We start from the raw sequence: 110,702 nt of genomic DNA, 5'->3' as shown, positions 1-110,702 counted from the left end.
TGGTCACTCCGGCGACGGTCGCCGACGCGTACTCACTGCTGCGCGAGGCGGTCGCCGACCCCGACCCGGTCGTGTTCATGGAGGCCAAGAAGCTCTACTGGGCCAAGGACGAGGTGTCGCTGCCGGTGACGACGGAGCCGTTCGGGACGGCGGTGGTGCGCCGGCCCGGGTCGGACGCCACGCTGGTGGCCTACGGGCCGGCCGTGCCGGTGGCGCTCGAGGCGGCGGCCGCCGCGGAGGCCGACGGGCGCTCGCTCGAGGTCGTGGACCTGCGGACGCTGGTGCCGTTCGACGACGCGACGGTGGCGTCGTCCGTCCGGAAGACAGGCCGCTGTGTCGTGGTCGCCGAGGCCACCGGGTTCGCCAGTGTGTCCGCCGAGATCGCCGCGCGCGTGCAGGAGCGCTGCTTCCACTCGCTGTGGGCGCCCGTGCTGCGGGTCACCGGCTGGGACGTCCCGTACCCGCCGCCGGTACTGGAGAAGTACCACCTGCCCGGCGTCGACCGCGTCCTCGACACCGTCGACCGGCTGCAGTTCGACGACGCGCCGGACCCGCGGTTCCTGACCGGGGCGGCAGGATGACGGACTACCCCATCCCCGGCGAGGAGCGCACGTTCCGGCTGCCCGACCTCGGTGAGGGGCTGACGGAGGCCGAGATCGTCGCGTGGCGGGTCGCCGAGGGCGACGAGGTCGGCGTCGACGACGTGGTCGTGGACGTCGAGACGGCCAAGGCGACGGTCGAGGTCCCCTGCCCGCACGCCGGCCGGGTGACGCGGCTGCACGGCGAGCCGGGCACCATGGTCGCCGTCGGCGCACCCCTCATCACGGTCGAGGGCGCGGAAGCGGCCTCATCGACGACGGCGTCCGGTGCGGTTCTCGTGGGCTATGGCACCGGCAACGCGACGATGACCCGGCGCCGGTCGCGCAATCGGACGGTCGCGGCCAGTGCGGCGAACGGGGCGCCGCGCGTGCTCTCGCCGGTCGTTCGCAAACTGGCCCGCGACCGCGGCGTCGACGTGCGGGTGCTCACCGGCTCGGGCCCCGACGGCGTCATCCTGCGGCGCGACGTCGAAGCGGCCCCGGCGGCGGCGGCCGAGCGCTCCCCAGCTGGTCCCCCAGCGCAGGCACCGCGGGAGCCGCAGCCGACGCCGTCGATGCAAAGAGAACCACTGCGCGGCATGCGGCGCGCCATCGCAGAGAAGCTGTCCCGGAGCCGGCGCGAGATCCCCGATGCCACCACGTGGGTCGACGTCGACGCGACCGGGCTGATGGAGGCGCGCGAGACCCTCGGCGTCGGGCTGCTGGCGCTGCTCGGCCGCATCAGCGTCGCCGCGCTGACCCGGTTCCCCGAGCTCAACGCGTCGGTCGAGCGCGACGGCGACGACCTCGTCCTCGTCCGGCACGGCCATATCGGCCTCGGCTTCGCCGCGCAGACCGAGCGCGGGCTCGTCGTCCCCGTCGTCCACGAGGCGGACCGGCTCAGCACCAAGGAGCTCGGCGCCGAGCTGGCCCGGCTCACCGAGGCGGCCCGGGCCGGCACGCTGACCCCGGAGCAGCTGACCGGCGGCACCTTCACGCTGAACAACTACGGCGTGTTCGGGGTCGACGGCTCGACACCCATCGTCAACCATCCCGAGGCGGCGCTGCTGGGCGTCGGGCGCATCGTCGACAAGCCGTGGGTCGTCGACGGGCAGCTCGCCGTGCGCAAGGTCACCCAGCTGTCGCTGACGTTCGACCACCGGGTCTGCGACGGCGGCGTGGCCGGCGGGTTCCTGCGCTACGTGGCCGACTGCGTCGAACGGCCGCTGGGGCTACTGCTCGACCTCTGACGGGTTCTCGAGCGAGTGCTCGGCGCGGTGCTTGCGCCAGCGCTCGATCATGAGCGGCAGCTCGGCGCGCATGAACTCCATGTAGTCGAGCGTCTCGACCAGCCGGTGCGCGCCGCGCCCGGGCGGCAGCTTGGCGATGCCGTCGCTGAGCACGGCGCTGTAGCGGCGCAGCAGCGGCTCGCGCTGCATGATGATGTGCGCCCAGACGTCGTCGTCGTAGATGCGGTAGTGGTCGGCGCGCGACCCCGGCTCGCGCTCGCGCGCCAGCAGGCCGGCCTGCACCAGCGTGCGCACGGCGCCGGAGATGGCCGCCGGGCTGACTCGCAGGCCATCGGCGAGCTCCGCGGCGGTATACCCCTCGGCGTCCTCGGCCAGCACGTAGGCGAACACCCGGGCGGGCATGCGGGGCAGCCCGGACTCGGTGAGGACGAGGGCGAACTGCTCCACGAACCGCAGCAACGCGTCGTCGTCCTGGCCGTCGGCCGGACCGGTCATGTGGACGTCCCCCCTTCGCTGTGAGCACCATCATACGTTTTATCCAGTTCACAATTTTGTGAACAACGGCTAGGTTGGCACCTAGGCGGGGGTGCCTGAGGCCGGGCGCCCCGGCGAGCCACTAGATTCGTAGTGGAGCCGTGGGCGCTGCGGTCGCACCGCGCCCGGCATCGGATCGGAGGACGCGCGGTGAGCAGCACGGGCCTGGCGGTCGCGTTCGCCGCCGGCGCCGCCAGCCTGCACGCCCTGGCCGCCCTCGGCATGGTGGCGCGGCTGCGCTGGTGGTACCCGACCGCGTTGACGGTCGCCGCGTCGGGGCTGCACGTGTGCGCCCTGCACTTCGGGCCGCTGACGCTGGTGCAGCCGCTCGGCGTGCTGAGCCTGGCGTTCGCGCTGGTGCTCTCGTGGGCGGTGACGCGCCGGCGGGTCACGCCGCGCGAGTGGGCCGGCATGGGCCTGAGCATGGCCGGGCTGGCCGCGCTGTTGCTGCTGGCCTCACCCACCCGGCCGCGCAGCGAGCTGACTTCCACGCAGATCCTCCTCCTCACCGTCGCCGTCGTCTCCCTCATCGCCGTGGCCGTCGTGGCCGCGTCGCGGCTGCGGCTGCGCCCGGTCCGGCGCAGCCTGCTGTTCGCGCTCGCCGCCGGGACGACGTTCGGGGTGTCCTCCGCGCTGACCCAGACGGTGACCATCCGTGTCGCCGACGCCGGCACCGCCGCCGCCCTGCAGCCGGCCAGTGCCGTCGTGCTCGTGCTGGCGGCCACCGGGCTGCTGCTCTCGCGCCGCGCCTACCGCGGCGGACTGGGCGCCCCGCTGGCCACCGCCACCATCGTCAACCCCGTGACGGCGTCGGCCATCGGCATCGGGCTGCTCGGCGAGCGGTTCTCCGGCGGCCCGGCCGAGGTGACGTTGTCCGTCGCCGCCGCCCTGACGGCCGCGGCCGGCGTGGTGCTGCTGGCGCGCGGCAGCCGGGCCGCGGTCACTCGCCCGACACGGCGCGAGCGGGTTCCGGTCCCGACCTGAGCTCCCGCAAGGCCGCCCGGTGCTCGCGCCACCGGGCCGCGGCGACCTCGAGCTGGGCGTACACGAACCGGTAGAACTCGCGCGTCTCGTGGACCCTTCGGTACCCGGCGCGGTCCTTCGGCAGCAGCGTCAGGCCCTCGGCGAAGAGGACGTCGACGTGGCGGAACATCGGCTGCTGCCGCCCGATGATCGTCGCCCAGACGTCGTCGCTGTAGAGCCGGTAGTGGTCGACCCGCTCGCCGGGCCTGCGGTCCTTGACCAGCATGCCGATGTCCATCAGCAGCCGCACCGCGCCGGAGATGGCGGCCGGGCTGACCCGCAGACCCTCGGCGAGCTCGGCCGCCGTGTGCGTCTCGGCGTCCGAGGCCAGCACGTAGGCGAACACCCGGGCCGGCATGCGCTGCAGGCCGGCGTCGTTCAGGAGCAGGGCGAACTGCTCGACGAACCGGCTGCGCGCGCGCTCGGAGTCGTCGTCACTCATCGTCGTCAACCCCCTTGGCTCAACCATAACGGACTTTTAGCAATTCACAAATCTGTGAAGAGTGTGTAGTGTCGCCAGTATGACAACTGCGATCGACGTCGCCGGCGTCGTCAAGACCTTCGGGCCGGTCCGCGCCCTCGACGGCCTGGACCTGAGCGTCACCACCGGCGAGGTCCACGGGTTCCTCGGTCCCAACGGGGCCGGCAAGTCGACGACGATCCGGGTCCTGCTGGGCCTGCTGCGGGCCGACTCCGGCACCGTGCGGCTCCTCGGCGGCGACCCCTGGAACGACGCCGTCGCCCTGCACCGGCGGCTCGCCTACGTCCCCGGTGATGTCAACCTGTGGCCGAACCTCTCCGGCGGCGAGGCCATCGACCTGCTGGGCCGGCTGCGCGGCGGGCTGGACGAGAAGCGCCGCCAGGAGCTGCTCGAGCGGTTCGACCTCGACCCGACGAAGAAGGGCCGCACCTACTCCAAGGGCAACCGGCAGAAGGCGGCGCTCGTCGCGGCGCTGGCGTCCGACGTCGAGCTGCTCATCCTCGACGAGCCGACCTCGGGCCTCGACCCGCTGATGGAGGCCGTCTTCAACGAGGTCATCGACGAGTGGAAGGACGACGGCAAGACGGTGCTGCTGTCCAGCCACATCCTCACCGAGGTCGAGAAGCTCTGCGACCGCGTCAGCATCATCCGCGCGGGCACCATCGTCGAGTCCGGCACGCTGGCCGAGCTGCGGCACCTCACCCGCACGGCCATCGCGGCCGAGACCGCGCAGCCGGCCACCGGGCTGGACCGGCTGCCCGGCATCCACGACCTCGACGCCGAGGGCACCCGGGTGCGGTTCAGCGTCGACACCGCGCAGCTCGACGGCGCGATCAAGCACCTCACGCAGTTCGGCATCCAGACGCTCACCAGCCAGCCGCCCACGCTCGAGGAGCTGTTCCTGCGCCACTACGGCGACGAGCTGGCAGCCGAAGAGGCCCTGGCGTCGTCGTCGGAGGTCTCGTCATGAGCGTCGCCACCGCCGACCCGCGACCTCGTCAGCACGCGGCCGCACGGTCCGGCGGGAGCACCCTGACCGGCACCGGCACCATGATCCGCTTCATCCTGCGCCGCGACCGCGTCAGGCTGCCCATCTGGATCGGCGCCATCGTGCTGTCCGTCGTCGGCAGCCTGCCGGCCTTCCCCGAGACGTACCCGACGGCGGCCGACCGGCAGGCCCGCGCCGAGCTGCTGAACAACCCCGCCACCGTCGCCCTGACCGGCCCCGGCTACGGCACCGACGACTACACGTTCGGCGCCATGACGGCCAACGAGCTGCTCGGCTTCGTCGCCATCGCCATGGCGCTGATGAGCGTGCTGCTCATGGTCCGGCACACCCGCGCCGAGGAGGAGACCGGCCGCACCGAGCTGCTGCGCGCCGGCGTCCTCGGCCGGCACGCCACCACGACCGCCGCGTTCACCGTCGTCGCCGGCGCGAACCTGCTGATCGGCCTGCTGCTCGCGGTGCTCATGCCTCCCACGCTGGCCGAGCTGTCGCCGTCGAGCTCGCTGCTGTTCGGGGCCGCCGTGGCCTCGGTCGGCCTCGTCTTCACCGGGGTGGGCGCGCTGGCCGCCCAGGTGACCGAGCACGCCCGGGCGGCGACGGGGCTCGGGGCGGCCGCCGTGGGCGTGGCGTTCGCGCTGCGCGCCATCGGCGACGTCGGCAACGCGGCGCTGTCCTGGATCTCGCCGATCGGCTGGGCCCAGCGCACCCAGGTGTACGTCGACGACCGGTGGTGGCCGTTGCTGCTGTCCGTGGCGCTGACGGCGGTGCTGGTCGCGCTGGCGTTCGCCACCACCAGCCGCCGCGACGTCGGGGCCGGCCTGGTCCCGCCGCGGGCCGGCCACCCGCGGGCCGGCGCCGGGCTGTCGTCGCCGTTCGGCCTGGCGATGCGGCTGCAGCGCGGCGGGCTCATCGGCTGGGGGGTCGGGCTGCTGGTGTTCGGCCTCGCCTACGGCAGCCTGGCGTCGTCGATCGAGGAGTTCGTCTCGGACAACTCGGCGCTGCAGGACATGCTGGGCGACGCCGACACCCTGATCGACGGCTTCATGGCCATCGTCGTGCTCATGCTGGCGCTGCTCGCGGCCGCCTACGGGCTGACGGCGGTGCTGCGGCTGCGCAGCGAGGAGACCGCCGGGCGGGCCGAGCCGGTGCTGGCGACGGCGGTGTCGCGGGTCCGGTTCGCGGGCAGCCACATCGCCGTCGCGCTGGGCGGCAGCCTGCTGCTCATGCTGGCCGGCGGGCTGGGGCTGGCCGTCACGGCGTCCCTGGCGCTGGACGACGCGAGCGTGTTCGGCACGCTGTTCGGCGCCTCGATGGCGCACCTGCCGGGCATCTGGCTGGTCATCGCCATCGCCGTCGCGCTGGTGGGGCTGGCCCCGCAGCTGGTGCACCTGTCCTGGGTGGTCCTGACCTACGGCGTGGTGGTGGGCGTGCTGGGTGGTTTCTTCCAGTTCCCCGACTGGGTGACGAAGATCTCGCCCTTCGAGGCCGCTTCTCATCTTCCAGGAGGAGACCCGGGGAAGGTAGCGCTTGTCATAATGGTTGTGCTAGCGGTCGCCCTTCTCGGGATCGGTCTGCTCGGCTTCCGCCGGCGTGACCTGACGACGACCTGAACCGGTAGCTGGGGGAACCAGGTGGCACATCCGTCAGTCGTGGACGAACCGGCGCAGGTTCCTGCGCCGGTCGGTCCGCATACCCCGTCCGACTACGTCCGGTGGCTCTTGCGGCGCATTCGCACGCCGCGGCGTCCCATCCTCATCGTCGAGATGGTCATCCTCGCCGCCGTCTACGGCATCTACTCGCTGATCCGCAACAACGTGCCCGACGACCAGGCCCGCGCCATGGCCAACAGCGTGCACGTCTGGAGCGCCGAGCAGAGCCTCAACATCGACTTCGAGCTGTGGCTCAACCACACCGTGCACGCCGTCGAGTGGCTGACGGTCTCCGTCAACTACTTCTACGTGTTCCTGCACTTCGTGGTCACCGGCGCGGTGCTGGTGTGGCTGTTCCTCAAGCACCCCGGCCGGTACAGAGCCGCGCGGACCGTGCTGGCGTTCACCACCGCGCTGGCGCTGTTCGGCTACTACCTGTTCCCGCTGGCGCCGCCGCGGCTGCTGCCGTCCGGGCTGTTCTACGACACCGTCGCGTTGCACGAGACCGTGGGCGCGCTGACGTCGGGCGACCTGCAGAACCTGTCGAACCAGTACGCCGCCATGCCGTCCATGCACGCCGGCTGGTCCATGTGGTGCGGCATCGCCATCGTGATGTTCGCCCGCCGACGGTGGGTGCGCACGCTGGGCGTGCTGTATCCGCTGGCCACGGTGCTGGTCATCACGGCCACCGCCAACCACTACGTGCTCGACGCCGTCGGCGGGTGGGCCACGCTGGCCGCCGGGTTCGCGCTGCAGCGGCTGCTGCACGGCCGCTCGGTCCATGCCTTCACCCAGCACGTGCCGGCGGTTCCGTAGGCTTCATTCCCATGGGCGACTGGGAGGGCGTGCGGCTGCACGTCGTCACGGGCAAGGGCGGCACCGGCAAGACGACGGTGGCCGGGGCGCTCGCCATGGCGCTGGCCGCCGGGGGCCGTCGCGTCCTCGTCGCCGAGGTCGAGGAGCGGCAGGGCCTGGCCCAGCTGTTCGACGTGCCGCCGCTGGGCTACGAGGAGCAACGGGTGGCGTCGGCGCCGGGTGGCGGCGAGGTATACGCGCTGGCCATCGACGCGCGTGAGGCCATGCACGAGTACCTCGCCATGTTCTACCGGCTCGGCCGGGCCGGGCGGGCGCTCGACAAGCTCGGCTTCGTCGACTTCGCCACCACCATCGCGCCGGGCCTGCGCGACGTCCTGCTGACCGGCAAGGCCTACGAGGCCACCCGGCGGCGCACCGGCGACCGGTACGCCTACGACGCCGTCGTGCTCGACGCGCCGCCCACCGGCCGGGTGGTCCGGTTCCTCGACGTCACCACGTCGGTGTCGTCGCTGGCCCGGGTCGGCCCCATCAACCGGCAGGCCAACTCCATCACCGACCTCATCCACAGCCCGCGCACGGCCGTGCACGTGGTCACGCTCCTCGAGGACATGCCCGTGCAAGAGACCGCCGACGCCGTCGCCGCCCTGCAGGCCGCGCAGATCCCGGTGGGCGCCGTCGTCGTCAACCAGGCCCGGCCGCCGCACCTCGCGGCGCGCTCGCTGCCCGCCGCCCGGCGCGGCCGGCTCGACCACCACGCGGTGCTGGCCGGGCTGCGCGCCGCCGGGCTCCCCGCCACCGACGACGTGGTCGACCTGCTCACCCGCGAGGCCGCCGACCACGCCGAGCGGACCGCGCTCGAGAAGACCCAGCGGGCGCTGGTCGACGACCTCGGCCGGCCCGTGTACGAGCTGCCGCGGATCGCCGGAGGCATCGACCCCACCGCCCTCTACGAGCTGGCCGACACCCTGGCCGAGCAGGGTGCCGTGTGAACCCAGGACCACGGGCGGCCAAGCCGCCACACTTCGACGTCGACCGTCTCATCGACGACCGTCGCATCCACATCGTCGTCACCTGCGGCTCCGGCGGCGTCGGCAAGACGACGACGGCGGCCGCCATCGCGCTGCGGGCGGCCGAGCGGGGTCGCAAGGCCGTCGTGCTGACCATCGACCCGGCCCGGCGGCTGGCGCAGTCCATGGGGCTGTCCGAGCTGGACAACACCCCGCGCGCCGTCAAGGGCGTCGACGGCGAGGCCGGCGGCAGCCTCGACGCGATGATGCTGGACATGAAGCGGACCTTCGACGAGGTCGTCGAGGACCACACCACGCCGGACCGCGCCCGGCAAATCCTGGCCAACCCCTTCTACCAGGCGCTCTCCTCGTCCTTCGCCGGGACGCAGGAGTACATGGCCATGGAGAAGCTGGGGCAGCTGCGGGCCCGCCCCGACTGGGACCTCATCGTCGTCGACACCCCGCCCGCGCGGTCGGCGCTGGACTTCCTCGATGCCCCCGAACGACTCGGCTCGTTCCTCGACGGGCGGCTGATCCGGCTGCTCGGCGGGACGGCGCGCGCCGGCGGGCGTACCTATCTCAAGCTGCTGCACGCCGGCTTCAACGTCGTCACGTCGACCCTCACCAAGATCCTCGGCGGCGAGCTGCTGAAGGACGTCTCGACCTTCGTCAACGCGCTCGACACCATGTTCGGCGGCTTCCGCGAGCGGGCCGAACAGACCTACGCGCTGCTCAAGCGGCCCGAGACCGCGTTCATCGTGGTGGCGGCGCCCGAGCACGACGCCCTGCGCGAGGCCTCCTACTTCGTCGACCGGCTCTCGCGCGACGCCATGCCGCTGGCCGGGCTGGTGCTCAACCGGGTGCACGCATCCGGGGCTGCCGGCATCGGCGAGGAACAGGCGGTGGCGGCGGCCGAGCGGCTCGAGGCGTCCGGCGGGGAGCACACGCTGACGGCGGCCCTGCTCCGCCTGCACGCCGACCGGCTGAAGGTGGCCGCCCGCGACGAGCGCATCGGCGAGCGGTTCAGCGCCGCGCACCCCGAGGTCCCGGTGACCCGTATCCCGGCGCTGGCCGGCGACGTCCACGACCTCGACGGCCTGCGCCAGATCGGCTCCCTCTTCGACGCCGGCTGAGGGGCGTGCTCTCACCGCGTCTCAGGCATCACTTCTGTGTGGCCGTGACCTGACGGCGCCAGTGATCGCACCGGCGGTGGCCAGCGAGAACGACGCGACGTACGCCCCCACCACCGGGTTCACCCAGCCGGGAACGATGTCCAACGTGTAGCCGTCGTCCCACCGGCACACCTCACTCAGTGGGACGAGTGTGGATCTGGCTTCCACGAGGTCGTCGGAGCCGTCCCACTCCTCGGCCTCGTGACGGTTGTCCCTGCACGTCGCGTTGGCGTCACCCCCCGCCAGGAGGCCAAGAAGCACGAAGATCGTCGGCCATACCGCAGCGGCCCCCAGGATGACCAAGACTGTCAGGCTCCAGTCCCGGAGTGCCTTCATGCGCGCTACGCGCCGCTGCGTGTCCGGCATCAGTGGAATGGCGCGGGGGCCGCGCCTCGTGAGGCGCGGCCCCCGCACGGCCGTCGGCGCTAACGCGCCGGCAGCAGCTCTCCTGGCAACACCTCGCCCGGCGAGAAGACCGCGCCCGGCGGGAAGGTGAAGGTGTCACGCCAGTCTTCGCCGTCCTCGTCACCCTCTTCGTCGCCGTCCTCGCCGCCGAAGGTCGGCGGCTGCGTGGCGGGACCGCCGGAGACGTCGTCGTCGGCGGGAGCCTCACCGTTGCTCACGACGAGGCCGATGTTGCTGCCCGAGGCGACCTCGGCGCCGGCGCCGGGGTCGGTGCTGACCACGACGCCCTCCTGTAAGTCCGAGTTCACCTCACCGGAGATGCCGGCGCTGAAGCCCTCGGCCTCGAGGGTCTCGATGGCCGCGTCGGTGTCCATGCCGCGGACGTCGGGCACCCGTACGGTGACGCCACGGATGGTCTCGGGGTCGGGTGCGGTGAACTTGATCTCCTCGGCGCCGTCGAGGGCACCGTCCATCATCTGCTTCCAGATGGGACCGGGGATGCAGCCACCGCACGCCTCGCGGATGCGCTCGCCGTTGTAGGTGCGGCCGTCCAGCGTCTCCAGCCGGCCGTCGACATCGGCGACAGCGACGGCGGTGGCCAACTGCGGGGTGTAGCCGACGAACCAGACGGCGATGGCGTCGTTGGTGGTACCGGTCTTGCCGGCCGCCGCACGACTGTCGTCGAGGCGCATGCGGTTGCCGGTGGCGCCGGGGTTGTCGATGACGCCCTGCAGGACCGAGTTGACGGCGTCGGCGACCTCCGGCTCGATGACCTTCTCGCAGGTCGGCTGGGTGTGGTCGACCAGCACGTTGCCCGCGCTGTCGGTGACCCGGACGACGGAGGTGGTCGGGCAGTGCACGCCGCGGTTGGCGAACATCGCGTAGCCCGCGGCCATGGACAGCGGCGAGACCTCGTTGGCACCCAGGGTGAACGAGGGCACCTGGTTGAGCGGCTGCACCGCACCGTCGTCGTCGAGGTCGGCGCGCATGACACCGGCGCCCTGGGCGATGGTGGCCGGGAGGCACAGCCCGGTGCGCTGCTCGAGCTGGGCGAAGAACGTGTTGACCGAGCGCTCGGTGCCGGTGCGGAGGTTGAAGGTCCCGCTGCCGGTGGAGTTCTTCGGCTTCCAGGTCTCGGTGCTGCGGATGCGGCCGTCGCACGTGCTGAACGAGTTCACCCGGAGGCTGACCTGCTGTGGGGCGTTGATCGAGGTGTTGAGCGGGATGCCCTGGTCGATGGCGGCGGCCAGGACGAAGGCCTTGAACGTCGACCCGGACTGGATGCCGTTGCCGCCGCCCATGTTCTCGTCGGCGGCATAGTTGATGCTGCTGACGCCGTTGCCCTCGACCCCGTAGGTGCGGGAGTTGGCCATGGCGCGGATGTATCCGTTGTTCGGCTGGACCGTGGCCAGCGAGCCGATCGCACTGTCCGTGGGAGCGACCCGGTCGGACACCGCCGCCTGAGCGGCGTCCTGCGCGCTGCGGCTGATGGTGGTCTCGACGCGCAGGCCGCCGCGCTCGAGGAGGTTCTGCCGCTCCTCGGGCGTCTCGCCGAGCTCGGGCATGGTGAGCAGCTCGTGGACGACGTAGTCGCAGAAGTAGCCCGCGTAGGAGGGCACGCAGCCGTTGGGCGTGGAGCTGAGGACCAGCCCGAGGTCGGTGGCGCGCGCCTCGGCGGCCTCCTGCTCGCTGATGCGGCCGGTGGCGGCCATGCGGTTGAGCACGACGTTGCGGCGGCCGAGGGCGGCCTCGGGGTCGCGGGTGGGGTCGTAGGCGACCGGCTGCTGCACGATGCCCGCGAGCAGCGCGGCCTGCGTGAGCGTGAGCTCGGCCGCGGTGGTGGAGAAGTACGTCCGCGCCGCCGCCTCGATGCCGTAGGAGCGGGAGCCGAAGAAGGCGATGTTGAGGTAGCGCTGGAGGATCTCGTCCTTGGTGAGCTCCTGCTCGACCTGGACGGCCATGCGCAGTTCCTCGAGCTTGCGGCGGTAGCCCTCGACGCCGGTGCTGGCCTGGACCTCCTGGACCTCTTCGGCACTGGTGGCCTGCGACACGCGCACCTGCTTGACGTACTGCTGGGTGAGCGTGGAGCCGCCGCCCTGGGTCTCGCCCGCCTCGACGTTGCGCAGGAACGCGCGCAACGTGCCCTGGATGTCGATGGGGCCACGCTCGTAGAAGCGGTCGTCCTCGACGGCGAGGATGGCGTCCTTCATGACCGGCGAGATCGCGTCGAGGCCGACCTCGACGCGGTTCTCCTCGAAGAACGTCGCCAGCGGCTGGCCCTCGGAGTCGACCATGTAGGAGGTCTGGGCCATGGGGCCGGGTTCGAGGTCGGCCGGCATGGCGGCGAAGGTGTCGGCGCTCTCGCGCGCGGTCAGGCCGAGTCCGGCGACCACGGGCAGCGCGAGGCCGGCCAGGAGGACACCGCACAGCGCGGCAACCCCGGCAACGAGCAGAACACGGCGTACCGTGGCAACGACGGCGGAGGGACGTATCGCCATGGACGGCAAGCTTACGTCGTTATGCCACACTGTCTCTAACTGACAGCCGGGCGTGCCTGTAGCTATCAGATCGGCCGCGGGGCGGCCATCGTCCAACCGGCTGATCTATTTTCGGTCGATCAGGGTCTGTTCATGACCCGCGTGTTTGCATAGCGTCACGTCATCGGGGTGAACTAGAGAGGGTTTGGTGTGTTCACCAAGTTGACGGGGGTGACTGCCGGATGACATGGATCGATGACTGGACCAGCTTGGCGGCGTGCCGCAGCAGCGAGCCGGACGAGCTGTTCGTCCAGGGCGCTGCGCAGAACCGGGCCAAGGCCGTGTGCCTGGGCTGCCCGGTGCGCACGGAGTGCCTGGCCGACGCGCTGGACAACCGGACCGAGTTCGGTATCTGGGGTGGCATGACGGAGCGCGAGCGCCGTGCGCTGCTCCGCCGGCGTCCTGAAGTCGACTCCTGGCGGGGCCTGCTCGAGGCCGCGCGCGACGAGTACGCCATCAAGGCCGGCTGAGACCCCACCACTGAGAACGCCGAGGCCCCGGGCGTCACGCCCGGGGCCGGCGTATGTCCGCAGGCGTCATCCCGGGCTCCAGTAGTCGTCCACCAGCGTCCGGTGCCACCACGCACCGGTCTCGCGGCGCTCCTCCCGGCTGGTGAACCGGTACCGGTAGAGCCGGGCGCGGACGTGCGCTGGCGGCAGGTGCGGGAACGGGTTGTGCCGCAGCAGCCGCGCGGTCGCCGGGTCGTCGTCACGCAGCTTCAGCAGCAGCGCCGGGAACCAGGACCGCGCGTAGCCCGGCGAGATCGCGGCGAACCACATCAGCCAGTCCAGCCGCAGGTGGTACGGCGCGAACTGGCGCGGCAGCCGGCGCGGGTCGCCGGGTTTGCCCTTGAACTCGTACTCGTGCCAGACGGTGCTGGGCCGGACCACCGGGTCGGCCGTCCCCTCGAGGACGACCTCGTACCGGGTCCGGGTGACGCTGCCGAACGCCCCGTACGTGTTGACCAGCAGCAACGGGTTGAAGCTGGTGTTCATGACCTGCCCGCTCGAGACCAGGTTCCGCACCGGCCACCAGCTGAGCACCGCCAGGACGGCCGCGAGTGCGACCACGACCGCGACGTACCAGGCCGGCGGATCGTCGAGGCCCGACGCCGGCGGAGCCACCGGCAGCAGCCACGCCCACGCAGAGCCGCCCACCGCCGTCGTCGCCACCACCATCGTGAGCACGTTCAGCCAGGCGAAGTTGCCGCTCAGCACCAGCCAGCCCTGCGTCACGATGACGACGACGGCGGCGCCGGTCCGCACCGGCTGCGGCGCGAACAGCAGGAACGGCACGACCAGCTGGGTCACGTGGTTCGCCGCCGCTTCGGCCCGGTGCGCCCAGCGGGGCAGATGGTGGAACCACCAGCTCAGCGGGTTCGGCATCGGCTGCGTCTCGTGGTGGTAGTACAGACAGGTCAGGTCGCGCCAGCACCGGTCGCCGCGCAGTTTGATCAGCCCGGCGCCGAACTCCAGCCGGAACAGCACCCACCACAGCGCCACCAGCACGATCAGCGGCGGCGGCATCGCCGACGGGCCGAGGAAGATCGCCAGGAAGCCGGCCTCGCAGAGCAGCGTCTCCCAGCCGAAGCCGTACCAGACCTGCCCGACGTGCACGATCGACAGGTACAGCGCCCACGGCACGGCCCACGCGGTCAGGTGCGCCCACAGCGGCAGCCCGTCGGCCAGGCCCACCAGCAGCGCCGCCGACCACAGCACGCCCAGCCATCCCACGGCCGCGAAGAACCGGTCGGAGTAGTGCAGCTGGAACAGGCTCGGCGCCCGGCGGAACGGCACACGGTCGACGAACCGGGGCACCGGCGTGAGGCCGCGCTCGCCGATGAGCGCGCGGAACTGGTTCACGGCGCTGAGGAACGCGACCAGGTAGATCACGGCCAGCGCCCGCTGGAAGACCAGCCGGCTCAGCCAGTAACCCTCCGCCGAGAACCAATTCATGACAATGCGCCTCGCGGGTAGGGTGCCCTGCCACGACGCACACAAACCCCTGACAGCATGGACCGGTGGCTGACGTCGACTTCGCGGGCGCGGTGGTCTACGCGATCCCCATGCGCACCCGGTTCCGAGGCATCACCCTCCGTGAGGGGATGGTGTTCCAGGGGCCGGTCGGCTGGGGCGAGTTCTGCCCGTTCGCTGACTACGACGACGCCGAGTGCGTGCCCTGGCTGGCGGCCGCCGTCGAGCAGGCCACACTCGCCCCGCCGTCGGCCGTCCGCGACCGCGTCCCGGTGAACTGCACGGTTCCCGCCGTCGAGCCGGCGCGGGCGCACGAGATCGTCGAGGCGTCCGGCTGCACGACGGCGAAGGTGAAGGTCGCCGACCACCCCGACTCGCTGGCCGAGGACCTGGCCCGGGTCGAGGCGGTGCGCTCAGCGCTCGGACCGGGCGGGCAGGTCCGGGTCGACGCCAACGCGGTCTGGGACGTCGACACCGCTATCCGGTCGCTGCGGCTGCTGGACCGGGCGGCGGACGGACTGGAATACGCGGAGCAGCCGTGCCGGACGCTGGACGAGCTGGCCGCCGTCCGCCGGGCGCTGGACGTGCCGATCGCGGCCGACGAGTCCATCCGCCGCGCCGACGACCCGCTGCGCGTCGCCGTCGCGGGCGCCGCCGATGTCGCCGTCATCAAGGGGACGCCGCTGGGCGGGGTCCGGCGCGCACTTCAGGTGGCCGAGGCCGCGCGGCTGCCGTGCGTGGTGTCGTCGGCACTCGAGACCAGCGTCGGGCTGGCGGGTCAGCTGGCGCTGGCCGGCGCGCTGCCATCGCTGCCGTACGCCTGCGGCCTCGGGACCCTCTCGCTGCTCACCGGCGACCTGGTCGACGACGGCGTCAGCCTGCGGCCGGTCGGTGGGTCGCTCCCCGTCCCGCAGCTGCCGCCGTCGCCGGACCCCGCGCGTCTCGAGGAACACCGCCTGACCGACCCCGCACGCGAGCGCTGGTGGCGCGAGCGCCTGGCCCGCGTCCGCGCCCTCGCCGCACTCTGATCCCCGCACCCATCGTCGGAATGATCACGTTCACCACTCGATCAGGTGCGACACGAGGCCTGCGGTCCTCGTGATGCGCGGAGCATCCTCGTGATACCCCGGTCACCGCCGCGGGTTCGCGGGAAAACGATTGCCGGGTGGTGGCCGTGTCACGTCACGAGGCGATTCCCTGCTTCGCGAGGGCCGCAGACCTCGTGAAGCAGGGAATCGGGTGGTGAACGTGATCATTCCGAAGGCGGCGGAACTCGTGCGGTGGGAATCAGCGGCCGAGGGCGGCGTGGCCCTGAGCGAAGAAGCGGTCCGGGTCGTAGGCCGTCTTCACCGAGCAGAGCCGCGCGTAGTCGGCAGGGGTGTAGGCCGCCGCCGTGCGCGAGGTGTCGGCGAGGAAGTTGAGGAACGCGCCGCCGATGCCGTGCGGCCGCAGCGGGTCCACGAACTCCGGCTTCGGCTGGTCGAGGATGATGCTGAACGGCACGCCGCGGTGGCCGGCCGGGCCGGCGTCGGGGCCGGGCCGTCCGGTGGCGCCGTCCCAGTGCCGGATCTCCACCGTCGAGCCGGCCTCGGCGGCGGCCACGACGGTGTCGAGGACCTCGTCGCCGAGGGCGGGGAAGAAGTCGAAGAACCGCGCCGGGGTGCCACCCATGGCGGCGTCGGCGTAGTCCATGCTCCGGTAGCCGTCGACCAGCGCCGGGCCCGCGGCCAGGCGCAGCGGGCGGAGCAGCCGCTCGGCGTCGTCGGCGCGGCCGGTGTAGAGGGCCTTGATGCCGACCGCCCGGCGGCCGCGCAGCTCAGCCGGCATCGCCTCGACGTCGGGGATGCGCGACAGCATGACCGCGCTGCTCATCTCGTCGGGCGCGGCGGCGGCCCAGTCGCGGTAGACCCGCAGCGCCTCGCCGGCGCGGTCGATGTCGAACCAGGAGATGCCGCCGTAGACCTGTGCGACCGGGTGGACGCGGAACTCCAGCGACGTCACGACGCCGAAGCCGCCGCCCCCGCCGCGGATCGCCCAGAACAGCTCCGGGTGCCGGTCCGCGGTCACCGTCAGCAGCCGGCCGTCGGCGGTCACGATGTCGGCGCTGACGACGCTGTCGGCGGCGAACCCGTGCTTGCGGGCCAGCCAGCCCATGCCGCCGCCGAGCGTGTAGCCGGTGACACCGACGGCAGGAGACGACCCGGACAGCGGCGCCAGCCCGTACGGCCGCGTCGCCTCGAGCACGTCGCCCCAGACGGTGCCGGGACGGACCCGGACCACCCGGCGCCGCGGGTCGACGAAGACCGAGGACATCGCCGTCGTCTTCAGCAGCAGGCCGCCGTCGTTCGGGACGTAGGTGCCGTGGCCGGTCGCCTGGACCGAGAACGGCAGGTCGTGCTCGCGGGCCGTGCGCACCGCGGCCTGCACGTCCGCCGTCGACCGCGCCTCGACCACGACGGCCGGCCGCGGGTCCAGCGTGGGCAGCAGCGGCTTGCGGTGCTCGTCGTAGCCGGCGTCGCCGGGCTGGTGGACGGTGCCCGCGATCGCGCCGCTCAACGCGACGGCGGCGGTAGACTGCTGGTGCTGGATCGTGATCGTCATCGTGTGCTCCCTCGGTGCGGTCTACCGGTACGTCGTCCGGCGGGACCGGATTTCGACATCGCCGGCGAAATTTCTTCCGACGACTTCACGATCGCCGCGAGGAGGGTTCCCTGACATCCGTGCTGAGCACGGATCGACCACGGAATGCGGTCAGTAGGAGGTGGGGGCGCCCAGCTCGGCCAGGGCGGACAGGCCGCGGGTCCGATGCGCGCCGCCGGCCAGCAGCAGGCTGCGCGCCCACTGGTAGCGGCTGGCGGCCGCGTCGAGGTTCTCCGCCGCCGCGAGCACGCCGTCGGTGTCGCCGTCGGCCAAGGCGGCAGCCCGGTCGACGAGCGCGCCGGCCACGACGTTGTCGGTGGTGAACAGCCTCGCGCGGTCGATCCGCTCGGCCGCGTCGGGAAGCCCGGCCAGCGTCGCGGCCTCGGCCCAGGCCGCGGCGTACCAGGGCCGCCAGATCAGCTCGAACCAGCCCCGGAACTCCTCGGGCTCGCGGTGCAGAACGGCCACGGCGTCGTCCGGGTGGCCGAGGTGCAGCGCCTCGAGGGCGGCGAAGACGCTCTCGACGGCGCGCTGGTCGTGCGGGCGATGGACGGCCGACGCCACGCCGGCCTCGACGTCGCGCCAGACCGCCTGCTGGGCGGTGTCGCCGCGCGCGCCGTGCACGGACCCGAGGGCGGCCGCGACACGGCGCAGTGAGGGGATCCGTGGCCGCCCGGCCCGCTCCCAGCTCTCGCGGAACAGTTCGCCGACGGCGACCGCTTCGGCCCAGTCGCCGCTCAGCACCATGACGACGGCGAGCCGGGCCGTCCCGACGTGGGCGACCTCGCGCTGCGCCGGCAGGTCGCGCAGCGTCTCGGCGGTCTGCCGGGCCAGACGCAGGTCGCCGGCCGCGATCGCGGACTCCGTCGCCATGCCGTAGGCGTCGGACAGCTCGAAGCCCTGCTCGGGGTCGAGCGGCCCGGACAGCAGCTCGGTCCGCTCCAGCGCGCTCGCCAGCGCCGCCCGGGCCTCGCCGCGGGCCAGCCGCAGCCCGGTGAGCTGGTCCAGCGCCGCGCTCTCGACCACGGCGTCGCCGCTCGCGCTGGCCAGCTCGAGGGCCCGTTCGGTGCGGACGACGGCGTCGGGCTCGTCGGCCGCGGCGGCGAACGCCTCGACGACGGCGATGCGAGCCAGCACGCCGGGGTCGTCGCCACCCAGCCGCCGCGCGTCGGCGAGCCAGCCGGCCGCCGTCTCCTCGGACGGCACCTCGGCCAGGATGCCGGCGGAGCGGTGCACCAGCTCGGCCGCGTGGGCGAGCTGGCCGGCCGCGGTGACCGGAGCCCCGGAGCGTTCCGCGGCGGCCGCGGCGGCGAGGTGCAGCCGCAGGGCGTCGGCGCCGGCCAGCCGCGAGCGGGCCGAGCCGGCGGCCAGCCGCAGCGCCGCCGCCTCGCTAGCGTCGTCGGGCGCGAGGGCGGCGGCCTGCTCGAACCGGCGCTGCGCCTCGCCCGGCAGCCCGCGCCGATGACACAGCCGCCCGACGAGCAGCGCCACCTCCATGGCCGACGGGGTCGGCGGCAGTTCGCCGTCCCCAGCCGTGACCCAGCCGAGCGCGGCGTGCAGGTCGTCGGCGAGCCGGTCGACCCGGCCGCGCCAGTCCGGCGTCGCGGGATCGGCGGCCAGAAGCGCGGTCCCCTCGTCCGCGCACCAGCGCAGGTGCGCGTTCCGGACGTCCCCCTCCTCACCGGCCGCCGTCAGCAGCTCGGCGCCGTACTGCCGGATCGTCTCCAGCGCGAGGTAACGGGTCCCGTCGCGCCCGGCCACCGGGACCAGCAGGCTGTGGTCGGCCAGCGCCGCGAGCTCGGCCACGACCGAACCCCCGGTGACGCCGTCCGCCACCACCGCGTCCGCGGCCGCCACCGAGAACGGCGCCGCGAACACCGAGACCCGGCGCAGCACCGCCCTGCCGGGCTCGTCGAGCAGGTCGTGGCTCCAGTCCAGCGCCGAGCGCAGCGATCCGTGCCGCCCGCCGCCGCGGCGAGCGCCGTCGAGCAGCCGGAGCCGGTCGCCGAGCCCGCTCTCCAGACCGTCCAGTCCGACCGACGGCAGCCGGGCGGCGGCCAGCTCGATCGCCAGCGGGCTGCCGTCGAGCGCGGCGCAGATCGCCGCCACCCGCCCTTCCACGTCGGCGCCGTCCGGCATCACGGCACCGGCGGCGCGTGACCGCTGCTCGAACAGCGCCACCGCGTCGTCGCCGAGACCGCCGATGGGCACCACCCACTCGAACGGCAGCAGCAGCCGCGACCGGCTGGTGGCCAGCACCGTCAGCCCGGGCGACGCGGCCAGCAGCGGCTCCACGAGGTCGGCCACGCCGTCGACGACGTGCTCGCAGTTGTCCAGCACGAGCAGTGCCCGCCGGCCCGCCGCCCACGCGGTCACCGTCTCGGCCACGCTCCGGCCCGGCTGCTCGCCCAGGCCCAGGGCCGCCGCCACCGCGGCCGGCAGCGCCTCGCCGTCGGGCACGGGCACCAGGTCGGCGTACCAGGCGCCGCCCGGGAACAGGTCCGCGACATCGGCGGCGACGGCCAGCGCCAGCCGGGTCTTACCCACGCCGCCGGGCCCCACCGCCGTCACCAGCCGCTGCTCGGCCAGCGCCGACGCGACCGCGGCCCGCTCGGCCACTCGGCCGACCAGCGAGGTCAGCGGCGCGGGCAGCGCCGGAGCCGTCGACGCACCGCCGTCGGCGCCGCCCGAGGACTCCGCCACCGACGGCGCCAGCGCGGCCAGCGCCCGCCGGTCGCCGGCGCCGAACTTGCGCAGCAGCGCGGAGACGTGGCTCTCGACGGTGCGGACGGAGATGACGAACCGGCCCGCGATCTCGGCGTTGGTCAGGTGCTCGCCGAGCGCGGCGAGGACCTCGGCCTCGCGCGCGGAGATCTCCGGCCGCTCCACGCCGCCATTCTCACCCATACCGAACTCACGCAGGAGGAGGCGCCGTACTCTCGCGCGTGACCAGGCTGGTGGCGAGCTCGAGCCGCAGCGGCCGGTCCGACGTGGCCGGGTCGAGCACCGAGCGGATCGCCATGCGGGCCATCTCGAGCAGCGGCTGGCGCACGGTGGTGAGCGTCGGCGACACCCACTCGCACAGCGCGACGTCGTCGAAGCCGACCACGCTGAGCTCGTCGGGGATGCGCAGCCCGCGCCGGTGCGCCTCGGCGTACACGCCGGTGGCCTGCAGGTCCGACCCGGCGAAGAGGGCGGTCGGCGGGTCGGGCAGGTCCAGCAGCGCGCGGGCCTCGCGGGCGCCGCCGTCGGCGCGGAAGTCGCCGTAGCGGACCAGCTCGTCGTCGAACGGCAGCCCGGCCCGGCCGAGCGCGGCGCGGTACCCCTCGAGCCGCTGCTGGCTGCAGACCAGGTCCGCGGGCCCGGTGACGATGCCGATGCGCCGGTGCCCGAGGCCGATGAGGTGTTCGGTCGCGGCCAGCCCGCCGGCCCAGTTGGTGACGCCGACGGTGGGGATGGCCGGGTCGAACCCGCCGACCGGATCGACCAGCACGAACGGGATGCCGGCCGCGGTGAGCCGCCGGGTCGCGCCGGACGGCAGCGGCGACAGCACCAGCAGCACGCCGTCGGAGCGCCGCTCGGTGACGCGGTCGAGCCAGCTCTCGTCGCTGCGGCCCTCGGTGGAGGTGACGACGACGGCGGCACCGGCCCGGCGGGCCTCCTGCTCCGCACCCCGCAGGACGTCCATGGACCAGGGCGTGTTGAGCTCGGAGATGACGAGGTCGATGAGGCCGGTCCGCTCGTCCTCGGTCCGGACGCCGCGGCGCTCGTAGCCGCGCGCGTCGAGCAGCGCCTGCACCCGGGCGCGCGTGGCCGGCGCGACCTCCGTCCGGCCGTTGAGCACCTTGCTGACCGTCGCCTCGGAGACCCCGGCCTCGCGCGCGATCTCGGCGATGGTGACCCGCGTGTTGGTCACGGCGCCGGCCTGCCCGCGGCCCGCAGCCGGACGTCGTCGCGCGCGTCGACCAGCCAGGACATCGCCTCGAGGCCCTCGACGACGGGATTCGCAAGCGCGCCGACGCCGTCGACGGAGATGCGTACGACGTCGCCCGGGCGCAGCGTCCACGGGGCGGCCGGGACCAGGCACGTGCCCGTCGTCAGGACGGCGCCGTCGGGGAACACGTCGGCGCGCAGCAGGAAGGACACCAGCTCGTCGAAGCGACGGCGCAGCTGCACGGTGCTCGCCGTCCCCGTCCAGTCCACGGCGCCGGAACGCTTGATCGACATCGAGACCGGCAGCGCGTACGGGTCGGCGACCTCCCAGGCCGGCCGGATGCCGGGGCCGACGGCGCACGCGCCGAGGTAGGACTTGGCCTGCGGCAGGTAGAGCGGGTTCTCGCCCTCGATGGTGCGCGACGAGACGTCGTTGCAGACGGTGTAGCCGGCGATCTCGCCGTGGGCGGTGACGACGACGGCGACCTCCGGCTCCGGGACGTCGATGCGGGAGTCGGCCCGGACGGCGATCGGCTCGCCGTGGCCCACCACGCGCCAGGCCACGGACTTGAAGAAGATCTCCGGGCGCTCGGCGTCGTAGACCAGCTCGTAGACCGACGCCGCCCGCTCGCTCTCCTCGACCCGCGCCTCCTCGGAGACCTTGTAGGTGACGCCGCAGGCCCAGACCTCGGTGGCGGCGTCGACCGGCGGCAGGAGCGTGACGTCGTCCACCCCGAAGGCCGCCCCGGCCGCGCCTTCCACCGTCGCCCGCACCTCCGGCAGCGGCAGCCGCCACAGCTCCCCGAGCGAGCCGACCCCGTCGAGCGTCGTGACGGTGTCGCCGTCGAGCACGCCGACGCTCGCTCCGGCTGACGACGGGGTGGCGAAGCGGACCAGCAGCACAGCGGTCTCCGATCAGTGGGATTCGCGGGGCACGCCGTCGCCGCGCGAGCCGACCAGGAAGTCGAAGTCGGCGCCGCGGTCGGCCTGCAGGACGTGCTGGGTGTAGAGCCAGCCGTAGCCCGAGTCGTGCGCCGGCGAGGGCGGCTTCCACGCCTCGCGCCGCCGCGACAGCTCGTCGTCGTCGACCTCGAGCGTCAGGGTGCGGGCGGCGACGTCGAGCGTGACGGTGTCGCCGGTGCGGACGAACGCCAGCGGCCCGCCGACCGCGGACTCCGGCGCGACGTGCAGCACGACGGTGCCGTAGCCGGTGCCGCTCATGCGGCCGTCGCAGATGCGCACCATGTCGGTGACGCCGGCACGCAGCAACTTCGTCGGGATCGGCACGTTGGCCACCTCGGGCATGCCGGGATAGCCGCGCGGCCCGGCGCCCCGGATGACGATGACGTCGTCGGCCGCGACGTCGAGGTCGGGGTCGTCGCAGACCTCGTGGTACGCCTCGGGGGTGTCGAAGACGACGGCGCGCCCGGTGTGGCGCAGCAGGCCCGGCGAGGCCGCCGACTGCTTGACCACCGCGCCGCCCGGCGCGAGGTTGCCGCGCAGCACCGCCGTGCCGGACCCGGCCGGCTGCAGCGGCTCGCTCATGGGCCTGATGACCTCGCGGTTCCAGCACTGCGCGGCGGCGACGTTCGCCCCGATCGACCGCCCCGTGACCGTCAGCGCGTCGCCGTCGAGCAGCCCGGCCTCGGCGAGGTCGCGGAGCACCACCGGCAGCCCGCCGGCGTAGCAGAAGTCCTCCATGAGGAACCGGCCCGACGGCATGAGGTCGACGACGGTGGGCACCGGCCGGGCCAGCTCGTCGAAGTCGTCCAGCGACAGCTCCACGCCGAGGCGCCCGGCGATGGCCATGAGGTGGATGATCGCGTTGGTCGACCCGCCGATGGCCGCGTTGGCCCGGATCGCGTTCTCGAACGCCGCGCGGGTCATGACCGCACTGGGCCGCAGGTCCTCGTCGACCATGGCGACGATGCGCCTGCCGGCCTCCTGTGCCACCTCGAACCGGCGCATGTCGACGGCCGGCCACGTGGCGGACCCCGGCAGCTGCATGCCCAGCGCCTCGGCGACGCAGGCCATGGTCGACGCCGTCCCCATGGTCATGCAGTGGCCGTTGGACCGGGCCATGCACCCCTCGGCCTCGAAGACCTCCTCCTGGGTCATCCGCCCGGCCTTGAGGTCCTCTTCGAACTTCCACACGTGTGTGCCCGACCCGACGTCCTGCCCGCGGAACTTGCCGTTGAGCATCGGCCCGCCGGTGACCATGACGGCGGGCAGGTCGACGCTCGCCGCTCCCATCAGCAGCCCCGGCGTGGTCTTGTCGCAGCCGGACAGCAGCACGACGCCGTCGAGCGGGTTGGCCCGGATCAGCTCCTCGGCCTGCAGGGCCAGCAGGTTCCGGTAGAACATCGCCGTCGGGCGGATCAGCGTCTCGCCCGTCGCCATGACCGGGAACTCGAGCGGGAAGCCACCGGCCTGCCACACACCGCGCTTGACCGCCTCGGCCACGCGGTTCAGGTGCGCGTTGCACGGCGCCAGCTCCGACCACGTCGACGCGATGCCGATGACCGGCCGCCCGTCGAACACCTCGGAGCCGAACCCCTGGTTGCGCATCCAGGACCGGTAGATCATGCCGGAACGGCCGGCCGCCCCGAACCAGGCCTGACTGCGGCGAACGTGGTCGTGCGTCACGACATCACTCCAACGGCCGAAAGTTTCGGAATCCTCACCGTAACGAGCGTCACAGTCTCACGTCAATGGCGCGACATCAACCCACGTCCAACCCTTGCGGTCCCACTCGACGCAGGCCTAGGGTGGCCACGTCTCTGAAGAAACTTTCGGCTGGAGGCCGCGCGCATGAACGACTACACCCCCACCCGCGAGGACAGGTTCTCCTTCGGCCTCTGGACGGTCGGCTGGGAGGGGGTGGACGTCTTCGGCGGTGCCGTCCGGCCGCGGCTCGACCCCGCCACCGCCGTGCGCAAGCTCTCCGAGCTGGGCGCCTACGGCATCACGTTCCACGACAACGACGTCATCCCGTTCGGCGCCTCGGCGTCCGAGCGCGACGCCGCCCTCAAGCCGTTTCGCGCGGCGCTAGAAGAGACCGGGCTGCAGGTGCCCATGGTCACCACGAACCTCTTCTCGCACCCGGTCTTCCGCGACGGCGGGTTCACCAACAACGACCGCGACGTGCGCCGCTTCGCCATCCGCAAGGCCGCCGACCAGATCGACCTGGGTGCCGAACTGGGCGCCAAGGTGTTCGTCGCCTGGGGCGGCCGCGAGGGCGCGGAGTCCGGCGCCGCCAAGGACATCAGGGCCGCGCTCGACCGCTACAAGGAGGCGTTCGACCTCCTCGGCCAGTACATCCTCGACCGCGGCTACGACCTGCGGGTCGCCATCGAGCCGAAGCCGAACGAGCCGCGCGGCGACATCCTGCTGCCGACCATCGGCCACGCCATCGCGTTCATCAACGAGCTCGAGCACCCGGAGCTGGTCGGCCTCAACCCCGAGGTGGGGCACGAGGAGATGGCCTCGATGAACTACGCGCACGGCATCGCCCAGGCGCTGTGGCACGGCAAGCTCTTCCACATCGACCTCAACGGCCAGACCGGCCCGCGCTACGACCAGGACTTCCGGTTCGGCGCCGGCAACGCGCGCGGCGCGTTCTGGACCGTCGACGTCATCGAGTCCGGCGGCTACGACGGCCCGCGGCACTTCGACTTCAAGCCGCCGCGCACTGAGGACATGGACGGCGTGTGGGCGTCGGCCGAGGGCTGCATGCGCAACTACCTGATCCTGCGCGAGAAGACCGCGGCGTTCCGGGCCGACCCCGAGGTCCAGGAGGCGCTGGCCGCGGCCCGGCTCGACCAGCTCGCCACGCCCACCGCGGCGCCCGGCGAGACCGTCGACACGATCCGGGGCGACGAGTTCGACCCCGACGAGGCGGCGCAGCGCGGCATGGCGTTCGAGCGGCTGGACCAGCTGGCCCTGGACTACCTGTACGGCGTTCGATGACGTCCGGCTTCGTCGCCGTCGACGGGCCGCGGCTCGTCGACGGCGACGGTTCCACCCTCGTGCTCCGCGGGTTCGGCCTCGGCGGCTGGCTGAACATGGAGAACTTCATCACCGGCTACCCGTCGACGGAGTCGCTGCAGCGCAAGGCGCTGCGCCGGGTCCTCGGCGACGAGGGCTACGAGCGGTTCTTCGACGCCTTCCTCACGTCGTTCTTCACCGACGACGACGCCGCCTACCTGGCCTCGCTGGGGCTGAACTCGCTGCGCATCCCGTTCAACTACCGGCACTTCGAGGACGACGACCGGCCGTTCGAGCTGAAGGAGTCCGGCTTCCGCAGGCTGGACGCCGTCGTCGACTCGTGCGCGCGACACGGCATCTACACGATCCTCGACCTGCACGCGCTGCCCGGTGCGCAGAACCAGCACTGGCACAGCGACAACCCCACCCACTACGCGCAGTTCTGGAACCACAAGCACTTCCAGGACCGCGTGGTGCACCTGTGGGAGGCGCTGGCCGACCGCTACAAGGACCAGCCGTGGGTGGCCGGCTACAACCCGATCAACGAGCCCGGCGACGCGACCGGCGAGGTGATCGGGCCGTTCTACGACCGGCTGTCGGCCGCCATCCGCGCCGTCGACCCGCACCACGTGCTGTTCCTCGACGGCAACCGGTACTCGACGGAGTTCACCATGTTCGGCGACCCGCTGCCGAACACCGTCTACACCGCCCACGACTACGCCCTGCCCGGCTTCGTCGACGGCGGGCCGTACCCCGGCGAGAGCCGCGGCCAGTACGTCGACCGTGGCGTCGTCGAGAAGACGTTCCTGGCCCGTACGGAGTTCATGCGCAGCACCGGCACCCCGATCTGGATCGGCGAGTTCGGCCCCGTCTACACGGGCGACCCCGCGCGCGACGAGCAGCGCTACCGGCTGCTCGAGGACCAGCTCGCGCTGTACCGCGAGCACGGGGCCAGCTGGGCGCTGTGGACGTACAAGGACATCGGGCTGCAGGGATTGGTGCACGCCCGGTCCGACTCGCCGTACCTGCGGCGGATCGCGCCGGTGCTGGAGAAGAAGGCCCGCCTCGGCGTCGACGCCTGGGGCTCGGTCGACGACGGCGTGCGCTCGGTGCTAGACCCGATCGACGAGCTGTTCGAGAAGGAGTTCCCCGACTACGCGCCGTTCCCGTGGGGCCGCAAGCGCTGGGTCGACGTCCTGGTCCGGCACATCCTGCTGGCCGAGCCCATGGTCGGCGACTTCGCGCGCTGCTTCGAGGGCGTCACGCCGGACGAGGCGGCGGAGCTGGGTGCGTCGTTCGCCTTCGGCGCCTGCGACCGGCGCGAGCCGCTGGCCGAGTTGCTCTCGCGGTACGCACGCTGACATCGCGCAACTCATCACCTCGTCACCGCTGAACATACTGAGGACGTCATCATAATGTTGACGGCAGGGCACGTCAACATTATGATGACAACGTGGAGATTCTCCCCAGTGCAAAGAAGCACGATATTCCAGACGAGGACATCCTCCACGCCATCCGAAACCCGTTCAGCTATGTGGAGCAGGAGTACGACGGAGAACTCCGCCTGCTGCTCATCGGGCCGGCCCGGGACGCGACGCTCCTCGAGGTCGTAGTCGTACCGATCGATGAGCCCCAACGCGTGATCCACGCCGAATACTTGCGACCGAAGTTCTACGGATACCTCTGAGAGGAGGGGTGATCACCATGGCGAAGACCCGGCATCGAAACAGCGTCGACGAGTGGCTGGACAGTCTCGACCCCAAGAGCACACCGGCTCGCGACGGCAAGAACCTACGCGCCATCGGGCGGGCCCTCGATCACGTCGAAGAGTCCCAGAGCGAACTGGTCCGAGCAATCGCCGACGCGCGCGCGGAGGGCGATTCGTGGGCCGCGATCGCGGCCGTCCTCGGCACCTCGAAGCAGGCTGCTCATCGAAAGTTCGCTCCGATGATCAATGAGCGCTCCCGTCGCTGACCTGTCGTAGTCGCGAGCCAACCGAAGGCAAACTGCTGCACGCCGCAGCTGTCCATCAGGGCACAGTCTCGGGGTACTTGAGCCCGGCGCCGGTGTTCAGGACCACCACCTGCTCGTCGCCGGTGAGCCAGCCGGTGCCGCGCAGCTGCTGGACGGCGGCCAGGGCGGCCGCGCCCTCGGGGCAGACGAACAGGCCCTCGGCGCGGGCGAACTCGGCCTGGACGCGCAGCAGCTCGGCGTCGTCGACCGCCACGGCCGTGCCGCCGGTCGAGCGGACGGCGTCGAGCACGAGGAAGTCGCCGAGCGCCTTGGGCACCGTGATGCCGAACGCGACGGTCTTCGCGTCGGCCCACGCGGTGCTCTCGGCGGCGCCCTCCTCGAAGGCGCGCACGATCGGGGCGCACCCCGTGGCCTGCACGGACACCATCTTCGGCAGCGGGCCGGTGAGCACGCCCAGCTCGCGCAGCTCGCCGAGCGCCTTGTGGATGCCGATGAGCCCGACCCCGCCGCCGGTCGGGTAGACGACGACGTCGGGGGCGCGTCCGCCGAGCTGCTCGGCGAGCTCGAGGCCCATGGTCTTCTTGCCCTCGATGCGGTACGGCTCGCGCAGGGTGCCGGCGTCGAACCAGCCGTCGCCGCGGTCGGCCGCGGCGAGCTCGCGGGCGACGATCGCGCCGGCATCGCCGATCAACCCGTCGATCACGTCGACGTCGGAGCCGACGACGGAGCACTCCTTGCGGGTGATCGACGGGGCGGAGCGCGGCATGACGATGCGCGAGCGCAGGCCGGCCCGGGCGGCGTAGGCCGCCCACGCGGAACCGGCGTTGCCGTTGGTGGGCAGCGCGACGCCGGTGGCGCCCAGCTCACGCGCCCGCGACACCCCGACCGCGGCCCCGCGAGCCTTGAACGAGCCCGTCGGGAGCAGTCCGTCGTCCTTGACCAGCAGGCCGGGCACACCGATGCCGGCGCCGAACCCGGCGGCCGGGAGCAGCGGCGTGAACCCCTCGCCGAGACTGACCACGTTCGCGGCGTCACGCACCGGCAGCAGCTCGTGGTAGCGCCACAGGTCCGGCGCCCGCGTCGCCACGGACGCCCACCACGCCGGGCCGTCGAGCGCGCTCAGGTCGTAGCGGGCCAGCAGGGGCGACGCGCACGCCTCGCACAGGTTCTGCAGGACCTCGGCGTCGTGCCGGTGGCCGCAGCGTGAACACTCGAGGTGGCTGAGGACACTGAAGCCTGGGCCGCTCACTCCAGCCACTCGGTGATGAAGACCGGGCTGGCGTGGACGTCCATCATCTCGAGCCGCTCGGTGCCGGTCTTGGCGAACTTGTGCGGCACCTGTGCCGGGACGACGATGATCTGCCCGGCCCGGCCGACGAGCTCCTGGTCGCCGACGGTGAACAGCGCCTGACCACCGCGGATGACGAACGTCTCGTCGTAGGGGTGCCGGTGCAGCCGCGGGCCGGCGCCGTCCTCGTCGGCGCTGACCAGGATGACGGAGACGCTGGCGCCGTGGTCGCGGCCCTCGAACTCCACCGCCGATCCGTCCAGCTCGACGAGCAGGTCGCCTTGGTCGACAACGGTGGCATGGCTCATGCGCCCGATCGTACGATGGCCCCGCCGCATGGAGTAGATCAGTGGCAGATCGCCCGGCTGTTACCGGGAGGGCGCAGGTTCGATTCCTGCCTCCATGTCCACGTCACGTGTGCGTCCCACGTCACCCCGAGCCCGACGGAGTCTCCGTGCCCGACGAGCAGCAGCAGGCGTCGCCCGGTTACGCCTTCGGCCAGCTGGAACGCGCCCTGCGCATGGCGGCCGAGCACGACGACCCCGCTACCCGCGAGCGGGCCCGCGCGAAGGCCGAACGCTGGCGGGCGGTCCTCGCGGGCATGACCGACGGCCGGCTGACGGTCGGGTCGCGCACCCCGGTCGCGGACACGCCGGCGTGGGTGACGCTCGAGGTGGCGCACGGCGGTTTCGCGACCGGCCGACTGCTCGCCGAGGCGCCGCTGAGCGACGACGAGTCGGCCCGGGTCGCCGCGCTGCCGCCCGGGTCGCCCGGGTCGCCCGGCGACACCGAGCGCGAGCGGCTCAACCTCTGGTACCTCGGCGACGCCGGGCAGGCCGAGCTGCTGGCCGCGCTCGACTCCGAGCGGTACCGCATCGAGCTGCCCGAGGACGCCGCCCTGCTCACCGTCGCCTGGCTGCTCCGGCACGGCCTGCACGAGGCGGCGCTCGACCTCGTCGCCGAACTGCGGCCTGGATGGACCGGCTGCGGTTCAGCCCGCGGCTGGAGGCGGCGACCCGCCCGGCCGGCGCCTCGGTGCACCTCGAGCCGGTCGGGGCGGTGCGGACGACGTTGCGCGGGCGCGTGGTGCCGGCGCAGGTCGCCGTCATGCGCGAGACGCTGCGGGTCTGGCATCCGCTGTTCGACCGGCTGGTCGCGCTCTGGTGCGACACCGTCGAAGGCGACCTCCCCACGGTGGTCGACGACGGCGTGAGCGGCGGCTGGCCGTGTCGTCAGTGGCCCGCCGACTGGGCGGCGCGCCGGGTCGAATGGCTGGCCGACTACGCGGCGGCCGTACGCTCGCACCCGCTGGCGGCCGGACACCGGCGGCCGAAGAGCAACTTCTCCCGGCTCCGCGCCGCCCTCGAACGCTGCCCCGAGGACAGCTCGCTGCTCACCGGCCGCGAGGTCGGCTGGGTCCGGCGCGCGCTGGCCAACGCGGTCACGGCGCACGGTGCGCCCGGATCCGAGCGCCGGGCCGCGCTGCGCGCCGTCCAGGCCGCTGTCGCCGTCCGTCCCACCCACGCCGCCATCGCCCAGGTGCTGGCCGACCGCCTCGAGCCGTTCCCCGCCGACGGCGGCCTGCCGTCCGTCGACGCCGTAGCGCACGAGCTGACGGCCGGCGAGGCTCGCGCCGTCGGCCCCGACGCCGCCGGTCAGCCGGTGCCGCCGCGGCTGGTCTCGAAGGTCGAGCGGGCGCTCGAGGCCCCGGTCGACGTGCTGGTCGAGCGCGGGGTCATCGGCTCCGGCGAGGTGCTGGCGACGGTCCTGCCGCAGGTGACGTCGCAGCTGCTGGCCGCGAACATCGACGACGCCGCGCTGCGGCAGCTGTACACGCAGGCCTATGCCGCGTTCCGCCGGCGACGCGGGTTGCTCCTGCTGAACCTCGAGCACCAGGTGGGGTTCGACGAGCTGCCGTGGGTCCGCGCCGTCGCCCCGCAGCGGGCGGCCCGCACGGAGTCGGCGCAGGGAGCGCGACAGGCGCTGCGGCAGACCACGCTGCTCGCGCTGACGGCGTTCCCGCAGACGATCCTGCCGAACCCGCTGCTGCGCGAGTTCGGCGCGCTGGCGACCCAGGCCGGCTTGCGGCTGCCGCTGGTCGAGGAGGTCGCGGCCGACATCTTCATGGGCACGTTCACCCGCAAGTGGCACGACGCCGCGACGGTGGCGAGCACCGTCCTCGCCGGGTCGCTGTACGCGCGCTACTACGACCTGCCCGAGGCCGCGTACTGGGCGGCGCACGAGCCACCGCCCGAGCCGGCGGGGCCGCCGGACGCGTCGCGGCGTGAGCCGGTCACCGCGGACGCGTTCGCCGCGCTGTGCGCGAGCCGGGCCGCCGCCGAGGCCCAGCCCAGTGCTGGGGGCGCTCCCTACGTGGCCGTCAACGGCACCGTCATCGAGCAGAGCCAGATCCTCACCACGCACAACCTCGCCCCGCTGATGCGAGAGCTGGACCTCACAGACCGGCTGCGGTCGGCCGCGCCCGAGCTCACCGCGGCCGTCGTCCAGTGGCTGGTGCGCCGGCTGAGCCAGCCCGCGCCGTCGAGGCATGCGGCCCTGATCGCGGTGAAGAACGCCGCCTACGCCTGGCGGCAGGCGATCTTCTTCGCCGGCCTGGGCGACGCGGACCAGCAGCGCGCACTACTCGACGAGCTACGCCGCCTCCTCGACGAGGCGCGGCTCGACCGGTTCCGCCCCACCGTCGACGGTCTCGCCCACGTGGTGGGCGGCGGCCGGTTCGCGCCGGACGGCACCGTGCCCGGCGGCGAGGGGCGGCGGCTGCTCGGCTGGACCGCCGGCACCCACTGGTACCTCACCGGCTAGACCCGTGGCGGCCACATGGTCACCAGCAGTGCGGCCGCCTGACTCCTTCAGCCAGGACGGCATCGCAACGGTGTAGCGGTCCGTGTCCGGCCGCTGCGATCATCCAGGATCTGTGAGGTGATAACGCCACCGACCCTGGATGATCTTGGAGAAGTGACGGTCCGTCAGACTCAGCCGCCGGCCGCCGCGCGGGCGAGGGCGTCGAGGCCGCGGGCGACGTCCGCGTCGTCGGTGGACCAGTTGCTCACCGAGATGCGCAGCACCTCGCGGCCGCGCCAGAGCGAGCCGGTCATCCAGACGGTGCCGTCGTCCATGAGCCGGCGGCCGACCTCGCGGGCGCGCTCGTCGGAGCCGAAGGAGAGGCAGACCTGCGTGAACTCGACCTCGTTGAGGACCTCGGCACCGGGCACCTCGCGCCGGATGCCGTCGGCGAAGGCGGCGGCGTGGCGGCAGAGCCGGTCGACCAGGTCGGCCAGCCCGGACCGGCCGAGCGAGCGCAGCGCCGCCCACACCGGCACCGACCGCGCCCGCCGGGAGAGCTCCGGCACCCGCTCGTACGGCTCGAGGTAGGTCGCGTCGGTGACCAGGTAGTCGGCGTGGTAGCTCATAGCCGACCGCAGCGCCGCGGGGTCGCGGACGGCGACGATGCCGCTGTCGTACGGCACGTTGAGCGTCTTGTGCGCGTCGGTCGCCCACGAGTCGGCGGTCTGGGCGCCGGCGAGCAGCCCGCGGGTCCGCGGCGAAGCCGCCGCCCACAGCCCGAACGCGCCGTCGACGTGCACCCAGGCGCCGACGGCGTGAGCGGCCGGGATGATCTCGGCGAACGGGTCGAAGCCGCCGGAGTGGATGTTGCCGGCCTGCACGCAGACGATCGTCGGCCGGTCCGCCGCGCCCGCGTCGCCCAGCGCCGCCAGCAGTGCGTCCGCCCGCATCCGGCCCTGGTCGTCGACGGCGACGGCTTGCGGCGCGCCGAGCCCGAGGTAGCGCAGCGCGGAGTCGACGGAGTCGTGCCGTTCCTCGCCGACGAGCACCCGGACCCGCGGCGCCCCGGCCAGCCCGTGCTCGCCCACGTCCCAGCCGGCCCGGGCGAGGACGTGGTCGCGCGCGGCGGCCAGGCCGGCGAAGTTCGCCATGGTCGCGCCGGTCACGAACCCGACCCCCGCACCGGACGGCAGCCCGAGCAGGTCGAGCAGCCAGCCCGCCGCGATGTCGTCGACGGCGGTGCCGGCCGGGCTGGCGGCGCGCAGGGCGGCGTTCTGATCCCAGGCGCTGACCAGCCAGTCCGCGGCCAGCGCCGCGGGCAGCGTGCCGCCGATGACGAAGCCGAAGAACCGGCCCGACGGCGTCGCCACCAGCCCCGGCTCGGCGGCGTCGGCCAGCAGCCGCACCACGTCGGCCGGGTCGGACGACCCGTCGGGCAGCACCGTCCCCAGGGCCGCGCGCACGTCGTCGGCGCTCACCTGCGCCCGGACGACCCGCTGGTCGAGCCCGTCCAGCCAGGCCCGGGCCCGGCCGCTGGCGACGTCCAGCGCCGCGTCGAAGTCCTTGCGTGGTGCGCTCATGCCGGCCCCCTTGCCCCGAAGCGTGACAGTCCAGTGTCCAGCGCGGCGACGTGCAGGGCCACCGGCCCCACGGTGAGCATGCCGCTGCCCGCCCCCGCCAGCTCACCGGTCGCCGGCGCCAGCGCCGTCCGGGCCCGCGCCATCACCGCCCGGTCGCCCAGCAGCAGCGCGGCCCGGCCGGTCAGGCACCACAGCGCCTCGAGCAGCAGATCGGGCGGCGGTTCCGGTGCCGCCGTCAACGCTTCTGCCGCCTCGCCGGACCGCTCGGCCGCCAGCAGCAGGAGCGGCCGCACCCACGGCATGTACGGACCCCAGTCGGTGTCCTCGGCGAACACCGACAGCGGCCGGTCGTGCCAGACCCGCAGGCACAGCAGCGCGAGCGGCAGCAGCCCGCGCTCGACGCCCGGCATCCCGGCACCCTCGAGCACCGTGGCCGCGTCGACGTAGGCGGCCTCGACCTCGTCGAACGCCTCCACCCCGCCCTCCGCGGCCAGCCGCAGCGCCCGGTACCACCGCGTGAACACGTCGACCAGTGGGCGCTCGTGCCGCCGGGCCAGCGCGTCGGCCGCGGCCGCCTGCACCTCGGCGCCGTCGAAGTCCCCCAGCGCGCTCAGCGCCTGCATCCGCACCAGCCGGCCGAGGATCTCAGAAGCCGGCAGACCGTGCGTCGCCGACACCGAGACCAGTTCGGCGCCGATCGCGTCGCGTTCCGGGGCAAGCCCGGCCCGCTGGAAGGTCTGCACCCACCGGGCGTTCAGCGCGAACGCCAGCAGCCCGGGGTCGGCCAGTCCGCGGGCCAGCCGCTCCGCCTCGGCGGCGGCCTGCGCGGGTCGCGGCGAGCGGGTCCCGCGCGACTCCATCGCGATGGTCGCCAGCAGCCGCGCCCGCACACCCCGGGACCCGCCGGCCCCCGGACCGAGCCCGGTCAACGCACGCTCGGCCGCCGCCACCACGTGCGCCGACCGGTCCGGGTGGTCCGACCGCGTCCAGATGCCCGGCACGTCGTACAGGCCGATGACCCGTGCGGTCAGCTCCGGGTCGCCGAGCCGCTCCGCGGCGGCGATGGCGGCCACCCGCTGCTCGTGTGCCGCCTCGAGCCCACGCCCGCCAGTCAGCGCGAGCAGGCGCAGCAGTCCCACCGTCGACTCCAGCCGTCCACGCGCGCCGGCCGCCACCGTCTGGTCGTACGCGGCCGCGGCCTCGGCCCACACCCGCTCGACGGCGTCGGCCTCGAGCGCACCGGACTGTCGCAGCAGGTCGGTCTCGAGCCGGCGCAGCCGCTGCCCCGGGTCGACGCCCAGTTGCTCGGTCAGCAGCGTCCGGGCCCGGCGCACGACGGCGAGCGCGTCGGCCTGCCGGCCGGTGCGGTAGAGCGCGAGCGCCAGCAGCCGCCAGGCGTCCTCACGCCACGGATGGGCGGCGACGTGCCCGTCGAGGTCGGGGACGGCGTCAGCGGCGCGGCCGAGCGCGAGCAACGCCTCCGCCCGCCGCTCGACCGCCGTCAGCCGCAGCTCCTCGAGCCGGGACCGCTCGGCCCGCGCCCACGGCGCCGCCGCGAAGTCCGCGTACGCCGGGCCACGCCAGAGCGCGAGCGCGGCGTCGAGCCCGGCGAGCGCCGCCGCGGGGGAACCACCCGCCGCACCGTTCACGCCGTCGGCGAACCGCCAGGAGTCGACGGCGTCCGCGGCGGCCCGCAGTGCATAGCCGGGACCCTTGGTGACCAGCACCGTCGCCGGCGACCGCGGCGCCCGGTCCGGCTCGACGGCCCGGCGCAGCGCGGCGACGAACGTGCGGACGGCGACGACGGCGCCGTCGGGCGGCGTCTCCCACAGGTCGGCGACGATCCGCTCGACCGGGACGACCCGACCGCGCGCGACGATCAGCCGGGCCAGCACCTCGCGATGCCGCGGCCCCTTGAGGTCGACGTCCCCACCAGTGGAGGACCAGGCGACTACCGGCCCGAGCACGCCGAACCGCGTGCTCATCGGACGCTCATCGGCGGGCCGGAGGCTGGACTCCATGACACCGACCATCCCTGATTTCGAGTACGCGCGCATCACCGTCGCCGACGGCGTCGCGCTGCAGACCGCCGTGGGCGGGTCCGGCCGCCCGGTCGTCCTGCTGCACGGGTTCCCGCAGACGCACCTGATGTGGCGACACGTCGCGGCCGGCCTGGCCGAGGACCACACCGTCATCGTTCCGGACCTCCGCGGCTACGGAGCCAGCGACAAGCCGGCGGAGGCCGGGCCTCACACCTACTCCAAGCGGACCATGGCCGCCGACGTCGTCGCCCTCGCGGCGCACCTCGGGCACGACCGGTTCGCGCTGGCCGGGCACGACCGCGGCGCGCTGGTCGCGATCCGCGCGGGCCTGGACCACCCGGACCGGGTCACCCACCTCGCGTCGCTGGACGTGCTGCCGACGCTGGACATGTGGGACGTGCTGCACGGCGTGCGGGCGTCGGTCGCGTTCCACCTGTACCTCATGGCGCAGCCGCCCGGCCTGCCGGAACGCATGATCGCGGCGACGGCGGACGTGTTCTTCGGCCACTTCCTCGACGCGTGGGGCGCACCGGGCGACGACGCGCTGCCGGCCGACGTCCGGGCCGAGTACCTGCGGGCCTCCGCGGCCGCCGTCACGTCGATCGTCGCCGACTACCGGGCGTCGGCCGGCATCGACGTCGACCACGACGCCGCCTCCCGGGCCGCCGGCGAGACGCTGTCCATGCCGGTCACGGTCGTCCAGCAGGACTGGGGCGCGGCCCTCGGGTACGACGCGGCCGGGCTGTGGCGGGCGTGGGCGCCGGACCTGCGGCACACCACGACCACCACGGGTCACTTCATGGCGGAGTCGGCGCCGGCCGAGATCGAGGCCGAGCTGCGGGCGCTGCTCGCCCGCTGACGCACTTCGGCCGCGTGTCGGTGCCGGCCGCTAGTGTCCGCCGCATGACCAGTGCGAGCCTGTGCTGCCCCATCGTCGAGCTGCGGCAGTACACCGTGCACGCCAATCGCCGCGACGACCTCATCACCCTGTTCGACCGCGAGTTCGTCGAGACGCAAGAGGTGCTCGGCATGCGGCTGATCGGCCAGTTCCGCGACCTCGACCGGCCCGACCGCTTCGTCTGGATCCGCGGGTTCGCCGACATGCCCACCCGCATGGAGGCGCTGACGGCGTTCTACTCGGGCCCGGTGTGGAAGCAGCACGGCGCGGCCGCCAACGTCACCATGATCGACGTCGACGACGTGCACCTGCTGCATCCGGTCGACGACGGCGCCGGCTTCCCGTTCCCCGGGGTGGGCGAGCCGGTCGAGCGACCACCCGCCGACGCCACTCTGACGCCGTCATCGCGGGTCGAGGTCATCGTCTGCCCGGTCGACGGCGACCTGGACGAGTTCGGCCGGTTCTTCGCCGCCGAGGTCGAGCCGCAGCTGGGCGGCACACCGCTGGCCCGGCTCGAGACCGACCCGTCGCCCAACACCTATCCGGCGCTGCCGGTGCGCCCGGACGAGAACGCCTACGTCCGGGTCGCCCGCTTCGACGACGCCGACACCTACGCGGAGTACCGAGCCGCGCGCGAGCGGCGACCGGAACTGCGCGCCGAACTGGCGAAGCGCCTCACCGGGCCGCCGGCCGTCCTGCGGCTCGCGCCCACAGCCCGGTCACTGCTGCGCTGAGGCGCCGTCGTCCAGGCGCGGCGCGTAGTGGTCGAGGAAGATCCGCGCCACCAGCTCGCCCCGCGACGATGCGCCGGTCTTGTCGAAGATCGACTTGAGGTGGTCCTGCACGGTGTACGGCGACAGGTGCAGCTCGGCCGCGATCCGCTCCGTGCTGTGCCCGTGCGCGACCAGCCGGGTGATGACGCGCTCGCGCTCGGTCAGCCCGTAGGCGGCGGCGACCAACGGCGCCAGCTCGGCCGGGCCCGCAGGGTGCAGCACGACGGTGACCCGCGGATCGTCCTGGTCGAGCCGCGACGCGCGCAGGCTCAGCCAGCGGCCCGAGCGCGTGCGCGCCCTGCCGTACGCGGAGCGGCCGGCAGCCCCGGCAGCAGACCGGGCGCGGCCCGCGACCGCCCGCACGGCCACCGGCAGTGCTCCGTCGTCGCTTCCAGGGACACGGAGGTCGTCGAGCCAGCGTTCCGCAGCCGCGTCGGCACCCGTCACGGCACCGCCCGCGCCGACCACGAGCAGGCCCGTCTCGCCGCCGGCGGCGGGCGAGGCGGCCAGCAGCGCCCGCCGCACCCCCTCGGCGAGCAGGCCGGACAGTGCGGCGACGAAGCCGACCTCGGCGGGCGTGAACCACGGGTCGCCGTGCTCGCGCTGCAGAGTGAGCGCGCCCCAGGTCCCGGTGCCGGCTGCGAGCAGCGCACGGAGCTCGTCGTCCCAGCCGTGCGGGCGGCGCACCTCGCGTTGGCGGGTGCTGCGGTCGAGGTCGCCGTCGGTGGCGGCGCTGAGACTGGCCGCCGGTGACGGCCGCCGCCCGAGCTGGACGAACGTGTTGACGTCGGCCTCGAGCAGCTCGATCTCCATCAGCCGGGCCCGGTCCGGCGCGGGCAGCCCGTTCACGACGACCTCGCCGGTCGGCAGCAGCGTGGCGGGGTCGAGCGTCAGCACACAGACGCCGGCGAAGGAGACGGTACGCCCGACGACCTCGGCGGCGCGGAGCGAGAAGTCCCGCACCCCGAGGCCGCCGTCGAGGAGTGTCGTGAGGTCGCGCCGTGCCTGCGCGACCGGCAGGGTCGCCACCTCGCCAGGCTAGCTCGCACCGCCGTCCGCCCCGATTCCCAGGAATCTGGGATGGGCACGCGGGTCGCCGCAGGGGGACGGTGGACGGTGTGACGGACGAGGCAACGCGACCGCTGACCGGCCTGCCCGCGCTCGACGGCACCGTCCTGCGGTCCGAGGAGGCGCTGGCCGAGGCCGCCGACGACTTCGGGCACCTGGTGTCGCTGCGGCCGCTGGCCGTGCTGCGGCCCGGGTCGGCCGGCGACGTCGCGGCGGTCGTGCGCTGGGCTGCGGCGCAGGGCGTCCCGGTGGTGGCCCGCGGTGAGGGGCACTCGGTCTACGGCCGATCCCAGGTGGACGGCGGCATCGTCGTCGACATGCGCCCGCTCGGCGCCGTCTCGCCGCCGGAGCAGGGCCGGATCGCGGTGGGCGCGGGCGCGACCTGGCGGTCGGTGCTGGCGGCGACCCTGCCCGCCGGCTCACCCCGCCGGTGCTGCCGAACTACCTCGACCTCTCCGTCGGCGGCACTCTCGCCGTCGGCGGGGTTGGCGGCGCGACGCACCGGCACGGCCTGGTGACCGACACCGTGCTGGAGCTGGACGTCGTCACCGGCGACGGCGAGGTCACGACCTGCTCGCCCACCCGGAACGCCGGCCTGTTCGACCAGGTCCGCGCCGGGCTCGGGCAGTTCGGCATCGCCACCCGGGCGGTCCTGTCGCTGGTCGAGGCGCCGGAGCGGGCGCGGCGGTACACGCTGCGCTACCCGGACCTCGCCGCCCTGGCCGCCGATCAGGAGCTGCTGCTGCACAGCGGCCGGGCCGGCCACCTGCAGGGCTCGGTCCTGCCCACGGACGCCGGCTGGCGGTACCAGCTGGAACTGGCCGTCTTCGACGCGGACGAGGACGGCGCCGCCGTCCTCCGCGACCTCGAGGACCACCGCGCCGATGCGCAGATCGAGGACGTCTCGTACCGCGAGCACCTGGAGGCGTTCGACCGGTTCACCGAACTGCTCCGCTCGACCGGCGAGTGGTCCGTCCCGCATCCCTGGCTGCTGACGTTCCTCCCGGGATCGGTGGCGGTGCCGGCGGCGCAGGGCATCCTCGACGACCTCACCCCCGGCGACCTCGGCGACCACGGCGCCGTCCTCTTCCATCCCGTCAGCACGAGAGCGTTCGCCACGCCGCTGGCGCAGATCCCGGACGAGGCGGTCGTCTACCCGTTCAACCTCATCCGGTTCGCCTCCCACCCCGGCTCCGCAGCCGCGATGGTCCGGCAGAACCACGAGGTCCACGACCGGGTCCGCACCGCCGGCGGCACCCTCTATCCGGCGAGCGCGATTGGACCAGTTCCGGCCTGACCCGGCAGGAAGGCCGCTGGCCTGCGGCATCACCGGCACCAGCCGGGCGCCACTGGTCTAAAGCAGCTTCGCCGTTCGTCTGGTGCGGCCCAGCGGCAGGGACTATAAAGGTGCGCACCTCACCTCACGTCGAGGAGCTCACGGACATGGCGAACGACGCATTCGGATCGGCGACCGGCAAGGTCGCCCAGGTGCGCGGCCGCCTCCTCGAGCTCATCGACGGCGGCGACGAAGGCGTCGCGCTCCCGTCGGAACGCCGGCTGGCGCACGACTGGGGAGTGGCCCGCATGACGCTGCGGCGGGCCCTCGACGACCTGGCGACGGCCGGGTTCGTCGTACGTGAGCACGGCCGGGGCAACTTCGTCGCGCGACCGAAGTTGAACCGCCGGCTCGCGATGACCTCGTTCTCCGAGGAGATGCGCAGTCGCGGCCTCGTCCCGGGCAGCGAGACGCTGGAGTTCCGGCGGCTCCCGGCCGGCCCGCGCCACGCCCGCACGCTGCGCATCCCCGTCAACACCCCGATCGTCCGCTTCACCAGGCTCCGCACGGCCGACGGCGACCCCATCGGCCTCGAGACCACCTGGGTGGCCGACGACGTCGTCCCCGGCCTGACGCCGGCGGACCTGAACGGCTCCTGGTACGACCTGCTGGCCGGCCGCTACGGCATCCCCATCCTCACCGGGCGCACCACCATCGAGCCGACGCTGCTCGACGAGCAGGACGCCGCGTTGCTGCACACCGAGCCGGGGCGGCCGGCGTTCCAGCTCGACGTCGTCACGTTCGGCGCGAACGGCCGGGTCGTCGAGTGCGGCACGGACATCTTCCGCGGCGACCGGTTCCAGCTCACGGCCGAACTGAGACCCGTCCCCGCACCGGCCCTGCGCCGCGTCCGGCGACCCGCCTGACCTTCCTCACCGCCCCGTCGTGGGCGGCCCGACGAAAGCGAGCATTCCCATGAGCGCACGTCCGCGCGCCCGCACGGTCCTGATACCGGCCCTGGCCCTGCTGGCGGTGGCCGCCGGCTGTGGCTCCGACGACGGCGGGTCGACCGGCGAGGGCGACCAGATCGAGCTGACCTACTGGACCCACACGCACCCGCCGATGACCGAGCTGAACGAGCAGCTCATCGCGGAGTACGAAGAGGCCAACCCGAACGTGAACATCACCTACGAGACGATCCCGAACAACGACTTCGGCACCAAGATGCTGACGTCGCTCTCCAACGGGTCCGGCCCGGACATCATCAACATGGACGACAGCGCGCTGCGCGGCGAGTACATCCCGAAACAGCTGCTGGCGCCCATCGACCCGGCTGCGTTCGGCGCGGAGTCGGTCGAGGAGCTCGAGGGCCGCTACGTCGACGGCACGCTCGACGGCGCGAAGGGCGACGACGGCACCCTCTACGGCGTGCCCAGCGAGTTCAACGCCACGGCGTTCGCCATCAACACCCAGCACTTCGCCGACGCCGGCCTCGACCCCGCCAGCCCGCCGGAGACCTGGGAGGACGTGTCCGAGTACGGCCAGCAGCTGGTCGCCGCGGGGCACGAGGGCTTCAACTTCGTCTACCTGCACGCCGGCTGGTACACCCAGCAGCTGCAGACGCTGCTGAACGAGACCGGCGGCTCGATCCTCAACGAGGACGGCGACGGGTCGGCGCTCACCGAGCCGGAGTCGGTCGAGGCGCTGCAGATCTGGCACGACCTCATCCGCGAGGACCAGGTCGGCAACGCCGACACCGCGTCGCGCGAGGCGACGTCGCCGTTCGAGGACTTCGCCTCGGGCCGGCGCTCGATGACGATGATCTACCCGTGGGCGGTCGAGCAGATCGCCATCGACAACCCCGAGACGTTCGAGAACCTGGCCGTCGTCCCGCTCCCGCAGGTCGACCCGGCCAACCCGTCCGGGCGCTGGTACGGCTACTACTTCGCCGTCAACAAGGCCTCCGAGCAGCAGGAGGAGGCGTGGAAGTTCATCGAGTACATGACGTCGCAGAGCGAGCGCTGGCTCTCCGACGTCAGCTTCGTCCAGCCGCTGAAGGACTGGGAGCAGTCGCCGGCCGCGGCCGAAATCCCGTTCCTCGACGTCTGGTCGCAGGCCTACCAGCAGGGCAAGTTCGACGAGGTCGGCCCGCACTGGAGCGAGGTGCAGGACGCCATCAAGGCGGCGGTCGAGCGGACCGTCTTCGACGGCCAGCCACCGGCCGAGAGCCTCGAGGAGGCCTCGGAGTCGGTCGAGCAGAGCGTCACGAGCTAGTCGGATGGCGTTGACTCGAACCGCACCGGGCCGGGCCCGCACCGCGCGGGCCCGGCCCCCGGGCTCCGGCGGCTCCGGCTGGCGGCGCCGCCGCGACGTGATCGGCCTGGTGTTCGCGCTGCCCGCGCTGGTGCTCTTCGCGGCGTTCGCGATCTACCCGATGCTGCGGGTGTTCCAACTGAGCCTGTACGACTACAACCTGACCAGCCCGCCGGTCTGGGTCGGGCTGGACAACTTCCGCTTCCTCTTCGGCGACGAGCGGTTCCTGGCGTCGCTCGGCGCCTCGCTGTTCTACGTGGTCGTCACCTACGGGCCCGCGGTGCTGCTGGCGCTGGTCCTGGCGCTCGGCCTGAACACGCGGATGCGCGGCAGCGCGTTCGTGCGGCTGCTGTACTTCGCGCCTGTCGCGACGTCGTGGGTGGCGGTGTCGGTCATCTGGCGGCTGGTCCTGCAGCCCGAGGGACTGCTCAACCAGACCCTGAACACCGACCTCCCGTGGCTGACGTCGAGCACCTGGGCGAAGTGGGCCATCGCGATCGCCGCGATCTGGAAGGAGGTCGGGTTCTTCCTCATCATCTTCCTGGCCGGCCTGCAGAACATCCCGAAGGACCTGCAGGAGGCGGCCTCGCTCGACGGCGCCGGCTCGCTGCGGCGGCTGCGCTACGTGACCCTGCCGCTGCTCAAGCCGATCACCGTCGTCGTCCTGGTCATGGCCGTGATCCGCGGCTTCCAGTCGTTCAGCCCGCAGGTGGTGCTCACCGGCGGCAGCTTCGGCACCGAGGTGATCAACCTGTTCGTGTACAAGACGGCGTTCGCCAGCGCCCGCATGGGCCGCGCGTCCGCCGTCGCCGTCCTCATGTTCATCCTGCTGCTGATGGTGACGTTCGTGCAGCTCCGCGCCTTGAGGAAGTCGGCATGAGCGCCGGGGTGATGGAACGGACGGCGTCGCCGTCGCGCCCGGTGTCGCGGAAGCGCCGGCCGGTCGGCAAGGTCGTCGTGTTTGTCCTGCTACTCGCCGGCGGGCTGGTGTTCGCGTCGGTGTTCCTCTACGCGGCGCTGTCGGCGGTGAAGCCGGCCGACGAGATCCTGGCCAGCCCCATGCGCTGGCTGCCGTCGCAGTGGCTCTGGGGCAACTTCGCGCTGCCGTTCGAGCAGGCGCCGTTCGCGCGCTACTACCTCAACAGCACCGTGGTCGGTGTCTCGGTGACGGTGCTCAACGTCGTCACCTGCACGCTGGCGGGCTACAGCTTCTCGAAGTTCGCCTACCGCGGCCGCAACGTGCTGTTCCTCGTCGTGCTGGCGACGCTGATGGTGCCGCTCGAGGTCATCTACGTCCCGCTGTACGCGCTGGTCTTCGACCTCGGCTGGGTCAACAGCTTCGCCGGGCTGATCGTCCCGTCGGCCACCAGCGCGTTCGGGATCTTCCTCATGCGCCAGAGCATCGAGGGACTGCCGGACGAGCTGCTGGAGGCGGCCCGCATCGACGGCGCCGGCGAGCTGCGGATCCTCTGGCACGTCGTGGCGCCGATGATGGTCTCGCCCATGGCGGCGCTGGCACTGTTCATCTTCATGACCAACTGGGACAGCCACCTGTGGCCGCTGCTCGTCGGCAACGACGCCGACCACCAGACGCTGCCGGTCGGGCTGGCGGCGATGCAGGCGAACAACCTGGGCTCCGGCGGCATCCCGATGATGATGGCCGCGGCGCTGCTGGCCCTGCTGCCCACGCTGCTGCTCTTCCTCGTCCTGCAGCGCAAGTTCGTCGAAGGGATCACGATGACGGCGGGGATCAAGTGAGCCTGGAACTGGCCGTCGACGGCGGGCAGACGAACCTGCGCATGGCCCTGGTGAAGGACGGCGCCGCCGCCGAGATCGCGCACGCCGGCGGCTTCGCCTACAGCGGCCAGACCGACCTGCTCGACAGCGTCGCCGACGCGGTGACCGAGGCGTTCGAGGCCCTCGGCGCGCCGGCCGGCATCGAGCGGATCTGCCTCGGGCTCACCGCGGCGCCGCTGCAGCCGGACCGGCGGTTCCGGCTGGCCGAGCGGATCCGCGACCGCCTCGGCGGCGCGGAGGTCTGGCTCGGGCCGGACATGGTGACGGCGCACGCGGGGGCGCTCGGCGGTGCGGCCGGGGTCGTGACGACGGCCGGCACCGGCGTGGTCTGCCTCGGCATCTCCCCCGACGGGTCCGCGCACCAGGCCGACGGCCACGGCTACCTGCTGGGCGACTCCGGCAGCGGGTTCGCCGTCGGGCGCGCGGCGCTGCGCGCGGTCATGGCCGAGCGCGACGGCCGCGGCGCGGCCACGGCGCTGACCGACGCGGCTCGCGAGGCGTTCGGCGACCTCGCCGGGTTGTCGCAGCGCATCTACACCTCCACCGCTCCGGTGCGGATCGTCGCGAGCTGCACGTCCTGGGCGGCCGCGGTCGCCCGGTCCGGCGACCCAGTGGCACGGGCCATCTGGGCCGGCGCCGTCGAGGACCTGGTCGAGACGACGGCCGCCGTGCTGGCCCGGGCGTTCCCGGACGGCGGCCCGGACGTCGCGCTGTCCTACACCGGCGGGCTGTTCACCATCGACGACCTCGTGCGCCGGCCGTTCGTCGACGCCGTCCACGCGCGGTTCCCGGGCGTGCGGGTGCACGAGCCGCTGGGCAACCCGCTCGACGGCGCCGTCCGGCTGCTGGCCGGCGGGCTCGGACCGTACGCACCGCTGATGCTGACCGCCGGGAGTGACGCCCATGTCTGACGCCGTGTTCCCGCTCCGCTCCGTCGTGGTCTCCTGCCAGGCGCAGCGCGACAGCCCCTTGTACGGGCCGGGCCCGATGGCGCTCATGGCCCGGGCGGCCGCGGCCGGCGGCGCCGCCGGGATCCGGGCCAACGGGCCGGCCGACGTGGCCGCCATCAGCGCCGTCGTCGACCTGCCGATCCTGGGCATCAACAAGACCGGCGACCGCGACGGCGTGTACATCACGCCCACGTTCGAGTCGGCCGCGGCGGTGGTGCGGGCCGGGGCGACGGCGGTGGCGCTCGACGGGACGGCGCGGCCGCGACCCGATGGCGGCTCGCTGGGCGAGCTGGTGGCCCGGATCCACGACGAGCTGGGCGTCCCCGTCATGGCCGACGTCGACTCGCTGGACGCCGGCCGGTATGCCCGGGCGGCCGGCGCCGACCTGGTCGGGACGACGCTGTCGGGCTACACCGGGGCGCCCGGTGGCGACGGGCCGGACCTCGCCCTGGTGCGGACGCTGGCCGACGAGCTGGACTGCCCGATCGTCGCCGAGGGCCGGTTCTGGACCCGCGAGGAGGTGCTCGCCGGCTTCGAGGCCGGCGCGCACACCGTCGTTGTCGGGACCGCGATCACCAACCCGACGGCCATCACCCGGCGCCTGGTCGAGGCGGTGCGATGAGGGCCGGCCACGGGACCGCGCTGCTGAGCGTGCCCGACGGCACGCCGATGGGCGGGTACGCGGCGCGGACCGGCGGATCGTCCAGCGAGCTGGCGCCGCTGCAGGTCGACTGCGTGTCGATCGCCTCGGGCGCGGACCGGTTCCTGCTGGTCGTGGCCGAGTTGGTGGGCGTCAACGCCGACCTCGCGGCGGAGATCCGCCGGCGGGTCCCCGGGGAGGTCTGGATCTCTGCGACCCACACGCACTCCGGCCCCGACGTCGGCACCCGGCCCGGCGGCGGCACCACGCCCGCGGCCTGGGTCGACGCCGTCGCCGACGCGGCGGCCGAGGCGGCCCGGCGGGCGGTGGCGTCGGAGGCCGAGTGCCTCGGCAGCCACCACGACGGCCGGCTCGACGGCGTCGGGGCCCGGCGCAGCGTCGACACCGGCGAGCGATCGGTATCGGTGGACGTCCTGCGCTTCGCCGGCGCCGACGGCCGCACCGTGGGCGTGCTGGCGGTGGTGCCGGTCCACCCGACGGTGCTCCCGGCGTCGTCCTGCGCGGTCAGCGGCGACCTCGCGGCGTGGATCCGGGAGGAGCTGCGGGCGCGGCTCGGCGGGTCTGCATGGGTGGTGGTCGCGACCGGCGCTGCCGGCGACATCAGCACCCGCTGGACCCGGGCGGGGCAGACCGAGGCCGACGGACGGAAGCTGGCCGGGCTGGCGGCGGACCAGGTCGCCGGCTTGCTCGCGGCCGGTCCCGGACGGGCCTGGACCGCCGACGACGGCATCGTCGCGGACCGGCACACGCTGACGCTGCCGGCCCGGCAGGACGACCGGGGCCGGCTCGACGGGCTGCGCGCCGCCTTCGCCGCCCAACTGGCCGGGGTGGCGCCCGACGGACCCGCGGGCCGAGCCGCGCTCACGGCGCTGCAGGGCATCGACGCGGCCGCCGCCCGCACCCGCGACGCGACCGCAGCTGACGCCGTCACCCCCGAGGCCGTGGCCCTGGAGCTCGCCGTCGCCCGGCTGGGCGACCTGACCCTGCACGGCATCGGCGGCGAGCCGTTCCTGTCTCTGCGCGACGCCGCGGCGCCGGCCGTCCTGCTGGGGTACGCGAACGGCTACGCCGGCTACCTCCCCGCGGCGGCGGACTTCGAGACGCCCGCCTACGAGGTGCTCATCTCCCCCTTCCGTCCCGACGCCGCCGACCACGTCGCCGGGGCCCTGCACGAGCTCGCCCATCGATCCACCCACGGAGGCTGATCACGTGACCACCACCGACCTCGAGCCGATCGGCCAGCCGGCCGCCGCGCGGATCCTGCGGGAGGCCGCCGACCGGCTGATCGCCACGCAGGCCGAGGCCATCTCCGCGGCCGCGCGCCTGGTCGCCGACGGGCTGCGCGCCGGTGGGCTGATCCAGGCGTTCGCCACCGGGCACTCCCGCTCGATCACCGCCGAGATCGTCGGCCGCGCGGGCGGGCTCGTCCCGGCGAACGCGCTGTCCATCAAGGACCTCGTCATGTACGGCGGCGCGGACCCGCGCGAGATCCTCGACCCCACCGTCGAGCGCGACCCGGCGCTCGCCCAGCGCATCCTCGACCTCGCCGAGATCCATCCCAGCGACGTCTTCGTCATCACCTCGAACTCCGGCGGCAACGGCTCCGTCGTCGAGATGGCGCGGCTGGCGAAGGCCGCCGGGCACCCCGTCATCGCGATCACGTCGGCCGAGCACAGCAGCCAGATCACGTCGCGCCACCCGTCCGGCCAGCGGCTGTTCGAGCTGGCCGACGTGGTGATCGACAACGGCTCCCCGCGCGGCGACGCGGCCCTCGCGCTGCCGACGGGCGTGCGCATCACGCCGACGTCCTCGCTGACCGGCGTGTTGATCGCCCAGCTGCTGGTGACGGAGGTGTGCGGGCTGCTGCTCGCGGCCGGCGAGGACTTGCCGGTGCTGGTCTCGGCGAACGTCCCCGAGGGCGACGCGCACAACGAGGCTCTGTTCGCCCGGTACGGCTCGCGGCTGCGCCCGTCCGAGCCGTGACCGGGCCCGTCGCTCAGCCGGTGAGCGCGTCGACGACGATCTCGGTGGCGGCGGCGATCAGCGCCGGGTCGGACTCCGGCTCGGGGTCGAGCCGGTTGCTGTAGACGGCGAGCACGATCGGGGCGGCGCCGGGCGGGGTGATGACGGCGATGTCGTTGCGCCCGCCGTGCGAGGCCGAGCCGGTCTTGTCCGCGACCACCCAGGCCTCCGGGACGCCGGCCCGGATCAGCTCGTCGCCGGTGGTGTTGTCGCGCATGGCGCCGACGAGGACGGCTCGGTCCTCGTCGGCGAGCAGGTCGCCGAGCGCGAGTGCCTCGAGGTTCGCCGCCATGGCCCGCGGCGTGGTGGTGTCGCGGGTCTCGCCGGGGACCCAGTCGCTGAGATCGGGCTCGATGCGGTCGAACGACGTGGTGTCGTCGCCGAAGCCGCGCACGGCCGCCTCGAGCCCGTCCGGCCCGCCGACCTGCTCGAACAGCAGGTTCGCGGCGGTGTTGTCGCTGACGGTGATGGCGGCGCGGATCACCTCGAGCAGCGTCAGCCCGGCGCCGGCCGCCAGCTCTGTGACGGGCGAGTACCCGACGACGTCGGCGGCGTCGTAGACGATGACCTCGTCGAGATCGGCGGCGTCTGTCGCCTGCAGGACGGCCGCGGCCGAGAGCGCCTTGTGCGTCGAGGCGAAGGCGAAGCGCTCGTCCGCGCGGTACTCGACCACCTCCCGGCTCCCGGTGTCGACGGCGTACACGCCCAGCCGGGCGGCGAACTCGTCCTCGAGGGCGGCCAGCGCGGCCATGACCGCGGGGTCGGTGGTGGGTGTGGGGGTCGCCGACGGGGTCGTGCTCGGCGACGTCGCAGCCGGTGCACGGCTCGCGGCCGGGGTCGCGGGCTCGCCCGCGGAGCATCCGGCGAGGACGACGGCCGCGAGGACCGGGAGGATCGTGAGTGCGCGCACCTCGTCAGGTCCAGACCAGACCGGAGCGGTTCGCCCAGTAGAAGGCCGGGTCCTCCGCCAGGTCCTCCAGCGCCGCGCCGTCGGACTCCGGCGCCCGCAGGTTGCTGAGCAGCTGGTCGACGGTAGTGGCGCCGCTCAGGGCGATGTCGACGAACGGCTGCCGCAGGACGACGCCGAGCGCCAGCGCGTCGGGAGCGACCCCCGCCGCGTCGGCCGCCGCGCGGAACGGTGCGACGTCGCCGCGCCCGGTGAGCCGGCCGTTGGCCAGCGTCTCCTTGGCGACCACGAACCAGCCGGCGTCGTGCGCGCGGGCCAGGGCCGGCCCGGCCGACGGCTCGAGCAGGTTCCACGTCGCCTGCACCGCGCCGAACGGGGCCGCCGCGTCCGCCGTCAGCGCCAGGGCCCGGTCGATCACCGCCGCCTGGTCCGGTCCGCTCGACGAGAAGCCGACCCGGACGCCGTCGGCGGCCAGCTCCGCGAGCCGGTCCAGCAGGACGCGGTCGCCGAGGGCCGGGCTGTCGGAGGTGAGGCTGTGCACGAGGTAGACGTCCGGCGGCCCGCCCAGCGCGTCGAGCGTCTCCTGCCACTGCCGCTCGAAGGTCGCCGCCGAGTGGTCCTTGACCTCGTGCACGGCGGCATCGACACGCCAGTCGGCCGTATAGGTGTAGCCCCACTTCGAGCCGACCGTCAGCTCGGCCCGGCGGCCGGGACGCGCCGCCAGCCACTCGCCGAGGAATCGCTCGGCCAGGCCGTACGAGCGGGCGGCGTCGACGTAGCGCACCCCGGCGGCCCAGGCGGCGTCGAGGACGGCGTGCGTGCGGTCGCGCAGTTCGTCGACGCTCGCCGACGCGGTGAAGTCGCGGCCGTGGCCGAGCGTGAGGTACCCCGGCCGGCCGAGAGCGGCCAGCCCGAGCCCGATGCCGCGGACGGCGAGCGGATCGCGCGGCGACGTCATCGGGCCAGCGTAGCCACCGGCGGTCAGAGCGACCGCAGGGGCAGGTTCACCCGGATCTCGGTTCCGCCACCGACCGGGCTGGCCACCCGCATGGCACCGCCGAGCGACTCGACCCGGTCGTAGAGGCCGGTGAGCCCGGTGCCGCGGGACAGGTCGGCGCCGCCGTCGCCGTCGTCGCCCACGACCAGGTGCAGGGCGCCGTCTCGCTCCTCGACGAGGATCTCGATGTGCTCGGCGTTCGCATGCTTGACGGTGTTCGTCAGCGCCTCGGAGGCGACGTAGTAGGCGGCCACCTCGACGGCGTCGCGGTAACGGCTGCCGAGGCGGACGGTGAGGTCGACGGGGACCGGCGAGCGGCGGGCCAGCGTACGCAGCGCCGGCCCGAGACCGCCCTCGGACAGGATCGCCGGGTGGATGCCGCGCGACAGCTCGCGCAGCTGGTCGAGGACCTCGGTGACGTCGTCGGCGAGCCGGCCGACCGCCGCGCTCAGCGCCGGCAGGTCGCGCGGCACCTCGGCCTGGGTGTTGCGCAGCTCCAGCGCCAGCGCGACCAGCCGCTGCTGGGCGCCGTCGTGCAGGTCGCGCTCGAGCCGGCGACGGGTCGCGTCGGCCGCGGCGATGACGCGGGCGCGCGACGCGGCCAGCTGGGTGCGGCTCTCGGTGTTGGCGATGGCGGTGGCCACGATCTCGGTGAACGCGATCAGCCGCTCCTCGGTCTCGGCGGGGAGCAGGCCGGTGCGCGACGCCACGCCGATGCTGCCCCACAGCCGCGACTCGACGGCGATCGGGCTGGCCACCGCCGACCGGACCCCCTCGGTGCGCAGGCTCGGCGGGAGCTCCTGGATCACGGTGACGCCGGAGTAGTCCAGGCGGGCGGACCTGCCCGTGAGCCGCACGTTCTCGATGACCGACGGCTGCTCGGGAAACCACTTCGATCCGGGCTTGCGCCGGTCCGGGTCGCGCCAGCCGCGCGCGGCGAGGTAGGTCGCCGAGCCGTCGCTCTCGAACCGCAGCACCGAGGTGCAGTCGGCGCCCAGCAGCGTGCGGACCTGGTCGGCCACGATCGCGAAGACCGGGCTCGGATCGGCGTCGCCGCGGGCGGCCAGCGTCGCGACCCGGCGCAGCGCGGCCTGTTCGTCGGCACTGCGCCGCAGCCCGGACCGTGCCTCGGCGTTGGTGACGGCGGTGGCCACCAGGTCCGTGAAGCGCTGGATCCGGGCCTCCGTCCCCGGCGGGAACGCGCGGCTGCTCTTCGACGAGGCGGCGGCGACGCCCCACAGGTGCCCGTCGACGATGATCGGGCAGCCGATCGACGTGCGGATGCCCAGTTCGCGGGCCTCCGCGGCGATCGCGCCGTCCTCGAACATGAAGCTGGCGATCCTGGCCGGCCCGCCTGTGCGCAGGACGTCGCGGGCGACGCTGGCGCCGTCGAGCTCGATCCGCGTGCCGACGGCTAGCCGCACGGGCACCCGTCCCCACGAGCCGACGCCGGTCACCGTCCCGTCGGGCTCGTAGCGCTCCAGCCGGGCGAGGTCGGCGTCGCAGAGCAGTCCGACCTCGCGGCAGACCGCCTCGAACAGCTCGGGGGCCGGTACACCCTCGGCGACCAGCGTCGCGACCCGACGCAGCGCGGACTGCTCTCCGGCGAGCTCCTGCGCCGCCCGCGCGGACCGCCGCAGTCCCGCCGCCAGCCCGGCCACCACGACCGCCGTCGCGACGAACACCCCGAGCGCCACCAGCGCCGGGCCCTCGCTCTGCGGCGGTGCGATGACCAGCACGAACGTCGTCACGGCGAGGGCCGAGACCAGTACCGCGGGTCCCGCGCCCCAGCGGATCGCCACGGGCAGGACGGCCAGCAGGTAGACGATCAGCAGGCCGCGCGGCGGGAGTCGCTGGTTCAGCAGCCAGACCGCTCCGGTGGCGACGATGACCAGGACGAGGCCGGTGGCCGCCCCACCCACCCAGCGCTGCAGCGGCCGGCCGGTCAGTGGTCCTGACGCCTCACTGTTCTCCTGCCGCCACCACATCTCGCACGGCCCTCGCCGACAGGTCGGCCTTCCAGACGAACCCGGCTGCGGGACTGGCCGACACCAGCTCCGCGACGTCCTCTTCCCGATGCGTGGAGATCAGCACGACGTGCGGGCCCGACGGTGTGGCCGCGACGATCCGGCGGACGAGGTCGAGACCACTCTCGGAGCCCAGGGCGATGTCGACCAGTACGACGTCCGGCTTCAGGGCGTCGATGGTCTCGAGGGCCTCGGTCGTCGTGGTCGCCGTCCCCACCACCTCCAGGCCGCCGCGCTCGAGGCTCGAGCGCGCTACCGCCAGGAAACGCTCGTTGTCGTCCACGATGACACAGCGCCGCACCACTCCACCAGCATTGCACCACGGCATAGCTGGAGCATGCCTGCTAACGGGAAACCCGGCCGGGGCCAAAGGTCCGCACCGAGAGGAACTCCTGCATGGCCGTCGCCGCGTCCCGCAGGCGCTGCGACAGGTGCAGCGCCTGCTGGACGTCCAGGGCGTATTCCTCGACGTCGCCGCCGTCGCCGGCCAGGCGGACACGGAGAAGGCCGGTGTGGTGTTCTCCGTGCACGGTGGCCGGCTGCGGGGGGCCGGCGGCGGCGTCGAGGTCGGCGCGGTGGTCGGCCGCGCGCTGGCCGGCGAGGAGGGGATCGCCGGCCGGTGCGTCATGGCGCCAGGGGTCAGCGCTGGGGGGGTCCGGCTTCCTGCCGGGCACCACGACGTCATGGGCGTCCAACGCGAGCGCAGAGCTCCCGTTGTGCCGGAACAGCGGAACCACGTCGGCCGAGCGGTGCATCGGGACCTCCTCACGGTGCGTTGTGACGTTCGCTCCAGCGTTCCTCGTTGGGTGCTGCCGGCACATCGAGGCCAGCAGCCATCTCCGGCTGCGGCCAGCAGGCATCGCGTCTTCCTGCTAGCCGGTAGACGGGGTTGGCGGCTGACCCTGACGACACCGGCCGCGGTGCGGGCGGATCCTGGTCGGGCAAGGGGGTGGAAGGAGAACCCGACATGCTGGCTCACGACGAGGACCTGTCGACACAGGACCTCCTGCAGATGCTCAACGTGCCGCTCGACGCGATCCCGTCGGTCGTGCGCGAGGCGGGACGGCTGTTGTCCGCCCGCGTCCCCTCGGCCGTCGACGACTGACCCCGGGTTTCCGCGGTCGCCCCTACTCGCCGCGCTGCTCGAGGAACGTGAGCACGGCCAGCACCCGCCGGTGGTCCTCGTCGGTCTCCGGCAGGTCCAGCTTGGTGAGGATGCTGCGCACGTGCTTCTCGACGGTCCCCTCGGTGACCCAGAGCCGCCGCGCCACCCCGGCGTTCGAGCGCCCCTCGGCGACCAGCGCGAGCACCTCGCGTTCGCGGTCGGTGAGGACCGCGAGCGGATCGTGTCGCCGTCGGGCCCCGACCAGTTCCTGCACCAGTGCCGGGTCGACGACGGACGCCCCGCGCGCCACCCGTTCCAGCGTGTCGACGAACTCCGCGACGTCGGTGACCCGGGTCTTCAGCAGGTAGCCGATGCCGCCGCCGCTGGCGAGCAGCTGCATCGCGTGCTCGACCTCGGCATGCGCCGAGAGCACCATGATCGCGACCTCGGGGTGGTCGCGGCGGATCGCGTGCGCGGCCTCCAGCCCCTCGGTCGAGTGGTCCGGCGGCATCCTGATGTCGACGACGACGAGCTCCGGCGTGGGTTCGAGGTCGTCGACCAGACCGAGCAGCTCCGGCGCGTCGCCCGCCTGCGCGACGACGTCGAACCCCGAACGCTCGAGCAGGCTCGCCAGGCCCTCCCGCAGGAGGACGTCGTCGTCGGCGATGACGACCCGGATCGCGCTCATCGGTCCACCACCTCGACCCCCTGGGCCCCTCGTGCGGGTCCCACCCCAGTCTGGCAGCGAACGGCCGGTTCGGAACCGGTCAGAATTCGTAGTGCAGGACGATCGTCCCCGTCCGCCGGTGGTAGCGCCGCCAGCCCGGCGGGAACTCGGCGACCTCGGGCTCCCGGCTGAGCAGGATCTCCCTGACCAGCCTCAGCTTCGGGTTCCAGCGTTCCGGCGCCCGCGGGTCGTCCATGCCGGCGAACGTGACGAGGTCGGCGACGGTCTTGGTGCCGCGGGCATGCTTGGCGATCCAGATGGCGAACCTCGTGTAGCTGTTGAACGCGATCTCGCCCGTGGAGAAGTGGTCGATGAGCCTCGTCCACAGCGTCACCAGCTCGTCCTGGCTGAGGAACGCCATCATCCCGTCGGCGACGATCACCGCCGGCCGGCCCGCGGGGACGGCGTCCAGCCAGCCCGGGTCCCGCACGTCGGCGGCGATGACATGTGCGCCGGCCCGCTCGTCGAGCACCTCGCGCCTGGTCTCAGTGACCGCCGGGAACTCGACGTCGTACCAGTCGACGGTCTCCGGCGGATCGAGCCGGAACACCCGCGAGTCCAGCCCGGCCCCCAGATCCAGCCCGACGGCATCGGGATGGCGCGCGATGAAGCTCCCGGCCACCTGGTCCAGCTTCCGCGCCCTCAGGGCGACGTTGAGGATCAGATTCGTGTCCGGGTGGAGCTGGGTGAAGTCGTAGTCGAGCTCGCCGACCAGCCGGTCGGCGACCTCGTCGCCCAGGATCGGCTGCGGCCTGCGATCGTCGAGCGCCCTGGCGTAGAGGGTGAGGAACAGACTGTCCTCGAGCGGCGTGAAGGCCGGAAGTGCGACGGCCATGGGATCGACCCCCTCACGGAAGGTTCGACCCTTCCGGCCGCGGGGTCCCCCTGCCTCACCCCAAGCGGATGATTCCGGCCTTGCCTCGCCACATTGCGCAACCGACGGTTGCGCCATTCGCGACCCATGTGGCAGAGTCGACCGCGCAACCGATGGTTGCTTGTTGGCTCATCGCATGGAGGACACACATGAGCGGGCTGCTGCTCGAGAACAAGAACGCCGTCGTCTACGGAGGCGGGGGTGCCATCGGCGGCGCCATCGCGCGGGTCTTCGTCCGTGAGGGCGCGCACGTCTTCGTCGCCGGCCGGACGCGGGCGCGACTCGACGCCGTCGCAGACGACATCGCCGCCACGGGCGGCACCGTCGAGACCGCGCAGGTCGACGTGCTCGATGAAGCGGCGGTCGAGAAGCACGCCGACGACGTCGCGGCCGCGGCCGGCGGCATCGACGTCGCGGTCAACGCCGTGAGCGTCATGCACGATCAGGGGACGATGCTGGCGGACCTCTCGCTCGAGGAGTTCATGCGGCCGATCGACGGCTTCCTGCGGACGCTCTTCATCACCAGCAAGGCGGTGGCCCGGCACATGGGCGGCGAGCGTCCCGGCGTCATCCTGACGTTGTCGGAGCCGGGCTCCAAGCTGGCGGTGGGCGGCATCCTGGGGCACGCCGTCAGCGCGGCCGGCAAAGAGGCCTTCTCGCGGGTCCTGGCCGCGGAACTGGCACCCCGCAACGTCCGGGTCATCGGCATCCGCCCGCACGCCGTCGTCGACGGGCCGGCGGCGGGCTCGTACACAGGCGAGCTCTTCGAACGGATCGCGGCCGGCGCGGGCCAGTCGGTCCAGGAGCTGCTCGAGAACGGGATGGCGCAGGGGACGCTGCTGAAGCGCCTGCCCACGCTGTCGGAGATCGCCGAGACGGCCGCGTTCCTCGCGTCGGATCGAGCGGGATCCATGACCGGCACGATCGCGAACCTGTCCGGCGGCGCCCTGGTCGACTGACGGCCGCGATGCGGCCGGGTCCACTCCCACATCTCACGTTCTCGCCTCGCGGCACGTCTTCCAGACGGAGATGCGAGGAGGGAACTTCCATGAACGTGCGCCACGTCGTGCTGGACAGCAGTCTCGGGCCGCTCACCGTCGTCGCCGAGGATGGCGCGATCACCGGGCTGTACTTCCGCCACCACATCCGTCGCCCCTCGGCCGAGACGTTCGGGCCGGAGGTGCCGGTGTCGGAGGACGCGCTGCTGAACGAGGCGTCCACCCAGCTGCACGAGTATCTCGGCGGGGAACGTCGCGAGTTCGACCTGCCGCTGGCCCCGGAGGGCGACGACTTCCAGGACGCCGTCCGGACGATCGTCGAGGACATCCCGTTCGGCGAGACGACCACGTACGGGCAGATCGCCGAGCTGCTCGGTGACCGCCGGCGTGCGTGGGACGTCGGGCAGGCCGTCGGCGCGAACCCGTTGTGCATCGTCGTGCCGTGCCACCGGGTCGTCGGCGCCAACGGCTCCCTCACCGGTTACGCGGGCGGGCTGAAGCGCAAGAAGGCGCTGCTCGAGCTCGAGGAGCCGGCCCCGGTGAGTGCTGGACGGTTGTTCTGACGGCGCGATCTCACGCGCACGGCCATGGACACGTCTTCAATGGGATGGACATGAAACCGCCGTTCGAGAAGGTCGTCGCGCAGCACGGCGCAACCGTGCTGCGCGTCTGCCGTGTCCTCCTCGACACGCACGACGCCGATGACGCCTGGTCGGAGACGTTCCTCGCCGCGATGCGCGCCTACCCGGACCTGCCCGGCACCGCCAACGTCGAGGCGTGGCTGGTGACGATCGCGCACCGCAAGGCCATCGACGTGCTGCGGGCCGCGAAACGCAACCCGCTGCCCGTCGAGGAGATGCCGGAAGGGCAGGCCGCGATCGGCCCACCGGACGGCGAGGACGCGGAGCTGTGGGCCGCGGTCAGCCGGCTGCCGACCAAGCAGCGCCAGGCCATCGCCTATCACCACGTGGCCGGGCTCCCCTACGCCAAGATCGCGAAGATCCTCGGCGGCACTGTCGAGGCCGCACGGAGGGCCGCCGCGGACGGCATCAAGAACCTCCGCACCACCTATCCGGGCGCGAAGCCGAAGGGAGAATCATGAACCCGAGCACCGGCGATGACCAGCTCATCGACCTCCTGAAGGCGCCCGTCGACGCCGAGACACTGAACGGGCTGCACGCGCGGCTGGAGCGCGAGGCCGAGGAGGCCGCCTTGCTCGACGTGGCCTACACCACCGTCGGCTCCCCCGTCGGCGAGCTGCTGCTGGCGGCCACGCCGCGGGGGCTGATCCGGGTCGCGTACGCCAGCGAGGACCACGAGAAGGTGCTCGACACCCTCGCTCGCAAGGTGAGCCACCGCATCCTGCGGACGCCGAGGCGACTCGACCGCGTCGCACGGGAGCTGGACGAGTACTTCGACAAGCGCCGCCGCGCGTTCGACCTCGACCTCGACCTGTCGCTGTCCCATGGCTTCCGGCAGCTGGTGCAACAGCACCTGCCGGAGATCGGCTACGGGCAGACCCGCAGCTACCGCCAGGTCGCCGAGCTCGTCGGCAATCCGAACGCCGTCCGCGCCGTCGGCACCGCCTGCGCGACGAACCCGCTGCCGGTGGTCGTGCCGTGCCACCGGGTGCTGCGCACCGACGGCACCCTCGGCGGCTACATCGGCGGGCTGGAGGCCAAGACCGCCCTGCTGGAACTGGAGGCAGCATGAACCCCGCCCGGACGACCACCACCACCGACCGGTGGCGCGAACGCGTGGACGGCGGCGACTGGGACACGATCACCCGCGAGCTCGACGAGTACGGCGGCGCCCTGCTGTCGCAACTGCTGGCCCCCGAGGAGGCTGCGCGGATCCGTGAGCTCTACGACCACGACGACCTGTTCCGCAGCACCATCACCATGGGTCGCCACCGCTTCGGCGAGGGCGAGTACCGGTACTTCGCCACCCCGTACCCCGAGCCGGTCGAGCGGCTGAAGCAGGCGCTCTACCCTCGGCTGCTACCGATCGCGCGGGACTGGTGGGGCAGGCTCGGGCGACCGGCGCCGTGGCCGGACACCCTGGACGAGTGGCTGCGGATGTGTCACGAGGCCGGCCAGACGAAGTCGTCGGCGATCCTGTTGCGCTACGGCGCGAACGACTGGAACGCGCTGCACCGCGACCTGTACGGGGACCTGGTGTTCCCGCTCCAGGTGGTCGTCAACCTGAACGAGCCGGGCGTGGACCACACCGGTGGCGAGTTCCTGCTGCTGGAGCAGCGGCCCCGGGCACAGTCGCGCGGCACCGCGACCCTGCTGCCGCACGGTCACGGGTACGTGTTCACCACCCGTGACCGGCCCGTGCGATCCGCCCGCGGATGGTCCGCCGCTCCCGTGCGCCACGGCGTGTCAGCGATCCGCTCGGGCGAACGGCACACGCTCGCCCTCGTCTTCCATGACGCCGCATGATCATCGCGTGGAGTTCCCACAGAGCATGATCGCATCACGACAGATGGATGATCGACATGCCGCTGAACTGTGTCGGGGTGACAGGATTTGAACCTGCGACCTCTTCGTCCCGAACGAAGCGCGCTACCAAGCTGCGCCACACCCCGAAGTGCTGAGTCAGCATATCCGAGCCGGGCGCAGGATCGAAATCCGGTTCAGCACTCGGTCGCCCAGCCGGAGAACGACCCGGCTCAGCGCTCGCCCGTCAGCGTCAGCAGGGTCGCCTCGGGCGGGCAGGCGAAGCGGACCCGCGCATACGGCGAGGTACCCAGGCCGGCCGAGACGTGCATCCACGAAGCCCCCGCGCCGCCCGCACGCGGGTGCCGGGACACGCCCTTGACGCGGGCGGTGTCGAGGTCGCAGTTGGTGACCAGTGCACCCAGGCCGGGCACGCAGAGCTGGCCGCCGTGAGTGTGGCCCGCGAGCAGCAACTGGTACCCGTCGCGCTGGAAGGCGTCGAGGACACGCAGGTAGGGCGCGTGCGCGACTCCCACGGCGAGATCGGCGCCGGCGGGAGCCCGCCCGGCGACCTCACCCAGCCGGTCGCGGTTCAGGTGCGGGTCGTCGACCCCGGCGAAGACGAGCCGGCGGCCGTCGACCGTCAAGGAGCCGCGGGTGTTCGTGAGGTCGAGCCACCCGGCCGAGCGGAACTCGTCGCGCAGTTCCTTCCACGGCAGGTCGGCGGCGGTGGCGTGGGTGCGGGCGTTCCCGCGCAGGATCTTCTCCAGCGGCAGCAGGTACCGGGCCGGGTTCTTGAACTGCGGCGCGTAGTAGTCGTTGGACCCGAACACGAACACGCCGGGCACCGAGAGCAGAGGACCCAGGGCGTCCAGCACCGTCGGGATCGCCTCGGGGTGCGAGAGGTTGTCGCCGGTGTTGACGACGAGGTCCGGCTCGAGCGCCGCGAGACCGCGGACCCAGGCCGCGCGGCCGCGCATCGACGGCGTGAGGTGCAGGTCGGAGAGGTGCAGCACGCGCAGCGGCCGGCTCCCCGGTGCCAGCACGGGCACGTCGAACCGCCGCAGCCGGTAGGAGCGCACCTCGTAGCCGGCCGAGTAGACGAGCCCGGCCGCGGCCGACGCCGCGAGCCCGAGCGCAACCCCCTTCACGACCATGCCTCCAATCTCCCACACACCACCCGCCCCGCGTACGCTCCTTGCTCATGACGGACGGAGTCCGGCTCTCCACTCCCCGCGGCCGCGCCCTCCTGGCCGCGACGGCGCTCGGCTCGGGCATGGCGTTCCTCGACGGCACGGTGGTCAACGTCGCGCTGCCGACCATCGGCCGCGAGCTCGATGCCACGCTGGCGCAGCTGCAGTGGACGGTCAACGCGTACACCCTCACGCTGGCGGCGCTGATCCTGCTCGGCGGCTCGCTCGGCGACCGCCTCGGCCGGCGGCGCATCTTCCTCCTCGGCGTGGTCTGGTTCACGGCCGCCTCGGTCCTGTGCGCGCTGGCACCGACGGCCGAGGTGCTGATCGCGGCGCGGGCGCTGCAGGGCATCGGCGGCGCACTGCTGACCCCCGGCGCGCTGGCCATCCTGCAGACCGCCATGCACCCCGACGACCGCCCGCGGGCCATCGGCGCGTGGGCCGGGCTGACCGGCGTCTCCGGAGTCATCGGCCCGCTCCTCGGCGGCTGGCTGCTCGAGTACGACTGGCGCTGGGTGTTCGCCATCAACGTCCCGCTGGCCGTCCTGACGGTCTGGCTGATCGTCGTCAGCGCGCCCGAGAGCCGCGACGAGGAGGCCGGCGGCCGGTTCGACGTCGAGGGAGCGGTCCTGGGCGCCGTCGCGCTAGGTGCCAGCACGTACGCCCTGATCAGCTGGCCCGACGGCGGCGCCTCCGCGCTGAACGTCGGCATGGCCGTGCTGTCGCTGGCCGCGGCGGCGGGCTTCCTCTACCGGGAACGGGTCGCCGCGCATCCCATGGTGCCGCTGACGCTGTTCGCCGAGCGTACGTTCAGCGGCATCAACCTCATGACCTTCGCCGTGTACGCGGGCCTGTCCGGCGTCATGTTCTTCCTGGTCCTGCAGCTGCAGGTCACGCTCGGCTGGACGCCGCTCGAGGCCGGCATCGCGACCGTCCCGACGACCATCCTCATGCTGCTCTTCTCGGGGCGCTCCGCGGACCTCGCCAAGCGGTTCGGCGTCCGCCCGCCCCTGGTCACGGGCTCGGTGTGCGGCGCGGTCGGGGTCGCGCTCCTGGTCATGGTCGACGACGGCGACAGCTACCTGCTGGGTGTCCTGCCGGGGGTGACGCTGCTGGGCATCGGGTTGACCACTCTGGTCCCGACGCTGACGGCGACTGTCATGGCGTCGGCGCCGCAGCACCTGGCCGGCGTGGCCAGCGGCGTCAACAACGGCGTCGCCCGCGCGGCCGGACTGCTGGCGGTCGCCGCGCTGCCCGCCGTCGCCGGGCTGTCCGGCGAGGCGTACGCCGACCCCGACCTGCTCACCGACGCCTACCGGATCGCCATGGGCATCTGTGCGGCCCTGCTCGCCGGCGGCGCCGTCGCGGCGATGACGCTGCGTCCGCGGGCACTCACCGAGCCGCCCACGACGGAGCCCGCTCCTGCCGCCGACCGCCTCGACGGCGAGCCGGTGGGCGCCGCCGTCCAGCACACCTCCACGGCCGCGCCCTGCACGGCGCCGGGCCTGCCGCCGTCCCACGGCCGCTAGGGCAGACTAGGGCGCATGGCAGCCCTCAAGGACCGACTCCGAGCCGACCTCACCTCGGCCATGCGCGCCAAGGACGACGTGCGCAAGGCCACGCTCCGCATGGTGCTCGCCGCCATCGGGACCGAGGAGGTGTCCGGCTCCGCCGCGCGCGAGCTCACCGACGACGAGGTCACCGCGCTGCTCACGCGTGAGGTGAAGCGCCGTCGCGAGGCCGCCGAGGCGTTCCGCACCGGCGGGCGCGAGGACAGCGCCGCGAACGAGGAGGCCGAGTCCGCCGTCATCGCCGAGTACCTGCCGCAGCCGCTCACCGACGACGAGCTGGACGCCATCGTCACGGCCGCCGTCGCCGAGGCGGGTGCGGAGTCGCCGCGCGACATGGGCAAGGTCATGAAGATCGTCCAGCCGCAGGTCCTCGGCCGGGTCGAGGGCAGCAAGGTCGCCGCGGCGGTCAAGGCCAAGCTCGCCTGATGGCGCTCATCCACCGCGCCACGCTGCAGCCGACCAAGCTCGAGCTGCTGGCGGCGTGGCTGCCGAGCCAGGCGTGGGCGGCCGGCACCGGCGCCGTCCAGCCGGTCGGCGCCTACCGGTTCGACGACCCCGCCGGCGAGGTCGGCCTCGAGGCGCACCTGGTCCACGCCGCCGACGGGACGGTGCTGCACGTGCCGCTGACCTACCGCGGCGCACCGCTGGCCGGCGCCGACGACGCTCTGGCCGGCACCATGGAGCACTCCGTGCTGGGCCGGCGCTGGGTCTACGACGGCTGCGCCGACCCGGTCTGGGTGGCGGCGCTGGCCCGGGCCGTCCTGGCGGGAACGCCACAGGCCGAGGAACTGGTCGACGTCGACGGCGAGCTGGTGCCGCGCGAGCCGACCGCCCGGGTGACCGGCACGGGAGGCGAGCCGGACCCCGTCGTCGATGAGAATGCGCCGGTCAGCCCCTACGACGACGGCCACACGACGGTGGTGCGCGCCGGCGACGTCGAGCTGACCGTCGTCAGGGTCGTCGGCGCCGAGCTGATCGGCGACCACGTACTGACCGGTACCTGGACCACCGGCGGCCCCGCGACGCTGGCGACCGCCGTCAGGCGGCGGTGAACTCCGCCGCCAGCAGCTCTGCGATCTGCGCGGTGTTGAGTGCCGCCCCCTTGCGGAGGTTGTCGCCGCACACGAACAGCTCGAGCGAGTTCGGGTCGTCGAGCGAGCGCCGGATGCGGCCGACCCACGTGGGGTCGGTGCCCACGACGTCGGCCGGGGTGGGGAACTCGCCGCGAGCGGGGTCGTCGTAGAGGACCACGCCGGGCGCGTCGCGCAGGATCTCCCAGGCGCGCTCCGTCGTGACCTCGTTCTCGAAGGTCGCGTGCATGGCCACCGAGTGGGTGGTGACGACGGGGACCCGGACGCAGGTGGCCGAGACCTTGAGGTCGGGGAGGTCGAGGATCTTCCGCGACTCGTTGCGGATCTTCAGCTCCTCGGAGCTCCAGCCGTCGTTCTTGAGCGAGCCGGCCCACGGGACGACGTTCAGCGCGAGCGGCGCCGGGAACGGGCCGAGGTCGGAGCCGACGACGCGGCGGACGTCGCCCGGGTGGGTGCCGAGCTCGCGGTTGCCCGCGACCTTGTTGATCTGGTCGTGCAGGGTGTCGATGCCGGCCTGACCGGCGCCGGAGGCGGCCTGGTAGGACGACGCCGTCAGCGCGGTGAGCCCCAGCTCGGCGTGCAGCGCACCGAGCACCACGATCATCGAGAGCGTGGTGCAGTTGGGGTTGGCGATGATGCCCTTGGGGCGCTGACGGGTCATGCGCGCGTTGACCTCGGGCACGACCAGCGGGACGTCGGGGTCCATGCGGAACGCGCCGGAGTTGTCGACCACGACGACGCCGCGCTCGGCGGCGACGGGCGCCCACTCGGCGGAGACCTCGTCGGGGACGTCGAACATGGCGACGTCGACGCCGTCGAACACGTCGGCCGTCAGCTCCTGGACCTCGACCTCCTCGCCGCGGACGGAGAGGCGGCGACCGGCCGAGCGGGCCGACGCGATGAGCCGGATCTCGCCCCAGACGTTCTGCCGGGTCGAGAGGATGTCGCGCATGACGGTGCCGACCGCGCCGGTGGCACCGACGACGGCGAGGGTGGGACGCTGGCCGCTCATCGCCCGGTACCCCCGTACACGACCGCCTCGACCTGCGTGGAGTCGAGGTCGAAGGCCCGGTGGATGGCGGTGACCGCGGTGTCGACGTCGGCGGCGCGGACGACCACCGAGATGCGGATCTCAGAGGTCGAGATCATCTCGATGTTCACGCCGGCGTCGGCCAGCGCGCTGAAGAACTTGGCGCTCACGCCCGGGTGGCTGCGCATGCCGGCGCCGATGAGCGACACCTTGCCGATGCCGTCGTCGTAGCGCAGCGACTCGAAGCCGACGGTGGCCTGGATGGCCGTCAGCGCCTCGACGCCCTTGCGGCCGTCACTGGCGGGCAGCGTGAACGAGATGTCGGTGCGGTTGGTGTCGACGGCCGAGACGTTCTGCACGATCATGTCGATGTTCACGTCGGCCGCGGCGACCGAGCTGAAGATCGTTGCGGCCTCGCCGACCTTGTCGGGGACGCCCACGACGGTGATCTTCGCCTCGCTGCGGTCGTGCGCGACGCCGGAGATGATCGGCTGCTCCATGACGGCCTGCCCACTTCCCTGGGATTCGGACACCCACGTACCGGTGAGCGTCGAGAAACTGGATCGCACGTGGATGGGGATGCCGTAGCGGCGCGCGTACTCGACGCAGCGCAGGTGCAGGATCTTCGCCCCACAGGCCGCCATCTCGAGCATCTCTTCGTACGTGATGTGCGGGACACGGCGCGCGACCGGGACGATGCGGGGGTCGGCGGTGAAGACGCCGTCGACGTCGGTGTAGATCTCGCACACGTCGGCGTTCAGCGCCGCGGCCAGCGCGACGGCGGTGGTGTCGGACCCGCCCCGGCCCAGCGTGGTGATGTCCTTGCTGTCCTGGCTGACGCCCTGGAAGCCCGCGACGATGGCGATGGCGCCGCCGTCGAGCGCCTGCCGGATGCGACCCGGCGTGACGTCGATGATGCGGGCCCGGCCGTGTGCGGAGTCGGTGATGACGCCGGCCTGGCTGCCGGTGAACGAGCGCGCCTCGTGGCCGAGGTCGCCGATGGCCATGGCCAGCAGCGCCATGGACATGCGCTCGCCGGACGTGAGCAGCATGTCGAGCTCGCGGGCGGGCGGCAGCGGCGAGACCTGCTGGGCGAGGTCGAGCAGCTCGTCGGTGGTGTCGCCCATGGCGGAGACGACCACGACGACCTCGTGGCCCTCCTTCTTGGTGGCGACGATGCGCTGCGCCACCCGCTTGATGGCCGCGGCGTCAGCGACGGAGGAACCCCCGTACTTCTGCACAACCAGCCCCACGGCACACTCCTCCCACGGCCTTCACGTGCCCATGGCAGTCTAGGCGACCTGCTGACTGTGCCCCGAGACGTCCGGATCGCGGGACGCGATGCTCAGAGTTCGGCGCTCAGAACCCGGCGCTCAGAGTTCGGCCTGGACGGGGAGCAGCTCCTCCTGCGTGACCTCGATCTGCTCGTCGTGGTGGTCGAGGCGCGTGTGGGCGATCAGTGAGTGCAGCGCCCGCAGCGCCGCTCCCGCCGTCGAGCCCCACGAGGACAGGTACGAGAACTGCCACCACCACAGCGCCTCGATGACCCGGCCGTCCTTGTAGTGGGACAGGCCGTGCAGCAGGTCCTGCGCGATGCTCGCGAGGTCGTCGGAGAGCCGGAAGCCGGTGGCGCCGCGCTCGGGGTCGACGGGGTCGACCACCTCGACGTACCCGTCGACGGGCTCGAGCAGGGCCGCGATGCGCAGCCGCAGCTCGTCGACGTCGGCGTCGGGGCCGGCGTCGGGCTCGAACCGCTCGTCGGGGACGACGTCGCTGATGGCGCCCAGGCGGCCGCCGGCCAAGCACAACTGGCTGACCTCGAGCAGCAGCAGCGAGAGCGAGCTACCGGGGTCGGCGCCGCGGGCGATCTCGCGGACGGCCAGCAGGAAGCTCTCGATCTGGTCGGCGATCTCCGCGGCGAAGTCGCCGTACTCGGTGGCAGGGTCGTCGGCAGGTCGTGCAACAACGCTAGACATCCAGGAGTCTCCGTCCCTCGAACGCGCGGCCCAACGTGACCTCGTCGGCATACTCGAGATCACCCCCCACAGGCAGTCCACTGGCCAGCCGCGTGACGCGCAACCCCATCGGCTTGATCATCCGTGCGAGATAGGTCGCCGTCGCCTCGCCCTCGAGGTTCGGGTCGGTGGCCAGGATGATCTCTTGTACGGTGTCGTCGGCCAGTCTGGTCATGAGCTCTCGTACCCGCAGATCGTCGGGACCAACGCCCTCGATGGGGCTGATGGCGCCGCCGAGCACGTGGTAGCGGCCGCGGAACTCGCGCGTCCGCTCGATGGCGACGACGTCCTTGGGCTCCTCGACGACGCAGAGCACGGACGGGTCGCGGCGCGGGTCGAGGCAGATGCGGCACTGCTCCTGCTGGGCGACGTTGCCGCAGACGGTGCAGAACCGCACCTTCTCTTTCACCTCGGTCAGCGCCGAGACCAGCCGGCGGACGTCGTCGGCGTCAGCGGCGAGCAGGTGGAACGCGATGCGCTGGGCGCTCTTGGGCCCGACACCGGGCAACCGGCCCAACTCGTCGATGAGGTCCTGGACGACGCCTTCGTACATGACGGACTCGGCTCAGTTGCCATGGCCGGGGCGGTCGTCGCCCTCGATCTCGCCACGGACGGTGTCCTGCGAGGGCGGGGTGGCGCCGCCGGGCGCACCGCCGGGTGCGCCGCCGCCGAACAGGCCGGCGAGCGGGTTGGCGCCGGGGCCGCCCGCCCCGCCGAGCATGCCGGCGACGTCGGCGTTGATGGCGCCGAGCTGCTCGTTGGCCTGCCGCTGGATCTCGGCGTGCGCGTCGCGGACGGCGGCGATGATGAGGTCGGCCAGCGTCTCGACGTCCTCGGGGTCGACGACGGACGGGTCGAGCTGCAGGTCGGTCAGCTCGCCGGCACCGGTGACGGTGGCGCGGACCAGCCCGCCGCCGGCGCTGCCGGTGGCCTCGGCCTCGCTGAGGTCCTGCTGGGCCGAGAGCAGCTGCTCCTGCATGCGCTGCGCCTGCTGCAGCAGCTGGCCCATGTCGAAGCCTTCGGAACCAGGCGGAAACACAGCTGCCTCCTCGCCCTTGCGGGGTCTTGTGCGGCACACGGTCACAGCGAGCCTACGTCACGGACCCGGGCTGATCTGACCAGGTCCGTTGACGATCTGGATCACTCGTGCTCGATCTCCGCGATGACGGTGGCGCCGAGGGTCCGCTCGAGCAGCTCGCGCTCAGACACCCCGTCGTCGACCAGGTCCTCGTCGTTGGGGTCGGCGTCGTCGTCGGTGGCCTTGTACGTCTCGGCGGCCGCGGCCCCTGCTGCTCCCGCCGCCGCCCCGCCGGCCGCGGCGCCGCCCTGCTCCTTGACCCTGCGGGCCGCCTGCTTGGCCGCGGCGGCTCGCCCGGGGCCTTCGGGCGACGACGGCGGCGCCTGCGGTTCGGGCGCGGTCTGCGCGGTGGCCTGCGGCGCCGGGTGGGCCGGGGCCGACGGCGCGGACGGTGTGGCGGGCGCGGACGGCGGCGCCGCGGGTGCGGCCGGTGCGGCCCCGCCCCGGTTCTGCGCCGACGGGTCGGCGGACGGGTCGACGATGGCCTCGATGCGCAGGTCGAGCAGCAGGACCTCCTTGATGGCCTGCTGCAGGCACTCTTGGAAGTCGGCGCGCCGGGCGAACGTGTCGCGCAGCGTCGGCTGCCGGAACGCCAACGTCAGGACGCCGTCGGTGACGTCGGAGACGACGGACTCCTGGGAGATCAGGCTCCACGGGGTTCGCTTGATCTCCTTGAGGCGGACCAGCACCTCGGGCCACATGCGGCGGAGGTCGGCGACCCCGCCGGACGCGCCGGCGGCTCCGGCCGACGGGATCGGCTGCGGCGCCGGCGGTGTGGGTGCGGCGTCAGCCGGGGCCGGGGCCTCGTAGGCCGGGGCGGACGGCGCCGGCTGCGGTTCGGGGGCCGGCGGTTCGGGGGCTGGCGGTTCGACGGCGGCGGGCGGCTCGGCGGCGGGTTCGGGTTCCGGAGCGGGCGGTTCCGCGGCGACCGGTGCGGGCTCAGCGGCGACGGCGACCGGCTCGGGCTGCGGGGGCGCGACCTCGGCGGGCGCCGGGGCGGGCTCGGGTTCGGGTGCCGCCGGAGCCGCCGCGGGCGGGACCGCAGCTGCCGCCGTCGTCGATGAGGAGTCTTGGGGGTTGACCCGTGCGAACGCGGCCGCGCGCCGGGAGACGCCCGGCTGGGGAGCTTCGGCCGGGGCCGCCGGAACCGCTTCGGCGGCGGGGGCGGTAGCGCTGGCCGGCGGGAGCGGCTCGCCGCCGGTGAGCCGGCGCTCGACGCGGTCGAGGCGGGCCTGGACGCCGGAGGTGGTGTCGTCGGCAGCGGGGAGCAGCAGACGGGCGCAGACGAGCTCGAGCTGCAGCCGCGTGGGAGTGGCGCCCTTCATGGCGGTGATGCCCTCGTCGACGACGGCGGCGAGGCGCACGAGGTCGGACGGGCCGAACTGTGCGGCCTGGATGGCCATACGTTCGGCCTGCTCGGGCGGGAGGTCGAGCAGGCCCTCGGCGACGGCGTCGGGCGCGGCCCGCAGGACGATGAGGTCGCGGAAGCGTTCGAGCAGGTCGGTGAGGAAACGGCGGGGGTCGTGCCCGGCGTCCATGACCTGGTCGACCGCGGCGTACACGGACCGGCCGTCACCGGCGGAGATGGCCTCGACGACCTGGTCGAGCATGGCGGCGTCGGTGAACCCGAGCAGGGCCACGGCGAGGTCGTAGGTGACGCCGTCGTCGCCCGCACCGGCGATGAGCTGCCCGAGGATCGACTGCGCGTCGCGGGCCGAGCCCGCCCCGGCCCGGGCGACCAGCGCGAGCGCCGCCGGCTCGATGGGGACGCCCTCCTGCTCGCAGATCCAGCCGAGGTTCTGCTGCAGCGTCTTGGTGGGGATGAGCCGGAACGGGTAGTGGTGCGTGCGCGACCGGATGGTACCGATGATCTTGTCGGGCGCCGTGGTGGCGAAGATGAACTTCAGGTGCGCCGGCGGCTCTTCGATGAGCTTGAGCAGGGCGTTCGCCGCGCCCGGCCCGAGCTGATGCGCCTCGTCGATGATGTAGATCTTGAACCGCGACGCGACGGGCGCGAAATGCGCCTTCTCTCGCAGGTCACGAGCGTCGTCGACCAGCCCGTGCGTGGCCGCGTCCAGCTCGACGACGTCGATGTTGCCGGACCCGTTGGGCGCGAGGTCGAGACACGACTGGCACTGACCGCACGGCTCGTCCGTCGGGCCCTTCTCGCAGTTCAGCGAGCGAGCCAGGATGCGCGCGGAACTGGTCTTGCCGCAGCCGCGTGGCCCGGAGAAGAGATAGGCATGGTGGACGCGGTCGTTGGCCAGCGCTCGCATCAGCGGGACGGTGACATGCTCCTGCCCCACGACGTCAGCGAACCTGCCGGGCCGATAGGTGCGATACAGAGCGAGCGACGACACCTTGCGAACCATAGTCGCCGCTACCGACAGATACCCAGCCTGGAGGCAGATCACCTGGCCGGAGGGGTGGATGGCCCCGCCGGGCCATCCGGCCCGAGAGACGAAGGGACCCCTCGCGCACCCGGTAGAGCCCACTTACCCTTGCTGCCTTCCGGCCCTGGGGGAGTTAGGCGGGGTGCCGCCACGCGAGGGGTCGGCTGACAGTGTACGTGCTCGGCGACGCAGGTTCACATCGCCGTGTGGGCGCGCTCCGATTTCAGCCCGAGCCCCCTCGTCCGATAACCTCTCCGGCGGAGGATTCGCCTAGTGGCCTAGGGCGCACGCTTGGAAAGCGTGTTGGGAGCAATCCCTCAGGGGTTCGAATCCCCTATCCTCCGCCATCCAGTTTCGAGCATGATCATGTTCCCTGGCGGCGCTCAGACGACCGCGAGGGAACATGATCAAGAGAATCCCTCACCCGCCGAGGAAGTCCCGCACCGCAGCCGCCGTCTCGGCCGGGGAGATGGTGTGGTTCTCGCCGCCGGCGACGGTCTCGGCGCGGGCGTTCACGAGCAGCGACGGCAGCTCCTCGGCAGCGCGCGCCAGCACAGGCCAGGTCTCCTTGCCGGTCAGCACCAGGATCGGCACGTCGACCGCCCGCATCTCGGGGGTCGGCCGGTCGTAGGGCCGGCCCGCCACCTGAGCGTCGTAGACGACAGTGTGGGCGATCGCCTCGAGCGCGGGGAAGAACGGCGCCTGCCGGATCCCGGCCACCATCTCCGGCGGTAGGCCGATGCCCTCGAGCTGGAACGTCGTGACGGCGTCGGCCCGCCGACCGGCCGCGATCAGAGACGAAAGCCGCGCCGGCAGATCCGCAGGCCGCCGGTCCGCGTCGTCGAAGGCGAAGGGGACTTCGTACATGATCAACGAGGTCACCGGCACTCCCCGTGCAGCCGCGAGCAGCCCGAGGTTCGCACCGGACGAGAAGCCGAACACCGCCGCGGACCCGCCCACGACGGACAGCACGGCAGCCAGGTCCTCGATCTCCCGCTCCACCGCGTACGGCGCCACGTCCCCGCTGTCACCCCGACCGCGCCGGTCGTAACAGAGGACGGTGTGCGACGACGCCAGTTCAGCGGCCACGGGAGCCAGCGTGTGCCGGTCGTTGAACGCGCCGGACACGAAGACGATCGGCGAGCCGGAGCCGCTGAGCTCGTAGGCGATCGTGGTGCCGTCGGCGGAGGTCGTGGTCTGCATGGGTATCTCCTGTACGTACTACGGACGAATGGTGGAACCTGACGACCTCACGACGAACGGGAAGGCGGACGATGGACACCGTGGACCAGCCGACCGACCAACTGACCGACCCGCCGATCCGGTACCTGCTCCTGATCAGCGCCGACGAGGCGCTCGAGCCGGAAGTCATCAGCGACGAAGGGCTCCGCCGCTTCCACGAGTGGTTCGCCGACCTGGAGCGACGGGGGGTGCTGCGCGGCCACGAGGGCCTGCACCCCAGCAGCATGGCGACCACGGTGCGGGTCCGCGACGGCGAGGTGCTGCTGACCGACGGGCCGTTCATGGAGACGAAGGACCAGATCGGCGGGTTCGCGCTGATCGAGTGCGCCGACCTGGACGAGGCGGTCGAGATCGCCGCCGGGCACCCGGCCGCCAGGTTCGGGCAGGTCGAGATCCGCCCGGTCCGATGACCGACGCGCGGGCGGCGGTCGCCGAGGCGTTCCGGGCCGAGTGGGGCCGGATCGTCGCGGGGCTGATCGCCCGCACCGGCGACTGGGACCTCGCCGAGGAGTGCACCGCCGACGCGTTCGCTGCGGCCCTCGAGTCCTGGCCGCGCGACGGCGTCCCGGACCGGCCGGGCGCCTGGCTCACCACGACGGCGCGGAATCGGGCCGTCGACCGGCTGCGGCGGGCGAGGGTCGGGGAGGCGAAGCTCCGGCTCCTTGCGGCGACGGCGACCGCGGACGGGCCGACGGACGAGCCGTCGAGCGACCACTCGGGCGGCGACAGCGAGCCGCACGACGACCGGCTCCGCCTCCTCTACACCTGCTGCCACCCGGCGTTGGGCTTCGAGGCTCAGGTCGCGCTCGCGCTGCGCACCCTGACCGGCCTGACGACCACGGAGATCGCGCGGGCGTTCCTCGTGCCCAAGGCGACCATGGCCAAGCGGCTGGTCCGCGCCAAGCAGAAGATCCGCGTGGCCGGCATCCCGTACCGCGTCCCACCGCCGCACCAGCTGCCCGAGCGCACCGGCGCGGTCCTCGGCGTCGTGTACCTGCTGTTCAACGAGGGCTACGGCGCCACCAGCGGTGACGGCCTCATGCGCCCGGAGCTCACCCGCGAGGCGCTCCGGCTGGCCGGCCTGGTCGCCGACCTGATGCCGGACCAGCCCGAGGCGCTCGGCCTGCTCGCGCTGCTCCGGCTGCACGAGGCCCGGGCCGCGACCCGGATCGGCGCCGACGGCGAGCTCGTCCCGCTGGAGGAGCAGGACCGCACCGCCTGGAACCACGCGACCATCGCCGACGCCGTCGGGCTGCTGCAGCGGGCGCTGCGCCGCGAGCGGCCGGGCCCGTACCAGCTCCAGGCGATGATCGCCGCCTGCCATACGGCCGCCGTCCGGGCCGAGGACACCGACTGGGCGCGCATCGTGCGGCTCTACGACCAGCTGCTCGACCACGTGCCGTCGCCGGTGGTGCGGCTGAACCGCGCGGTCGCCGTCGCCATGGCGGACGGGCCGGAGGCGGGACTCGCGCTGGTCGACGCCGTCGCGCCGGACCTGGGCGACTACCCGCTGCTGCCGGCGACGCGGGCGGACCTGCTGCGCCGGGCCGGCCGGCGCCGCGAGGCGGCCGAGGAGTACCGCCGAGCCCTGGCGGCGGCCGGCAACGACGGCGAGCGCCGCTACCTGACCCGCCGGCTGGCCGAGCTCGATCCGTAGCGACGGGGCCGGCTCAGCGCCGGCGGCGGGTGCCGAAGACGCCGCGGACGATCTCTTTCGCCAGCTCGCGCCCGGCCGTCGTGAGGAAGGCGTCGAGCGGGCTGTCCGCGCTCGCCCTCGCCTTCCGGGGCGGCTTCCTGGGCGGCTTCCGGGTCGACGACGGCGTCGGCTGCGGCTCCGTCGGCACCGTGCCGGGGACCGGGAGGCCGCGGATCTCCGCCTCAAGCCGCTCGATCTCCTGCTCCTTCGTGAGCACCTCGGGAGCTTCCAAGGGGTCACCCGGACCGGCGGCGATGCGGCCGGTGAGCAGCTCGTACGCCGACTCGCGGTCGATGCGCTCGCCATATGTCGCGGCCAGCGGCGACGCCGCGACCAGCCCCGCGAGCACCTCGGGCGACGACGGCGCCATCAGCGACTGCGGCGCGCGGAGCATCGTGTGCGCGACCGGCGTCGGCGCCCCCTTCTCGGACATCACCGTGACGACCGCCTCGCCGATGCCGAGCGTCGTCAGCAGCTCCTCGAGATCGTAGGACGACGTCGGGTAGGTGCGCACCGCCGCCTTCAGCGCGGCCGCGTCGTTCGGCGTGAACGCCCGCAGCTGGTGCTGCACCCGGCTGCCGAGCTGCGCCAGCACGTCCTCGTGCACGTCCTTCGGCGACTGGGTGACGAAGAAGACGCCGACGCCCTTGGAGCGGATCAGCCGCACCGTTTGGATGAGCGCAGACAGGAAGTCCTTCGACGCGTCCTTGAACAGCAGGTGCGCCTCGTCGAAGAAGAACACCAGCTTGGGCTTGTCGAGATCGCCGACCTCGGGCAGCTCCTCGAACAGCTCGGCCAGCAGCCACATGAGGAACGTCGAGAACAGCACCGGCCGGTCCTGCACCCCGGGCAGCTCGAGCAGCGTGATGATGCCGCGCCCGTCGACGCCGACCCGCAACAGCGACGCGACCTCGAACTCCGGCTCGCCGAAGAACGTGTCGGCGCCCGACGCGGAGAAGTTGACCAGTTCGCGCAGGATGACGCCGGCCGTCTGCTTCGACAGCCCGCCGAGCCCCTCGAGGTCCTGCTTCCCCTCGGCCGACGTGAGGTGCTGGATCACCGCCCGCAGGTCCGACAGCTCGACCAGCGGCAGCCCGGCGGTGTCGGCGTAGTGGAACACCAGGCCGAGCGAGCTCTCCTGCGTCGCGTTCAGCTCGAGGACCTTCGCCAGCAGCGTCGGGCCGAACGACGTCACCGACGCGCGGACCGGCACGCCCACGCCGTCGTCGCCCAGGCGGAGCAGCTCGACCGGGAATGCCGTCGGCGACCATTCCTGCCCGACGGCGTCCGCTCGGGCCTCGATCTTCTCGTCCGGAGCGCCCGGCGAGGCCAGTCCCGAGAGGTCGCCCTTGATGTCCGCCGCGAACACCGGGACGCCGGCCGCGGCGAGCTGTTCGGCCATGACCTGCAGGGTCTTGGTCTTGCCGGTGCCCGTCGCGCCCGCGACCAGTCCGTGCCGGTTGAGCATGGCCAGCGGCACCCGCACCGGGACGTCGGCGCGCGGTGCGCCGTCTGCCACCAGGGCGCCCAACTCGAGGCAGGCGCCGTCGAACGCGTACCCCTGCCGCACCGCCGACACGACGTCCTCAGCCCTGTCCCGCACCCAGAGCAGCATATGCCTGGCGAAACGGCGCACGCAGTTTAGACTGCGCTAGGTGATTTTCAAGCGCGTCGGAGACGGAAAGCCCTACCCGGAGCACGACACCGGGCTGCGGGCGTGGTCCGAGCTCCCCCCGCGCCAGATTCGCCTGACCGATCTGGTCACCACCAAGCGCACCCTGAACCTCGAGACGCTGCTCTCCGAGGACTCCACGTTCTACGGCGACCTCTTCGCCCACGTGGTCGAGTGGCGCGGGGAGCTCTACCTCGAGGACGGCCTGCACCGCGCCCTCCGTGCGGCGCTGCAGCAGCGCCCGGTGATCCATGCCCGCGTGCTCGTGCTCCGCGACGTCCCGCCGCCCCCTCCCGACACCTCGTCGGACGCGGCGTCGGACACCAAGGAGCAACCCGTCCCCGACACCGAGTCCGACGCCGCGGCATGACCTGCGGAAACACGGACATCGCAGTTAGGCTGATCAGATCACCACGACCCCCCGCCCCAGCGGCACTGCCGCCGACCCCGGAGCTGGCATGGCCTTCGACGAGGAGCAGCTGACCGAGGAGGAGTCTGCCCGGCGGCACCACTGGCGGCGCATCCGCACCTCGGTCACGCTGCTGGTCCTGGTCGGCGTGGTCATCGGTGCGGCCTGGTACAGCTGGGACAACGTCGTGAGCGAGGACGAGCCGGTCGCCACCGGGACGGACAACCAGCCGTGCGCCCTCGGTGCGCCGACGGAGGCGCCCGCTCCGGCCGACGTGCAGGTCAACGTCTACAACGCCACCGACCGCAACGGCCTGGCGTCCGCCGTCGCCCGGCAGGTCCGCGACCGCGGCTTCGTCGTCGTCGACGTCGACAACGACCCCCTCAGCCGCGACATCACCGGCACCGCCGAGGTCCGGTCCGGGCCCGACGCGCAGGTCGCGGCCGAGCTCGTCGCGACCCTGGTCGCCGGCGCGGTGTACGTGCCGGACGAGCGCACCGAGGCCACCATCGACCTCGTGCTCGGCGACGCGTTCGAGGCGCTGGCCGACCCGGCCGCCCCGCCCGCGGAGCCGGCGGCGGACCTACCGGCCTGCGGCGCCGCCCCCTAGTCAGTCGTCGTCCTCGGGTTCCTCGCGGCCGTGCTCGCCGAACCAGCCGGCCAGGCGGCCACGCCGGCCGACGGCGCGCAGGCGTGACTCCGTCGCGCGGCGCAGGGCACGTGGGGCGACGATGAGGATCTCGTCGCCGTGCTGGAGCTTCGTGCGCGGCCCGGGGACGGTGGTCGTGTCGCCCCGGACGATCAGCGCGATGTTCACGCCGTGCGGCACCCGCAGCTCGCCGATCTCGACGCCGTGCAGCTTCGAGCCGGGCGGCACGCGGACGTGGATGAGGTCGGCGTCGAGGCGTTCCAACGGCGCGGACTCGACGTCGGCGTCACGGGTGGCGAACGCCGGCACCATGCCCAGCCGGGCGGCCAGCCAGGGCAGCGTCGGCGCCTGGATGAGCGTGTAGAGGACGCTGACGATGAAGACGACGGCGAACAGCCAGTCGGCGTCCTCGACGCCCTCGGCGAGCGGAATGGTCGCGAACACGACCGGCACGGCGCCACGGAGTCCGGCCCAGGACAGGAAGATCTTCTCGCGCACGCTCATCATGAACGGCGCCGTCGAGGCCCACACCGAGATCGGCCGGGCGACGAACGTCAGGGCCGCCCCCGCGACGACGGCGGCGACGAATGCCGCGGGCATGTCCGACGGCGACGACAGCAGGCCGAGCATGACGAACAGGCCGATCTGCGCCAGCCAGGCCAGCCCCTCGACGAACGAGCGGGTCGCCGCGCGGTGCGGCAGGTGCGAGTTGCCCAGTACCAGCGCCGCGATGTACACGGCCGCGAACCCGCTCATGTGCGCGAACGCGCCGAGACCGTAGGCCAGCACCGTCAGCGTCAGGACGACCAGCGGGTACAGCCCGGACGCCGGCAACGCCGTCCGGCGCAGGATCGCCGCCCCCGCCCTCCCCACGACGTAGCCCAGCGCTGCCCCGCCGAGCAGCTCGTACACCACCGTCAGCCCGATGACCAGGAAGTTGTCGTCAGGTCCGGCGCCGGCCGCCAGAATGGTCACCAGCACGATCGCCGGCGCGTCGTTGAGCCCGGACTCCGACTCCAGCGCACCCGACAGTCGCCGTTTCAACGGCAGCCGGCGCAGTGTCGAGAACACCGCCGCGGCGTCCGTCGGGGCGAAGATCGCCCCCAGCAGGATCGCCGGCAGCCAGTCCAGGCCGAGCAGCAGGTGCCCGACGACCGCGACGACCGCCGTGCTGACGACCACGCCGACCGTCGCCAGCGACAGCCCGATGCCGAACGCGGGCCGCACCGCCTCCCACTGGGTCGTCAGCCCGCCCTCGGCCAGGATGACCACGAGCGCGGCGTACGCGAACGACTGCGCGACGTCGGGGTCGGAGAACTGGATGCCCAGCCCCGACTCGCCGATCGCGACGCCGATCAGCAGGTACAGCACGAGGCTCGGCAGCCCCAGCCGCACGCTCACCCGCACCGCGACGACGGCGGTGATGAGCACGAGGGCGCCCGCGAGCAGGAAGACGTTGAGAGAGTCGACGGTCACCGCCGCACCCCCGTCCCCAGTCTCGGCGAGCCGCATCGCGGCAGGTCTAGAGCGTAGAGCGCGGTCGGCCGTGGTCGCGCGGCGTGCGATGGAGCGACGTGCGGTGAAGCGACAGAGCCCGCCCCGATTCGTTCACCGGGGCGGGCTCTGAACTGCTGGCGGTAGCGGTGGGATTTGAACCCACGGTGGAGTTGCCCCCACACACGCTTTCGAGGCGTGCTCCTTAGGCCGCTCGGACACGCTACCGCCGTCGAGGGTACCGGAGCCGCGGGTGCTGACGGAAATCGGCCGGTCGACCTCAGCGCTGGGCGGCGAAGAAGTCGCTCACCAGCGCGCCGCACTCGTCGGCGAGGACGCCGGAGATGACCTCGGGGCGATGGTTGAGCCGCCGGTCACGGACGAGGTCCCAGAGGGAGCCGACGGCGCCGGCCTTGGGGTCGGGGGCGCCGTAGACGAGCCGCTCGACCCGGGCCAGCACCAGGGCGCCGGCGCACATCGAGCACGGCTCCATGGTCGCGACGAGGGTGCAGCCCTCGAGCCGCCACGACCCACGGGCGGCGGCCGCGGCTCGAAGGGCCAGGACCTCGGCGTGCGCGGTCGGGTCGGCGTCGGCCTCGCGCCGGTTGTGGCCGCGGCCGAGCACCGTCCCGTCGGGCCCCACGACGACCGCGCCGATCGGGACGTCGCGGGTCGTCGGTGCCAGCACGGCCTCGGACAGCGCCTCGCGCATGAGCGGCTCGTATGGCCGGCCGGCCGGTCCCGCGGACATGCCCCGACCCTACGGCGTGCGACGATCGGGCATGCGAATCCTGACCGGACAGCAGGTCGCCGACGAGGGACTCGACGGCTGGGCGCACCTCGGCAACGGGCTGTACACGCGGATCGCGACGCCGGACTTCTCCACGGGCCTGGCGCTGGTGAACGCCGTCGGCGCGGCGGTGGTCCACGCTGCCCCCGAGCGCACCGGACTCCAGCCCGACCTGAGCCTGCACACCACGCACGTCGACATCACGCTCGCCGGCCGCGGCCTGCCGGGCGTCACCGACGAGGACGTCACGCTCGCCCGCACGATCAGCGGGCTGGTGAGCGACGCCGGGCTGCGCCTCGACTCCTCCGTCGAGCGGATCAACCTCGCCCTGGACACGCCCGACACGGACCGCGTGCTGCCGTTCTGGCGCGCCATGCTCGCCTTCGAGGACCGGCCCGGCGCGCCGATGGTGCGCGATCCGGCCGGCCGGCTGCCGTCGGTCTGGTTCCAGCCGTCGGGGAGCGAGGAGCCGCGGCAGCGCTGGCACCTCGACGTGTGGGTCGACCCGGCAGAGGTGCAGGGGCGCATCGACGCCTGCCTCGCCGCCGGTGGCCGGATCGACGACGACACGCTGGCGCCGGCGTTCTGGGTGCTGGCCGACGCCGAGGGCAACCGGTCCTGCTTCGCGACCTGGCAGGGCCGCGACTGACGGTCCGCGGCCGGCCCGCTACGGCAGGACGTCGTCCAGCTGCGGCCCGAAGCCGGCCCGGGCGGCGATCTGCATGATCATCTCGTCGGGATAGTCGTCGATGTCGTCGCAGATGGCGGCCAGCGCCATCGGGTCGACGCCGAGGTCGGCGAAGATCGCGAGGTCGCCCGCCGGCTGCACGGGGTCCTCGTCGTCCGGTAGCGGCAGCCCGAGGCGCTCGACGACGTCGCGGGCCATGGGCCAGTCGGTGGCGGCGGTGACGTCGGACAGCAGCAGCCGCACGTCGTCGCCGATCAGCCGCACGGCGTAGAAGAAGTCCTCGTCGACGGAGACGAACGCGAGCGACCCGCTCTCGCCCTGCCGCGCGCGCAGCAGCTCCACCACCCGGCGCAGGTCGTTCCCGAGCTGACGGGGCACGGCCTCGACCTGCCACTGCCCCTCTTCGCGGTAGGCCATGACCACGAAGTCGACGACGCCCTCACCGTCGGACACGACCGGAACCTCTCGACGACCGGCGCGGTCTCCTACGTGCTCTGCCGCAGCCGCCGGCGCAGCCCTGCGGTGCGCCCGTGCCAGGGAGTCGAGCGGGCCAGGAGCGCGCGGGCCTCAGCCAGCTCGCGGAGGAAGACAGCCCGCTGACGCAGACGGCTGACGTCGGTGACGAGCTCACCACTGGGTGTCGGGGAGCTGGGTGTTGGGGAATCGTCTGCACCCGAGCCGGCTGGCTCGGCGATGGCGCCCTCGGGCATCTGGCCTCCGTTCTTCAGACGCAACCCCTGCACACTCGGGGGACGCTAGCACCAGCGGGCCTGCCCGGTCGAGAGCGTGACCGGATTCAGATAAGTTCCTCGCATGCGTCTGCTGGCCGTCGACCACCCCCTCGTCGCGCACAAGCTCACCGTGCTGCGCAACGCCAAGACCGACTCGCCCACGTTCCGCCGGCTCGCCGACGAGCTGGTCACGCTGCTGGCCTACGAGGCCACGCGAGACGCGCGAGTCGCCACCGTCGAGATCCAGACCCCGGTCGCGGCGACCACCGGCGTGAAGCTCAGCTCCCCGAAGCCGCTGATCGTCCCGATCCTGCGCGCGGGCCTGGGCATGCTCGACGGCATGGCGCGGCTGGTCCCGACGGCCGAGGTCGGCTTCCTCGGCATGATCCGCGACGAGGACACCCTGCAGGCCACCACGTATGCCACCCGGCTGCCCGACGACCTCACCGGCCGGCAGTGCTACGTGCTCGACCCCATGCTCGCCACCGGCGGCACACTGGCGGCGGCGGTGCACTTCCTGGTCGACCGCGGCGCCGACGACATCACCGCCGTCTGCCTGCTGGCCGCGCCCGAGGGTGTGGAGTACCTCGAGCGCGAGACCAGCGAGCTGGGCGTCCCGCTCACGGTGGTGACGGCGGCCGTCGACGAGCGGCTCAACGAGAAGGGCTACATCGTCCCCGGGCTGGGCGACGCAGGCGACCGGCTGTACGGCGTCGTCGACTGATCGCGTCGTCGACTGATCGGCGACGGCGTCAGCCTGCGGCTCAGAGCGACTTGAGCGCCGTCACCAGGGCCGTCAGCGAGGCCTTCGCATCGCCGAACAGCAGCGTCGTCTTCGGGTCGAAGAGCAGCTCGTTCTCGATGCCGGCGAAGCCCGGGCGCATCGAGCGCTTGAGGAAGACGATGGCGCTCGCGTGGTCGGCGTCGAGGATCGGCATGCCGTAGATGGGCGACCCCGGCGACGTGCGCGCCGCCGGGTTCACGACGTCGTTCGCCCCGACCACCAGCGCGACGTCCGCCGTGCGCAGCTGGCCGTTGGCGGTGTCCATCTCGAGCAGCTGCTCGTACGGCACGCTGGCCTCGGCGAGCAGCACGTTCATGTGTCCCGGCATGCGACCGGCGACCGGGTGGATGGCGTAGCCGACCTCGACGCCGCGCTTCTCGAGCAGGTCGACCAGCTCGCGGATCGTGTGCTGCGCCTGGGCGACCGCCAGCCCGTACCCCGGCACCACGATGACCCGGCGTGCGTAGGCGAGCATGATCGCGACGTCGTCGGCGCCGGCCGAGCGGACCGGGCGGTCCGACACCTCGCCACCGCCGGCCGTCGAGCCGCCCTTGAACGCGCCGAACAGGATCGACGACACCGATCGGCCCATGGCCATCGCCATCGCCCGGGTGAGGATGGTGCCGCTCGCGCCGACCAGCGTGCCGGCCACGAGCAGCAGCGCGTTCTCGAGCACGTAGCCGCCGGCCGCGACCGCGAGGCCGGTGAACGCGTTGAGCAGCGAGATGACGATCGGCACGTCCGCGCCGCCGACCGGGAGCACCAGCAGCACGCCGGCCAGCAGCCCGACCAGCGCCAGGATGATCGCCAGCGTCACGCTGCCGGTCGCGACCGTCCACACGCCCAGGCCGACCGAGGCGACCAGCACGCCACCGAACACGAACGGCCCGCCCGGGAAGGTGATGGGGCGGCCGGTCATCAGCTCCTGCAGCTTGAGGAACGTGATGACGGACCCGGAGAACGAGACCGCGCCGATGAGGATCGTGAACGCCGTCGCCGTCAGCGTGCCGGTCGTGAGCAGCTGCGCCAGCCGCTCGATCTCCTCGATCGTGTGCCCGCCCGAGTCGTTCAGCGGCGCGTAGGCGAACCAGCCGCCGTCGTTGAAGAACCCGTTCGGCTTGACCAGCCCGGCGCGCGCCGGCTCGGACAGCTCCAGCAGCGCGACCAGCGCCGCGGCGCCGCCGCCGACGCCGTTGAACAGGGCGACGAGCTGCGGCATCGCCGTCATCGCGACACGACGGGCGCCCAGCGCGCCGGCGATGCCGCCGGCCGCGACCGCGAGCAGGATCCAGCCGAGGTTCCCGATGTCGTAGGCGAAGAACGTGACGACGACGGCGAGCAGCGCACCGAAGGCGCCGATGAGGTTGCCGCGCCGGGCGGACTTCGGCGACGAGAGGCCCTTGAGGGCGAGGATGAAGCAGACGGCGGCGACGACGTAGCAGACCTGGGCCCAGACCGGGATCACGCGTCACCGTCCTTCGCCGGCTCGGGCGCGGTCTGCCGTTTGCCGCCGAACATCTCCAGCATCCGGTCGGTGACGACGAACCCGCCGACCAGGTTCAGGGTCGCCAGCACGACGGCGATCAGCGCGACCACCAGCACGCCGGTCTCGTCCGCCGTCCCGGCCACGATGACCGCGCCGACCAGGATGACGCCGTGGATGGCGTTCGCGCCGGACATCAGGGGCGTGTGCAGGGTCGACGAGACCTTCGACACGACCTCGAACCCCACGAACACCGCCAGCACGAACACCGTCAGCAGCGCGACGCCCTCGGTCACTCGGCCTCCAGGAGCTCGCGGGTGGGTGCATGCCGGACGACGCCGTCGTGGGTGACGGCGGCGCCGTCGACGATCTCGTCGGCGAAGTCGGGCGTGACCTTGCCGTCCGCCGTCATCAACAGCACCAGGTTGACGACGTTGGCGGCGAACAGCCGGCTCGCGTGCACGGGCAGCTGGCTCGGCACGTTCCGCGCGCCCCAGACGAGCGCGTTGCCGAGGTGCAGCTCCTCGCCCGCGACGCTGCCCTCGACGTTGCCGCCGGTCTCCGCGGCGAGGTCGACGACGACGCTGCCGGGCTTCATCGCCTCGACGGCGGGCCGTTCGACCAGCAGCGGTGCGGTCCGGCCGGGCACGGCCGCCGTCGTGATGAGGACGTCGGAGGCGGACACGACGGGGGCGAGCAGGTCGCGCTGCAGCTGGGCGCGCTCCTCGGTCATCTCGCGCGCGTAGCCGCCGGCGCCCTCGAGGCTCGGGAGGTCGAGCTCGACGAACTTCGCGCCCAGGCTGCGGACCTCGTCGGCCGACGCCGCGCGGACGTCGTAGGCCTGCACGCGCGCGCCGAGCCGGCGCGCGGTCGCGATGGCCTGCAGTCCGGCCACGCCGGCGCCGAGCACCAGCACCTCGGCGGGCGGAACCGTCCCGGCCGCCGTCATCGACAGCGGGAAGAACCGCGGCAGCTTCTCGGCGGCGACCAGGACCGCGCGGTAGCCGGCGACCAGCGCCTGCGACGTGAGCGCGTCCATGGACTGGGCACGTGAGATGCGCGGGACCAGCTCGAGCGAGAACGCCGTCACGCCGGCGTCGCGAGCGGCCCGGACGGCGTCGAGCTCCTGCGCCGTCGGCAGGAACGACACGGTGACGGCGCCCGTGCGCAGTGCGGCGATGCGCTCCGACGGCAGCGGATTCACGGACACGACGACATCGGCGCCGGTCAGCGCGTCACCGCTCGCGACCGTGGCACCCGCGGCCTCGTAGGCGGCGTCGTCGTGCAGGGCGCCGGCACCGGCCCCGGACTCGACGACGACCTCGAGTCCCGCGCTGGTCAGCCGGCCGACCAGGTCAGGGACCAGCGCCACCCGGCGCTCATGGTCACGGGTCTCGGCAGCGACGACGACCTTCATCGCCCGCAGACGTTACCTGCCGAAGACCGTTGATCGACAGGGGTTCGCCACGGGTTGGTCGGATCCCTGTTCGTCCCGTAGGGGAAGAGCCCTCCCGAGGATGGAGACGAAATCCCCGTTCACCGGTGACAATGGAAGGGCAACGCCCTCTAGAAAGGACACGCCATGGGCAAGAACACCGGATGGATCGTCGGAGGAGCAGCCGCGGTGATCCTCGCGCTCTGGCTGCTGCCCTTCTGGCTGTTCGTGGTGCTGCTGATCGGCATCCCGGTCGCCGGCTACCTCATGCTCGACCCGTCCCAGCGGCGCCGCCTGCGCGGCCGCCGCAACCGGCAGATCGGGCAGTGACCCAGACCTCCTGACCCTCGACACCAGAGTGGCCGGCCGCGTTCGTCGCGGCCGGCCACTCTGCGTTCGGCGACGTGGATGGCCCGCCCGCCCGAGTTGATCTTGGAGTAATCGCGGAGTTGCCGGGCGATTCGCCCGATTGATCCCGCCGTTTCTCCAAGATCAACTTTGGCGGGGAGGTGGCAGGCGGGCGCGGGCCGGCCGGGTCCGGGACGGAGTCGATCGCCGGCCGAGGTTGTCGGTGCCCGCCCGTAGGGTGGGCCCCCTCCCAACCGGGCGGGGTGGCCCACCCCAGCGGGCGGGAATCAAGGCCGACCGGCGGCGCGGCGGGGTCAGGCGCGGCGCAGGCGTAGCGTGACGATCTGGAACGGGCGCAGCCGCAGAGCGAACCCGTCGGGGCCGGAGCCGTCGGAGATCAGAGCGCTCGCCGCGACCGGCCGCTCGAGCAGGTCGGTCTCCTCGACCCCGGTCACGGGGAACGACGGCGTCAGCAGCGCCGCCGCCCGGCCGCCGCCGGACTCGTAGAGCCGCACGACGACATCGCCGGAGCGGTCGTCGGCCAGCTTGACCGCGGACACCGCCACCGATCCGCTCGACGCGCCGGACAGCCGGACCAGTGGCTCGACCTCGTGCCCGGCGCCGTCGACGAAGCGGGGCGGCAGGTTGAGCGCGTAGCCCTCGCGCACCGCGTCGTCGATGGTCGCGCCCGGCACCAGCGAGTAGCGCAGGGTGTGCACGCCCTGGTCGGTCTCGGGGTCGGGGTAGCGCGGCGCCCGCAGCAGCGAGAGCCGCACGGTGGTCGTCGTCCCGCCAGCACCGCCAGCAGCAGCGAACCGGCGCACGTCGTGCCCGTACGTCGAGTCGTTGACCAGGGCGACGCCGTAGCCGGGCTCCTCGAGGTGTACGAACCGGTGGGCGCACACCTCGAACTTCGCCGCGTCCCAGGACGTGTTCTCGTGCGTCGCGCGGTAGTGGTGCCCGTACTGCGTCTCGTACGCGGCCCGCTGCGTCTGCACGTCGAGCGGGAACGCGGCCTTGAGGAACTTCTCGCGCTCGTGCCAGTCGACCTCGGTGGTGATGTCGACCCGCCGGGCGCCTGGCGCGAGCGTGATCTCTTGCACGACGTGGGAGTCGCCGAAGGTGCGCGCGACCCGGACGGTGCCGCCGTCGGTGCCCAGCTCGTCGACGTCGACGAGGTCGGTGACGGTGTTGCGGTAGAACTCGTCGACGTCCCAGGCGTCCCACTGGTTGGGCAGGTCGGGGTGCAGCTGCAGCAGGTTGCCCGGGCCGGCGAGCACCTCGCGGCCGGACTCGAGGTCGAGCACCGACGTCAGCAGGCCGCGGCCGTCGACGGTCACGCGCAGCAAGCCGTTGTCGAGCACGTACCCGCCCTCGGCCGCGGTGACGGAGATCGACGGGGCGGGCTCCGACGGCGACAGCGCGATCGGCGTCGCGGCGAACGCGGGCACGTCGCAACGCCCGTGCGGGGCGGCGTTGAACGCGACCGAGACGTCGCCGGACCCGGCCAGGGCCTGCTGGGCCCGGCCGATGATCCCGTCCAGCTCCGCACCCAGCCGGGCGTACTGCTCGCGCGCCTCGCGGTGCACCCAGGCGATCGACGAGCCGGGCAGGATGTCGTGGAACTGGTGGAGCAGGACCTGCTTCCAGATGCGGTCCAGCTCGTCGTACGGGTAGTCGACGAGGCCCGCGACGGCCGCCGTCGCCGACCAGAGCTCGGCCTCGTGCAGCAGGTGCTCGCTGCGCCGGTTGCCCTGCTTGGTCTTGGCCTGCGACGTGTACGTGGCGCGGTGGATCTCGAGGTACAGCTCACCGGACCAGACCGGCGCGTGGGCGTACTCGGCCTCGGCTGCGGCGAAGAAGTCCGACGGCTTCTCGATGGCGACCCGCGGCGAGCCCTCGAGGTCCGCCGTCCGGCGCGCCTGGGCGATCATCTCGCGGGTGGGGCCGCCGCCGCCGTCGCCCCAGCCGAACGGCACCAGCGAGCGGGTCGCCTCGCCCTTGTCGCGGAAGTTGCGGACGGCGTGGGCCAGCTCGCCGCCGGACAGGTCGGAGTTGTAGGTGTCGACGGGCGGGAAGTGCGTGAAGACGCGGGTGCCGTCGAGGCCCTCCCACCAGAAGGTGTGGTGCGGGAAGACGTTCTGCTTGTTCCACGAGATCTTCTGGGTGAGGAACCAGCGCGACCCCGACAGCGCCACCAGCTGCGGCAGTGCCGGCGAGTAGCCGAACGAGTCCGGCAGCCAGACCTCCTGCGTGTCGATGCCGAACCGCTCCAGGAAGTACCGCTTGCCGTGCACCAGCTGCCGGGCCATGGCCTCCGAGCCGGGCAGGTTGGTGTCGGACTCGACCCACATGCCGCCGACGGGGACGAAGCGGCCGCCCTTGACCTGCGCCGCTACCCGCTCGAAGACCTCGGGGCGGTGCTCCTCGATCCAGGCGAACTGCTGTGCCGAGGACATCGCGTAGACGAGGTCCGGGTACTCGTCGAGCAGGCCGGACACGTTCGCCGTCGTGCGCGCGACCTTGCGGACGGTCTCGCGCACCGGCCACAGCCAGGCGGAGTCGATGTGCGCGTGCCCGACAGCGGAGATGCGGTGGGCGCTGGCGTTGGCCGGCCTCGTCAGCACGTCGGTCAGCTCGGCCCGCGCGGCCGCCGCCGTCCCCGAGAGGTCCTGCAGGTCCAGCGCGTCCAGCGCCCGCTCGACGGCGCGCAGCAGGTGCCACCGTCGCGGCTCGCCCTCGGGCAGCTGCGGCATCAGCCCGCCGATCGCCTCGAGGTCCTGCCAGAGCTCCCACACGTCGGTCTCGAACACCGTGACGTCGGCGCGGTTGACGCGGTAGAGCGGCTCGGTCCCCGCGGTCGACTTCTCACCGAGCGCCGTCGGGCTGAACATCGCGTCGCCGCCGACCAGAACCTGCGGGTTCGCGGCCGCCTCGACGTAGAGGTCGATGCGCTCGCCGCCCGCGGCCGGGTCGGCGACCGGCAGCCACACGTTGCGCGGGTGCAGGCCCTTGACCACCGAGCCGTCCGGCCGGTAGGCCAGCCCCTCGGCCTGGAACCCCGGCGAGTGGTCGGCCCAGCCCAGGTCGATGACCAGCTCGACCCGACGCCCCGCCGCCCCGGCCGGCACCTCGCCGGTCACGTGGAACCAGGACGTCCCCCAGGGCGGGCCCCAGCGATCGCCCGCCGCGGCCGGGACGTAGCGACCGTCGGCGACCGCCTCGCCGCCGGGCAGCGCGGCCGACGGCGGCACCGGCTCGCCGTGGCCGCCGTCGACGTGCCAGACCGCGAGGGACAGAGGGGCGACCGTGCGGTGCACGGCCGGCTTCAGCCGCTGGTTCAGGAGGCGCTTCAGGCGGTTCTCGACCAGGACGTGGTTGTCGTGCATGCGGGGTTCCAGCCTCCGTCGGGTGGACTGCGATGCGGGGCGCCCGAGGCGCCGGACCAACGGTACGGCGTTGTGGGAACGTCCCCACAAACGGCCGCGCGGAATGCCGGAATTGCGTAAAGAAGATCTCAGACTCGTCTCATGATCCACACTCACCGGCGTCGTTACGCTCGCGGCGACGTGCCCGGACCGACCGGGCGTCAGGGTGGGGCCGCGGTGGGCGCGGTGGGGAGCGGAGGACGTCATGGGGGCTGCGCGCTGGACGCGGCTGGTGGGCGCTGGGTGCATCGGAATCGGCACGGTCGCGGTGGTGGCGCCGCTGGCCTTCGCCGATCCGGACGACTTCAGCATGACGTCGACGACCATGGGCTTCGGCTCGGTCTTCGTCGGCGAGACCGGGACCGAGAAGCTGATCATCCGCAACATCTCCGACGGAGCGCTGGCGCCGGCGCTCACGGGCGGGCTGGTGACCGAGGACGGGCCGTTCGAGGCGACGACGACCTGTGACGGGTCGGAGTTGGAGCCGGACGAGACCTGCGAGTTCGCGTACACCTACACGCCCGCCGCGGTCGGTTCGCACCAGATCGACGTGCCGTTCACGCTCGAGGGCGTCACCTACAGCGCGTCGCTCACCGGCACCGGCGTGGCGCCCATCGAGGTGTCGTCGCCGACGCTCGCCTTCGGCGCCGTGGTGGTCGGCGAGCAGAAGTCGCTGAACCTCACCGTCACCAACGTCTCGAACATCGCGCGGACGCCGGCGGTCAGCTCGCCGGCGGTGGAGTCGGAGGTGTTCTCGGCGTCGTCGACGTGTGACGGCGACCCGCTGGCGGCCGGCGCGTCCTGCGCCATCAGCTACGAGTTCGCCCCGACGGCGGCCGGCGCGGCCACGGGCGCCGACCTCATCGTCGTCGAGACCGCCAACCACATCGTGTCGCTGTCCGGGACCGGCGTGCCCGCGACGACGCCGACGGCCGTGGTCGGCTCCGACGGGCCGGTCGACGAGGGGTCCGCGGCGACGGTGTCGTTCAGCGGCCAGGACGACCCCGGATCCGAGATCGTCGAGCCGTTCCTCTACAGCTACGACTGGGACGGCGACGGCACGTTCGAGGTCGTCGGCTCCTCGTCGGCGTCGGCGCAGGTCCCGGCCACGCTGACGGCGGACGGCCCGGCGACGGTGTCAGTCAGGGCGCGCATCACCAACCAGATCGGCCGGTACACCGACTACGAGACCGACGTGGTCGTGCGCAACGTCGCGCCGGCGCTGACGGTGTCGGGTCCCGCGGCCGTGCAGGTGGGCGGTTCCGGCGCGCTGGCGGTCGCCGCCGTCGACGCCGGGTCCGCCGCCGAGGAGTACACGTACGCGGTCGACTGGGACGGCGACGGCACGGCCGACCAGACGGTCACGGGGGCGGCACAACGGTCGATCGTGCACACGTTCTCCTCCGTGGGCACCTTCGACATCGGTGTGACGGTGTCGGACGGCGACGGCGGCAGCGCCTCGGCCACGCACCGGGTGAGCGTGACCGAGGACGACCCGAGCGGGACGCCCTCGGGCACGCCGTCGCCGTCCGGCACACCGAGTGAGACCCCGACCGGGACGGAGTCGCCGACGGGGACCGAGTCGCCCACGCCGGAGCCGACCGCCACGCCGACGCCCTACACGCCCGAACCGACCGCCACTCCCACCCCGTACACGCCCGAGCCCACGGCCACGCCGACGCCGTACGACGACGGCACGCTGCCCGAGACCGGCGCCGGCCTCGGCGACGTGGCGGTGCTGGCGGGGGCGCTGCTCATCGGGCTGGGCGCACTGCTGCTGCTCGCGACCCGCAGGCCGCTGCTGCGGCCCTGATCCGCTTCTCGTCCGACGGCGCGGCCGGTCCCAGCCAGGGGCCGGCCGCGTTGTCTTTCCGCGTGGTCAGTCCGTGCAGCGGACGACGTCGATGGTGCCGGTCAGCTCCGACGTCGTGAGGTAGCCGCAGTCGTCGACGGCGTACGCGACGGTCTCGGCCTGCAGGACGTTGCCGGCCGGGACCCGGCGCAGCGGCCAGTCCGGGAACGTCGCGACGTCCGCGCCGGCCTCGGGCGCGCGGTACTCGAGGATCTCGTCGTAGGTCCGCAGCAGCACGCGGCCGGCGCCGAGGTCCGCGGACGCGTCGGTGACGACGTTGCCGGCCAGGGCCGCGAGGAACCCCTCTTCGGGCTCCGGCAGCTCGATGTCGGCGACGACCTCGAGCTCGCCGCCGTCGGCCGGGCCGCGGTACAGGCGGGTGCTGCCGGTCTCGCCGGTGTCGCGGTCGAACGGGGCCTTGCTGACGACCAGCGGCCGACCGTCGGGGTCGACGAGCAGCGCCTCGGCGTCGGTGGGTCCGCCCTCATAGGTGAACTCGAGCGCGTCGGCGTCGAGCGTCTGCTGGTCCGGCGGGTCGGCGAGGTCCGGCTCGGGCGCCCGGTAGACCACCACGTGGTCGCGGCCGACGTGGTCGCCGATGTCGCCGACGTACAGGCAGCTCGCGTCCGGGTCGTCGCCGCAGGGGCCGACGGCGAGCGCCTCGGCGTTCTCGGGGTCCATACCGTCCAGCTCGAGGCGGGCGACCGGCGTGCCGTCCTCGCGCACCGCCACGACCTCGGGCGTACCGGGCTCGTCGCCGACCACGTAGTAGAGGCCGGGCGTCCGGACGCTCGCCGCCATGCCGCTCATCTCGACGACGGTGTCCTCGGACAGCGTTCCGGCGGTCTCGGCGTCGCCGTAGCAGGGCACGTCGCACGCGGGTTCGGCGTCGGCAGTCCGATCACGTGGCGGCTGCTGCGCTGAGACGTCGTCCCGGCCCGCCGGGGAGGTGACCACGGCGGAAGGTGAGCCGTTCGCCGTCGTCCCCGAGTCCGCATCGGAGCAGGCCGCAAGGGACAGCGCGGCCGCGAGCGTCACGACAAGCACACGACTCTCCGTTGCCCCACGTGTCACGGCGTGGACCAAGATTTTTCCTCGTTCTCTTCCCGTTTGCCGCTGGCCGGACATAGCCTCGTAGCAAGAGCGGCACCATTCTCGCCCCCCGGGGTGGTGCCGCTCGGTCGTCCCCCTCCGACCGGCGCGCCGCCTCAGGCCGAGGCCGTGTCCCGCACCGGGTCCGCGAGTCCCAGCACGTCGCGCACCACCCGCAGCAACTGCGGGCGCAGGTCGGCGTTCGAGACGTCCGGCAGGGCCAGGATCGCCACGATCACGCCGAGCGCCGCCGACGTCCGCACCCGCTGCTCCAGCGAGAGGTCGCCGTTGGCCATTAGCGCCGCGAGCCGCGTGTCGTTGGCGCGCATGCGGCCGAGCAGAGTGGAGTTGGAGACGCCGGCGATGTCGTTCATCGCGTAGGTCGCGACCCGCCGGTGCGCCAGCAGCAGGTCGACGTAGCGCTCGACGAGCGTGAGCCGCCAAGCCGGGCTGCCGATCTGCGCGGTGTCGGCCTCGGCGTCGGCGATGATCCAGTCCTCGCCGTCGACCATGGGCCGGAGCAGGTCGTCGAGGATCTCGACCTTCGTGCGGTAGTGGTAATAGACCGCGGCCTTGGTGATGCCGAGCGCGTCGGCGATCTCGCGCAGCGTCGAGCGCTCGTAGCCCTGCCGGGAGAACAGGCCGAGCGCGACCTCGCGGATGTTGCCGGCGGTTCCCGCGCCGGGGCGTCCCTCGTCGTTCATCTCCGTCGCCGCCTCGCAGATCGAGAAGTGAGGGCGGCCACACAATACGTTAACTACTTGCCGGCCGACAAGTGCGGCCGTAGCGTGAGACCCAGAGCACTTGTCGGCCGACAAGTAGAGGCAACTTCAAGGGGGCGCTGGCGCTCCTGGCACGTCGCCAGCACTGGAGGACCGATGGCCTCGGACACCCTGTCCCGGCGCCCGCCCACGCTGCGCCGCATCCGCACCGACTCACGACTCGCCACGGCCGCGAAGGAGATCGCCTTCCTGCTCGCGGCCGCTCTGCTCTACACGCTGGTCAGAGGGCTCACCAGCGACCGCGTCGACGCCGCGTTCCGGCACGCCGAGGACGTCATCGCGTTCGAGAAGACGCTCGGCATCAACGTCGAGACCGACCTGCAAGGGCTCGTCCTCGACCACCAGTGGGCCATCGACGCGGCCAACGGTTTCTACATCTACGGGTACTGGCCGGTGTTCGTGCTCACGCTGGCCTGGCTGATCACGCGCCGGCCGGCGGCCTACCCGTTCTACCGGAACGCGCTGCTCGCGTCGGGCGCGTTCAGCCTGGTGATCTTCGCGTTCTACCCGCTCTCGCCGCCGCGGTTCCTGCCCTGGCACGGCTTCGTCGACACCATCTCGCTCGAGGTGCCGACCTACCGCGACATGAGCTCGTCCAGGCTCGTCAACGAGTACGCCGCCATGCCGAGCCTGCACTTCGGCTGGATCCTGCTGCTCGGCATCGCCTGGGTCGCACTCTCGCGGATCCTCGTGCTGCGCATCATCGGCGCGGTCATGCCGCTGCTGATGTTCGCCGCCATCGTACTCACCGGCAACCACTACGTCGTCGACGCGATCGTCGGCGGTGGCGTCGTCGTCGCCGGCATCGGCGTTGCGGTGCTCATCGAGCGGCACAAGCGACGGCGGGCGGTCGAGGCGGCCATCGACGACGCGCGGCAGGCGGCGGACGACGGGGACGGCTCCGGCTCGGCGATTCCGGCCCAGCGCACGCCGAACCTGACCCGCGTCCGCTGACCCTCCCCGTGATCATGTCCCCTCGCGGCGTGTCAGCGACCGCGAGGGGACATGATCATGGAGTCGAGGGCACTGTCAGGGTGCGACCGGCTCCAGGACCTCGTCGACGACGGGGTCGGGCTCGGCGTCGCGACGGCGTCGGCGCGACGGGGCGAGCATGACGACCAACCCGGCGACGGCGACCCCCGTCACCAGGGTCAGGCCGGGCCGGAACTGGTCGAACGTCGCCGCACCCATGCCGTCGGCCGTGTGCGAGCCGGCCGTCACGAGCGCCGTCGTCGCCGCCAGTAGTACGGCGCCGCCGATCTGCCCGGACGTCTGGACCAGGCCGGCTGCCAGTCCCTGCTCGGAGTCGTGCACCCCGGCCGTGGCCTGCGACATGATCGAGGAGAACGCCAGCATGAACCCGAGCCCGATCCCCACCACGCTGGGCAGGATGTCCGTCACGTAGGACGGCGTCGCATCGCCGCCGAACGCGAGGAACCAGACGTAGGCCGCGCTCAGCGCCACCATCGCGGCGACGATCGGGCGCTGCGTGCCGTAGCGATCGAACACCCGGCTCATGTACGGCGAGCCGAACGCCACGATCAGGCCCGCGGGCAGCAGGGCGAGCGCCATCCGCAGCGGCGACCACCCCAGGGCCGCCTGGAAGTAGATCGTGAGCATGAACTGGAAGCTCAGGTACGACCCGAACAGCGCGATCATCGCGAGGTTGGCCCGGACGATCGGCCCGATCCGCAGGATGCCGAACCGGACCAGCGGGTGCGCGACCCGCTGCTCGATGACGACGAACGCCGCCAGCAGCGCGATCGCCAGGACGAACAGCGCGACGGTGACCGGGTCGGCCCAGCCCCGCTCCGGCGCGGAGACGACGGAGTAGACGGCGAGCAGCATGCCGGCCGTGAGCGTCGTCGCCCCGGCCAGGTCGTGACCGCCGGTGTCGGCGGGCCGGTCGCGCGGGATCAGTGCGATGCCCGCGATCAGCGCGAGGATCGCCAGCGGCACCGGCATGAGGAAGTTCCATCGCCAGCCGGCGCTGGTCAGCAGGCCGCCGAGGATGAGCCCGGACGAGTACCCGCTGGCGCCGAAGACGGCGAAGATCGACAGCGCCTTGTTGCGCGCGTGCCCTTCGCGGAACGTGGTGGTGAGGATGGACAGCGCCGTCGGCGCGGTGAACGCGGCCGCGACGCCCTTGACGAACCGGGTGATGATCAGCAGCGTCCCGTCGTCGACCAGACCGCCCACGAGCGAGGCGGCAGCGAAGACGGCGAGCGCGATGAGGAACACCCGGCGGCGGCCGAGCAGGTCGGCCGTGCGGCCACCGAGGAGCAGCAGTGCTCCGTAGCCGAGCACGTATCCGTTGACGATCCACTGCAGCGAGGTCGTCGACAGACCCAGCTCCGTCCCGATCGACGGCAGGGCGATGCCGACCATCGACACGTCGAGCCCGTCGAGGAACATCACCAGGCACAGCACCGCGAGGACGCCCCAGAGGCGCGGGGTCCAGCGCTGATCTCGCTCGTCGGGAACGGAGGTGGGTGGTGTTGCGGTTGCAGTCACGAGCGACGACGCTACATGCACGTGCATAGAATGCACAAGCATTTAATGTCCTTGCATTGATTTGGTCTCGGTGTTAGAGTGCGCTCCATGAGCGGGACCGGGGAGAGTGAGCTCGTCGCGAAGTGGCGCGGCCTCCTGACCTCGTACAACGGCATCGCCTGCAACCTCGATCGCGAGCTGCAGGACCAGCACGGCCTCGGCCTCAGCGAGTTCGAGGCGCTCGACCGGCTGATCGAATCCGGCCAGGACAAGCTGCGCATGCACGAGCTCGCGGCCGACATGTACCTCAGCCAGAGCGCGTTCTCGCGCACGGTCGCCCGCCTCGAGCGCGCCGGCCTGGTCGGGCGGTCCATGTGCATGGACGACCGCCGGGCCCTCTTCGTCACGCCCACCGAGGCCGGCCGCGCCCGGCACGCCGAGGCTCGCGACACGCACCGCAAGGTCCTCGCCCACCACCTCGACTGATCACGCGGGTCACGCCGTCACGAGCGACAGGGTCGTCCCCGCCACGCCGACGGTCACCTGCTGACCCCAGCTCATTGTCAGCCGGTCGGCTTCGAGCCCGTCGCCGAACACCACCAGCCCATCGGTCTCGGCGACCAGAGCGAGCCGGTCGCCGTCCACCAGCACGCCGTCGACGCAGGTCGTTCCGGTCGACGGCGACGGCCACGCCTCGCGGACGAACCAGGCCAGTGCCCGGTCGGTAGGCCGCGGCAGCGGCGGCGCGGGCCGGTCGCGCGCGATCGACGCGCACCATCCCGTCGCGCCGGTCCCGGTCCCGGCGATCACGCCCGACGACGACTGCCGCTCCGGCCGGCGACCGGGCGCGGTGAGCGTGTACCGCGCCGACTGGTGGCTCGCATGGCCGGCGAAGATTTCGTTGACGGCGAGCAGCACCTGTCCGTCGTCCAGCTCGGCCGCGACCATCGTGCGCGGCTCGACGGTGACGCGGCGGGCGACGACGGCGGCCAGTAGCCCGGTCACCTCGCCGGGAGCGTGCCGGACCAGGACGCCGGGATTGCGCTCGGGATCCGGGTTCACCCCGATCACCGGCTGGCCGCCGAGGTACTTCGCGACATTGGCGACAAGGCCGTCCTGCCCCACGACGGCCACGATGTCGCCGTCCTCGAAGCGGAACCGGTCCAGGTCGGCGCGCTCGACGGTCGCGCGTCGCCAGTCGCCGGGCACCGAGACGCCGACCTCCTGGCGGGCCGCCTCGTCGGCGTCGTGACGGCGTTGGACGGCGACGAGGTCGCGGCCTCGGCCGCGCAGGAAGAACTCCGCCTGGCCGCGGGTGCCGTGCCGGTCGACCAGCTCCTCGAGCTCGGTGCGGCGATGCACGAGGACGACCCGGGGCGCGAGCATCAGCGTTCCGCTCCGTCGCCGGTGGCCGCCGTGAGCCGAGCGAGCGCCGTCGTCAGCAGGTCGGGCGTGACGTGGAGCGTACCGATCGAAGGCAGCTGCTCGGCCACCTCACGCAACGCGAGCATCAGTTGCGTCCAGTGGTCCAGCTCGGCCAGGACCGCGAGCCGGGCCGCCTCGGCGTCCGCCTCGGCCGACCCCGTCAGCCGGATCCGGTCCGCCTCGGCCGTGGCGGCCAGCCCCGTGCGTTCGGCGGCAGCGCGGGCGGCGAGTCCGGCACGCTCCGCCTCGGCCTCGGCGGCGATCCGCGCGGCCGCCGCCTCCTCTGCCGCCCGGCGCCGCTCGTTGGCGCCGTGCTGTGCGACCAGGTTCTCCTCGCGGGCGGCGAGCTCGATCTTCGACTGCAGCTCGTTCTCGCTGATGGTCCGCTCGCGCTCGACGGCGTGCGCACGGCGCTCGTAGGTGGCGCGGTCGGCCTCCTCCTGAATCAGCTCGCGTGCCGGGGTCTGCAGCGCCTTCTCGATGTCCGGATCCGGCCGGACGCTGACCACCCGTACGTCGAGCACGACGACGCCGGTGTCGCGCAGCCGCTCGTCACCGACCAGCCCGGTGCGCAACCGGTCCCGGATCGCGGCGATCCCCCGGCCGAGCGCGTCCGCCATCGGAATGGTGACGAGCAGGTCGGCGGCGTGCTGCTGCGCCGTCTCGGTCAGCAGGTGCGCCACCTGGTCCAGCGGCGCGGCCCGCCAGCGGCCGGTCCGCGAGTCGATGGCGAAGTCGACGCGGCCGGCGACCAGCGCGGGATCGGCGAACCGGTAGGTCACCGTCGCCTGGACGGCAACCTTCTGGAAGTCGCCGGTGCGGCCGTGGAACAACACGGGCAGCTCACGGTCGTCGACGGGCACCTCGCTGAGCGCCGCCGTGAGCGGGCGGAACCAGAACGAGCAGCCGGTGCCGCTGTGGACGACGCGATCGCCGCGCTGGTGGATGACGTGCTCGGTCGGGGTGGACCGCAGGTGCCGCAGGAGGCCGAAGCCTCGGATCTCTGCCATCGCCGTCTCCCTCTGTCCCTTCTTATCGTCGTAGTGACGATAAAGCTCGTGGCGGCTAATCGTCAAGGTGACGAGATAAGGTGCGGGCATGGCCGGTTCCGAGTACCCGCCCTTCGCGGTCACCGTCGACCTCGTGATCCTCACAGTGCGCGCCGAGGGGTTCGCCGCGCTCGTCGTCGAACGCGGCGAAGAGCCCTACCGCGGCAGGCTCGCCCTGCCAGGCGGGTTCGTCCATCCCGACGAGGACCTCCCGGCGGCGGCGCTGCGGGAGCTGCGCGAGGAGACCGGGCTGGCGCCGTCGCGAGGTCACCTCGAGCAGCTGGCCAGCTACGGCGCCCCCGACCGCGACCCGCGTCAGCGCGTCGTCTCCGTCGCCTACCTGGGACTGGTCCCGGACCTGCCTGAGCCGGTCGCCGGCAGCGACGCCGCCGCCAGCCGGTTCGTGCCGGTCGAGCGGCTGCGACGCGACGCCGGCTCACTGGCCTTCGATCACGGCCTGATCCTCTCCGACGGCGTCGAGCGGGCCCGCGCGAAGCTCGAGTACACCGCGCTGGCCACCGCGTTCTGCCCCGACGAGTTCACGGTCGGCGAGCTGCGCGCCGTCTACGAGGCCGTATGGGGTGTCGACCTCGACCCGCGCAACTTCCACCGGAAGGTCACCGGCACACCGGGATTCCTCGAGCCGACCGGCGCGACGACCACCCGCGGCGGCGGCCGGCCCGCCCAGCTCTACCGGCGCGGCGGCACGACGGCGCTGATGCCGCCGATCCTGCGCGGATGAGCGGCGGGATCGGCGGGGTGAGCGGCGGCGTCCGGCGACGTAAGCTCGAAGCGTGCTCGACCGCATCGACCCCGGCCACCCGGCCTGGCCCGCCGTCGGCGAGGCGACCGCGGTGCTCTCGGGCCGGCCGGTCGCGGTGCTGACCGGCGCCGGCATCTCGACCGACTCCGGCATCCCCGACTACCGCGGCCCCGACTCCCCGCCGCGCACCCCCATGACCTACCAGCAGTTCGTCGGCGACCCCGACCGCCGCCGGCACTACTGGGCTCGCAACCACGTCGGCTGGCGGCACGTGCACGGCACCCGCCCGAACCTCGGTCACGTCGCGGTCAGCCGCCTGGAGTCCGGCGCCGCCGCGGTCGGCGTCATCACGCAGAACGTCGACACCCTGCACGACGCCGCGGGCAGCCGGAACGTCATCGACCTGCACGGACGCTACGACCGCGTCATCTGCCTCGGCTGCCGGCGGGTCGTGCCGCGCGACCACGTCGCCGCCCGGCTGACGGCGCTCAACCCCGGTTTCGCCGACGAGGTCGCCGACGCCGAGATCGCCCCGGACGCCGACGCCGTCATCGAGGCGACGTCGCACTTCCGGATCGCCGACTGCGAGGCGTGCGGCGGCATGCTGAAGCCGGACATCGTCTACTTCGGCGAGAACGTGCCCAAGCCGCGGGTCGAGGCAGCATACGCGCTGGTCGACTCCGCGGCGGCGCTGCTGGTCGCGGGATCGTCGCTGACGGTGATGTCAGGGCTGCGGTTCGTCCGGCACGCGGCGAAGACCGGGCGGCCCGTGGTCATCGTCAACCGCGGCGACACGCGCGGCGACGACCTCGCCACCGTCAAGGTCGACGCCGGCTGCTCGCCCGTGCTGACGGTGCTGGCCGCGGTCCTGACGGGGTCAACCGTCAGTCGGTGACGTCGGCGACGGTCGCGTCGAGGGTCTTGACCAGCTCGTCACCGTCGACCGTGGCGGACACCCCGAACGCGCCCGCGCCGATCGACACCGTCCGCCCGAGCACCCGCTCGTCGGCGATGACCGGCCAGGCGTGGGTCGACCCGAACGGCGTGATCGTGCCGCGCTCGTACCCCGTGACGTCGCGGGCCGTGGCGGCGTCGGGCATCGAGAGCCGGTTGACGCCCAGCAGGGTGCGCAGCTTCGGCCAGGCGATGGTGCGGTCGCCCGGGACCAGCACGAACACGTAGTCGTCGTCGGCCCGGCGCACCACGATGGTCTTGATGACGGCGGCCGGCTCGACCCCGCGGGCGGCGGCCGCCTCCTCGAGGCTGTTCACCGGCGGGTGCCGGACGATGCGATGGGCCAGGCCGGACTCCTGCAGGGCGTCGACACCGCGCTCTTCGGTCATGTCCCCGAGCGTATGCCCGCGCTCACCGCCCGGCGGCCGTGCGGGACCGGGCCGGGAGGGTCCGGTTCCATGGCCCGGCCGGTCCGGATCAGCTCGATCAGCTCCTCCGTCTCGGGCTCGAGGCCACCGCCCAGCTCGGCGGCGGTGACCAGCAGCTTGTCGACGCTGTCGAGCACACGGGCCGGATCGCCGAGGGCCAGCTCGGCCTTGAGGCGATCGCGCCACAACAGCTCCACGCCGGGCTCGACGGACAGGCCGATCAGCGCCGTCCGCAACGCCTCCCACGGATCGCGGTCTACCAGCGCGCGCAGTGCCAGCTCATGGCAGGCGTCGACGACGGACGCGATCATCTCCTGCGCCAGGTGATCGGCCCAGGCGTACCGGCGGCGGCCGCGCCCCGAGAACGGCCGCCCGCGGACCAGTTCCAACGCGGCCCGCAGGTCCGCCGTCGTCGCGCGGGCCGGACCGTCCGGGAGCAGCTCGCGCCAGTCGTCCCAGTCGCTGCGGATGCCCGGGCGCAGCGTGTAGCCGCTGTCCGTGCGCGGCAGCAGCGACGACCCGGACGCGTCCGCCCCGAGCCAGCGGCGCAGCTTCGAGATCGCCGTGCCGCGGGTCGTCTTCGTCACCGCCGACCCCGGCCAGATCGCCTCGTCGATGGCGTTGGAGTCGCAGCCCGGGTTCAGCGCGATGAACATCGCCAGCTCGGTGAGCTGGCCGAGCTTCGTCTGCTCGGCCAGCTCGGCGGCGTCGTGCACCTCGACCGGACCCAGCATGAGCAGCCGGGGCAGCGCCTTCCCCGACACGCGCCGGGCCAGGGCCGGACGACGAGCCTTTGGCGGAGCCGGCGGCTCGACCCGCGCCTCTCCGGCTGTCACCTCCGCGGGCGCGGCGACGGCCGGCCCGCCGTGCAGGGGTCGTCCGGCGATGAGCCCGTGGGCGGCGGCGCCGACGGTCCGGGCTGGCTGCTCGCCTACGCCGCTGAGCAGCTCGAGGAACCGCCGCCTGGTCTCGCCGTCGAGGAGCTGCGGCCGGACCGGGACGCCGAGCGGGTCGAGGATCGCGACCGGCCGCTCCGCCGGGCCGTCCAGCCGCAGCACCCAGGTGCCGCCTCCGGTGTGCGGGGTGCGGCCGCGCAGTCGGTGACCGCGCGACGGCGGGCCGCCCGGCTCGCTGCCGCCGACCACCGCCGCCACGGCCACGCGCGGCGCGGTGACGATGAGTGCTTCGAGCCGGTCCCACTGGCCGGCCGGGAGGGGCTCGGCGATCACCAGGATCTCCGGCGTCCATGTGGCGTCGGCCACCTGCGTGGCCCGGGCCGCGCCGAGTCCGCTGACCCCGGCCGTGGCCAGCAGCAACCGGTCGTCGGCGACCCGCACGGCCAGCTCGTCCAGCAGCTCCTCGACGTCGGTGACGTGGCGGACCCGGCCGGTGTCGAGGAGGTCGAGGTCGGCCAGCGCGGGCGCACCGACCAGGGTGACCCGCAGGTCGTCGGCCCAGGCGCTGGTCGCGAGCTCCGCCGCGACCGCCGTCAGTGAGGACCGCACCAGCTCCGCCGGACCGTCCACCACCAGTGTCCCGACCTGCTCGAGGTCGAGCAGCACCAGCGCGTCGTCGTGATCGTGGCCCAGGGTGACCAGGCTCGGGTACGGCGCGGGCACCCCGCTCGCCGGCGCGTCGTCGCGCACCTCGTCGAGCGCGACGGTCCACACGCCGCCGTGCGCGGTGCCGGCGAACGGCGCGGGCAGCTCGGCCGGAGCGGCGAGGTACAACTCGAGTGTGCGCCGGGTCAGCCGGACGGCGCGCAACGGAGGCAGGCCTCGCTGGGCCGCGGCCAGCCGCGCGGCCAGACCGCGCAGCACGCGATCGACCACCTCGACCGCGACGGGGTCGGCGGCCCGGCGCAGCTCGGTCTCGGTGGCGCGATCGGCTGCCGTGCCTTCGGCGAGCCGCTCGCCGGGTCGCCGGTGCCGCTGCACGCGGATGCGCCGGGTCGCCAGGACGCTGACCAGGGCGGCGGCCAGGACCGCCCCCACCCCGCCGGTGGTCCGCAGCAGGTCCGCGGCCTCATCCGCCGCCTCGTCCGCCGCCTCGTCCGCGGCCTCGTCCGCCGCTTCGTCGGTCGCTTCGTCCGTCGCGGCGGCCGGGCCACCGGTGTCGGGCAGGCCGGCCGGGACGTCCCCCTCGGGGATGGTGAGCGTCCAGCCGGGCACGATGAGGTCGGGATCGGTGAGCCGCCGGCCGTCCGGCTGCACCGTCGCCGTCGACGCCGCGACGATCTCCGGGTACCGCGTCGGATCACCCAACCGGCTCTCGGCGACGTCCCACAGTGTGTCCCCGCCGGCCACGACGTGCCGGTCCGCGCCGCCCTCGTCGGCCGCCGGATCGTCGGCAGCTGGATCGTCGAGCAGGTCGGTGGTGACCGGCGGCGCCGGCTCCCACGGACCCGACGGCGCGGACGCGGCCGTCGCGACGGATCCGCCCGGCCCGAGGGCGGCGACCGCGGCCACGAGCCCGGCGACCAGCCTCTGCTGCGCCCGGAGTCCCGGCAGCCGCGGCGCCGGCGTGCCGCGCAACGCGGCGGGCACCTCGACGACCAGGGTCAGCACGACGGTAGCCCAGCCGAGCCAGCCGACGACGAGCAGCAGCGCCAGGAACAGCGACCCGTCGTCCGGGCGCAGCGCGGCGTCACGCATCTGCGCGAGCGTGGGCCACTCGCCGGGCAGCGGCCACCCACCCGCGGTCCACAGCACCGCGGGCAGACCCACGACCACCGTGGCGAGACCGACCAGCGCGGCCAGGCCACGCACCACGGCACGCGGTTTCGACGTAGCGATCACGTGCGACTCCCTCCAGCACACCCGTCTGCTGACTGTGGGTGCGCTCGGGCCGGCGAATGTGACAGCCGGGATGGACAAAGCCTTCCAGGATGCACGAGATGTCCCGCTCGTGCACGCCGAATCGGCAAGGGCTCCGAGAAACGGGCAACCGCTCGGCCGGTCTCGACGACCGTCAGGGCTAACTTCAGGGCTAACCGGCCCGGCTGGACTGCTGCAGGTCAACACGCCTCAGATCCGCAGGGAGCCCGCCGGTGAACACACTCACCATCCCCACCGCCCGTTCCGCCGTCCTCGTCACCGATCAGCTCAACGCCGAGTGGATACGGCTCGGCGCCCGTCCCGTCCCGAAGCGCTGGCCGCTGCCCGGGCTCGCCGGCTGCGCGCGCCTTGCCGACGTCGCCGACACCATCGCGCGGGCCCGCCGGCACCATCCGGCCGCGGCCGACGACCTCCTGGTCGGCCTGCTCGACCAACGCACCGGCCGCGACGACCACCTCGCCGGCCGGCTCGTGCTGCAGGTCATGCTCGGCCGGGCGGTCAACCTCGCGCGGCGCACCCACCGGTTCGGCGCTCCCGGCGTCCGCGGCGACCTCCCCCAGCTCACCACCGCATCCGTCGGGGCGCTCTGGCACGCCATCGCGACCTATCCGGTCGAGCGCCGGCGCACCAAGGTCGCGGTCAACCTCTGCATGGACGCGCTCGCCCACTTCAAGGCCGCGCTCGAGGACGACGCTCCCGACCTCGTCGACGCCACCGTGCTCGACACCGCCGAGCCGGTGTTCCGGCGCACCGACGCACCCGTCGTCGAGGTCTTCCGCACGCTGACCTGGGGCATCAGCAGGGGCGTCATCACCGCCGACGACGCCGAGCTGCTGGTCCGCGTCTACTGCCCGCTGCCCGGCCAGCTCGGCGGCGCGCACCTCGTCGCGCGCGAGCTCGGCCTCCCGCCCGCGACGGTCCGGCAGCGCTGCAGCCGGGCCATCCAGCGACTGTCCGACGCCGTCCGGGCCGGGCGTTCGGCGCTCACCACGGCGGCCTGAACCCGCACGCCGGCCGGTGCACGGGAGAAGGGACTGGGGTTGACAACTCCGAACCGATCAGCCACGTTTGTCGGCTCGCCACGCAGTCGATCATGGAGCGAGCGACCCCGACCCTCTGAGGGGCGCACATGGCGCAGACCGCTCGGCTAGAGACCACCGACCACCCCTTCGACCAGCCGCTCGACCCTGCGTTCGGCCCGCCCGGCGCGCCCCTGCGGCGCTATCGCCGCCGGCCCGGGCTCATCGGGCTCGGCGTCGGCCTGCTCGCCACGTGCGGCGCGGGCGCGGCGTACCTGGCGCAGTCGTCCAGCGACACCGTCGCCGTGCTCGCCGTCACCGACACCGTCCACCGCGGCGAGGTCATCGACGCGGCCCGGCTCACCACGGCGCACGCCGCGCCCGACCCCGCGCTCGACCCCGTCGCGGCGAGTGAGCTGTCCGCCGTCGTCGGGCAGCGTGCCGCCACCGATCTGCCCGCCGGCACGCTGCTCACCGGCGGCGCGGTCACGGCCGCGAACCTGCCGGTGTCCGGGCAGAGCGTGGTGGGCGTCGCCGTCACCGAGGCCCAGCTCCCGCGCACCGAGCTCGTCGCGGGCGACCACGTCCGGGTCTTCGGCACGCCGAGCCTCGGCGACGCCCCGCCGTCCCGGCCACCCGAGTCCGTCGCGGCGGCGGTGGTCGCCGTCTCCGAGGTGCTCGACTCCGGCCAGGTCGTGGTCGACGTCGTGGTGTCCGACGACGTCGCCGGCACGCTCGTCGCCATGGTCGCGACCGGCCGCGTCGCCGTCGTCCTCGACTCCCCCGAACCGGACGGAGGCGACGATCGATGACGGTGCTCGCGCTCACGTCGGTCCGGGGTGCTCCGGGCGTCACCACCACGGCGCTGGCCGTGGCTCTCGCCTGGCCCCGGCCCGTGCTGCTCATCGAGGCCGACGTCTCGGGAAGCAGCAGCATCAAGGCCGGCCACCTGCGCGGCGAGGTCGACCACGAGCTGGGTCTCATCAACCTCGCGCTCGCCCACCGCAACGGCGCACTGAGCCTCAGCACGGTGCGCGGGCAGACCATCGCGCTCACCGACGACGGCGCCCGGCTCGCGCTGCCCGGGCTGGCCACGAAGGCCCAGGCCGCGAGCCTGACCGACGACTTCTGGACGACGCTGGCCACCCTGCTGCGGTCGGTCACCCGGCACGGCGTCGACGTCCTGGTCGACGCGGGCCGGTTCGGCATGCGGCAGGGGCCCGACGCGCTGCTCCGCGCCGCCGACCTGCTCGCCGTCGTCTGCCGCACCGCGCTCGACGACCTCGTCGCCGTCCGGGCCAACGCCGACCAGCTCCCGGGCGGGGGCGACGGCGACGCCTCGGTCGATCGGCGGGGCCTGGTCCTGGTCGGCGAGGGCCGGCCGCACCGCGCCGGCGAGGCCGCCGAGGCCACGACGCTCCCGGTCTGGGCCACCGTCGACTGGGACCCCGTTGCCGCCGAGCGGCTGGGCGGCCGCGAGCGACTCCGCGCCGGCCCGACCCGGCTGACGTCCTCGCGGCTGATGCGCTCCGCGCGCAGCACGGCCGCCGAGCTGGTCGCCGCCGACGAGCGCCGCCGACGGGTCCTGGGCGGGCCGCTCGAGACGACCGTGCTCAGCGGCAAGGGGGTCCGATGAGCGAGGTCCTGCCCGGCGAAGACGGTCCGATCACCGGCCTGCCGATCTTCGCCGCCCCACCCGCCAGGCACGCCGACGACCGCGCCACCGACGGCCTGGCCACGCCGCCCCGGCGGAGCATCCGCGACGCGCTGGCCGCACTGCCGCCGTCGGCACCCCGCGACGACCCCGGCCTCGACTGGGCGCTGGTCCGCTCGTTCCGCCAGCAGGCCGCCGCCCGGCTGTCCGAGCAGGTCGACGACGCCACCACCGAGGCCGGTCGGCGCGCGGCCGGCCGCGAGATCATCGCCCAGCTGCTCGACGAGCACGTCCGCCAGGCGGTCACCACCGGCGGCGCCACCGTCGGCGTCGACCAGCAGTCCGTGCTCGCGCGGGCGGTCTTCGACGCGCTCTTCGGGCTCGGCCGCCTGCAGCCGCTCATCGACGACCCAGCCGTCGAGAACATCGAGGTCTACGGCGCGGAACCCGTCGTCGTCATCGACGGCGACGGCCGCATCACACGGTGTCCGCCCGTGGTCGAGTCCGACGACGAGCTGATCGACATGCTCACGTTCCTCGCCTCGCGCGGCGGCAGCGGTGAGCGCACGTTCTCGACGGCCAGCCCGAGCCTGCATCTGCACCTGCACGGCGGGCACCGGCTGGCCGCGTCCGGGTGGACGACGCACCAGCCCGTCGTCGTCATCCGGCGGCACCGGCTGGTCGACATCGACCTCGACGACCTCGTGGCCCGCGGCACCCTGACCCCGCAGGCGGCCGCGTTCCTGCGGGCAGCGGTCCGGTCGCGCCACAGCATCGTCGTGTCCGGCCCCATGGGCGCCGGCAAGACCACGCTGACGCGGGCGCTCGCCAACGAGATCGATCCCGAGGAGAAGCTCGGCACCATCGAGACCGAGTACGAGCTCGGCCTGCACCACCTGCACGACCGCCACCGGCGCATCGTCGCCTGGGAGGCCCGTCCCGGCAGCGGCGAGCGGGGCCCCGACGGCCGGGCCGTCGGCGAGATCACGCTCGACGACCTCGTCTACGACGCGCTGCGCATGAACCTCGACCGCCTGATCGTCGGCGAGGTGCGCGGCCGCGAGGTGCTGCCGATGTTCAAGGCCATGCAGTCCGGCGCCGGCTCGCTGTCCACCATCCATGCGCACTCGGCACGCGCGTCCGTCGAGCGACTGGTCACCTGCGCCATGGAGGCCGGTCCGCGTGTGTCCGCCGAGTTCGCCTACCGCCAGATCGCCCAGCACGTCGACCTCGTCGTCCACGTCGAGTGCCGCACCCTGCCCGACGGCGACGGCGACACCGTGCGCCGCCGGCGACTCGTCACCGAGGTCGTGGCGCTCGAGCCCGGCGAGCGCGGGCTGCCGGCCGTCACCGACGTGTTCCGCCTCGACCCCGGCGGACGGCTGCACCCCGAGTCCGTGCCGTCCTGGCTGGCCGCGGCGGCAGGGAGCGGGTCATGAGGCCTGCGCTGGCCGCGGTCACGGCGATCGCCGGGCTGGGCGGGCTGGCCGCCACCGGCGCCGGCCTGGTCCGGGCGCCGCACGACGCCGGCACGCCGCGGCACGACCTGCTCCCGCGGTGGGCGGCCGCACTGCGCGGACCCACCCCGGCGGCCCGCAGGTCCCGCCGCCGGGTTCTCGCGGCGGTCGGCCTCGGGCTCGCGGTCTGGCTGGTCACCGGCTGGACGCTCGCCGTCGCCGTCGTGCCGGCGGCCGTGTGGGGACTCCCCGTCCTGCTGCAGACCTCGTCGGCGCGGGCCGACATCGCCCGCATCGAGGCGATGAGCGACTGGGCACAGAACCTCGCCACCGTGCTCGGCGTCGGTGTCGGCATCGAGCAGGCCGTCGCCGGGAGCCTCGACACCGCGCCGGAACCGATCCGGCCCGAGGTGGCCCGGCTGGTCGCCCGGCTCCGGGCGCGCTGGGACACCGCGACGGCGTTGCGCGCGTTCGCCGACGACCTCGACGACGCCACCGGCGACCTCCTCGCCGCGGCGCTCATCCTGGGCGCCCGGCGCCGCGGCGACCAGCTCAGCAGCGTGCTCGACGGCCTGGCCGCCGCCGTCCGCGACGACGTCCGGGTCCGGCGCACGGTCGACGCCGAGCAGGCGCGCGGGCGCACCACGGCGCGTCTGGTCACGGCCATCAGCGCGGGCGGGCTGGGCCTCATGCTGCTGACGCCCTACGCCGACCCGTACCGCACGGGGTCCGGCCAGTTGGTCCTCCTCGCGCTGCTGACCTGCTATGTCGGCTGCCTGGTCTGGATGCGGCGCATCACGGCCACGCCGCGGCAGCCGCGCATCCTCGTGGCGGGCGGAGGGCGCACATGACGGCGACGCAGCTGGCCATCCTGCTCGGACTCGGCGTCGGCGCGGGGCTTCTGCTGGTCCTGCACGAACTGGCCGGCCGGGCGACGCGGCGGCCGCATCCGGCGCACACGGCGGCCCGGCTCACGGCGCCGGCCGATCCTGGGGCCGACCTCGGTGGGGGCGACGGGGTGCGGGGGCGGGTGGGGCGGGCCGTGCTGCGGCGCGGGGCGGGGTCGTCGCTGCTGCACGTGCCGCACCGCGACCTCGCGCTGTTGCGCCGCAGCGTGGCGCATTTCCTCGGCGAACGGGCGCTCTACGCCGCCGTCGGGCTGGCCGTGCCGACGGCGGCGACCGCGGCGCTCGCGGTCAGTGGCGTAGGGCTGCCCATCGCGGTGCCGGCCATCGCCGGGCCGATTGCCGCGGTCGCGCTGTCCTTCCTGCCGTACCACGCCGTCGCCGACCTCGCCCGGGCCAAGCGCGCGGAATTCCGCCGGGCCATGGCCACCTACATCGACCTCGTCGCGCTGGAACGGGCGGCCGGGTCCGGGGCCACGCAGTCGCTGGAGTCGGCCGCGCGCATCGGCGAGTCGTGGGCGTTCCAGCGGCTGCGCGACGAACTGGCGCACGCGAGCTGGGCCGGCGTCCCCGCGTGGGAGGCGCTGCGGACGGTCGGACGCGACCTCCGGCTGCCCGAGCTCACCGACACCGGCGACGTCATGCGGATGTCCGCCCGCGAGGGCGCCACGGTCTACGAGGTACTCCGCGCCCGGGCGTCGGCCATGCGCAACGAGCTGCTCACCAGCGACCAGGCCCGCGCCGGCGCCCGCACCGAACGAGCGACGGCGCCCCTCGCGGCCACGGCGGTCGTGTTCATGCTGATCCTCGCCGCGCCCGTCGCCATGCGGATCGGGTGAGCGCCATGGGCCTGCGACGATCCGAGCGGGGTTCGGCGACCCTCGAGACAGTCGTCCTGTGGCCGGCCGTGTTCCTGCTGATCTTCGGCATCGTGCACGCCGGCCTCTGGTTCCACGCCCGCAACGTCGCGCTGTCGGCGGCGCGCGAGGGCGCCCGGGCGGCCAGCGTCGACGGCGGGTCCGGCGGCGCGGAGCGGGCGGCCGACTTCCTCGCCTCGACGACCGACGACTCCGTCCTGCGGGTGCGCGACATCCGCGAGGCCGCCGGCACCGACGTGGTGACGGTCACGGTCATCGGCTCCTCGACGACCCTGATCCCCGGCTGGCGCGTCGACGTCAGCCAGACGGCGACCGCGCCGATCCGCCGCTGGAGCGACCCATGAGGCGACCGAGCGATCGTCGGCGGTTCACTGCCTCGTCCGGGGAACGCGGTTCGGCGACGCTCGAGCTGGCGGTTCTCGCGCCGGGTCTCCTGCTGCTCATCGCACTCGTCGCGCTGGCCGGACGGTTCGCCATCGCCGACGGCGCGGTCGACCAGGCCGCCGCCGAGGCGGCCCGCGCCGCCTCGCTGCAGCGCACCCCGTCGGCCGGCGTCGACGCCGCGGCTCAGGTGGCGCGCGCATCGCTGACCGGCCAGGGACTGTCCTGCCTGCGCACCGAGATCGAGGCCGACGTGTCGGGACTGCGGGCGCCACCCGGCCGGCGTGGCCGGGTCACGGTGACCGTCCGCTGCCCGCTCCGGGTGGCCGACCTGCCGTTGCCGGTCCCCGCGATCACGCTCACCGCGACCGCCGTCAGCCCCGTCGACACCTACCGCGAGAGGTGACCCGATGCGCCGTCGCATCGACCACGCCGGCCAGGCCGGCAGCTTCACCCTGATCTTCGCCGTCGTCACCGTCGCCTTGCTGGCCATCGCCGGGCTGGTGTACGACGGACGACGCCAGCTCACCGCCCAGCAGCGGGCCGACGCCGTCGCCGCCGAGGCAGCGCGGGCGGCGGGACAGGAGATCGACGGCTCGACGCTGACCGGGTCGCCGGGACTCGACCGCGCCCGCGCGCTCGCCGCGGCCCGCGAACACCTCGCCGCGGCGGGACTGACGGGCACCGTCACCGTCGACGGCGCCACGATCGTCGTCCGGGTCGACGCCTCCGAGCCGGCGGCGATCCTGCCGCTGATCGGCATCACGACCCTCGAGGCCAGGGGTGAGGCCAGCGTGCGGATCGTGACCGGACTGCGAGGTCAGCCGGGCGGGAACTCCGCCCCGAACTCGTCGTAGGCGGCGGCCACCTTCTTCGGCACACACATGCGCCACGCGTCGGTGACCAGTTCGCGCATCTCGGCCTCGTCGATGGCGGCCAGCCGCACGCGAACCCACTGGAACCGCTCGTCCGACGGCAGCGGAGGGAGGAACTTCGACGGATCCGAGGCGACCAGAGCGTCCCGCTCGTCCTTGGGGTAGCCGAAGCCCATGATCGTCTCGTCGGGCGAGATCGCCGCGTACACGATGCTCTTGATGCGGAACTTCACGCTGTCGCGGACCAGCCCCTCGGTGGTCCGCGGCAACGACAGGGCATGCCGTCGCACGTCGTCGGCCGTCACCATGCACCCGATTGTGCCGTCCGGGTCCGACAACCTCGACACGCCACCCCGGTTATACGCCGTCACCGCGAGTTAGGCGTCATAGCTAGGGTGAGAACAGCCATCAACGGCGGAGGAGCACTGTGGTGGAGGCGGTCGAGCGCCGGAAGCGGTACCGCGAGCAGGTCCGCGACGAGATCAAGCAGGTCGCGCTCGGGCAGATCGCCCGCGAAGGCGCGGCGGCTCTGACGCTGACCGGCGTCGCCAAGGAGATCGGCGTCTCCGGCCCCGCGCTCTACAAGTACTTCGCCGGCCGCGACAGCCTCCTCACCGAGCTCATCGCCGACAGCTTCGGCTCGCTCGCCGAGGCGCTGCAGCACGCCGCGGCGCCGTCTGCCGGATCTCCCGCGCGGGCGCGCCTGCACGCCGTCGCGCAGGCGTATCGCGCGTGGGCGATCGCGCAGCAGCACCGCTACCTGCTGCTCGCGGGCACCCCGGTGTCCCGGTACGACACCCCGGCCGAGGCGGTCGACCGGGCGCGCGCGGTGCTCGCCCCGCTGCTGCAGATCCTGGCCGCCGGCAGGTCCTGGCCCCGGGCCGACGCCCTGCAGACGGAGCTGGCGACGTGGATCGCCGCCGAGCCCACCGTCGCGGACTGGGTGCGCGGCGCCATCGGCCCGACGGGGTCCGCTGCGGCACCCGAGGCGGCGCTGGCCGGCGTCGTGACGGCATGGGTGCGGCTGCACGGCGTCGTCAGCATCGAGGCGGTCGGCCTGTTCGCCGGGATGGGACTCGAGCCGGCGACCGTCCTCGCGCTCGAGATGGACGCCCTCGCCGACGCGATCGGTCTCGACTGACGTCGTCCGCCCCGGATCGCCGAGAGAGATTTCGGGATCGCTGTCACATTCGGCCTCGCGAATCCACCCATAGAAGGTGAGACGCGTCGGCGGAAGGGAGTGACGGACATGGCCGGGACCGGCACACCGGACGCCGGCGCGCCTCACCCTCGAACACCGGTGTGGCCGCCGCGGAGGGCCTCGGCGCCCGGCCCGGCGGCCGCACCGGAACGCGCGACCGACGGTTGGCCGCGCCCGCGGCGCGACCCGGCGCACCGGTCCCGCCGCCTCGAGCGGCTGCTCTGGCTGCTGGTCGCGGCGGTGGCGCTGGCGGGCGTAGTGGTCATCGGCGCCATCGCGCGCTCGGGCCCGGGCTCCGAGACCCTCCAGCCGATCGCCGGCGGGTCCAGCCCCGAGGCCTCGGGTGTCGGCGACGACGACGCGCCGGCCGCTCCTGCTGGCGAGCGCAGCGGCGCCGCGGTCGCGGGTCAGCCGGCGGGCTGGTCCGAGGCGGCGCGCGGCTTCGGGCTCGCGTTCACCCGCACGAGGGTGGGCCGCGATGCCTGGTTCGCGGCGATGTCCTCCTGGCTCACGCCCGAACAGGCCGCGCAGTACCGGGAGGTGCCGATCGACGACATCCCCGCCGGCGAGCTCCTCGAGGTCGACGTGACCGCACCGGGCGCGGAACCGCACACCCACGGGACGTTGACCTACGACACCGGCATGGTGCTCGAGGTCGGGCTCAGCTACGAGACCTCGGCAGGTGGCTGGCTCGTGGCCCGGGTGAGCCTCGCCGACTGACGAAACCACACATGAGGCGAGGAGAGGCGAGGCTGAGGTGTCAGGGTATCCTGACAGTGGCGTGGCGATCACGGCGAGCGCACGCAAGCACGGAGTCGTCGACGACATGGTGCATGCGGCGTGCTACGCGATCGCCGAGGTCACACAGGGGGACCGAGTCCTTCTCATCGGGGCCGGTCGCGACGGAAGGCTGTTGGAGGTCGTGGTGCTCGATCCGGACACCGAGCCCGTGATCATCCATGCGATGGCCCTCCGGCCGAAGTGCCACACCTACCTGCCCAAGGGGCGGTGAGACACATGACGAGTCATGATCTGGACCGAAGAACCGCCGAAGCAGAGGCCTGGCTCGACACGCTCGACCCGGGCCGGACGCCTGCCGACGATACCGCGGATCTCGCCGCCATCGCCGCGGCGGTCACGGAGGTCGCGGCCGCCGAAGAGCGGGTCCGCGCCGCCGTGCGGGTGGCACGAGCCAACGGGAGGTCGTGGGCGCGCATCGGCCTCGCGCTCGGAGTCAGCCGTCAGTCCGCGCACGAGCGATTCGGCACCCGTACCGACGTCACCTGACCCTCCCCGAGCCGCGCCCGGTCAGTTACGGGCGGGACGAGCGGCGGACGGCGCGGCGTTCGGTGGTGAGCACGGCCCGGTCGGCCGCGCTGCGACCGGCGCCCCAGCCGGCCGCGTTGCCGGCCGAGAACGAGCGCCGGGCCGTCGTCGCGGCGAAGAGTGTGCGGAAGAGGGTGTCGACGGCGTCGGCGCGGTCGGCGAGGACGGGGACGAGGTCGGTGCCGGCGGCCGCCTCGGTGTGCGACGCGGCCTCGCGCAGCCGCTCGCCGATGCGGGTGGCGTAGGACAGCAGGAACGAGTGCCGGAACGACCGGGTGCGCGACGTGCCGAGGCGGGAGTACTGGGTGCCGCTGGCGAGCATGGCCCGCGACGCCTGCACCAGCAGCGACGTGGCCAGGACCTCGACCACGTCGAGGTCGACCTCGGCGCCGAGGACCGTGACGAAGCCCAGTTTCTCGCTCGACACCGTGCGGCAGTGGTTGGCCGAGCCGACCTCGGCGACCAGCAGCGTCTTGGGACCCAGGTAGGGCGCATCGAGCCAGATGCGCCGGGCCGACGCGACCGCCGCCCGGCGGCCCGGCACGACCGGGGCCGCCAGCGCCTGCTCGATGGAGTAGCGGCTCATCAGTTCTTGCGCCTTCGCCGACAGCGCCTCGGCCTCGTCGGGGAACTCCGTCGACTCGGCCTTCGCCAGCAGCGCCCGCACCCGGCTCAGCATCTTCTCCGACGACGGCGACGGCCCCGGCGACGGCCCTGCACCCGAAGCGAACCCCGTCGCCGCCCCATCACCCGGCACATGACCCGGCGGCGGCACGATGACCTGCAGCGCCGGGAGCCGCAGAGTGACGCCGACCAGCTCGAGCGCCGCCGCCAGCAGCGCCTCGCGGTCGGCGCCGTGCCGAGCCGCCCACTGGCCGGGATAGGGAGCGGCGGGGTCCCACCACGGCGCATCGGCGCCGACCGCCCGTAGCTGCGCCAGCCACCGAGGATGCACGGTGGCGGGCGCGTACTGCACCGCCGCGTCGGCCATGGCGTCGACGACCACGGCCGCGGCCAGCGCCGACCCCTGACGGCGGGCCACCTCGGCGAGATCGGCGGGCAGCCAGCCGAGCGACCAGAGCCGGTCGACCTGCGCCCGCAGCACGATGGCCACCGCGGCATCGACCACTCGCGGCGCCGCCAGCCCGGACACCGACCGCAGGCCCGCCAGCACGGCCGCCGGCCCCCGGTGCAGGCCGTCGGCCGCCAGGCCCGTGAGCCACTGGGCCACGACCTGCGCCGTCACCGCACCCGACCGCAGCCGCTCATCGTCACCGACCGACACCGACACCTCTCAGCAATCCAAAAAGATCAACCCGAACCCAGCATTCCGCCCCATCATCGCCGCCCGGTCCGACACAGTTGTCCATGCGAGGCCGGCCACCGCCGCGGGGTGACCACGGGATGGACGACGCTACCGACGTCGTCGCGTGGTGTCATACCTTGCGTCAGGTCGCCTTGTTCACCGACGACCGAACGGGAGATGCGTGCGATGACCAGTGGGCGAGTCCCGGTCCGCGACGGCGAGCTGTTCTTCGAGGAGCGGGGCGCCGGACACCCGCTGGTGCTGCTGCACGGCGGATCACTCGACCACCGCATGTGGGACGGCCAAGTCGGCCCGTTCGTCCGCGCCGGCTACCGCGTGATCCGCTACGACGCCCGCGGCCACGGGCAGTCGACCACCCCGAAGTCGGACTTCGCGGCGTACGACGACCTCGCCCAGCTGCTCGCCGGGCTGGACATCGCGCGGGCCTCGCTCGTCGGCCTGTCGTACGGTGCGCGGACGGCGGTCGACTTCGCCCTGGCCCACCCGAACGCCGTCGAGATGATGGTGCTGGCCAGCCCCGGCGTCAGCGGCATGCAGTTCACCGACCCGGCCATCCTGGCGCTCATGCAGCACCAGGCCGAGGCCGCACAGGCCCGCGACGCCGCCGCCTACGTCGAGTACTTCCTGCGCGCCTGGGTCGACGGCCCGCACCGCGCGCCCGACGCCGTCGACCCCGAGGTGCGCGAGCGCTGCCGGCAGATGGCCCGCGGCGTCGTCGACTCCCATGCGTCCGGGTCCGGGGCCCTCCGCGAACTGGGCGCCCTGGAGCGGCTCGGCGAGCTGGCGACCCCGCTGCTGCTCCTGGTGGGCGACCTCGACTCCACGGACATCCACGCGGTGGCCGGGCGCATCGAGGCCGAGGCGCAGTTCGCCGCGAGCGCCGTCGTGCCGGGCACGGGTCACACGCTGGCCATGGAGCAGCCGGCCGCGTTCAACGCCGCCGTTCTCACCTTCCTCGAGCGGGCCCGCCTGGCCCGCTAGCCACTCACTCGACCCGCAGCCCGCGCGCGATGACGTCCAGTGCGCCGTCGACGATGTCGCGCAGCGGGTCGCGGTACCCGGAGTCGTGCCAGTAGGCGATGGCCTCCACGAACGCGGCGATGAGGGCAGCCGTGACGACCCGCAGCTCCAGCCCGCGGGGATCGCGCCCGGTGTGCTTGGCCAGGACCTGCGCCAGCTCGGCGGCCATGACGTCGGCCTGCCGGTTCAGGCCGTCTCGGACGGCCGGCTCGGCCATCGTGTAGTGCATCCGCCGCTTGATGAGCCGCTCGTCCTGCTGGAACAGCGCCGTCGTGACGACCTCGGTGAGCACCTCGCGCAGCGCCGTGATCGGGTCCTGGGCCGCCAGCCGGTCGTCGAAGGCGCTCAGCATGACCGGATCCCACTCGTCCCAGAGGACGATCATCTCCTTGGTGCCGAAGTACCGGTAGATCGAGCTCGGCGACACCTCGGCGTCGGCGGCGATGCGCTCGATGGTGACGTGGGCGTACCCGTCGCGGTCGAACAGGTCCAGCGCCACGTCCTGGATGTGGCGCATCGCCTTGAGCTTCTTGCGCTCCCGCAGGCCGAGCGGCTGCTGCGTCGTCGTCGGGTCCGTCATCAGCGCCGATGGTAGCGCCGAAACCCGGTCAACTGACAGTGGCTCGCAGTTGGAGTGCTCAGATCTCCTTGGTCAGCAGCACGCTGCGGTGCAGCTGCTCGTAGCCGAGCCGGGTGTACGTGCCGAGCGCCCCGGACGGGTTGTCGGTGTCGACGTCGAGGCCGGCGTACTGCATGTCGCCCGCCGCGTAGACCCGCATGGCCGCCGTCAGCAGCGCACCGGCGACGCCCTGCCCACGCCACTCGCGCCGGACGGCGACGAGGTCGGTCCAGCCCTCGGTGTAGCCCTGCGGCTCCCAGTCCTGGTCGTACGCGCCGGACATGAGGTAGCCGACGATGCGGCCGGTGGCCGACTCGACCGCCATGAAGCTCCAGTCGGGGCGGAACTTCTCGCCGCCCACGACGTCGAGCGCCCAGGCCTCGGAGTCGATGGGGCTGGAGCCCCAGTGGTCGCGCGCGAACGCCTCGTTGTGCGTGAGGCGGATGTCCTCGTCGCGGCCCTTGTCGTACGGCTCGATGCGCAGCCCGGCGGGCAGCTCGCCGGAGGGCAGCGGCACGGACAGGTCGCGGCGCATGACGACGAACCAGCGCTTCGTGGCGAAGCCGCACGCCTCGGCCAGCCGCCGCGCCTCGGCGTGGTGACCGTCGAGGTAGAAGCGGATGCGGGC

The 110,702-nt window shown here is 73.2% G+C and carries 111 protein-coding genes, 4 tRNA genes, 1 other RNA gene and 1 pseudogene (2 of these 117 running past the window's edge); 65 read left to right on the top strand and 52 right to left on the bottom strand.

From position 1 onward, the window contains the following. Together HD601_RS10620 and HD601_RS10615 are read left to right on the top strand one after the other, a co-directional pair. Positions 1-581, top strand: the 3' portion of a protein-coding gene (locus HD601_RS10620; protein ID WP_184821686.1) for an alpha-ketoacid dehydrogenase subunit beta. The gene continues 430 nt to the left of window position 1, outside the view; 581 of the gene's 1,011 nt are visible here — the last part of the coding sequence; its start codon lies off the left edge, out of view; it ends in the stop codon at positions 579-581. Next, positions 578-1,828, top strand: a complete 1,251-nt coding sequence (locus HD601_RS10615; protein WP_184821684.1) for a dihydrolipoamide acetyltransferase family protein — start codon at positions 578-580, stop codon at positions 1,826-1,828. The genes HD601_RS10620 and HD601_RS10615 overlap by 4 nt, the downstream gene beginning before the upstream one ends. On the opposite strand, the gene HD601_RS10610 is transcribed toward HD601_RS10615, so the two are convergent. Further along, a complete protein-coding gene (locus tag HD601_RS10610; protein ID WP_184821682.1) occupies positions 1,811-2,323 on the bottom strand; it encodes a GbsR/MarR family transcriptional regulator in 513 nt (170 codons plus the stop codon). The two genes, HD601_RS10615 and HD601_RS10610, sit on opposite strands and share 18 nt — an antisense overlap. A 189-nt stretch (positions 2,324-2,512) precedes the next feature. Between HD601_RS10610 and HD601_RS10605 the strand changes: the two genes are divergently transcribed. After that, the gene (locus HD601_RS10605; protein WP_184821680.1) at positions 2,513-3,346 is read left to right on the top strand and encodes a DMT family transporter; all 834 of its coding nucleotides are present in this window, start codon (positions 2,513-2,515) and stop codon (positions 3,344-3,346) included. Here the strand turns inward: HD601_RS10605 and HD601_RS10600 are convergent. Then, complete coding sequence (locus HD601_RS10600; protein ID WP_184821678.1) at positions 3,303-3,827, bottom strand: GbsR/MarR family transcriptional regulator; 525 nt, start codon at positions 3,825-3,827, stop codon at positions 3,303-3,305. The two genes, HD601_RS10605 and HD601_RS10600, sit on opposite strands and share 44 nt — an antisense overlap. A 79-nt stretch (positions 3,828-3,906) precedes the next feature. On the opposite strand from HD601_RS10600, the gene HD601_RS10595 reads away from it, so the two are divergent. The 5 genes from HD601_RS10595 to bagB all read left to right on the top strand — a co-directional run bounded on the left by HD601_RS10595 (position 3,907) and on the right by bagB (position 9,477). Beyond that, positions 3,907-4,836: an ABC transporter ATP-binding protein gene (locus tag HD601_RS10595; RefSeq protein WP_184821676.1), complete on the top strand. Its 930-nt coding sequence runs from the start codon at positions 3,907-3,909 to the stop codon at positions 4,834-4,836. After that, on the top strand, positions 4,833-6,482 hold the full coding sequence (locus tag HD601_RS10590; protein WP_184821674.1) for an ABC transporter permease: 1,650 nt from the start codon (positions 4,833-4,835) through the stop codon (positions 6,480-6,482). Before HD601_RS10595 ends, HD601_RS10590 begins: the two co-directional genes overlap by 4 nt. 108 nt (positions 6,483-6,590) lie before the next feature. Beyond that, positions 6,591-7,337 carry a phosphatase PAP2 family protein gene (locus HD601_RS10585; protein WP_184821672.1) on the top strand — a complete coding sequence of 249 codons (747 nt, stop codon included), beginning with the start codon at positions 6,591-6,593 and terminating at the stop codon, positions 7,335-7,337. A gap of 11 nt (positions 7,338-7,348) precedes the next feature. Next, the gene (bagA, locus tag HD601_RS10580; protein WP_184821670.1) at positions 7,349-8,326 is read left to right on the top strand and encodes an ATPase BagA; all 978 of its coding nucleotides are present in this window, start codon (positions 7,349-7,351) and stop codon (positions 8,324-8,326) included. Further along, positions 8,323-9,477 carry an ArsA-related P-loop ATPase gene (bagB, locus tag HD601_RS10575; protein WP_184821668.1) on the top strand — a complete coding sequence of 385 codons (1,155 nt, stop codon included), beginning with the start codon at positions 8,323-8,325 and terminating at the stop codon, positions 9,475-9,477. The genes bagA and bagB overlap by 4 nt, the downstream gene beginning before the upstream one ends. Positions 9,478-9,498: 21 nt before the next feature. Here bagB and HD601_RS10570 read toward each other — a convergent pair whose 3' ends face one another. Together HD601_RS10570 and HD601_RS10565 are read right to left on the bottom strand one after the other, a co-directional pair. Continuing rightward, positions 9,499-9,852 (bottom strand): hypothetical protein, encoded by a 354-nt coding sequence (locus HD601_RS10570; RefSeq protein ID WP_184821666.1) that lies wholly within the window; start codon positions 9,850-9,852, stop codon positions 9,499-9,501. A gap of 89 nt (positions 9,853-9,941) precedes the next feature. Continuing rightward, complete coding sequence (locus HD601_RS10565; RefSeq protein ID WP_184821664.1) at positions 9,942-12,419, bottom strand: transglycosylase domain-containing protein; 2,478 nt, start codon at positions 12,417-12,419, stop codon at positions 9,942-9,944. A 221-nt stretch (positions 12,420-12,640) separates the two neighbouring features. On the opposite strand from HD601_RS10565, the gene HD601_RS10560 reads away from it, so the two are divergent. Next, on the top strand, positions 12,641-12,928 hold the full coding sequence (locus HD601_RS10560; RefSeq protein ID WP_184821662.1) for a WhiB family transcriptional regulator: 288 nt from the start codon (positions 12,641-12,643) through the stop codon (positions 12,926-12,928). Between the two features lie 66 nt (positions 12,929-12,994). On the opposite strand, the gene HD601_RS10555 is transcribed toward HD601_RS10560, so the two are convergent. Then, a complete protein-coding gene (locus HD601_RS10555) occupies positions 12,995-14,413 on the bottom strand; it encodes a lipase maturation factor family protein (RefSeq protein WP_184821660.1) in 1,419 nt (472 codons plus the stop codon). 65 nt (positions 14,414-14,478) lie between these two features. Between HD601_RS10555 and HD601_RS10550 the strand changes: the two genes are divergently transcribed. Further along, positions 14,479-15,459 carry an o-succinylbenzoate synthase gene (locus HD601_RS10550; RefSeq protein WP_184821658.1) on the top strand — a complete coding sequence of 327 codons (981 nt, stop codon included), beginning with the start codon at positions 14,479-14,481 and terminating at the stop codon, positions 15,457-15,459. 259 nt (positions 15,460-15,718) lie between these two features. Here the strand turns inward: HD601_RS10550 and HD601_RS10545 are convergent, their stop codons facing one another. From HD601_RS10545 to HD601_RS10525, 5 genes are all read right to left on the bottom strand, one after another. Continuing rightward, positions 15,719-17,032 carry an FAD-binding oxidoreductase gene (locus HD601_RS10545; RefSeq protein WP_184821656.1) on the bottom strand — a complete coding sequence of 438 codons (1,314 nt, stop codon included), beginning with the start codon at positions 17,030-17,032 and terminating at the stop codon, positions 15,719-15,721. 150 nt (positions 17,033-17,182) lie between these two features. Further along, positions 17,183-19,960 carry a LuxR C-terminal-related transcriptional regulator gene (locus HD601_RS10540; protein WP_221440804.1) on the bottom strand — a complete coding sequence of 926 codons (2,778 nt, stop codon included), beginning with the start codon at positions 19,958-19,960 and terminating at the stop codon, positions 17,183-17,185. A 25-nt stretch (positions 19,961-19,985) separates the two neighbouring features. Further along, positions 19,986-20,987 carry a substrate-binding domain-containing protein gene (locus tag HD601_RS10535; protein WP_184821654.1) on the bottom strand — a complete coding sequence of 334 codons (1,002 nt, stop codon included), beginning with the start codon at positions 20,985-20,987 and terminating at the stop codon, positions 19,986-19,988. Beyond that, positions 20,984-21,907 carry a fumarylacetoacetate hydrolase family protein gene (locus HD601_RS10530; RefSeq protein ID WP_184821653.1) on the bottom strand — a complete coding sequence of 308 codons (924 nt, stop codon included), beginning with the start codon at positions 21,905-21,907 and terminating at the stop codon, positions 20,984-20,986. Before HD601_RS10530 ends, HD601_RS10535 begins: the two co-directional genes overlap by 4 nt. Positions 21,908-21,919: 12 nt before the next feature. Further along, complete coding sequence (locus tag HD601_RS10525) at positions 21,920-23,650, bottom strand: dihydroxy-acid dehydratase (protein WP_184821652.1); 1,731 nt, start codon at positions 23,648-23,650, stop codon at positions 21,920-21,922. A gap of 165 nt (positions 23,651-23,815) precedes the next feature. Between HD601_RS10525 and xylA the strand changes: the two genes are divergently transcribed. From xylA to HD601_RS10505, 4 genes are all read left to right on the top strand, one after another. After that, entirely contained in the window at positions 23,816-24,973 is a 1,158-nt protein-coding gene (gene xylA, locus HD601_RS10520; protein ID WP_184821651.1) for a xylose isomerase, read from the top strand. Further along, on the top strand, positions 24,970-26,352 hold the full coding sequence (locus tag HD601_RS10515; protein WP_184821650.1) for a glycoside hydrolase family 5 protein: 1,383 nt from the start codon (positions 24,970-24,972) through the stop codon (positions 26,350-26,352). Before xylA ends, HD601_RS10515 begins: the two co-directional genes overlap by 4 nt. Before the next feature lie 92 nt (positions 26,353-26,444). Next, positions 26,445-26,678 carry a hypothetical protein gene (locus tag HD601_RS10510; RefSeq protein ID WP_184821649.1) on the top strand — a complete coding sequence of 78 codons (234 nt, stop codon included), beginning with the start codon at positions 26,445-26,447 and terminating at the stop codon, positions 26,676-26,678. A gap of 17 nt (positions 26,679-26,695) precedes the next feature. Next, a complete protein-coding gene (locus tag HD601_RS10505) occupies positions 26,696-26,965 on the top strand; it encodes a hypothetical protein (RefSeq protein WP_184821648.1) in 270 nt (89 codons plus the stop codon). A 55-nt stretch (positions 26,966-27,020) separates the two neighbouring features. Here HD601_RS10505 and HD601_RS10500 read toward each other — a convergent pair whose 3' ends face one another. Together HD601_RS10500 and HD601_RS10495 are read right to left on the bottom strand one after the other, a co-directional pair. Continuing rightward, positions 27,021-28,214 carry a threonine synthase gene (locus HD601_RS10500; protein ID WP_184821646.1) on the bottom strand — a complete coding sequence of 398 codons (1,194 nt, stop codon included), beginning with the start codon at positions 28,212-28,214 and terminating at the stop codon, positions 27,021-27,023. Continuing rightward, on the bottom strand, positions 28,211-28,561 hold the full coding sequence (locus tag HD601_RS10495; RefSeq protein WP_184821644.1) for a cupin domain-containing protein: 351 nt from the start codon (positions 28,559-28,561) through the stop codon (positions 28,211-28,213). Before HD601_RS10495 ends, HD601_RS10500 begins: the two co-directional genes overlap by 4 nt. A gap of 27 nt (positions 28,562-28,588) precedes the next feature. Here HD601_RS10495 and HD601_RS10490 point away from each other — a divergent pair. The 3 genes from HD601_RS10490 (at position 28,589) to HD601_RS10485 (ending at position 31,076) form a co-directional block, all read left to right on the top strand. Continuing rightward, positions 28,589-28,662, top strand: a tRNA-OTHER gene (locus HD601_RS10490). Positions 28,663-28,707: 45 nt separating this feature from the next. Continuing rightward, the gene (locus HD601_RS33065) at positions 28,708-29,466 is read left to right on the top strand and encodes a hypothetical protein (protein ID WP_221440802.1); all 759 of its coding nucleotides are present in this window, start codon (positions 28,708-28,710) and stop codon (positions 29,464-29,466) included. Further along, a complete protein-coding gene (locus HD601_RS10485; RefSeq protein ID WP_221440800.1) occupies positions 29,361-31,076 on the top strand; it encodes a serine/threonine-protein kinase in 1,716 nt (571 codons plus the stop codon). The genes HD601_RS33065 and HD601_RS10485 overlap by 106 nt, the downstream gene beginning before the upstream one ends. 170 nt (positions 31,077-31,246) lie before the next feature. Here the strand turns inward: HD601_RS10485 and HD601_RS10480 are convergent, their stop codons facing one another. Next, on the bottom strand, positions 31,247-32,638 hold the full coding sequence (locus tag HD601_RS10480; RefSeq protein WP_184821642.1) for a pyridoxal phosphate-dependent decarboxylase family protein: 1,392 nt from the start codon (positions 32,636-32,638) through the stop codon (positions 31,247-31,249). Beyond that, entirely contained in the window at positions 32,635-34,623 is a 1,989-nt protein-coding gene (locus tag HD601_RS10475; RefSeq protein ID WP_184821641.1) for an AfsR/SARP family transcriptional regulator, read from the bottom strand. The genes HD601_RS10480 and HD601_RS10475 overlap by 4 nt, the downstream gene beginning before the upstream one ends. A 34-nt stretch (positions 34,624-34,657) precedes the next feature. On the opposite strand from HD601_RS10475, the gene HD601_RS10470 reads away from it, so the two are divergent. Both HD601_RS10470 and HD601_RS10465 read left to right on the top strand, forming a co-directional pair. After that, positions 34,658-35,539: an alpha/beta fold hydrolase gene (locus tag HD601_RS10470; protein ID WP_184821638.1), complete on the top strand. Its 882-nt coding sequence runs from the start codon at positions 34,658-34,660 to the stop codon at positions 35,537-35,539. Positions 35,540-35,583: 44 nt separating this feature from the next. Continuing rightward, on the top strand, positions 35,584-36,312 hold the full coding sequence (locus HD601_RS10465; protein WP_184821636.1) for an NIPSNAP family protein: 729 nt from the start codon (positions 35,584-35,586) through the stop codon (positions 36,310-36,312). Here HD601_RS10465 and HD601_RS10460 read toward each other — a convergent pair. Further along, complete coding sequence (locus HD601_RS10460) at positions 36,298-37,380, bottom strand: LuxR C-terminal-related transcriptional regulator (RefSeq protein WP_184821634.1); 1,083 nt, start codon at positions 37,378-37,380, stop codon at positions 36,298-36,300. The genes HD601_RS10465 and HD601_RS10460 overlap by 15 nt on opposite strands. An 89-nt stretch (positions 37,381-37,469) precedes the next feature. Between HD601_RS10460 and HD601_RS10455 the strand changes: the two genes are divergently transcribed. From HD601_RS10455 to HD601_RS10410, 10 genes are all read left to right on the top strand, one after another. Next, on the top strand, positions 37,470-37,937 hold the full coding sequence (locus tag HD601_RS10455) for an FAD-binding protein (RefSeq protein ID WP_184821632.1): 468 nt from the start codon (positions 37,470-37,472) through the stop codon (positions 37,935-37,937). Then, complete coding sequence (locus HD601_RS34725; RefSeq protein ID WP_184821630.1) at positions 37,850-38,716, top strand: FAD-binding protein; 867 nt, start codon at positions 37,850-37,852, stop codon at positions 38,714-38,716. Before HD601_RS10455 ends, HD601_RS34725 begins: the two co-directional genes overlap by 88 nt. A gap of 146 nt (positions 38,717-38,862) precedes the next feature. Continuing rightward, a complete protein-coding gene (locus tag HD601_RS10445; RefSeq protein WP_184821628.1) occupies positions 38,863-39,621 on the top strand; it encodes a GntR family transcriptional regulator in 759 nt (252 codons plus the stop codon). A 49-nt stretch (positions 39,622-39,670) separates the two neighbouring features. Continuing rightward, complete coding sequence (locus tag HD601_RS10440) at positions 39,671-40,969, top strand: ABC transporter substrate-binding protein (RefSeq protein WP_184821626.1); 1,299 nt, start codon at positions 39,671-39,673, stop codon at positions 40,967-40,969. A gap of 4 nt (positions 40,970-40,973) precedes the next feature. Then, positions 40,974-41,888, top strand: a complete 915-nt coding sequence (locus HD601_RS10435; RefSeq protein WP_184821624.1) for a carbohydrate ABC transporter permease — start codon at positions 40,974-40,976, stop codon at positions 41,886-41,888. Next, positions 41,885-42,766 carry a carbohydrate ABC transporter permease gene (locus tag HD601_RS10430; RefSeq protein WP_184821623.1) on the top strand — a complete coding sequence of 294 codons (882 nt, stop codon included), beginning with the start codon at positions 41,885-41,887 and terminating at the stop codon, positions 42,764-42,766. Before HD601_RS10435 ends, HD601_RS10430 begins: the two co-directional genes overlap by 4 nt. Beyond that, a complete protein-coding gene (locus HD601_RS10425; RefSeq protein WP_184821621.1) occupies positions 42,763-43,716 on the top strand; it encodes a BadF/BadG/BcrA/BcrD ATPase family protein in 954 nt (317 codons plus the stop codon). Before HD601_RS10430 ends, HD601_RS10425 begins: the two co-directional genes overlap by 4 nt. Then, entirely contained in the window at positions 43,709-44,377 is a 669-nt protein-coding gene (locus HD601_RS10420) for an N-acetylmannosamine-6-phosphate 2-epimerase (RefSeq protein ID WP_184821619.1), read from the top strand. The genes HD601_RS10425 and HD601_RS10420 overlap by 8 nt, the downstream gene beginning before the upstream one ends. Further along, positions 44,374-45,621 carry a hypothetical protein gene (locus tag HD601_RS10415; protein WP_184821617.1) on the top strand — a complete coding sequence of 416 codons (1,248 nt, stop codon included), beginning with the start codon at positions 44,374-44,376 and terminating at the stop codon, positions 45,619-45,621. The genes HD601_RS10420 and HD601_RS10415 overlap by 4 nt, the downstream gene beginning before the upstream one ends. A gap of 4 nt (positions 45,622-45,625) precedes the next feature. Continuing rightward, the gene (locus HD601_RS10410) at positions 45,626-46,399 is read left to right on the top strand and encodes a sugar isomerase domain-containing protein (RefSeq protein ID WP_221440798.1); all 774 of its coding nucleotides are present in this window, start codon (positions 45,626-45,628) and stop codon (positions 46,397-46,399) included. 13 nt (positions 46,400-46,412) lie between these two features. Here the strand turns inward: HD601_RS10410 and bla are convergent, their stop codons facing one another. From bla to HD601_RS10385, 5 genes are all read right to left on the bottom strand, one after another. Then, complete coding sequence (gene bla / locus HD601_RS10405) at positions 46,413-47,348, bottom strand: class A beta-lactamase (protein ID WP_221440796.1); 936 nt, start codon at positions 47,346-47,348, stop codon at positions 46,413-46,415. Positions 47,349-47,352: 4 nt separating this feature from the next. Continuing rightward, positions 47,353-48,303 carry an aldo/keto reductase gene (locus HD601_RS10400; protein WP_184821615.1) on the bottom strand — a complete coding sequence of 317 codons (951 nt, stop codon included), beginning with the start codon at positions 48,301-48,303 and terminating at the stop codon, positions 47,353-47,355. Positions 48,304-48,326: 23 nt separating this feature from the next. Further along, on the bottom strand, positions 48,327-50,330 hold the full coding sequence (locus tag HD601_RS10395; protein ID WP_184821613.1) for a GAF domain-containing protein: 2,004 nt from the start codon (positions 50,328-50,330) through the stop codon (positions 48,327-48,329). Beyond that, positions 50,305-50,652 (bottom strand): response regulator, encoded by a 348-nt coding sequence (locus tag HD601_RS10390; protein WP_221440792.1) that lies wholly within the window; start codon positions 50,650-50,652, stop codon positions 50,305-50,307. Before HD601_RS10390 ends, HD601_RS10395 begins: the two co-directional genes overlap by 26 nt. Positions 50,653-50,713: 61 nt before the next feature. Next, positions 50,714-51,124, bottom strand: coding sequence for a hypothetical protein (locus tag HD601_RS10385; protein WP_184821603.1), 411 nt, complete (start codon positions 51,122-51,124; stop codon positions 50,714-50,716). A 212-nt stretch (positions 51,125-51,336) separates the two neighbouring features. On the opposite strand from HD601_RS10385, the gene HD601_RS10380 reads away from it, so the two are divergent. After that, positions 51,337-51,474, top strand: a complete 138-nt coding sequence (locus HD601_RS10380; protein ID WP_184821601.1) for a hypothetical protein — start codon at positions 51,337-51,339, stop codon at positions 51,472-51,474. Positions 51,475-51,496: 22 nt separating this feature from the next. Here the strand turns inward: HD601_RS10380 and HD601_RS10375 are convergent, their stop codons facing one another. Both HD601_RS10375 and HD601_RS10370 read right to left on the bottom strand, forming a co-directional pair. Continuing rightward, a complete protein-coding gene (locus HD601_RS10375; protein ID WP_184821585.1) occupies positions 51,497-52,162 on the bottom strand; it encodes a response regulator transcription factor in 666 nt (221 codons plus the stop codon). A 79-nt stretch (positions 52,163-52,241) separates the two neighbouring features. Beyond that, entirely contained in the window at positions 52,242-53,036 is a 795-nt protein-coding gene (locus HD601_RS10370) for a class I SAM-dependent methyltransferase (RefSeq protein ID WP_184821583.1), read from the bottom strand. A 188-nt stretch (positions 53,037-53,224) separates the two neighbouring features. On the opposite strand from HD601_RS10370, the gene HD601_RS10365 reads away from it, so the two are divergent. From HD601_RS10365 to HD601_RS10345, 5 genes are all read left to right on the top strand, one after another. Continuing rightward, positions 53,225-54,034, top strand: coding sequence for an SDR family NAD(P)-dependent oxidoreductase (locus HD601_RS10365; protein WP_184821581.1), 810 nt, complete (start codon positions 53,225-53,227; stop codon positions 54,032-54,034). An 89-nt stretch (positions 54,035-54,123) separates the two neighbouring features. After that, the gene (locus HD601_RS10360) at positions 54,124-54,636 is read left to right on the top strand and encodes a methylated-DNA--[protein]-cysteine S-methyltransferase (protein WP_184821580.1); all 513 of its coding nucleotides are present in this window, start codon (positions 54,124-54,126) and stop codon (positions 54,634-54,636) included. Between the two features lie 50 nt (positions 54,637-54,686). Next, the gene (locus HD601_RS10355; RefSeq protein WP_184821579.1) at positions 54,687-55,175 is read left to right on the top strand and encodes an RNA polymerase sigma factor; all 489 of its coding nucleotides are present in this window, start codon (positions 54,687-54,689) and stop codon (positions 55,173-55,175) included. Next, entirely contained in the window at positions 55,172-55,786 is a 615-nt protein-coding gene (locus HD601_RS10350; protein ID WP_184821578.1) for a methylated-DNA--[protein]-cysteine S-methyltransferase, read from the top strand. Before HD601_RS10355 ends, HD601_RS10350 begins: the two co-directional genes overlap by 4 nt. After that, a complete protein-coding gene (locus HD601_RS10345; protein ID WP_184821577.1) occupies positions 55,783-56,520 on the top strand; it encodes a 2OG-Fe(II) oxygenase in 738 nt (245 codons plus the stop codon). Before HD601_RS10350 ends, HD601_RS10345 begins: the two co-directional genes overlap by 4 nt. A 72-nt stretch (positions 56,521-56,592) precedes the next feature. Here HD601_RS10345 and HD601_RS10340 read toward each other — a convergent pair. Next, positions 56,593-56,666 (bottom strand) — tRNA-Pro (locus HD601_RS10340). A gap of 84 nt (positions 56,667-56,750) precedes the next feature. Beyond that, positions 56,751-57,674 (bottom strand): metallophosphoesterase, encoded by a 924-nt coding sequence (locus tag HD601_RS10335; RefSeq protein ID WP_184821576.1) that lies wholly within the window; start codon positions 57,672-57,674, stop codon positions 56,751-56,753. A gap of 47 nt (positions 57,675-57,721) precedes the next feature. Here HD601_RS10335 and HD601_RS10330 point away from each other — a divergent pair, with 47 nt between their 5' ends. Genes HD601_RS10330 through HD601_RS10320 form a run of 3 tightly spaced genes read left to right on the top strand, consistent with a single transcriptional unit; the run spans position 57,722 to position 60,333 of the window. Further along, positions 57,722-59,239, top strand: coding sequence for an MFS transporter (locus HD601_RS10330; protein ID WP_184821573.1), 1,518 nt, complete (start codon positions 57,722-57,724; stop codon positions 59,237-59,239). Between the two features lie 15 nt (positions 59,240-59,254). Continuing rightward, on the top strand, positions 59,255-59,707 hold the full coding sequence (locus HD601_RS10325; protein ID WP_184821571.1) for a GatB/YqeY domain-containing protein: 453 nt from the start codon (positions 59,255-59,257) through the stop codon (positions 59,705-59,707). Further along, on the top strand, positions 59,707-60,333 hold the full coding sequence (locus tag HD601_RS10320) for a CG0192-related protein (protein ID WP_184821569.1): 627 nt from the start codon (positions 59,707-59,709) through the stop codon (positions 60,331-60,333). The genes HD601_RS10325 and HD601_RS10320 overlap by 1 nt, the downstream gene beginning before the upstream one ends. Here the strand turns inward: HD601_RS10320 and HD601_RS10315 are convergent. The 7 genes from HD601_RS10315 to ffs all read right to left on the bottom strand — a co-directional run bounded on the left by HD601_RS10315 (position 60,320) and on the right by ffs (position 67,053). After that, complete coding sequence (locus HD601_RS10315; RefSeq protein WP_184821567.1) at positions 60,320-61,384, bottom strand: aspartate-semialdehyde dehydrogenase; 1,065 nt, start codon at positions 61,382-61,384, stop codon at positions 60,320-60,322. The genes HD601_RS10320 and HD601_RS10315 overlap by 14 nt on opposite strands. Next, on the bottom strand, positions 61,381-62,655 hold the full coding sequence (locus HD601_RS10310) for an aspartate kinase (protein WP_184821565.1): 1,275 nt from the start codon (positions 62,653-62,655) through the stop codon (positions 61,381-61,383). The genes HD601_RS10315 and HD601_RS10310 overlap by 4 nt, the downstream gene beginning before the upstream one ends. A gap of 120 nt (positions 62,656-62,775) precedes the next feature. Further along, the gene (locus tag HD601_RS10305; RefSeq protein ID WP_184821563.1) at positions 62,776-63,378 is read right to left on the bottom strand and encodes a DUF5063 domain-containing protein; all 603 of its coding nucleotides are present in this window, start codon (positions 63,376-63,378) and stop codon (positions 62,776-62,778) included. Beyond that, positions 63,371-63,970, bottom strand: a complete 600-nt coding sequence (gene recR, locus HD601_RS10300; RefSeq protein ID WP_184821561.1) for a recombination mediator RecR — start codon at positions 63,968-63,970, stop codon at positions 63,371-63,373. Before recR ends, HD601_RS10305 begins: the two co-directional genes overlap by 8 nt. A gap of 12 nt (positions 63,971-63,982) precedes the next feature. After that, positions 63,983-64,426 carry a YbaB/EbfC family nucleoid-associated protein gene (locus tag HD601_RS10295; protein ID WP_184821559.1) on the bottom strand — a complete coding sequence of 148 codons (444 nt, stop codon included), beginning with the start codon at positions 64,424-64,426 and terminating at the stop codon, positions 63,983-63,985. A 131-nt stretch (positions 64,427-64,557) separates the two neighbouring features. Then, the gene (locus HD601_RS10290; RefSeq protein WP_184821558.1) at positions 64,558-66,855 is read right to left on the bottom strand and encodes a DNA polymerase III subunit gamma and tau; all 2,298 of its coding nucleotides are present in this window, start codon (positions 66,853-66,855) and stop codon (positions 64,558-64,560) included. Between the two features lie 101 nt (positions 66,856-66,956). Further along, positions 66,957-67,053, bottom strand: an RNA gene (gene ffs, locus HD601_RS10285) — signal recognition particle sRNA small type. A gap of 94 nt (positions 67,054-67,147) precedes the next feature. Here ffs and HD601_RS10280 point away from each other — a divergent pair. Then, a tRNA-Ser gene (locus tag HD601_RS10280) sits at positions 67,148-67,235 on the top strand. Positions 67,236-67,308: 73 nt separating this feature from the next. Here the strand turns inward: HD601_RS10280 and HD601_RS10275 are convergent. Then, entirely contained in the window at positions 67,309-68,091 is a 783-nt protein-coding gene (locus HD601_RS10275; protein WP_184821557.1) for an alpha/beta fold hydrolase, read from the bottom strand. Between the two features lie 116 nt (positions 68,092-68,207). Here HD601_RS10275 and HD601_RS10270 point away from each other — a divergent pair, with 116 nt between their 5' ends. Beyond that, positions 68,208-68,540, top strand: a complete 333-nt coding sequence (locus tag HD601_RS10270) for a YciI family protein (RefSeq protein ID WP_343076495.1) — start codon at positions 68,208-68,210, stop codon at positions 68,538-68,540. Then, positions 68,537-69,787, top strand: a complete 1,251-nt coding sequence (locus tag HD601_RS10265) for an RNA polymerase sigma factor (RefSeq protein ID WP_184821555.1) — start codon at positions 68,537-68,539, stop codon at positions 69,785-69,787. The genes HD601_RS10270 and HD601_RS10265 overlap by 4 nt, the downstream gene beginning before the upstream one ends. A gap of 13 nt (positions 69,788-69,800) precedes the next feature. Here HD601_RS10265 and HD601_RS10260 read toward each other — a convergent pair whose 3' ends face one another. Further along, a complete protein-coding gene (locus tag HD601_RS10260) occupies positions 69,801-71,441 on the bottom strand; it encodes a helicase HerA-like domain-containing protein (protein WP_184829668.1) in 1,641 nt (546 codons plus the stop codon). 40 nt (positions 71,442-71,481) lie between these two features. Here HD601_RS10260 and HD601_RS35630 point away from each other — a divergent pair. Both HD601_RS35630 and HD601_RS10250 read left to right on the top strand, forming a co-directional pair. Next, a pseudogene (locus tag HD601_RS35630) lies at positions 71,482-71,769 on the top strand (type II toxin-antitoxin system VapB family antitoxin); the annotation flags it as partial. A 187-nt stretch (positions 71,770-71,956) separates the two neighbouring features. Beyond that, the gene (locus tag HD601_RS10250) at positions 71,957-72,517 is read left to right on the top strand and encodes a LytR C-terminal domain-containing protein (protein ID WP_184821554.1); all 561 of its coding nucleotides are present in this window, start codon (positions 71,957-71,959) and stop codon (positions 72,515-72,517) included. On the opposite strand, the gene HD601_RS10245 is transcribed toward HD601_RS10250, so the two are convergent. From HD601_RS10245 to tadA, 3 genes are all read right to left on the bottom strand, one after another. Then, a complete protein-coding gene (locus tag HD601_RS10245) occupies positions 72,518-74,032 on the bottom strand; it encodes a potassium/proton antiporter (RefSeq protein ID WP_221440788.1) in 1,515 nt (504 codons plus the stop codon). A 156-nt stretch (positions 74,033-74,188) separates the two neighbouring features. Beyond that, a tRNA-Ser gene (locus tag HD601_RS10240) sits at positions 74,189-74,278 on the bottom strand. A 52-nt stretch (positions 74,279-74,330) separates the two neighbouring features. Beyond that, positions 74,331-74,801, bottom strand: a complete 471-nt coding sequence (tadA, locus tag HD601_RS10235; RefSeq protein WP_221440786.1) for a tRNA adenosine(34) deaminase TadA — start codon at positions 74,799-74,801, stop codon at positions 74,331-74,333. Between the two features lie 31 nt (positions 74,802-74,832). Here tadA and HD601_RS10230 point away from each other — a divergent pair, with 31 nt between their 5' ends. Then, positions 74,833-75,489, top strand: coding sequence for a VOC family protein (locus HD601_RS10230; RefSeq protein WP_184821550.1), 657 nt, complete (start codon positions 74,833-74,835; stop codon positions 75,487-75,489). An 18-nt stretch (positions 75,490-75,507) separates the two neighbouring features. Here the strand turns inward: HD601_RS10230 and HD601_RS10225 are convergent, their stop codons facing one another. Then, on the bottom strand, positions 75,508-75,981 hold the full coding sequence (locus HD601_RS10225) for a tRNA adenosine deaminase-associated protein (protein WP_221440784.1): 474 nt from the start codon (positions 75,979-75,981) through the stop codon (positions 75,508-75,510). Positions 75,982-76,341: 360 nt separating this feature from the next. Between HD601_RS10225 and upp the strand changes: the two genes are divergently transcribed. Beyond that, positions 76,342-76,983, top strand: a complete 642-nt coding sequence (gene upp, locus HD601_RS10220) for a uracil phosphoribosyltransferase (protein ID WP_184821548.1) — start codon at positions 76,342-76,344, stop codon at positions 76,981-76,983. A 40-nt stretch (positions 76,984-77,023) separates the two neighbouring features. Here upp and HD601_RS10215 read toward each other — a convergent pair whose 3' ends face one another. The 3 genes from HD601_RS10215 to HD601_RS10205 are packed head-to-tail and all read right to left on the bottom strand — an operon-like array spanning position 77,024 to position 79,943. Beyond that, positions 77,024-78,508, bottom strand: a complete 1,485-nt coding sequence (locus HD601_RS10215) for an NAD(P)(+) transhydrogenase (Re/Si-specific) subunit beta (protein ID WP_184821546.1) — start codon at positions 78,506-78,508, stop codon at positions 77,024-77,026. Beyond that, on the bottom strand, positions 78,505-78,822 hold the full coding sequence (locus HD601_RS10210) for a proton-translocating transhydrogenase family protein (RefSeq protein ID WP_184821544.1): 318 nt from the start codon (positions 78,820-78,822) through the stop codon (positions 78,505-78,507). Before HD601_RS10210 ends, HD601_RS10215 begins: the two co-directional genes overlap by 4 nt. Beyond that, complete coding sequence (locus HD601_RS10205; protein ID WP_184821542.1) at positions 78,819-79,943, bottom strand: NAD(P) transhydrogenase subunit alpha; 1,125 nt, start codon at positions 79,941-79,943, stop codon at positions 78,819-78,821. The genes HD601_RS10210 and HD601_RS10205 overlap by 4 nt, the downstream gene beginning before the upstream one ends. A 165-nt stretch (positions 79,944-80,108) precedes the next feature. Here HD601_RS10205 and HD601_RS10200 point away from each other — a divergent pair, with 165 nt between their 5' ends. Further along, complete coding sequence (locus HD601_RS10200) at positions 80,109-80,291, top strand: hypothetical protein (protein ID WP_119661272.1); 183 nt, start codon at positions 80,109-80,111, stop codon at positions 80,289-80,291. 332 nt (positions 80,292-80,623) lie between these two features. On the opposite strand, the gene HD601_RS10195 is transcribed toward HD601_RS10200, so the two are convergent. Continuing rightward, positions 80,624-83,698, bottom strand: coding sequence for an alpha-mannosidase (locus tag HD601_RS10195; RefSeq protein ID WP_184821540.1), 3,075 nt, complete (start codon positions 83,696-83,698; stop codon positions 80,624-80,626). 244 nt (positions 83,699-83,942) lie between these two features. Here HD601_RS10195 and HD601_RS10190 point away from each other — a divergent pair, with 244 nt between their 5' ends. Continuing rightward, positions 83,943-85,550, top strand: coding sequence for a choice-of-anchor D domain-containing protein (locus HD601_RS10190; protein WP_184821538.1), 1,608 nt, complete (start codon positions 83,943-83,945; stop codon positions 85,548-85,550). A 66-nt stretch (positions 85,551-85,616) separates the two neighbouring features. Here HD601_RS10190 and HD601_RS10185 read toward each other — a convergent pair whose 3' ends face one another. Both HD601_RS10185 and HD601_RS10180 read right to left on the bottom strand, forming a co-directional pair. Further along, positions 85,617-86,636, bottom strand: a complete 1,020-nt coding sequence (locus HD601_RS10185) for a hypothetical protein (protein WP_184821536.1) — start codon at positions 86,634-86,636, stop codon at positions 85,617-85,619. Positions 86,637-86,797: 161 nt separating this feature from the next. Next, positions 86,798-87,385 carry a TetR/AcrR family transcriptional regulator gene (locus tag HD601_RS10180; RefSeq protein WP_184821534.1) on the bottom strand — a complete coding sequence of 196 codons (588 nt, stop codon included), beginning with the start codon at positions 87,383-87,385 and terminating at the stop codon, positions 86,798-86,800. Positions 87,386-87,559: 174 nt separating this feature from the next. On the opposite strand from HD601_RS10180, the gene HD601_RS10175 reads away from it, so the two are divergent. Continuing rightward, positions 87,560-88,417 (top strand): phosphatase PAP2 family protein, encoded by an 858-nt coding sequence (locus HD601_RS10175; RefSeq protein WP_184821532.1) that lies wholly within the window; start codon positions 87,560-87,562, stop codon positions 88,415-88,417. Between the two features lie 75 nt (positions 88,418-88,492). Here HD601_RS10175 and HD601_RS10170 read toward each other — a convergent pair whose 3' ends face one another. Next, positions 88,493-90,004 carry an MFS transporter gene (locus HD601_RS10170; RefSeq protein ID WP_184829662.1) on the bottom strand — a complete coding sequence of 504 codons (1,512 nt, stop codon included), beginning with the start codon at positions 90,002-90,004 and terminating at the stop codon, positions 88,493-88,495. Between the two features lie 60 nt (positions 90,005-90,064). Between HD601_RS10170 and HD601_RS10165 the strand changes: the two genes are divergently transcribed. Continuing rightward, the gene (locus HD601_RS10165) at positions 90,065-90,442 is read left to right on the top strand and encodes a MarR family winged helix-turn-helix transcriptional regulator (RefSeq protein ID WP_184821530.1); all 378 of its coding nucleotides are present in this window, start codon (positions 90,065-90,067) and stop codon (positions 90,440-90,442) included. Between the two features lie 9 nt (positions 90,443-90,451). Here HD601_RS10165 and HD601_RS10160 read toward each other — a convergent pair whose 3' ends face one another. Together HD601_RS10160 and HD601_RS10155 are read right to left on the bottom strand one after the other, a co-directional pair. Beyond that, the gene (locus HD601_RS10160) at positions 90,452-91,342 is read right to left on the bottom strand and encodes an NAD(+)/NADH kinase (protein WP_184821528.1); all 891 of its coding nucleotides are present in this window, start codon (positions 91,340-91,342) and stop codon (positions 90,452-90,454) included. Next, positions 91,342-92,391 (bottom strand): SPFH domain-containing protein, encoded by a 1,050-nt coding sequence (locus HD601_RS10155; RefSeq protein ID WP_184821526.1) that lies wholly within the window; start codon positions 92,389-92,391, stop codon positions 91,342-91,344. The genes HD601_RS10160 and HD601_RS10155 overlap by 1 nt, the downstream gene beginning before the upstream one ends. Before the next feature lie 88 nt (positions 92,392-92,479). On the opposite strand from HD601_RS10155, the gene HD601_RS10150 reads away from it, so the two are divergent. Continuing rightward, entirely contained in the window at positions 92,480-93,172 is a 693-nt protein-coding gene (locus tag HD601_RS10150; RefSeq protein ID WP_184821524.1) for an NUDIX hydrolase, read from the top strand. A gap of 52 nt (positions 93,173-93,224) precedes the next feature. After that, the gene (locus tag HD601_RS10145) at positions 93,225-94,088 is read left to right on the top strand and encodes an NAD-dependent protein deacetylase (RefSeq protein WP_221440780.1); all 864 of its coding nucleotides are present in this window, start codon (positions 93,225-93,227) and stop codon (positions 94,086-94,088) included. On the opposite strand, the gene HD601_RS10140 is transcribed toward HD601_RS10145, so the two are convergent. Further along, on the bottom strand, positions 94,078-94,536 hold the full coding sequence (locus HD601_RS10140) for an aminoacyl-tRNA deacylase (RefSeq protein WP_184821522.1): 459 nt from the start codon (positions 94,534-94,536) through the stop codon (positions 94,078-94,080). The two genes, HD601_RS10145 and HD601_RS10140, sit on opposite strands and share 11 nt — an antisense overlap. After that, positions 94,533-97,373 carry a LysM peptidoglycan-binding domain-containing protein gene (locus tag HD601_RS10135; RefSeq protein WP_184821520.1) on the bottom strand — a complete coding sequence of 947 codons (2,841 nt, stop codon included), beginning with the start codon at positions 97,371-97,373 and terminating at the stop codon, positions 94,533-94,535. The genes HD601_RS10140 and HD601_RS10135 overlap by 4 nt, the downstream gene beginning before the upstream one ends. A 251-nt stretch (positions 97,374-97,624) precedes the next feature. Between HD601_RS10135 and HD601_RS10130 the strand changes: the two genes are divergently transcribed. From HD601_RS10130 to HD601_RS10090, 9 genes are all read left to right on the top strand, one after another. Next, positions 97,625-98,413: a sigma-70 family RNA polymerase sigma factor gene (locus HD601_RS10130; protein WP_184821518.1), complete on the top strand. Its 789-nt coding sequence runs from the start codon at positions 97,625-97,627 to the stop codon at positions 98,411-98,413. Between the two features lie 128 nt (positions 98,414-98,541). Continuing rightward, positions 98,542-99,243, top strand: coding sequence for an SAF domain-containing protein (locus tag HD601_RS10125; protein WP_184821516.1), 702 nt, complete (start codon positions 98,542-98,544; stop codon positions 99,241-99,243). Beyond that, complete coding sequence (locus HD601_RS10120; protein ID WP_184821514.1) at positions 99,240-100,067, top strand: hypothetical protein; 828 nt, start codon at positions 99,240-99,242, stop codon at positions 100,065-100,067. Before HD601_RS10125 ends, HD601_RS10120 begins: the two co-directional genes overlap by 4 nt. Beyond that, the gene (locus HD601_RS10115; RefSeq protein ID WP_184821512.1) at positions 100,064-101,524 is read left to right on the top strand and encodes a TadA family conjugal transfer-associated ATPase; all 1,461 of its coding nucleotides are present in this window, start codon (positions 100,064-100,066) and stop codon (positions 101,522-101,524) included. The genes HD601_RS10120 and HD601_RS10115 overlap by 4 nt, the downstream gene beginning before the upstream one ends. Then, positions 101,521-102,393: a type II secretion system F family protein gene (locus tag HD601_RS10110; RefSeq protein WP_184821509.1), complete on the top strand. Its 873-nt coding sequence runs from the start codon at positions 101,521-101,523 to the stop codon at positions 102,391-102,393. Before HD601_RS10115 ends, HD601_RS10110 begins: the two co-directional genes overlap by 4 nt. Beyond that, the gene (locus tag HD601_RS10105) at positions 102,390-103,286 is read left to right on the top strand and encodes a type II secretion system F family protein (RefSeq protein WP_184821499.1); all 897 of its coding nucleotides are present in this window, start codon (positions 102,390-102,392) and stop codon (positions 103,284-103,286) included. The genes HD601_RS10110 and HD601_RS10105 overlap by 4 nt, the downstream gene beginning before the upstream one ends. A 5-nt stretch (positions 103,287-103,291) precedes the next feature. After that, positions 103,292-103,669 carry a TadE/TadG family type IV pilus assembly protein gene (locus tag HD601_RS10100; protein ID WP_184821497.1) on the top strand — a complete coding sequence of 126 codons (378 nt, stop codon included), beginning with the start codon at positions 103,292-103,294 and terminating at the stop codon, positions 103,667-103,669. Continuing rightward, complete coding sequence (locus HD601_RS10095) at positions 103,666-104,112, top strand: TadE/TadG family type IV pilus assembly protein (RefSeq protein WP_184821495.1); 447 nt, start codon at positions 103,666-103,668, stop codon at positions 104,110-104,112. The genes HD601_RS10100 and HD601_RS10095 overlap by 4 nt, the downstream gene beginning before the upstream one ends. Positions 104,113-104,116: 4 nt before the next feature. After that, positions 104,117-104,563, top strand: a complete 447-nt coding sequence (locus HD601_RS10090) for a pilus assembly protein TadG-related protein (protein WP_184821493.1) — start codon at positions 104,117-104,119, stop codon at positions 104,561-104,563. On the opposite strand, the gene HD601_RS10085 is transcribed toward HD601_RS10090, so the two are convergent. Further along, on the bottom strand, positions 104,527-104,889 hold the full coding sequence (locus HD601_RS10085; RefSeq protein ID WP_184821491.1) for an MmcQ/YjbR family DNA-binding protein: 363 nt from the start codon (positions 104,887-104,889) through the stop codon (positions 104,527-104,529). The genes HD601_RS10090 and HD601_RS10085 overlap by 37 nt on opposite strands. 122 nt (positions 104,890-105,011) lie before the next feature. Between HD601_RS10085 and HD601_RS35625 the strand changes: the two genes are divergently transcribed. The 4 genes from HD601_RS35625 to HD601_RS10065 all read left to right on the top strand — a co-directional run bounded on the left by HD601_RS35625 (position 105,012) and on the right by HD601_RS10065 (position 107,069). Then, a complete protein-coding gene (locus tag HD601_RS35625) occupies positions 105,012-105,722 on the top strand; it encodes a WHG domain-containing protein (RefSeq protein WP_184821489.1) in 711 nt (236 codons plus the stop codon). A 108-nt stretch (positions 105,723-105,830) separates the two neighbouring features. Continuing rightward, positions 105,831-106,502: a hypothetical protein gene (locus HD601_RS10075; protein WP_184821487.1), complete on the top strand. Its 672-nt coding sequence runs from the start codon at positions 105,831-105,833 to the stop codon at positions 106,500-106,502. A gap of 61 nt (positions 106,503-106,563) precedes the next feature. Next, positions 106,564-106,794: a hypothetical protein gene (locus HD601_RS10070; RefSeq protein WP_184821485.1), complete on the top strand. Its 231-nt coding sequence runs from the start codon at positions 106,564-106,566 to the stop codon at positions 106,792-106,794. Between the two features lie 5 nt (positions 106,795-106,799). Beyond that, positions 106,800-107,069, top strand: a complete 270-nt coding sequence (locus tag HD601_RS10065; RefSeq protein WP_184821483.1) for a hypothetical protein — start codon at positions 106,800-106,802, stop codon at positions 107,067-107,069. A 25-nt stretch (positions 107,070-107,094) separates the two neighbouring features. Here HD601_RS10065 and HD601_RS35620 read toward each other — a convergent pair whose 3' ends face one another. Next, a complete protein-coding gene (locus HD601_RS35620) occupies positions 107,095-108,393 on the bottom strand; it encodes a DUF2786 domain-containing protein (RefSeq protein ID WP_184821481.1) in 1,299 nt (432 codons plus the stop codon). Positions 108,394-108,600: 207 nt separating this feature from the next. Here HD601_RS35620 and HD601_RS10055 point away from each other — a divergent pair, with 207 nt between their 5' ends. After that, a complete protein-coding gene (locus HD601_RS10055; RefSeq protein WP_184821479.1) occupies positions 108,601-109,416 on the top strand; it encodes an alpha/beta fold hydrolase in 816 nt (271 codons plus the stop codon). Between the two features lie 4 nt (positions 109,417-109,420). On the opposite strand, the gene HD601_RS10050 is transcribed toward HD601_RS10055, so the two are convergent. Further along, a complete protein-coding gene (locus tag HD601_RS10050; RefSeq protein ID WP_184821477.1) occupies positions 109,421-110,035 on the bottom strand; it encodes a TetR/AcrR family transcriptional regulator in 615 nt (204 codons plus the stop codon). Positions 110,036-110,093: 58 nt separating this feature from the next. Further along, positions 110,094-110,702: the 3' portion of a GNAT family N-acetyltransferase gene (locus HD601_RS10045; RefSeq protein ID WP_184821475.1), read on the bottom strand. 435 nt of this gene lie beyond the right edge of the window; 609 of the gene's 1,044 nt are visible here — the last part of the coding sequence; the start codon falls outside the window, past its right edge — the gene reads right to left on this strand; the stop codon is at positions 110,094-110,096.

The organism is Jiangella mangrovi (genome assembly GCF_014204975.1).
GTDB lineage: Bacteria > Actinomycetota > Actinomycetes > Jiangellales > Jiangellaceae > Jiangella > Jiangella mangrovi.
This window is presented reverse-complemented; position numbering and strand designations above follow the sequence as displayed.

Bases quoted from the DNA above. Each gene is read 5' to 3' on its own strand.
- HD601_RS10250 (WP_184821554.1), top strand. From the start codon at position 71,957: ATGGCCTTCGACGAGGAGCAGCTGACCGAGGAGGAGTCTGCCCGGCGG.
- HD601_RS10305 (WP_184821563.1), bottom strand. From the start codon at position 63,378: ATGTCTAGCGTTGTTGCACGACCTGCCGACGACCCTGCCACCGAGTAC.
- HD601_RS10495 (WP_184821644.1), bottom strand. From the start codon at position 28,561: ATGAGCCATGCCACCGTTGTCGACCAAGGCGACCTGCTCGTCGAGCTG.
- HD601_RS10105 (WP_184821499.1), top strand. From the start codon at position 102,390: ATGACGGCGACGCAGCTGGCCATCCTGCTCGGACTCGGCGTCGGCGCG.
- HD601_RS10345 (WP_184821577.1), top strand. From the start codon at position 55,783: ATGAACCCCGCCCGGACGACCACCACCACCGACCGGTGGCGCGAACGC.
- HD601_RS10095 (WP_184821495.1), top strand. From the start codon at position 103,666: ATGAGGCGACCGAGCGATCGTCGGCGGTTCACTGCCTCGTCCGGGGAA.
- HD601_RS10615 (WP_184821684.1), top strand. From the start codon at position 578: ATGACGGACTACCCCATCCCCGGCGAGGAGCGCACGTTCCGGCTGCCC.
- HD601_RS10090 (WP_184821493.1), top strand. From the start codon at position 104,117: ATGCGCCGTCGCATCGACCACGCCGGCCAGGCCGGCAGCTTCACCCTG.
- HD601_RS10140 (WP_184821522.1), bottom strand. From the start codon at position 94,536: ATGACCGAAGAGCGCGGTGTCGACGCCCTGCAGGAGTCCGGCCTGGCC.
- HD601_RS10365 (WP_184821581.1), top strand. From the start codon at position 53,225: ATGAGCGGGCTGCTGCTCGAGAACAAGAACGCCGTCGTCTACGGAGGC.
- HD601_RS10175 (WP_184821532.1), top strand. From the start codon at position 87,560: ATGGCCTCGGACACCCTGTCCCGGCGCCCGCCCACGCTGCGCCGCATC.
- HD601_RS10265 (WP_184821555.1), top strand. From the start codon at position 68,537: ATGACCGACGCGCGGGCGGCGGTCGCCGAGGCGTTCCGGGCCGAGTGG.
- HD601_RS10400 (WP_184821615.1), bottom strand. From the start codon at position 48,303: ATGACGTCGCCGCGCGATCCGCTCGCCGTCCGCGGCATCGGGCTCGGG.
- HD601_RS10355 (WP_184821579.1), top strand. From the start codon at position 54,687: ATGAAACCGCCGTTCGAGAAGGTCGTCGCGCAGCACGGCGCAACCGTG.
- HD601_RS10480 (WP_184821642.1), bottom strand. From the start codon at position 32,638: ATGAGCGCACCACGCAAGGACTTCGACGCGGCGCTGGACGTCGCCAGC.
- HD601_RS10560 (WP_184821662.1), top strand. From the start codon at position 12,641: ATGACATGGATCGATGACTGGACCAGCTTGGCGGCGTGCCGCAGCAGC.
- HD601_RS10100 (WP_184821497.1), top strand. From the start codon at position 103,292: ATGGGCCTGCGACGATCCGAGCGGGGTTCGGCGACCCTCGAGACAGTC.
- HD601_RS10485 (WP_221440800.1), top strand. From the start codon at position 29,361: ATGCGCGAGACGCTGCGGGTCTGGCATCCGCTGTTCGACCGGCTGGTC.
- HD601_RS10385 (WP_184821603.1), bottom strand. From the start codon at position 51,124: ATGCACCGCTCGGCCGACGTGGTTCCGCTGTTCCGGCACAACGGGAGC.
- HD601_RS10205 (WP_184821542.1), bottom strand. From the start codon at position 79,943: ATGAAGGTCGTCGTCGCTGCCGAGACCCGTGACCATGAGCGCCGGGTG.
- HD601_RS10565 (WP_184821664.1), bottom strand. From the start codon at position 12,419: ATGGCGATACGTCCCTCCGCCGTCGTTGCCACGGTACGCCGTGTTCTG.
- HD601_RS10395 (WP_184821613.1), bottom strand. From the start codon at position 50,330: ATGTGGTGGCGGCAGGAGAACAGTGAGGCGTCAGGACCACTGACCGGC.
- HD601_RS10590 (WP_184821674.1), top strand. From the start codon at position 4,833: ATGAGCGTCGCCACCGCCGACCCGCGACCTCGTCAGCACGCGGCCGCA.
- HD601_RS10465 (WP_184821636.1), top strand. From the start codon at position 35,584: ATGACCAGTGCGAGCCTGTGCTGCCCCATCGTCGAGCTGCGGCAGTAC.
- HD601_RS10610 (WP_184821682.1), bottom strand. From the start codon at position 2,323: ATGACCGGTCCGGCCGACGGCCAGGACGACGACGCGTTGCTGCGGTTC.
- xylA (WP_184821651.1), top strand. From the start codon at position 23,816: ATGAACGACTACACCCCCACCCGCGAGGACAGGTTCTCCTTCGGCCTC.
- HD601_RS10330 (WP_184821573.1), top strand. From the start codon at position 57,722: ATGACGGACGGAGTCCGGCTCTCCACTCCCCGCGGCCGCGCCCTCCTG.
- HD601_RS10190 (WP_184821538.1), top strand. From the start codon at position 83,943: ATGGGGGCTGCGCGCTGGACGCGGCTGGTGGGCGCTGGGTGCATCGGA.
- HD601_RS10595 (WP_184821676.1), top strand. From the start codon at position 3,907: ATGACAACTGCGATCGACGTCGCCGGCGTCGTCAAGACCTTCGGGCCG.
- HD601_RS10110 (WP_184821509.1), top strand. From the start codon at position 101,521: ATGAGGCCTGCGCTGGCCGCGGTCACGGCGATCGCCGGGCTGGGCGGG.
- HD601_RS10570 (WP_184821666.1), bottom strand. From the start codon at position 9,852: ATGAAGGCACTCCGGGACTGGAGCCTGACAGTCTTGGTCATCCTGGGG.
- HD601_RS10440 (WP_184821626.1), top strand. From the start codon at position 39,671: ATGAGCGCACGTCCGCGCGCCCGCACGGTCCTGATACCGGCCCTGGCC.
- HD601_RS10320 (WP_184821569.1), top strand. From the start codon at position 59,707: ATGGCGCTCATCCACCGCGCCACGCTGCAGCCGACCAAGCTCGAGCTG.
- HD601_RS10050 (WP_184821477.1), bottom strand. From the start codon at position 110,035: ATGACGGACCCGACGACGACGCAGCAGCCGCTCGGCCTGCGGGAGCGC.
- HD601_RS10545 (WP_184821656.1), bottom strand. From the start codon at position 17,032: ATGACGATCACGATCCAGCACCAGCAGTCTACCGCCGCCGTCGCGTTG.
- HD601_RS10065 (WP_184821483.1), top strand. From the start codon at position 106,800: ATGACGAGTCATGATCTGGACCGAAGAACCGCCGAAGCAGAGGCCTGG.
- HD601_RS10200 (WP_119661272.1), top strand. From the start codon at position 80,109: ATGGGCAAGAACACCGGATGGATCGTCGGAGGAGCAGCCGCGGTGATC.
- HD601_RS10415 (WP_184821617.1), top strand. From the start codon at position 44,374: ATGAGGGCCGGCCACGGGACCGCGCTGCTGAGCGTGCCCGACGGCACG.
- HD601_RS10445 (WP_184821628.1), top strand. From the start codon at position 38,863: ATGGCGAACGACGCATTCGGATCGGCGACCGGCAAGGTCGCCCAGGTG.
- tadA (WP_221440786.1), bottom strand. From the start codon at position 74,801: ATGTCCGCGGGACCGGCCGGCCGGCCATACGAGCCGCTCATGCGCGAG.
- HD601_RS10260 (WP_184829668.1), bottom strand. From the start codon at position 71,441: ATGCTGCTCTGGGTGCGGGACAGGGCTGAGGACGTCGTGTCGGCGGTG.
- HD601_RS10375 (WP_184821585.1), bottom strand. From the start codon at position 52,162: ATGAGCGCGATCCGGGTCGTCATCGCCGACGACGACGTCCTCCTGCGG.
- HD601_RS10430 (WP_184821623.1), top strand. From the start codon at position 41,885: ATGAGCGCCGGGGTGATGGAACGGACGGCGTCGCCGTCGCGCCCGGTG.
- HD601_RS10085 (WP_184821491.1), bottom strand. From the start codon at position 104,889: ATGGTGACGGCCGACGACGTGCGACGGCATGCCCTGTCGTTGCCGCGG.
- HD601_RS10160 (WP_184821528.1), bottom strand. From the start codon at position 91,342: ATGCTCGCGCCCCGGGTCGTCCTCGTGCATCGCCGCACCGAGCTCGAG.
- HD601_RS10315 (WP_184821567.1), bottom strand. From the start codon at position 61,384: ATGAGCGGCCAGCGTCCCACCCTCGCCGTCGTCGGTGCCACCGGCGCG.
- upp (WP_184821548.1), top strand. From the start codon at position 76,342: ATGCGTCTGCTGGCCGTCGACCACCCCCTCGTCGCGCACAAGCTCACC.
- HD601_RS10325 (WP_184821571.1), top strand. From the start codon at position 59,255: ATGGCAGCCCTCAAGGACCGACTCCGAGCCGACCTCACCTCGGCCATG.
- HD601_RS10180 (WP_184821534.1), bottom strand. From the start codon at position 87,385: ATGAACGACGAGGGACGCCCCGGCGCGGGAACCGCCGGCAACATCCGC.
- HD601_RS10155 (WP_184821526.1), bottom strand. From the start codon at position 92,391: ATGGCAGAGATCCGAGGCTTCGGCCTCCTGCGGCACCTGCGGTCCACC.
- HD601_RS10170 (WP_184829662.1), bottom strand. From the start codon at position 90,004: ATGCACGTGCATGTAGCGTCGTCGCTCGTGACTGCAACCGCAACACCA.
- HD601_RS10370 (WP_184821583.1), bottom strand. From the start codon at position 53,036: ATGGCCGTCGCACTTCCGGCCTTCACGCCGCTCGAGGACAGTCTGTTC.
- HD601_RS10275 (WP_184821557.1), bottom strand. From the start codon at position 68,091: ATGCAGACCACGACCTCCGCCGACGGCACCACGATCGCCTACGAGCTC.
- HD601_RS10350 (WP_184821578.1), top strand. From the start codon at position 55,172: ATGAACCCGAGCACCGGCGATGACCAGCTCATCGACCTCCTGAAGGCG.
- HD601_RS10195 (WP_184821540.1), bottom strand. From the start codon at position 83,698: ATGCACGACAACCACGTCCTGGTCGAGAACCGCCTGAAGCGCCTCCTG.
- HD601_RS10335 (WP_184821576.1), bottom strand. From the start codon at position 57,674: ATGGTCGTGAAGGGGGTTGCGCTCGGGCTCGCGGCGTCGGCCGCGGCC.
- HD601_RS10420 (WP_184821619.1), top strand. From the start codon at position 43,709: ATGTCTGACGCCGTGTTCCCGCTCCGCTCCGTCGTGGTCTCCTGCCAG.
- HD601_RS10470 (WP_184821638.1), top strand. From the start codon at position 34,658: ATGACACCGACCATCCCTGATTTCGAGTACGCGCGCATCACCGTCGCC.
- HD601_RS10360 (WP_184821580.1), top strand. From the start codon at position 54,124: ATGAACGTGCGCCACGTCGTGCTGGACAGCAGTCTCGGGCCGCTCACC.
- HD601_RS10230 (WP_184821550.1), top strand. From the start codon at position 74,833: ATGCGAATCCTGACCGGACAGCAGGTCGCCGACGAGGGACTCGACGGC.
- HD601_RS10120 (WP_184821514.1), top strand. From the start codon at position 99,240: ATGACGGTGCTCGCGCTCACGTCGGTCCGGGGTGCTCCGGGCGTCACC.
- HD601_RS10295 (WP_184821559.1), bottom strand. From the start codon at position 64,426: ATGGGCCAGCTGCTGCAGCAGGCGCAGCGCATGCAGGAGCAGCTGCTC.
- HD601_RS10150 (WP_184821524.1), top strand. From the start codon at position 92,480: ATGGCCGGTTCCGAGTACCCGCCCTTCGCGGTCACCGTCGACCTCGTG.
- HD601_RS10600 (WP_184821678.1), bottom strand. From the start codon at position 3,827: ATGAGTGACGACGACTCCGAGCGCGCGCGCAGCCGGTTCGTCGAGCAG.
- HD601_RS10165 (WP_184821530.1), top strand. From the start codon at position 90,065: ATGAGCGGGACCGGGGAGAGTGAGCTCGTCGCGAAGTGGCGCGGCCTC.
- HD601_RS10380 (WP_184821601.1), top strand. From the start codon at position 51,337: ATGCTGGCTCACGACGAGGACCTGTCGACACAGGACCTCCTGCAGATG.
- HD601_RS10115 (WP_184821512.1), top strand. From the start codon at position 100,064: ATGAGCGAGGTCCTGCCCGGCGAAGACGGTCCGATCACCGGCCTGCCG.
- HD601_RS10435 (WP_184821624.1), top strand. From the start codon at position 40,974: ATGGCGTTGACTCGAACCGCACCGGGCCGGGCCCGCACCGCGCGGGCC.
- HD601_RS10475 (WP_184821641.1), bottom strand. From the start codon at position 34,623: ATGAGCACGCGGTTCGGCGTGCTCGGGCCGGTAGTCGCCTGGTCCTCC.
- HD601_RS10555 (WP_184821660.1), bottom strand. From the start codon at position 14,413: ATGAATTGGTTCTCGGCGGAGGGTTACTGGCTGAGCCGGCTGGTCTTC.
- HD601_RS10075 (WP_184821487.1), top strand. From the start codon at position 105,831: ATGGCCGGGACCGGCACACCGGACGCCGGCGCGCCTCACCCTCGAACA.
- HD601_RS10055 (WP_184821479.1), top strand. From the start codon at position 108,601: ATGACCAGTGGGCGAGTCCCGGTCCGCGACGGCGAGCTGTTCTTCGAG.
- HD601_RS10125 (WP_184821516.1), top strand. From the start codon at position 98,542: ATGGCGCAGACCGCTCGGCTAGAGACCACCGACCACCCCTTCGACCAG.
- bagA (WP_184821670.1), top strand. From the start codon at position 7,349: ATGGGCGACTGGGAGGGCGTGCGGCTGCACGTCGTCACGGGCAAGGGC.
- HD601_RS10505 (WP_184821648.1), top strand. From the start codon at position 26,696: ATGGCGAAGACCCGGCATCGAAACAGCGTCGACGAGTGGCTGGACAGT.
- HD601_RS10515 (WP_184821650.1), top strand. From the start codon at position 24,970: ATGACGTCCGGCTTCGTCGCCGTCGACGGGCCGCGGCTCGTCGACGGC.
- recR (WP_184821561.1), bottom strand. From the start codon at position 63,970: ATGTACGAAGGCGTCGTCCAGGACCTCATCGACGAGTTGGGCCGGTTG.